At 67.9% G+C, this 115,343-nt stretch carries 97 protein-coding genes (2 of these 97 running past the window's edge); 40 read left to right on the top strand and 57 right to left on the bottom strand.

Going from position 1 to position 115,343, the window contains the following annotated elements; translation table 11 throughout:
- The 13 genes from E5790_RS09000 to glnA all read right to left on the bottom strand — a co-directional run.
- On the bottom strand, positions 1-211 hold the start of the coding sequence (locus E5790_RS09000; protein WP_032959349.1) for a superoxide dismutase family protein. Its footprint begins 359 nt before the window's first position; the window shows 211 of its 570 coding nt (coding positions 1-211); it begins with the start codon at positions 209-211; the stop codon falls past the left edge of the window.
- A gap of 93 nt (positions 212-304) precedes the next feature.
- Positions 305-1,753, bottom strand: a complete 1,449-nt coding sequence (ntrC, locus tag E5790_RS08995; RefSeq protein WP_032959347.1) for a nitrogen regulation protein NR(I) — start codon at positions 1,751-1,753, stop codon at positions 305-307.
- Positions 1,746-2,807, bottom strand: a complete 1,062-nt coding sequence (locus E5790_RS08990; protein WP_032959394.1) for an ATP-binding protein — start codon at positions 2,805-2,807, stop codon at positions 1,746-1,748. The genes ntrC and E5790_RS08990 overlap by 8 nt, the downstream gene beginning before the upstream one ends.
- Before the next feature lie 115 nt (positions 2,808-2,922).
- Positions 2,923-4,968 carry a TonB-dependent receptor gene (locus tag E5790_RS08985; protein ID WP_111206062.1) on the bottom strand — a complete coding sequence of 682 codons (2,046 nt, stop codon included), beginning with the start codon at positions 4,966-4,968 and terminating at the stop codon, positions 2,923-2,925.
- Between the two features lie 103 nt (positions 4,969-5,071).
- A complete protein-coding gene (locus tag E5790_RS08980; RefSeq protein WP_005411860.1) occupies positions 5,072-5,386 on the bottom strand; it encodes a hypothetical protein in 315 nt (104 codons plus the stop codon).
- A 108-nt stretch (positions 5,387-5,494) separates the two neighbouring features.
- Complete coding sequence (locus E5790_RS08975) at positions 5,495-6,661, bottom strand: MltA domain-containing protein (protein ID WP_032959393.1); 1,167 nt, start codon at positions 6,659-6,661, stop codon at positions 5,495-5,497.
- 67 nt (positions 6,662-6,728) lie between these two features.
- Entirely contained in the window at positions 6,729-7,475 is a 747-nt protein-coding gene (locus E5790_RS08970; RefSeq protein ID WP_111206067.1) for an N-acetylmuramoyl-L-alanine amidase, read from the bottom strand.
- 463 nt (positions 7,476-7,938) lie between these two features.
- A complete protein-coding gene (locus E5790_RS08965) occupies positions 7,939-8,406 on the bottom strand; it encodes a hypothetical protein (RefSeq protein WP_136191730.1) in 468 nt (155 codons plus the stop codon).
- Positions 8,403-8,780: a VENN motif pre-toxin domain-containing protein gene (locus E5790_RS08960; RefSeq protein ID WP_032959340.1), complete on the bottom strand. Its 378-nt coding sequence runs from the start codon at positions 8,778-8,780 to the stop codon at positions 8,403-8,405. The genes E5790_RS08965 and E5790_RS08960 overlap by 4 nt, the downstream gene beginning before the upstream one ends.
- 563 nt (positions 8,781-9,343) lie before the next feature.
- Positions 9,344-9,850, bottom strand: coding sequence for a hypothetical protein (locus E5790_RS08955; RefSeq protein ID WP_136191729.1), 507 nt, complete (start codon positions 9,848-9,850; stop codon positions 9,344-9,346).
- Positions 9,851-10,124: 274 nt separating this feature from the next.
- Positions 10,125-11,555: an ammonium transporter gene (amt, locus tag E5790_RS08950; protein WP_014645492.1), complete on the bottom strand. Its 1,431-nt coding sequence runs from the start codon at positions 11,553-11,555 to the stop codon at positions 10,125-10,127.
- A 22-nt stretch (positions 11,556-11,577) separates the two neighbouring features.
- Positions 11,578-11,916: a P-II family nitrogen regulator gene (locus tag E5790_RS08945; RefSeq protein WP_004134334.1), complete on the bottom strand. Its 339-nt coding sequence runs from the start codon at positions 11,914-11,916 to the stop codon at positions 11,578-11,580.
- A 321-nt stretch (positions 11,917-12,237) separates the two neighbouring features.
- Positions 12,238-13,647, bottom strand: coding sequence for a type I glutamate--ammonia ligase (glnA, locus tag E5790_RS08940; protein WP_014645491.1), 1,410 nt, complete (start codon positions 13,645-13,647; stop codon positions 12,238-12,240).
- Positions 13,648-13,869: 222 nt separating this feature from the next.
- On the opposite strand from glnA, the gene E5790_RS08935 reads away from it, so the two are divergent.
- From E5790_RS08935 to E5790_RS08925, 3 genes are all read left to right on the top strand, one after another.
- Positions 13,870-14,664 carry an undecaprenyl-diphosphate phosphatase gene (locus E5790_RS08935; protein WP_014645490.1) on the top strand — a complete coding sequence of 265 codons (795 nt, stop codon included), beginning with the start codon at positions 13,870-13,872 and terminating at the stop codon, positions 14,662-14,664.
- Between the two features lie 73 nt (positions 14,665-14,737).
- The gene (locus E5790_RS08930; RefSeq protein WP_049420290.1) at positions 14,738-15,565 is read left to right on the top strand and encodes an META and DUF4377 domain-containing protein; all 828 of its coding nucleotides are present in this window, start codon (positions 14,738-14,740) and stop codon (positions 15,563-15,565) included.
- Between the two features lie 79 nt (positions 15,566-15,644).
- A complete protein-coding gene (locus E5790_RS08925) occupies positions 15,645-16,178 on the top strand; it encodes an NADPH-dependent FMN reductase (RefSeq protein ID WP_046427768.1) in 534 nt (177 codons plus the stop codon).
- Positions 16,179-16,279: 101 nt separating this feature from the next.
- On the opposite strand, the gene E5790_RS08920 is transcribed toward E5790_RS08925, so the two are convergent.
- From E5790_RS08920 to E5790_RS08880, 9 genes are all read right to left on the bottom strand, one after another.
- On the bottom strand, positions 16,280-16,891 hold the full coding sequence (locus E5790_RS08920; RefSeq protein ID WP_032961630.1) for a YbhB/YbcL family Raf kinase inhibitor-like protein: 612 nt from the start codon (positions 16,889-16,891) through the stop codon (positions 16,280-16,282).
- A gap of 10 nt (positions 16,892-16,901) precedes the next feature.
- Positions 16,902-18,971 (bottom strand): tetratricopeptide repeat protein, encoded by a 2,070-nt coding sequence (locus E5790_RS08915; protein WP_053495707.1) that lies wholly within the window; start codon positions 18,969-18,971, stop codon positions 16,902-16,904.
- A gap of 56 nt (positions 18,972-19,027) precedes the next feature.
- A complete protein-coding gene (locus E5790_RS08910; protein WP_210730435.1) occupies positions 19,028-20,017 on the bottom strand; it encodes an alpha/beta fold hydrolase in 990 nt (329 codons plus the stop codon).
- A gap of 52 nt (positions 20,018-20,069) precedes the next feature.
- Positions 20,070-20,861 (bottom strand): lysophospholipid acyltransferase family protein, encoded by a 792-nt coding sequence (locus E5790_RS08905; protein WP_049441701.1) that lies wholly within the window; start codon positions 20,859-20,861, stop codon positions 20,070-20,072.
- Between the two features lie 118 nt (positions 20,862-20,979).
- Positions 20,980-21,414, bottom strand: a complete 435-nt coding sequence (locus tag E5790_RS08900) for a hotdog fold thioesterase (protein ID WP_014035502.1) — start codon at positions 21,412-21,414, stop codon at positions 20,980-20,982.
- Between the two features lie 10 nt (positions 21,415-21,424).
- Positions 21,425-23,482: a phospholipase D family protein gene (locus E5790_RS08895; RefSeq protein ID WP_075075903.1), complete on the bottom strand. Its 2,058-nt coding sequence runs from the start codon at positions 23,480-23,482 to the stop codon at positions 21,425-21,427.
- Complete coding sequence (locus tag E5790_RS08890; protein ID WP_014645483.1) at positions 23,479-24,096, bottom strand: YceI family protein; 618 nt, start codon at positions 24,094-24,096, stop codon at positions 23,479-23,481. The genes E5790_RS08895 and E5790_RS08890 overlap by 4 nt, the downstream gene beginning before the upstream one ends.
- A gap of 4 nt (positions 24,097-24,100) precedes the next feature.
- Complete coding sequence (locus E5790_RS08885; protein WP_014035499.1) at positions 24,101-24,577, bottom strand: histidine phosphatase family protein; 477 nt, start codon at positions 24,575-24,577, stop codon at positions 24,101-24,103.
- 49 nt (positions 24,578-24,626) lie between these two features.
- Entirely contained in the window at positions 24,627-25,256 is a 630-nt protein-coding gene (locus tag E5790_RS08880; protein ID WP_005420986.1) for a ParA family protein, read from the bottom strand.
- Between the two features lie 123 nt (positions 25,257-25,379).
- Here E5790_RS08880 and E5790_RS08875 point away from each other — a divergent pair, with 123 nt between their 5' ends.
- Positions 25,380-26,864, top strand: a complete 1,485-nt coding sequence (locus tag E5790_RS08875) for an AAA family ATPase (protein ID WP_014645482.1) — start codon at positions 25,380-25,382, stop codon at positions 26,862-26,864.
- Positions 26,865-27,249: 385 nt separating this feature from the next.
- On the opposite strand, the gene E5790_RS08870 is transcribed toward E5790_RS08875, so the two are convergent.
- Positions 27,250-27,885 (bottom strand): tetratricopeptide repeat protein, encoded by a 636-nt coding sequence (locus E5790_RS08870; protein WP_046427754.1) that lies wholly within the window; start codon positions 27,883-27,885, stop codon positions 27,250-27,252.
- A gap of 169 nt (positions 27,886-28,054) precedes the next feature.
- On the opposite strand from E5790_RS08870, the gene E5790_RS08865 reads away from it, so the two are divergent.
- Entirely contained in the window at positions 28,055-31,741 is a 3,687-nt protein-coding gene (locus tag E5790_RS08865) for an indolepyruvate ferredoxin oxidoreductase family protein (RefSeq protein ID WP_046427751.1), read from the top strand.
- 73 nt (positions 31,742-31,814) lie between these two features.
- On the opposite strand, the gene E5790_RS08860 is transcribed toward E5790_RS08865, so the two are convergent.
- Positions 31,815-32,429 carry a DUF938 domain-containing protein gene (locus tag E5790_RS08860; protein WP_111205516.1) on the bottom strand — a complete coding sequence of 205 codons (615 nt, stop codon included), beginning with the start codon at positions 32,427-32,429 and terminating at the stop codon, positions 31,815-31,817.
- 762 nt (positions 32,430-33,191) lie between these two features.
- Here E5790_RS08860 and E5790_RS08855 point away from each other — a divergent pair.
- The 9 genes from E5790_RS08855 to E5790_RS08815 are packed head-to-tail and all read left to right on the top strand — an operon-like array spanning position 33,192 to position 45,549.
- Positions 33,192-34,823, top strand: a complete 1,632-nt coding sequence (locus E5790_RS08855; RefSeq protein WP_168708233.1) for a TldD/PmbA family protein — start codon at positions 33,192-33,194, stop codon at positions 34,821-34,823.
- Positions 34,824-34,853: 30 nt separating this feature from the next.
- A complete protein-coding gene (locus E5790_RS08850; protein WP_014645477.1) occupies positions 34,854-36,488 on the top strand; it encodes a TldD/PmbA family protein in 1,635 nt (544 codons plus the stop codon).
- Positions 36,489-36,509: 21 nt separating this feature from the next.
- A complete protein-coding gene (locus tag E5790_RS08845) occupies positions 36,510-37,844 on the top strand; it encodes a TldD/PmbA family protein (RefSeq protein ID WP_014645476.1) in 1,335 nt (444 codons plus the stop codon).
- A complete protein-coding gene (locus E5790_RS08840) occupies positions 37,844-38,551 on the top strand; it encodes a DUF4159 domain-containing protein (protein WP_032957605.1) in 708 nt (235 codons plus the stop codon). Before E5790_RS08845 ends, E5790_RS08840 begins: the two co-directional genes overlap by 1 nt.
- 16 nt (positions 38,552-38,567) lie before the next feature.
- The gene (locus E5790_RS08835) at positions 38,568-39,551 is read left to right on the top strand and encodes a MoxR family ATPase (protein ID WP_049404208.1); all 984 of its coding nucleotides are present in this window, start codon (positions 38,568-38,570) and stop codon (positions 39,549-39,551) included.
- Positions 39,552-39,558: 7 nt separating this feature from the next.
- Complete coding sequence (locus E5790_RS08830) at positions 39,559-40,455, top strand: DUF58 domain-containing protein (RefSeq protein ID WP_046427741.1); 897 nt, start codon at positions 39,559-39,561, stop codon at positions 40,453-40,455.
- The gene (locus tag E5790_RS08825) at positions 40,452-41,573 is read left to right on the top strand and encodes a BatA domain-containing protein (RefSeq protein WP_111206343.1); all 1,122 of its coding nucleotides are present in this window, start codon (positions 40,452-40,454) and stop codon (positions 41,571-41,573) included. Before E5790_RS08830 ends, E5790_RS08825 begins: the two co-directional genes overlap by 4 nt.
- The gene (locus E5790_RS08820; protein WP_111206345.1) at positions 41,570-43,744 is read left to right on the top strand and encodes a hypothetical protein; all 2,175 of its coding nucleotides are present in this window, start codon (positions 41,570-41,572) and stop codon (positions 43,742-43,744) included. Before E5790_RS08825 ends, E5790_RS08820 begins: the two co-directional genes overlap by 4 nt.
- Positions 43,741-45,549, top strand: coding sequence for a hypothetical protein (locus E5790_RS08815; protein ID WP_111206347.1), 1,809 nt, complete (start codon positions 43,741-43,743; stop codon positions 45,547-45,549). The genes E5790_RS08820 and E5790_RS08815 overlap by 4 nt, the downstream gene beginning before the upstream one ends.
- Before the next feature lie 59 nt (positions 45,550-45,608).
- On the opposite strand, the gene E5790_RS08810 is transcribed toward E5790_RS08815, so the two are convergent.
- Both E5790_RS08810 and E5790_RS08805 read right to left on the bottom strand, forming a co-directional pair.
- On the bottom strand, positions 45,609-46,283 hold the full coding sequence (locus E5790_RS08810) for a hypothetical protein (protein WP_014645470.1): 675 nt from the start codon (positions 46,281-46,283) through the stop codon (positions 45,609-45,611).
- 40 nt (positions 46,284-46,323) lie between these two features.
- Positions 46,324-46,842, bottom strand: coding sequence for a hypothetical protein (locus tag E5790_RS08805; protein WP_032957598.1), 519 nt, complete (start codon positions 46,840-46,842; stop codon positions 46,324-46,326).
- 212 nt (positions 46,843-47,054) lie between these two features.
- Between E5790_RS08805 and E5790_RS08800 the strand changes: the two genes are divergently transcribed.
- The 3 genes from E5790_RS08800 (at position 47,055) to E5790_RS08790 (ending at position 50,956) form a co-directional block, all read left to right on the top strand.
- Positions 47,055-49,544: a DEAD/DEAH box helicase gene (locus E5790_RS08800; protein WP_111206349.1), complete on the top strand. Its 2,490-nt coding sequence runs from the start codon at positions 47,055-47,057 to the stop codon at positions 49,542-49,544.
- Complete coding sequence (locus tag E5790_RS08795; RefSeq protein ID WP_111206351.1) at positions 49,541-50,563, top strand: ribonuclease H-like domain-containing protein; 1,023 nt, start codon at positions 49,541-49,543, stop codon at positions 50,561-50,563. The genes E5790_RS08800 and E5790_RS08795 overlap by 4 nt, the downstream gene beginning before the upstream one ends.
- Before the next feature lie 78 nt (positions 50,564-50,641).
- Positions 50,642-50,956, top strand: coding sequence for an I78 family peptidase inhibitor (locus E5790_RS08790; RefSeq protein ID WP_014645466.1), 315 nt, complete (start codon positions 50,642-50,644; stop codon positions 50,954-50,956).
- A 66-nt stretch (positions 50,957-51,022) separates the two neighbouring features.
- Here the strand turns inward: E5790_RS08790 and E5790_RS08785 are convergent, their stop codons facing one another.
- Positions 51,023-53,023 (bottom strand): M56 family metallopeptidase, encoded by a 2,001-nt coding sequence (locus E5790_RS08785; protein WP_111206353.1) that lies wholly within the window; start codon positions 53,021-53,023, stop codon positions 51,023-51,025.
- A gap of 3 nt (positions 53,024-53,026) precedes the next feature.
- The gene (locus E5790_RS08780) at positions 53,027-53,413 is read right to left on the bottom strand and encodes a BlaI/MecI/CopY family transcriptional regulator (protein WP_014645465.1); all 387 of its coding nucleotides are present in this window, start codon (positions 53,411-53,413) and stop codon (positions 53,027-53,029) included.
- A gap of 191 nt (positions 53,414-53,604) precedes the next feature.
- Between E5790_RS08780 and E5790_RS08775 the strand changes: the two genes are divergently transcribed.
- Positions 53,605-54,732, top strand: coding sequence for a serine hydrolase domain-containing protein (locus E5790_RS08775; protein WP_049442565.1), 1,128 nt, complete (start codon positions 53,605-53,607; stop codon positions 54,730-54,732).
- Here E5790_RS08775 and E5790_RS08770 read toward each other — a convergent pair.
- The 3 genes from E5790_RS08770 to E5790_RS08760 all read right to left on the bottom strand — a co-directional run bounded on the left by E5790_RS08770 (position 54,667) and on the right by E5790_RS08760 (position 58,121).
- Positions 54,667-55,479 carry a hypothetical protein gene (locus E5790_RS08770; RefSeq protein ID WP_049442522.1) on the bottom strand — a complete coding sequence of 271 codons (813 nt, stop codon included), beginning with the start codon at positions 55,477-55,479 and terminating at the stop codon, positions 54,667-54,669. The genes E5790_RS08775 and E5790_RS08770 overlap by 66 nt on opposite strands.
- A gap of 3 nt (positions 55,480-55,482) precedes the next feature.
- Positions 55,483-56,898 (bottom strand): XVIPCD domain-containing protein, encoded by a 1,416-nt coding sequence (locus E5790_RS08765; RefSeq protein WP_049442523.1) that lies wholly within the window; start codon positions 56,896-56,898, stop codon positions 55,483-55,485.
- 116 nt (positions 56,899-57,014) lie between these two features.
- A complete protein-coding gene (locus E5790_RS08760) occupies positions 57,015-58,121 on the bottom strand; it encodes an SDR family oxidoreductase (protein WP_014645462.1) in 1,107 nt (368 codons plus the stop codon).
- Between the two features lie 217 nt (positions 58,122-58,338).
- Between E5790_RS08760 and E5790_RS08755 the strand changes: the two genes are divergently transcribed.
- Entirely contained in the window at positions 58,339-58,647 is a 309-nt protein-coding gene (locus tag E5790_RS08755) for a hypothetical protein (protein WP_111206355.1), read from the top strand.
- Here E5790_RS08755 and E5790_RS08750 read toward each other — a convergent pair.
- Positions 58,625-59,680, bottom strand: coding sequence for a DNA topoisomerase IB (locus E5790_RS08750; RefSeq protein WP_111206357.1), 1,056 nt, complete (start codon positions 59,678-59,680; stop codon positions 58,625-58,627). The genes E5790_RS08755 and E5790_RS08750 overlap by 23 nt on opposite strands.
- A gap of 111 nt (positions 59,681-59,791) precedes the next feature.
- Between E5790_RS08750 and E5790_RS08745 the strand changes: the two genes are divergently transcribed.
- From E5790_RS08745 to E5790_RS08735, 3 genes are all read left to right on the top strand, one after another.
- Positions 59,792-60,181 (top strand): I78 family peptidase inhibitor, encoded by a 390-nt coding sequence (locus tag E5790_RS08745; RefSeq protein ID WP_014035471.1) that lies wholly within the window; start codon positions 59,792-59,794, stop codon positions 60,179-60,181.
- A 174-nt stretch (positions 60,182-60,355) separates the two neighbouring features.
- Positions 60,356-64,810 carry a glutamate synthase large subunit gene (gene gltB / locus E5790_RS08740; RefSeq protein WP_049442525.1) on the top strand — a complete coding sequence of 1,485 codons (4,455 nt, stop codon included), beginning with the start codon at positions 60,356-60,358 and terminating at the stop codon, positions 64,808-64,810.
- 61 nt (positions 64,811-64,871) lie between these two features.
- Complete coding sequence (locus E5790_RS08735; RefSeq protein ID WP_041862916.1) at positions 64,872-66,317, top strand: FAD-dependent oxidoreductase; 1,446 nt, start codon at positions 64,872-64,874, stop codon at positions 66,315-66,317.
- Here the strand turns inward: E5790_RS08735 and E5790_RS08730 are convergent.
- Positions 66,303-68,711, bottom strand: a complete 2,409-nt coding sequence (locus E5790_RS08730; RefSeq protein WP_049442527.1) for an ATP-binding protein — start codon at positions 68,709-68,711, stop codon at positions 66,303-66,305. The genes E5790_RS08735 and E5790_RS08730 overlap by 15 nt on opposite strands.
- A gap of 166 nt (positions 68,712-68,877) precedes the next feature.
- Between E5790_RS08730 and E5790_RS08725 the strand changes: the two genes are divergently transcribed.
- Positions 68,878-69,744 carry a methylglyoxal synthase gene (locus tag E5790_RS08725; RefSeq protein WP_014035467.1) on the top strand — a complete coding sequence of 289 codons (867 nt, stop codon included), beginning with the start codon at positions 68,878-68,880 and terminating at the stop codon, positions 69,742-69,744.
- A gap of 326 nt (positions 69,745-70,070) precedes the next feature.
- Here E5790_RS08725 and E5790_RS08720 read toward each other — a convergent pair whose 3' ends face one another.
- From E5790_RS08720 to ttcA, 3 genes are read right to left on the bottom strand one after another with little or no spacing between them, the layout of a single operon-like run.
- Positions 70,071-70,850, bottom strand: a complete 780-nt coding sequence (locus tag E5790_RS08720; protein ID WP_111205511.1) for a SprT family zinc-dependent metalloprotease — start codon at positions 70,848-70,850, stop codon at positions 70,071-70,073.
- A gap of 59 nt (positions 70,851-70,909) precedes the next feature.
- On the bottom strand, positions 70,910-71,815 hold the full coding sequence (locus E5790_RS08715; RefSeq protein WP_005411825.1) for a recombination-associated protein RdgC: 906 nt from the start codon (positions 71,813-71,815) through the stop codon (positions 70,910-70,912).
- Between the two features lie 36 nt (positions 71,816-71,851).
- Positions 71,852-72,772: a tRNA 2-thiocytidine(32) synthetase TtcA gene (ttcA, locus tag E5790_RS08710; protein WP_014645455.1), complete on the bottom strand. Its 921-nt coding sequence runs from the start codon at positions 72,770-72,772 to the stop codon at positions 71,852-71,854.
- Between the two features lie 91 nt (positions 72,773-72,863).
- Between ttcA and E5790_RS08705 the strand changes: the two genes are divergently transcribed.
- Positions 72,864-73,067 (top strand): YdcH family protein, encoded by a 204-nt coding sequence (locus tag E5790_RS08705; RefSeq protein ID WP_032962381.1) that lies wholly within the window; start codon positions 72,864-72,866, stop codon positions 73,065-73,067.
- Positions 73,068-73,154: 87 nt separating this feature from the next.
- Here the strand turns inward: E5790_RS08705 and plsB are convergent, their stop codons facing one another.
- From plsB to E5790_RS08680, 5 genes are all read right to left on the bottom strand, one after another.
- Entirely contained in the window at positions 73,155-75,791 is a 2,637-nt protein-coding gene (plsB, locus tag E5790_RS08700) for a glycerol-3-phosphate 1-O-acyltransferase PlsB (protein WP_032962379.1), read from the bottom strand.
- Complete coding sequence (locus tag E5790_RS08695) at positions 75,791-76,744, bottom strand: hypothetical protein (protein WP_111205510.1); 954 nt, start codon at positions 76,742-76,744, stop codon at positions 75,791-75,793. The genes plsB and E5790_RS08695 overlap by 1 nt, the downstream gene beginning before the upstream one ends.
- A gap of 316 nt (positions 76,745-77,060) precedes the next feature.
- Positions 77,061-77,882 (bottom strand): serine protease, encoded by an 822-nt coding sequence (locus E5790_RS08690; RefSeq protein ID WP_111205509.1) that lies wholly within the window; start codon positions 77,880-77,882, stop codon positions 77,061-77,063.
- Positions 77,883-78,100: 218 nt separating this feature from the next.
- Positions 78,101-78,826 carry an orotidine-5'-phosphate decarboxylase gene (pyrF, locus tag E5790_RS08685; protein WP_111205508.1) on the bottom strand — a complete coding sequence of 242 codons (726 nt, stop codon included), beginning with the start codon at positions 78,824-78,826 and terminating at the stop codon, positions 78,101-78,103.
- Positions 78,823-79,746 (bottom strand): 5'-nucleotidase, lipoprotein e(P4) family, encoded by a 924-nt coding sequence (locus E5790_RS08680; RefSeq protein WP_049408507.1) that lies wholly within the window; start codon positions 79,744-79,746, stop codon positions 78,823-78,825. The genes pyrF and E5790_RS08680 overlap by 4 nt, the downstream gene beginning before the upstream one ends.
- Before the next feature lie 101 nt (positions 79,747-79,847).
- Here E5790_RS08680 and E5790_RS08675 point away from each other — a divergent pair, with 101 nt between their 5' ends.
- Positions 79,848-80,498 carry a DUF480 domain-containing protein gene (locus E5790_RS08675; protein ID WP_046427683.1) on the top strand — a complete coding sequence of 217 codons (651 nt, stop codon included), beginning with the start codon at positions 79,848-79,850 and terminating at the stop codon, positions 80,496-80,498.
- A gap of 131 nt (positions 80,499-80,629) precedes the next feature.
- Here the strand turns inward: E5790_RS08675 and E5790_RS08670 are convergent, their stop codons facing one another.
- Positions 80,630-81,154 carry a GNAT family N-acetyltransferase gene (locus E5790_RS08670; protein ID WP_111205507.1) on the bottom strand — a complete coding sequence of 175 codons (525 nt, stop codon included), beginning with the start codon at positions 81,152-81,154 and terminating at the stop codon, positions 80,630-80,632.
- 84 nt (positions 81,155-81,238) lie between these two features.
- Positions 81,239-83,215, bottom strand: coding sequence for a UvrD-helicase domain-containing protein (locus tag E5790_RS08665; RefSeq protein WP_111205506.1), 1,977 nt, complete (start codon positions 83,213-83,215; stop codon positions 81,239-81,241).
- A 99-nt stretch (positions 83,216-83,314) separates the two neighbouring features.
- On the opposite strand from E5790_RS08665, the gene E5790_RS08660 reads away from it, so the two are divergent.
- Genes E5790_RS08660 through E5790_RS08650 form a run of 3 tightly spaced genes read left to right on the top strand, consistent with a single transcriptional unit; the run spans position 83,315 to position 85,384 of the window.
- On the top strand, positions 83,315-83,986 hold the full coding sequence (locus E5790_RS08660) for an SEL1-like repeat protein (protein WP_014645443.1): 672 nt from the start codon (positions 83,315-83,317) through the stop codon (positions 83,984-83,986).
- Positions 83,987-84,025: 39 nt separating this feature from the next.
- On the top strand, positions 84,026-84,754 hold the full coding sequence (locus E5790_RS08655; RefSeq protein ID WP_100450849.1) for a sel1 repeat family protein: 729 nt from the start codon (positions 84,026-84,028) through the stop codon (positions 84,752-84,754).
- A gap of 9 nt (positions 84,755-84,763) precedes the next feature.
- Positions 84,764-85,384: a thymidine kinase gene (locus tag E5790_RS08650; protein WP_008264720.1), complete on the top strand. Its 621-nt coding sequence runs from the start codon at positions 84,764-84,766 to the stop codon at positions 85,382-85,384.
- A 541-nt stretch (positions 85,385-85,925) separates the two neighbouring features.
- Here E5790_RS08650 and E5790_RS08645 read toward each other — a convergent pair.
- The 5 genes from E5790_RS08645 to E5790_RS08625 all read right to left on the bottom strand — a co-directional run bounded on the left by E5790_RS08645 (position 85,926) and on the right by E5790_RS08625 (position 91,073).
- Positions 85,926-87,530 carry a glucan biosynthesis protein D gene (locus E5790_RS08645; protein WP_046427647.1) on the bottom strand — a complete coding sequence of 535 codons (1,605 nt, stop codon included), beginning with the start codon at positions 87,528-87,530 and terminating at the stop codon, positions 85,926-85,928.
- Positions 87,531-87,635: 105 nt separating this feature from the next.
- On the bottom strand, positions 87,636-88,448 hold the full coding sequence (mutM, locus tag E5790_RS08640; protein ID WP_014645439.1) for a bifunctional DNA-formamidopyrimidine glycosylase/DNA-(apurinic or apyrimidinic site) lyase: 813 nt from the start codon (positions 88,446-88,448) through the stop codon (positions 87,636-87,638).
- A 76-nt stretch (positions 88,449-88,524) separates the two neighbouring features.
- Positions 88,525-89,343 (bottom strand): hypothetical protein, encoded by an 819-nt coding sequence (locus E5790_RS08635; RefSeq protein WP_014645438.1) that lies wholly within the window; start codon positions 89,341-89,343, stop codon positions 88,525-88,527.
- A 198-nt stretch (positions 89,344-89,541) separates the two neighbouring features.
- On the bottom strand, positions 89,542-89,874 hold the full coding sequence (locus tag E5790_RS08630) for a hypothetical protein (protein WP_014645437.1): 333 nt from the start codon (positions 89,872-89,874) through the stop codon (positions 89,542-89,544).
- Entirely contained in the window at positions 89,871-91,073 is a 1,203-nt protein-coding gene (locus E5790_RS08625; RefSeq protein ID WP_014645436.1) for a fatty acid desaturase, read from the bottom strand. Before E5790_RS08625 ends, E5790_RS08630 begins: the two co-directional genes overlap by 4 nt.
- A gap of 151 nt (positions 91,074-91,224) precedes the next feature.
- Between E5790_RS08625 and E5790_RS08620 the strand changes: the two genes are divergently transcribed.
- Positions 91,225-92,046, top strand: a complete 822-nt coding sequence (locus E5790_RS08620; protein WP_032962356.1) for an ATP-binding cassette domain-containing protein — start codon at positions 91,225-91,227, stop codon at positions 92,044-92,046.
- A 130-nt stretch (positions 92,047-92,176) separates the two neighbouring features.
- Here E5790_RS08620 and E5790_RS08615 read toward each other — a convergent pair whose 3' ends face one another.
- Both E5790_RS08615 and E5790_RS08610 read right to left on the bottom strand, forming a co-directional pair.
- Positions 92,177-93,379, bottom strand: coding sequence for a DUF4785 domain-containing protein (locus E5790_RS08615; protein WP_111205512.1), 1,203 nt, complete (start codon positions 93,377-93,379; stop codon positions 92,177-92,179).
- A gap of 11 nt (positions 93,380-93,390) precedes the next feature.
- Positions 93,391-94,269: a hypothetical protein gene (locus E5790_RS08610; protein WP_032962353.1), complete on the bottom strand. Its 879-nt coding sequence runs from the start codon at positions 94,267-94,269 to the stop codon at positions 93,391-93,393.
- A 258-nt stretch (positions 94,270-94,527) separates the two neighbouring features.
- On the opposite strand from E5790_RS08610, the gene E5790_RS08605 reads away from it, so the two are divergent.
- Positions 94,528-95,367, top strand: coding sequence for a phosphatase PAP2 family protein (locus tag E5790_RS08605; RefSeq protein ID WP_049408886.1), 840 nt, complete (start codon positions 94,528-94,530; stop codon positions 95,365-95,367).
- Between the two features lie 132 nt (positions 95,368-95,499).
- On the opposite strand, the gene E5790_RS08600 is transcribed toward E5790_RS08605, so the two are convergent.
- The gene (locus E5790_RS08600) at positions 95,500-97,770 is read right to left on the bottom strand and encodes a TonB-dependent receptor (RefSeq protein WP_049408885.1); all 2,271 of its coding nucleotides are present in this window, start codon (positions 97,768-97,770) and stop codon (positions 95,500-95,502) included.
- Between the two features lie 157 nt (positions 97,771-97,927).
- On the opposite strand from E5790_RS08600, the gene E5790_RS08595 reads away from it, so the two are divergent.
- Both E5790_RS08595 and E5790_RS08590 read left to right on the top strand, forming a co-directional pair.
- A complete protein-coding gene (locus tag E5790_RS08595) occupies positions 97,928-98,947 on the top strand; it encodes a TIGR00266 family protein (protein ID WP_069118202.1) in 1,020 nt (339 codons plus the stop codon).
- 204 nt (positions 98,948-99,151) lie between these two features.
- Complete coding sequence (locus E5790_RS08590) at positions 99,152-100,144, top strand: patatin-like phospholipase family protein (protein ID WP_032958418.1); 993 nt, start codon at positions 99,152-99,154, stop codon at positions 100,142-100,144.
- 39 nt (positions 100,145-100,183) lie between these two features.
- Here E5790_RS08590 and E5790_RS08585 read toward each other — a convergent pair whose 3' ends face one another.
- A complete protein-coding gene (locus tag E5790_RS08585) occupies positions 100,184-100,669 on the bottom strand; it encodes an Lrp/AsnC family transcriptional regulator (RefSeq protein ID WP_049446786.1) in 486 nt (161 codons plus the stop codon).
- A gap of 125 nt (positions 100,670-100,794) precedes the next feature.
- On the opposite strand from E5790_RS08585, the gene phhA reads away from it, so the two are divergent.
- Entirely contained in the window at positions 100,795-101,688 is an 894-nt protein-coding gene (phhA, locus tag E5790_RS08580) for a phenylalanine 4-monooxygenase (protein ID WP_014645427.1), read from the top strand.
- Between the two features lie 106 nt (positions 101,689-101,794).
- Here the strand turns inward: phhA and E5790_RS08575 are convergent, their stop codons facing one another.
- The gene (locus E5790_RS08575; RefSeq protein ID WP_111205505.1) at positions 101,795-102,850 is read right to left on the bottom strand and encodes a LacI family DNA-binding transcriptional regulator; all 1,056 of its coding nucleotides are present in this window, start codon (positions 102,848-102,850) and stop codon (positions 101,795-101,797) included.
- Positions 102,851-103,090: 240 nt separating this feature from the next.
- Between E5790_RS08575 and E5790_RS08570 the strand changes: the two genes are divergently transcribed.
- The 4 genes from E5790_RS08570 (at position 103,091) to E5790_RS08555 (ending at position 106,121) form a co-directional block, all read left to right on the top strand.
- Positions 103,091-103,681: a cysteine dioxygenase family protein gene (locus E5790_RS08570; RefSeq protein ID WP_014645425.1), complete on the top strand. Its 591-nt coding sequence runs from the start codon at positions 103,091-103,093 to the stop codon at positions 103,679-103,681.
- A 117-nt stretch (positions 103,682-103,798) separates the two neighbouring features.
- Positions 103,799-104,437: a bifunctional 4-hydroxy-2-oxoglutarate aldolase/2-dehydro-3-deoxy-phosphogluconate aldolase gene (gene eda / locus E5790_RS08565; protein WP_014645424.1), complete on the top strand. Its 639-nt coding sequence runs from the start codon at positions 103,799-103,801 to the stop codon at positions 104,435-104,437.
- Between the two features lie 96 nt (positions 104,438-104,533).
- Positions 104,534-105,562, top strand: a complete 1,029-nt coding sequence (gene adhP / locus E5790_RS08560) for an alcohol dehydrogenase AdhP (protein WP_075075937.1) — start codon at positions 104,534-104,536, stop codon at positions 105,560-105,562.
- 166 nt (positions 105,563-105,728) lie between these two features.
- The gene (locus E5790_RS08555; RefSeq protein WP_075075938.1) at positions 105,729-106,121 is read left to right on the top strand and encodes a hypothetical protein; all 393 of its coding nucleotides are present in this window, start codon (positions 105,729-105,731) and stop codon (positions 106,119-106,121) included.
- Between the two features lie 75 nt (positions 106,122-106,196).
- On the opposite strand, the gene ligD is transcribed toward E5790_RS08555, so the two are convergent.
- The 3 genes from ligD to E5790_RS08540 all read right to left on the bottom strand — a co-directional run bounded on the left by ligD (position 106,197) and on the right by E5790_RS08540 (position 110,176).
- Positions 106,197-108,689: a DNA ligase D gene (ligD, locus tag E5790_RS08550; protein WP_111205504.1), complete on the bottom strand. Its 2,493-nt coding sequence runs from the start codon at positions 108,687-108,689 to the stop codon at positions 106,197-106,199.
- Between the two features lie 3 nt (positions 108,690-108,692).
- Positions 108,693-109,613: a Ku protein gene (locus tag E5790_RS08545; RefSeq protein ID WP_049408879.1), complete on the bottom strand. Its 921-nt coding sequence runs from the start codon at positions 109,611-109,613 to the stop codon at positions 108,693-108,695.
- Positions 109,614-109,777: 164 nt separating this feature from the next.
- Complete coding sequence (locus E5790_RS08540; protein WP_014035432.1) at positions 109,778-110,176, bottom strand: hypothetical protein; 399 nt, start codon at positions 110,174-110,176, stop codon at positions 109,778-109,780.
- Positions 110,177-110,322: 146 nt separating this feature from the next.
- Between E5790_RS08540 and E5790_RS08535 the strand changes: the two genes are divergently transcribed.
- A complete protein-coding gene (locus E5790_RS08535) occupies positions 110,323-110,667 on the top strand; it encodes a hypothetical protein (protein WP_014645419.1) in 345 nt (114 codons plus the stop codon).
- Positions 110,668-110,746: 79 nt separating this feature from the next.
- Here E5790_RS08535 and E5790_RS08530 read toward each other — a convergent pair whose 3' ends face one another.
- Positions 110,747-112,840, bottom strand: coding sequence for a TonB-dependent receptor (locus E5790_RS08530; protein ID WP_111205502.1), 2,094 nt, complete (start codon positions 112,838-112,840; stop codon positions 110,747-110,749).
- A 171-nt stretch (positions 112,841-113,011) separates the two neighbouring features.
- Here E5790_RS08530 and E5790_RS08525 point away from each other — a divergent pair, with 171 nt between their 5' ends.
- Together E5790_RS08525 and E5790_RS08520 are read left to right on the top strand one after the other, a co-directional pair.
- Positions 113,012-114,214: an amino acid aminotransferase gene (locus tag E5790_RS08525; RefSeq protein WP_014645417.1), complete on the top strand. Its 1,203-nt coding sequence runs from the start codon at positions 113,012-113,014 to the stop codon at positions 114,212-114,214.
- Between the two features lie 259 nt (positions 114,215-114,473).
- A protein-coding gene (locus E5790_RS08520; protein ID WP_111205501.1) for a class 1 fructose-bisphosphatase crosses the window boundary here: on the top strand, positions 114,474-115,343 show its 5' portion. 147 nt of this gene lie beyond the right edge of the window; only the first 870 of its 1,017 coding nucleotides appear in the window; it begins with the start codon at positions 114,474-114,476; its stop codon lies beyond the right edge, outside the window.

Here is a 115,343-nt window from a genome sequence, read left to right as displayed (position 1 = left end):
CGGTGATGTGGATACCGCCGGGCTCCACCATCAGTGCGATGCGGCCACTGACGATGCTGGCCGAGGCCGGCGACAGATTGGCCTCGCCCTGCTTCGCTGCGCTGACCACGGTGGGCGGCGGCGGGGTGGGCTCGGCCTTCTTCGGCGCGCTGCCACAGGCAGACAGCAGCACGGCGGCGGACAACGGCAGGATGGCAAAGGACAGACGCATCGAAGACTCCTTGCAGGTGACACTAAGCATTGCATCGTCCATGAACGATCAACGGTTCGGCAAGCGGGCGCGAGGATCGCGTGCAGGGACCGTTCAATGGCCCCCGCGGCGGCGCCCGGCGCCCAGCTTGCGGGTAAGGGTATTGCGGCCGAGGCCGAGGCGGGCAGCGGCTTCGGCGCGGCGACCGTGGGTGATCTGCAGCGCTGCCTCCAGCAGGGCATGGTCGACCCGCTCGCGCACCTGCGCGTGCAGCCCTTCCACGCCCTCGGCCAGCTGACGGCGCGCCCATTCGGCCAGCAGCGCTTCCCATTGGCCCGGATCGGCTGCGCTGCCGCTGTTGCGGCGGCCGCGCGCGCGGTTCAGCGCGGTATCGACATCGGCCACGCCGATGGTGTCGGCGGCGGCCAGCGCGGCCATCCGCCAGCACACGTTCTCCAGTTCGCGCACGTTGCCCGGCCAGTCGTGTTCGCGCAGCGCCTGCAGAGCCGCGGCGGTGAGGCGCTTCGGCGGCGTATCCAGCCTGCGTGCGGCGGCGGCCAGGAACGTGCTGGCCAGTTGCGCGATGTCCTCGCGGCGCTCGCGCAGCGGCGGCAACTGCAGGCGCACCACGTCCAGGCGATGCAGCAGATCGGCGCGGAACTTGCCCTGCGCGACCAGGCCTTCCAGATCCTGGTGGGTGGCGGCCACCACGCGCACATCGACGCGGATCAGCTCGCGGCCACCGACGCGGAAGAACTCACCCTGCGCCAGCACACGCAGCAGGCGGGTCTGCAGCGGCAACGGCATGTCGCCGATCTCATCCAGGAACAGCGTGCCGCCGTTGGCCTGCTCGAAGCGGCCGACATGACGGCGCTGCGCACCGGTGAAGGCGCCAGCTTCGTGGCCGAACAGCTCGCTCTCCAGCAGTTCGGCCGGGATCGCGGCGGTATTGAGCGCGACGAACGGGCCCTGCGCACGCGGCGATTCGCGGTGCAGCGCATTGGCCACCAGCTCCTTGCCGGTGCCGGTCTCGCCGGTGATCAGCACCGCCAGCGGTGCCTGCGCCAGGCGACCGATGGCGCGGAACAGCGCACGCATCGGGGGGGTATCGCCCACCAGTTGCGGCGGCTGGTCGCCGGGCGTTTCGGCGGCGGGGCTGGGGGCGGCCAGCGCGGGCGCCACGGCCGGCAGCACACGCTGCGCCAGCGCCACGGCATCGTCCAGGTCGAACGGCTTGGACAGGAATTCATGCGCGCCCCCGCGGAACGCACCGGCGGTGCTGGCGACATCGGTATAGGCCGACATCACCACCACCGGCAGCTGCGGCAACGCGGCCTTGAGCTTGTCCAGCAGTACCAGGCCATCGTCGCCGGGCATGCGCACATCGGTGAACAGCAGCGCCGGTGGCGGGCCCGCGCTCAACGCCTGCAGGGCGGGAGCGGCACTGTCGAAATCAACGACCTGGTACCCCGCCTCGCGCAGCGCGGTGCACAGTACGAAGCGCACCGCACGATCATCGTCGACCACCCAGATGCGCTGTGCGGTGGTGGGGGACTCAGACATCGCGCGGGGCCTCCTCGGCAGGAGCGGCGCCGTTGCCGATCGGCAACAGCAGGGTGAACACGGTATGGCCCGGACGCGAGCGGTAGGTGAGCGTGCCGCGATGCTCGCGCGCGACCTGCTGGGCCAGTGCCAGGCCCAGCCCGGTGCCTTCGGCACGGCCACTGACCAGCGGCAGGAACAGGTGTTCGGCCAGCTCCTCGGGCACGCCACGGCCGTCGTCGGCGATTTCCAGGCGCAAGGCCAACGTGTGCAACTGCTCGGCGATGCGCACCCCATGCTCCACGCGGGTGCGCAGGGTGATGCTGCCGGCACCGGCCTGGATCGCGTTGCGCACCAGGTTCCACACCGCCTGGGTGAGGCGGTCGGCGTCGCCGTGGAATTCGGGAATGCTGGGGTCGTAGTCGCGCTGCAGGCGTACCGCCCAGCCGGCCTCGTTCTCGGCCAGGCGCAGCACACGTTCCAGCGCGGCATGGATGTTCAGTTCCGCATGCGGCGCGGCCGGGGCCGGCGACAGCAGCTGGTCGAGAAGGCCGTTGAGGCGCTCGATCTCCGAGCCGATCAGTTCGATCAGCTCACGTTCGCTGGCGTCGCGCTGCGCCGCGCGGCGGGCCAGCAGCTGGGCCGCGCCCTTCAGCCCGGCCAGCGGGTTGCGCAGCTCGTGGGCCAGGCCCTTCAGCGCCGCGCTGAGCGCACTGGGCAGCGCCTGGGTTGGGTCCAGCCCGGGGAATTCATCGACCGGATGCGCCTCCAGCAGCCAGCCACCATCGTCGCGGCGGCTCATCCAGCCCTCGGCGAAGCGCGGCGCCTCGCCGGGCACCGCCAGCGCCAGCCGGTTCAGGCGCAGGCTGTCGCGCTCATCGCGGGCCAGGAAATGGGCAAGTGCCTCGCCCTGCACTTCCAGTGCGGCCAATGGCCGACCCAGCAGGCGCCGGACGCTGACGCCCAGCCAGCGGGCGAAGGCCGGATTGCAGCCGGCAATGCAGCCATCGGCCCCGGCCCAGGCCAGCGGCGTGCCCAGGGCATCAAGGGACGGCGGGGGTGCGGGGTCGGACATTGCACCAATGTAGTGCAAAACGCGGGGTTCGGGGTCAGAGCCCTTTCCTGGCGGAAAGGGATCTGACCCCTGCTGCAGGTCGAGCAAGCTCGACCACTACCAGATGCAGGGCCGGTTACAGCTTCATGTTGAGGCCAACGAACACGCTGCGGCCCGGGGCTGGCGAGAACATCGGGCGGGCGCTGTCCCAGAAGAAGCTGTCGTACCAGGCGTAGGCGTACTGGCGGCCGGTGACGTTCTTCAGTTGCAGGTCCACGCTGAAACGCGGGGTGAGCTGATAGGCAGCACTGAGGTCGAGCACGGCGAAGCCACCGAACTTGCCGGCCACGTTGCGCTCCTCAAGGTAGTAGTCGCCCTGCGCGCGTGCCTGCAGGCCGAGGCGCAGCGCGTCGCTGGCGCGGTAGTCCACACCCAGATTGCTGATGTGGCGCGGGGTGGCGGCCACTTCGCGGCCGTGCAGGGAAATGCCGGCATCGCGGTCGTCGCGGGTGATCTTCGCTTCCTGGTAGGCGTGCGACGCCCATACCGTCCAGTCATCGCCCAGCTGCAGGCTCAACTGCGCATCCACGCCGCGCCGGCGGGTCTTGCCCAGGGTGACCGTGGTGCCGGTGGCAGGCATGTTGGATACCTCGTTTTCCGCGTCCTGCTGCCACACCGCCAGGCGCGCCTGGGCGCCCTGGAACGGCTGGAACTTCAGGCCCAGCTCCATGCCCGTATTGGTGGACGGCTGCATCGGCGCCTGCCCCGGGGTGAGGTAGGCCGGTGCGGTGGACCCGGTCAGCACCTGGAAGGTGCGGCCCCAGTTGGCGTAGACGTGGGTGGTCTGGCCCAGGCTGTGGATGATGCTCAGCTTGGGCTGGCCGATGCTGCCGTAATCCTGCAGCCGGGCGGTGATGCCGTTCATCAGGTGCGTGCGGCCACTGAAGCGATCAATACGATAGGCCGGCACGATCTTCCACGCCTCGGCGGGCTGGTAGATCGCCTGCACGTAGGCGCCCCAGTTGTCGAAGCTGTGGCGGTCGTCGTTCTGCACGCGCGCCGGCGGCTGGCTGTAATCGGTCGGTTCGGCGTAGGCATAGCGCTCGCGGATATAGCCGTTGTCCTGCTGCTCGTAGTTCAGGCCGCCCTCGACAGTAAGCGTGGAGCTGGCCTGCCAGGTCAGCGTGCTGAGCAGGCCAGTCTGGCGTTCATCCCACACGCGGCGCTGGCGCGGCAGGTTGCCGGTGGGCAGGTCGCTGAAGGTCACGCGGCGGTCGTCTTCATAGCGGTTGTAGTAGAGCCGCGTGCCGAAGGTGAGTGCGTCGGACAGCTTCAGGTCGACGTGCGCGGCGATCTGGCGCATGTCGCGGTCATCGCCGTCGTTGCCGTTGCGCAGCTCGCTGCCACGGCGGTGCGTGCGCAGTTCCTCGGCGGTCATGAAGCCCGGTTCGTCGGCCTCATGGTGGTAGGCGCGCGCGGTCAGGCCCACGCGCAGCCCTTCGTCCAGCGTGCCGAAGAACCACTTGCCGCCCAGCGAGTACTTCCTGGAGGTGTCGTGGTCGCGATAACCATCGCTGGCCTGGGTGCCGACAAAGTAGTTCTGCGCGAAGCCATTGGCTTCGCGGCCAATCGCCAGCTGCGCATCACGGGTGTTGTAGCTGCCGTAGGCCAGGCGCGCATCGGTGTAGCTGCCGCCCTGGCGCGTACCGAAGTTCACGTTGCCGCCGATGTTGTGCAGGCCATAGCGCGGATCGTTGGTACCACGCACTACTTCGATGTAGCTGATGTCCAGCGGGAACAGCATGTCGATGAAGCGCTGGTTGCCGCTGTTGACGTTGCTGGGGATGCCGTCGATGAGGGTCTTGATGGCATTGAGGTAGCCCTCGCCGTTGAAGGCGCGGAAGCTGACCTTGCCCGATTCGGCACCCTGCCGGGTTTCGGTGAGCTGGATGCCGGGCATCTGCCCGAGCAGTTCCCAGCTGTGCGAAACGTTGCGGTTTTCGATCTGGTCTGCACCCAGCACGTCCACCGAGGTCAGCACCTGGTGCGCACTGAGCTGGCCTTCGCCGTGCTGGTGCACCTGCACCTTGCCGAGGGTGAGCGCGGCATCGGCGGCCTGTGCGAAAGCTTCAGGGGCGAACGGCGCGGCCGCCAGGGCGGCCACAAGGGTGGGAGTCTTCATGGGAAGGGGCGGTTACGGTGAAATGTAATTATATAACATTTCACGTGCCCGCTTTTGCAGCGTCGAGCAAGGCTCGGCGCTACAAGGGCGGGAGCCGGGCGGATTACACCGGGTAGCCGGTGGCTTCCCGTGCCTTCTTCCAGGCGGCTTCGAATTCACGCGCGGAGATTTCGTCGTCCTCGTCGAAATCCAGGAACGACACCGGCTGGTCGGCCAGCAGGAAACGGTCATCGCTGTGGGCGTGCTCGTCGGCCCAGACCATCTTGGTGCCGTAGATTTCCACCTGCCGCACGATCTTGTCGCCGCGCGCTTCCATCAGCACGTTGCCCTTGCCCAGGCCCGATTCGGCCCAGTGCTTGTAGTACTTCTTTGCGGCGGATTTCGCGCCGGGTTTTGCGTTGTGCTTTGCGTAGGTCATTGCAGGGGTCCTGGCCGCAGGCGCGGCCGGAAAGTTCGGAATGGCGCCATTATCAGGCATCCGGGGCCAGAGCCCTTTCCTTTGGAAAGGGATCCGCCCCCTGCTGGTTCAGTTCGGCAGGGGCACGCCCTTCGGCCACAGCATCCAGATGTTGCCCTTCTGCTTCATGTCGCCGGCCAGCTTGCCGGCGGCATCGCCACTGCCCCAGTACAGGTCCGCGCGCACCTCGCCGGCGATGGCGCCGCCGGTGTCCTGCGCAGCCACCGGGCGTACCACGGGCGTGCCATCGGGGCGCGTGGTCGACAGCCACAGCAGGCTGCCCAGCGGCACCACGGTACGGTCCACCGCCACGCTGTAGCCCGCGGTGAGCGGCACGTTCAGTGAACCACGCGGGCCTTCCGGGCTGTCCGGATTGCGCACGAAGAACACATAGCTGGGGTTGCTGCGCAGCAGTTCCGGCACGCGCGCGGGATTGGCCCGGGCCCAGGCGCGGATCGCATCCATGGTGACGTCTTCCTTCTTCAGCTGGCCCTGGTCCACCAGCCAGCGACCGATGGCACGGTAGGGGTGGCCGTTCTGTTCCGCATAGGCCAGCCGTACCTGCTTGCCATCGGCCAGGCGCACGCGGCCGGACCCCTGGATCTGCAGCAACTGCAGGTCCATCGGATCGGTCAGCCAGGCCAGCACCGGCGCCTTGGCGCCCTTGGCCGCGATGGTGCCGGCGTCGTCATAGGGCTTGAGCACCTTGCCTTCGACGCGCCCGCGCAGGCGCTTGCCCTTCAGTTCCGGGTAGAGGCTGTCCAGCTGCACCACCACCAGATCATCCGGCGTGCCGTAGACCGGCACCGTCGCCTTGTCGGTGCGGGTCAGGCTGCCGGGGTAGATCGGCTCGTAGTAGCCGGTGATCAATCCGTCGGCCTGATGGCCACCGGCACGCAGCGCATAGGCATCGAGGTCGCGCTGCAGGAACTGGCGGATCGCGGCCGGGTTCTTGTCTGACACCGCTGCGGCGGTGGCGCAGGGCTTGGCCCAGACAGCGTCGTTTTTCAGGCGGGCGCAGCTGCTGCGCCAAGCCACGAAGCCGGCCTGCAGATCGCTGTCCGAGACCGCTGGCAGGGCTTTCCAGCCGACCTTGGCGTAGGTGGCCGCCGGCGGCGAGGTCGGCGTGGGCGCTTCGGAGCCCGTGCGGGGAGCGGTGGTGGCGCAACCGGCGAGCACGGCCGCTGCCAGCAGGGTCCAGTGCTTGCGCTTGAAGAAGGTGGCGGAATCGATCATGCCGCCATGGTGGCGGGCCGGCCGCTGGGCGGCAACCCAGCGCGGGGCCAAGCGTTCATGCGCGGAGTCACGGCGTCTGCAGCAGCAGCGAGTGCAGGATGCGGGCGTCCTCGGCATCCAGCGTCTTCGGCAGGTCGTCGCGGCCACGGAAGCGGCGGTGGAACGCAGCGACGGTGGCGTCGCGGTTGTCGAGCGGATAGCCGAAGCGGGCCAGCGCATTCCACGCGTCGAATCCTTCCGGTGCCGCGCCGTCGGCCGCGCGCGGCCACACGCCGAAGCCGGCCTCGGCCAACTGCTGCCATGGGAAGAAGCGGCTCGGATCCTGCTTGCGCGTCGGCGCCAGGTCGGCATGGCCGATCACCTGGCGCGGCGGGATGTTCAGGCGCGTGGTGAGATCGCGCAGCAGCACGATCAGCGATTCGATCTGTGCCGCACTGAACGGGCTGCGGCCATCGTTGTCGAGCTCGATACCGATCGAAGCCGAATTGAGATCGGTGATGGTGCCCCAGCGCCCGGCGCCGGCGTGCCAGGCACGGCGCTCATCAGCCACCAGCTGGTAACGATGGCCATCGGCGCCGATCAGGTAGTGCGCACTGACCGGCCCACCGCTGTTGGCCGTGCGCAACGTATGCAGGCTCTGCTGCACCGATTTCTGCTCGGTGTGGTGGATGACGATGATGACCGGGGTGCGCGCGTTCTGGTTGGGTGATAGGACCCAGGTGGCGAGCGGGTTGTGCTGCACAGGCGCGGTGGCGGTGCAGGCCGAAAGGGCCAGGGCCAGCAGTGTGGAAGCCAGAAGGCGGGGGCTGATCATGGACGAATTGTAACCATGACTGCAGCCGTGGTTCTTCGCTTCGTCCGGATCGCTGGAGAACTGGGGAGCTGTCATGCAAAAAACTCAATAACGCCCCCACCTCATGCCCAAATCTCAAACTCCAATTCGAATAGCCAAACGCCCAAGTTCCTCATCACCTACCTTCAATCCTCGAAACGGACCCAGCCATGCCGCCGAATCGATTCCAACACCGTGGACACGTGAACCCAGGGAACAACCGTCATAACAACTTAAACAAAATGATTCATCAACGGCCCCTCAGATCCCGCCAGTGGCCGATTTGGTCAATCCCTCCGCGCCCGCATTGCGAAGAAATCTACCTTGGCGCGTCACCACTGCTTCGACCGGTGACATACAGACTGGCAACACCGTCAAGCCGAGCAACTTCATCGAGGCGGCCGTTTAACCCCAACTTCCATTGAACAAGCAACCGCCCAGAACCCTATGCCCTCACCTTCCTAACCGACTCCACCCACTCAGCCCAGACAGAGGAATCATCAAGACAACCGGAATCACCTAGAGGCGACATAAGGCGAACAACAACTTCGAACAGCGGAAGATCCTCACCAGATCGATCAAAAATCGACTCAAGGAATACCATCATTACCGAGAACGCATCCAGCAACGCCAAGTACTCGCCCGACGAATTAATTTGTGCGCTACAAAATTCAGAATTAAGAGCACTCCCCACGATGACAACCTCTGCAAATGCATCACACCAGTCATCCCACATTGCCGGATCGTTGGGCAAGCCATTCGCCCATAGAAATGACCCTCCCGAAGATAACAGATCAACAAGAGTGTCCTGCCCCTCCCCCCTCTCCATATACTTCTGAAGGAACACGCACATCAATACATATGCAGCCTGAACGGAAATTCTTCCAGCATCTTTCACATCACTAGCACTCATTTCGTGACCTTCTTTTGCTCCGACAGCCCGCCCGCCAGTGCGCCAACTGCCTGCGACAACGCCAGCACCATCTCTTTCTGCTCCGGGCTCAGCTTGGAGGGGTCTCCGCCGGTCAATGTATTAGTCAGTACCTTCGCGGCCAACTCGCCGCCGGCCGCGGACACGGCTCCGGTTCCCGCACTGCCACCATCGGCTTCCGCCAGCAGCGCACCCAACACCGCATGCGACAGCAGTTGCAGAGTCGCATTGGGGTCGCTGCCGTGGTTCGGGTCAAGCGTGCTGCCGATGAAGTGAGCGGCATAGGGCGCCAGTGCATTGGACGCGGCCTGGCCAGCGCCCTGTCCCGCCACACCGCCCACCAGCGCCGTCGTCACTGCGTTCAGTGCACGGTTGTACTCATCGATGCCCCCTACTTCCCCGCGCCGCTGTATGCCTGGCTATTTGCCGCCGCCACCTTGCTGCGCACAGGCACCCGATTCCATCGCCCTCAGTCACAAGGCCGTGTTGACCTTCATCATTCGTCCAATCCGCGGCCAGATCAACATGTAGAAGGCACCCACGGCCAACCCGATGAAAAGCATGATGCCAGCGCGCCTGGGAGCCCACCCAAACCAAAAGGAAGGACTGGTCCAGACCTTTATCCAAGCGCCAGGAGAGAAGGCACCCTCGAACGCGAGCCACGCCAACAAGGCACAGATTGGTGCAGCTACAACATAACGAGCTTTGAACCGCGGAAGAAACTTGTCCACAAGCATAACCCCGGGCACACCGAAGATGAGGCCCAACACAGCGGCTATGGCGCAAACCAGCGATGTGAAAATTGCAGCCTGCGAAAAGCTGCCTATCCGAGAACTCAGCGGAATGCCTATGAATAGAGCCGCTCCAAGCACGGAGCTGGCAATCACAGACACAATCTTTGCCCCCAACTCACGCTCACTCACTGGCAGATCTCCACCATCTTTCCATCAGAGCCCCGGTAGCTCATGCATTTCTGCCTTGAGGGAAAAGTACTCCAAGGCCACCGCAACTTGCCAACTTCGCCACCAGTATCGCGCGTATTGGAGCTCCACACTTGGCCCACCAATTCGAGTTGAACATTGGACGCGAACCCGTACCCCAGCCTCTGGTTGAGACTGAGAGTCCACCGAATCCATCCGGAAGCACCTGTCGGATCACAAAGCCCGGATCCAATGCATGTGCTCCAGGCACCGTGATGTTGATCAGACTGCTGGTGCTCGGATCGACGATCGATGCTGGAAAGCCCCAGCTCCGGAGGCAGGCCGTAGGAGAGTCGCCACAGACCGGAGGAAAGGCAGCGATAGGTGAGCTCCACAGCGAAGCTCCAGTGTTCTCGATCTCCTGCGCCGGCCAAACTACGCACCAGCGCATGCGGACTGTAGTCGTCCAGGGTCAGCAGGTAGACATACCATTCGATGTCTTCCATCACTGCTGCGGAAGTCGCCTGGATCACGCCTACTCCGTTCTGTAGTCCATCGAGGTCGTTGGAGGCGTGTACACGCCCACCTGCAGACAGCCATTGGAGCAGGAACGGTAGAGCCACGCCATGCGTGGATGGGCTACCCGCTGTGCCGACCAACGGTCGGCACCCACCAGAGCAGACCCAGACCCCGTGCCAAGCAAGCTTGGCACCTACCAGAACAAGGACAGTGGAAGTGCCGACCAACGGTCGGCACCCACCACGTCAGTGCGCCGCCACGTCAGGCCTCGTAGGCGGACTCGCCGTGCGAAGTCACATCCAGGCCGGTGCGCTCTGCTTCTTCGGTCACGCGCAGGCCGACCACGACCTTGACCACCAGCAGGATGACCGCGGTCATCACCGCCGACCACACCACGGTCAGGCCGACGCTGACCACCTGCACCCAGACCTGATGGGCGATATCCAGATCGGCCTTTGTGCCGCCCAGCGACTGCGCACTGAACACGCCGGTGAGGATCGCGCCGACGATGCCGCCGACACCATGCACACCGAACACGTCGGCGGTGTCGTCCACCTTCAGCAGGCGCTTCAGGCCGGTCACGCCCCACACGCAGACCACGCCAGCGACAAAACCGATCACGATCGCGCCAAGCGGCCCGACGGTGCCACAGGCCGGGGTGATGCCGACCAGACCGGCCACCGCACCCGACGCAGCGCCCAGCGCCGACGGCTTGCCCTTGCCGATCGCCTCCACCAGGGTCCAGCCAAGCACGGCAGCGGCGGTGGCCAGCACGGTGTTGAGGAAGGCCAGCGAGGCCACGGTGTCGGCCGCTGCTGCCGAGCCGGCGTTGAAGCCGAACCAGCCCACCCACAGCAGCATCGCGCCGATGTAGGTAAACGGCACATTGTGCGGCTTCAGCGCGGTCTGGCCATAGCCCAGGCGCTTGCCGACGAACCACGCGCCGACCAGGCCGGCGACGCCCGCGTTGATGTGCACCACGGTACCGCCGGCGAAGTCGATGGCACCCAGCTCACCCAGGTAGCCGCCACCCCAGACGATATGTGCCATCGGGATGTAGCTGAGGGTGAACCACAGCGCCGAGAACAGCAGCACCGCGCGGAACTTGATGCGCTCGGCGAAGGCACCGACGATCAGCGCGGTGGTGATGCCGGCAAAGGTCGACTGGAACGCGACGAACAGATAGTCCGGCAGGCCCTTGATCGGCGTGTTGCCCACCGACTCCGGGGTGAAGCCCTTGAGGAAGGCGAATTCGGTGAACGAGCCGAAGAACGGATTGCCGGCGCTGAACACCGCGCTGTAGCCATAGGCCACCCACAGCAGCAGCACCAGCGAGAACACCACCAGGATCTGGCTGAGCACCGACAGCACATTCTTCGAACGCACCAGGCCGCCGTAGAACAGGGCCAGGCCCGGTACCACCATCAACAGCACCAGCAGGGTCGAGGTGAGCATCCAGGCGACGTCGCCACGATCATAGGCGGCGGCCGCTTCGGCCACGGCCGGCGCCGCGGCGGTGGCGGCCGCATCGTGCAGCGGCTCGACCGCCACGCTTTCGCTCGGCAACGGCGATACCTGGGCCTGGGCATGGGCGCTGCCCGGCCAGGCACCGGCGGCCAGTGCGCTGAGCAGCATCAACAGGCACACCAGATGGAACCGGGCTTGCCACCCGGTGAGAAGGCGCATCTTCATGGGGGGAATCTCCGGAAGGGGGTTACAGCGCGTCGGCACCGATTTCGCCGGTGCGGATGCGGATGACCTGTTCGACGGCGGTGACGAAAATCTTGCCGTCACCGATCTTGCCGGTGCCTGCCGACGACTGGATCGCTTCGATCACCGCGTCGGCACGCTCGTCGGTGACCACCGTTTCGATCTTGATCTTGGGCAGGAAATCGACGACGTACTCGGCGCCGCGATACAGCTCGGTGTGGCCCTTCTGGCGACCGAAACCTTTCACTTCGGTCACGGTGATGCCCGACACGCCTGCATCGGACAGGGCCTCGCGGACCTCGTCGAGCTTGAACGGTCGGATGATGGCGGAGATCAGTTTCATGCGCATGTCCCGAGGGTGGATGGGGCCAGCGCGCCAGCGCGCGTTGGCATCAGGCAACCACGGGTCATCAGGATGATGACCGTGGCTGTTGCACCGGACACGTACAAGGCCGGGACGGCCGTGCCTCTCTCCTTGCACGACCGACGCGGGAGGGGGGGCGGCCCTGGTCGCGTATCCGGTCTCTCTCTTGCCCCTGGATAGGGATCAGCGCCCATTCGTAAACGAATGGGATCCGACCCCGATCTGACCGCGGCTCCCCAGCCGCGAAAACGGAAGCGATGGCGGCGGGTGGGAGGGGGAACCCACCGCCATCGCATCCGGTCAGCTGGCGTAGTACAGCTGGTATTCCAGCGGGTGGGTGGCCGCGCGGAACTTGGTCACTTCCTGCATCTTCAGCGCGATGTAGCCGTCGATGAAGTCATCGCTCATCACGCCGCCGGCCTTCAGGAACTCGCGGTCCTTGTCCAGCGCTTCCAGCGCCTGGTCCAGCGAGGAGCAGACCTGCGGGATCAGCTTCTCTTCCTCCGGCGGCAGGTCGTACAGGTCCTTGTCGCTCGGTGCACCCGGGTCGATCTGGTTCTTGATGCCGTCCAGGCCGGCCATCATCAGTGCGGTGAAGGTCAGGTAGCCGGACTGGATCGGGTCCGGGAAGCGCATTTCGATGCGGCGCGCCTTCGGGTTGGACACCCACGGAATGCGGCACGACGCCGAACGGTTGCGGGCCGAGTAGGCCAGCATCACCGGCGCCTCGAAGCCCGGCACCAGGCGCTTGTAGCTGTTGGTGCCCGAGTTGGCGAAGGCATTGATGGCCTTGGCGTGCTTGAAGATGCCGCCGATGTACCACAGCGCCAGCTGGCTCAGGCCACCGTAGCCGTCACCGGAGAACAGGTTGGTGCCGCCCTTGGACAGCGACTGGTGCACGTGCATGCCGCTGCCGTTGTCGCCCACGATCGGCTTGGGCATGAAGGTAACGGTCTTGCCGTTGCGGTGCGCGACGTTCTTGATCACGTACTTCATGCGCAGCAGTTCATCGGCCTTCTGCACCAGGGTGCTGAACTTGGTGCCGATCTCGCACTGGCCGGCGGTGGCCACTTCGTGGTGCTGCACTTCCACTTCGATGCCGACCTGTTCCAGGGTCTTGCACATCTCGGCGCGCAGGTCGTGCAGGGTGTCGGTCGGCGGCACGGGGAAGTAGCCGCCCTTCACGCCCGGGCGGTAGCCGCTGTTGGCGCCGTCGTACTTGGCGCCGCTGTTCCAGGCGGCTTCTTCGGAATCGACCTTGAAGAAGGTGTTGCCCATTTCATTGGCGAAACGGACCGAGTCGAAGATGAAGAACTCCGGCTCCGGGCCGAAGAACGCGGTTTCGGCGATGCCGGAGGACTTCAGGTAGGCCTCGGCGCGCTTGGCGATGCCGCGCGGGCAGCGGCCGTACGGCTGCATGGTGGCCGGATCGAGGATGTCGCAGCTGATCACGATGGTCGGATCTGCGTAGAACGGGTCGACGTAGGCGCTGGTGGTGTCCGGCAGCAGGACCATGTCCGATTCGTTGATGCCCTTCCAGCCGGCGATCGAGCTGCCGTCGAACATCTTGCCTTCTTCGAACAGCGACGGTTCGACAATGCTGACCGGGAAGGTGACGTGCTGCTCGACGCCACGCATATCCACGAAACGCAGATCGACGAACTCGATCTGGTTGTCCTTGATCAGCTTCTCAACGTTTTCCACGGACATCGGTACGACCTCGGATGGGGATGAATGCCTGCTGAGGTAGAGCAACGACCGTGCCAACTTTTCGCTGGCCGCAAGTCATTGATTTCAAAAAGGGCGCTCCGTGGCGGTGCAGAACGGTGCGCACCAAACGGGTGCACCCGCCACCAGACGCACCCGTTTGGTGCGGCAGGGATCGTCTATCCTCTCGACCTTCTTCCTTCCGCCGCGCGTCACGCACCGTCCATGTCCGACCTGCTCTCCGCCCTGCTGCTGGGCATCCTCGAAGGCTTGACCGAATTCCTGCCGATCTCCAGCACCGGCCACCTGCTCATCGCCCAGCACTGGCTGGGTGCCCGCTCGGACTTCTTCAACATCGTCATCCAGGCCGGCGCGATCGTGGCCGTGGTGCTGGTGTTCCGCCAGCGCCTGCTGCAGCTGGCCACCGGCTTCAACCAGCGCGAGAACCGTGAGTACGTGTTCAAGCTGGGCGCCGCCTTCCTGGTCACCGCCGTGGTCGGCCTGGTGGTGCGCAAGGCCGGCTGGTCGCTGCCGGAGACGGTCAGCCCGGTGGCCTGGGCATTGATCATCGGTGGTGTCTGGATGCTGCTGGTGGAGGCCTACACCGCGCGCCTGCCCGACCGCGACCAGGTGACCTGGACGGTGGCGATCGGCGTGGGCCTGGCACAGGTCGTGGCCGGCGTGTTCCCCGGCACCTCGCGCTCGGCCTCGGCGATCTTCCTGGCCATGCTGCTGGGCCTGAGCCGCCGCGCCGCCGCCGCCGAGTTCGTGTTCCTGGTCGGCATTCCCACCATGTTCGCCGCCAGCGCCTACACCTTCCTGGAAATGGCCAAGGCCGGGCAGCTGGGCAGCGAGGACTGGGCCGACGTGGGCGTGGCCTTCCTTGCCGCGGCCATCACCGGCTTCGTCGTAGTGAAGTGGCTGATGGGCTACATCAAGTCGCACAGGTTCACCGCCTTCGCGATCTACCGCATCGCACTGGGCGCGGCGCTGCTGCTGTGGTTGCCCTCCGGCAGCTGAACAGCGCCGGGGTACGGTAACCCCGTTGCCGGCCCCACCCCGTTTCCCCCACGGTTCCCCAAGGAGAATCACCATGAACCGCAAGCTCACCCTGCTCCTCCCGCTGGCCCTGATGGCCGCCTGCAGCCAGACCCCGGCCCCGGCCGGCACCGGCGGCGACGACGTGGCCCCGGCCGCGGCCAAGGCAGCAGACCAGCAGACGCTGGCGCACCTGGATGCGCAGCGCCTGCAGAGCCAGCACTGGCTGCTGCAGCAGGCCACCGGCGCCGACGGCAAGCGCATCGACGCGCTGTTCGCCCGCGAAGACAAGCCGGTCACCCTGGACTTCGCAGATGGCCGCCTGTCGGTCAGCAACACCTGCAACCGCATGGGCGGCGGCTACACCCTGGCCGACGGCAAGCTGACGGTCAGCGCGATGGCCTCGACCATGATGGCCTGCACCGACAAGGCGCTGATGGCGCTGGACGAAGCCGTGTCGAGCCGCCTGCAGGGCGAGCTGAAGGCCGAGCAGGATGCCGATGGCAAGCTGACGCTGACCAACGCCAAGGGCGACGTGCTGGTGTTCAACCCGGAGCCGACCGCTGAAACCCGCTACGGCGGCGCCGGCGAAACCGTGTTCCTGGAAGTGGCCGCCAAGACGCAGAAGTGCTCGCACCCGCTGATCCCGGACTACCAGTGCCTGCAGGTGCGCGAAGTGAAGTTCGACGACAAGGGCCTGAAGCAGGGTGAGCCGGGCAAGTTCGAGAACTTCTACGGCACCATCGAGGGCTACACCCACGAAGACGGCGTGCGCAACGTGGTGCGCGTGAAGCGCTACGAAGTGAAGAACCCGCCGGCCGATGCGCCGTCGCAGGCGTACGTGCTGGACATGGTGGTCGAGTCGGCCATCGAGAAGAAGTAAATAAACAGAAGGGCGGCCACGAGGTCGCCCTTCTACGTTCTGTAGCGTCGACGCAGCCCCACGTGCCAGCCTTGCCACGATGAAGATTCTCGCCATATCCGGCAGCGCGCGCCGGCAGTCGACCAACACCGCTCTGCTGGTGGCCCTGAAAACCATCGCGCCGCCCGGCATGGAGATCGAGGTCTACGCCGGGGTCGGCGAACTTCCGGTGTTCTCCCCCGATCTGGAAGGCACCGATGAACCCTGCAGCGTGACGCGCTTCAAGGCGGCCATCGCCCGCAGCGACGGTGTGCTGGTGTGCAGCCCTGAATACGTGCGTGGCATTCCCGGCGGATTGAAGAATGCGATCGACTGGCTCGTATCCGGCGACCAGATCGTCGGTCGGCCCATTGCGTTAGTGCATGCGTCCCATCGTGGCGAGGACATGCTGCAGGCACTTCGCGCGGTGCTGTCCACGGTCAGTGCCGCGTTCAGTACAACGCTGTTCCTGCGTGTACCGGTGCTGGGCCTGGAACCGGAGGAGATCTTCGAGGTGCTTCAGTCGGAAGTGCATCGCGCCGAAGCGGATGCGTTCCTGGCAGGGTTTGCTGTTTACTGCAGGTCCATTGCGTAGCAGAAGCAGCCGAGCATGGGCTCGGCTCTACAAGGCAAAGTCGAGCATGGCTCGACTCTGCAGAAAGCAAAGCCGGGCATGCCCCGGCCCTACAAGGGCTCTCAGCCCAGCGCCGGGTTCAAGGTGTAGGTGCCGTGCAGTGCCGCTTCGGCGAGCACGTGGCCGTGCATGGCGCGGTAGGCGTCGGCGGCGGTGAAGCGTGCCGGCAGCTGCAGCGATGCCACGTCCAGCGCGAACACGCGGAAGAAGTAGTGGTGCAGGCGTTCGTCGTTGAACGGCGGGTACGGGCCGTCATAGCCCAGGTAGTCACCGGCCATGTCCGGATTGCCTGCGAACCAGCCGGTGAAGTCGTTCAGGCCCTGGCGGCTGCCGGCCGGGCCGGCCGGTTTGGACTTGCCCTTCACCACGAAGCCGTCGCTGCAGCTGCCTGCGGCGATCTCGCGCACCGAGGCCGGAATGTCGGCCATTACCCAATGCACGAAATCACAGCGCGGCTGGTCGCGCGGCACGCTCATGTCGGTGCGGCCGACCGTCTCCGGCACGGTCGGCACGTCCGGATCGACACACACCAGCAGGAACGAACGGGTGCCCTCCGGCACATCGCTCCAGGCCAGGTGCGGATTGCGGTCCGGTGCGAAGCCCGCGGCATCGCCGGCGGCGAATTCGCGGTCGATCGGTGCACCGTTGGTCAGGCTGTGGCTGCTCAGTTGCATCGGCGTGTCCTCACTCTTCCGGATAACCCAGGCGCACCGCGATCGGGGTGAGCTTGGCGAAGGCGGCGCTCATCACGTCGCGGTAGTTGCGCCAGTGGCCCGGCGGGAAGCGCGGCGCACCCAGTTGCGCGGCTGGCGGCATCGGCCGCTCGAACAGGCGGCCCAGCAGTTCGGCCATCGCCTGCGGATCGTTGCCGATCTGGTCGATGCGCAGCAGCACCTGCGGGTACAGATCGTCCTCGTGCAGGGCGGCGACCTGGGCCAGCGCGCGCGCCAGCCATTCGCTGGCTTCGGCCAGCGAGGTCATTGCCAGAGGTGCGGCGGCACCGTAGGCCACCCAGTCCAGCAGCATGTCGCGCGGATCGCGCAGCACCACCAGCAGGCGGCCCTGCGGCAGCTGCGGGCGCAGCGCCCACAGCAGCGCGTTGTCCCACCACAGCAGCCAGTCGATGATCGCGTCGTCCTGCACGCCGCGCGACGGCAGCTGTTCGCGCCAGCGCTGCACCAGCCGCTCCGGGGTCAGCACGCCCGAGGCAAGGTCCTGCAGCGTGTGGTAGTTCTGGAACGCGTCGTCGGGTGCGTTGGAGGTATAGCGGTCGCTGCGCAGCACCGGGCTGGCGGCGGCCAGGCCGGTCGCCACGCGCTCCACGCCCGAACCCGGCGCGCCCCACAGGAAGATCGGCGCGGAAGTGGCATCACCGTCGATCTCGCCCTTGTCCGGCCAGCTCGGCGGCGCCTTGGCCTGCGGCGGCAGCGGCAGGCGCTGCGGTGCCTGGTCGGCCTGCAGTGCCAGCCAGGTCTGCAGCGCGTCTTCGTGCTGCCCGGCGCGATCCTGGATCTCACCCAGCCAGGTGCGCAGGTCGGCGCGGTGGCCTTCCGGTGCCATGTCGATCAGCGCCTGCACGCGGGCGACCGCGGCGGCCGGATCGCGCTGCAGCAGGCCTTCGACCAGGCGGGTTTCGCCGCTGACGCGGCCCGGTTCGAGGTTGACGATGCGCTCGGCGATCGCTTCGGCCTGGGCGTGTTCGCCCACCATGTCGTGCAGGCGCAGGCGCGCTTCCAGCGCCGGCAGGTGGCCCGGCATCGCGTCCATCCAGCGCTCGACCGTGGCGGCGGCGGTGGCACTGCCGACCTCTTCCACCGCCAGGCGTGCCAGCCACAGGTCGTGCAGCTGCGGGTGCTGCTCCAGGGCGGCATCCAGGCGTGCGCGGGCCTCGTCTTCGCGGCCCAGGCGCTGCCAGGACATCAGCAGCAACTGCAGTACGTCGCGGTCGTCAGGCAGCGATTCCAGCAACGGCAGCAGGTGCTCCAGCGCCTGCAGCGGCTGGCCGCCGCGCAGTGCCAGTTCGCCGGCCAGGCGGCGCATCGATGGCGTATCCAGGCCCTGCTGCTGCAGCGCGATCTGCATCGCTTCGGCGGCAGCGTCCAGGTTGCCCTGGCGCATGGCCAGCTGCACCACCAGGCCATGCAGCGAGGCGATGGTCGGGTTCAGTTCCAGCACGCGGCGGAACGCCTGCTCGGCGAAGGCCAGCATGTTCTTGCCCAGGTAGGCGAAGCCCAGTGCGTAGAGCACGCGAATGTCGTTGGGCTGGGCCTGGTTGGCGGCCGACAGCAGCGTCAGCGCGCGATCGGCATCATCGCGGCGCAGCGCGATCATGCCGTCGATGGTCAGCAGTTCCGGGTGGTCCGGTTCGACACGCGAGGCCAGGGTGGACAGGCGCTGCGCTTCATCGAAATCGTTGCGGCCGATCGCCAGGTGGGCCTGCATCAGGTAGGCAGCGAAGGCGTTCGGGTCCAGCCCGGTGGTGCGCGTCAGTGCTTCGCCAGCGCCGTCGAACTGGCGCAGGGCCAGCAGCAGGCCGGCGTGCTGCAGGTGCAGCTGGGCATTGTCCGGGGCCAGCTGCAGCGCCTGCTGCAGGGCCTCCATCGCGTCCTCGGCCTTGCCCTGCTGCTGCAGCGCAAGCGCCAGCCAGCGGTGGGCCTCGGCCTGGCCGGGTTCATCACGGGTCCACGCCTGGGCCAGCTGCACGGCCTGGTCGGCCTCGTTCTGGCGCAACGCTTGGATGATCTGGTCTTGCATGGCGGTCCGGTTCAAGGGCAAACCCGCATTGTAGCGGCCTGCGCGCCCGTGCCGGTTCAGCCTTGCAGCACGCGCTGCAGGCGCTGCGCCACCCAGCGCTCGGAGAAGCCGTCACCGCGCCAGTTTTCCAGGAAGCCACAGTGGCCGCCCCAGCAGGCGGTTTCCAGGTGCGCCTGGCGCGGCAGCTGCCAGTCGCTGAAGGTCGCGTACGGGATCACCGGGTCGTCCTGTGCCATCAGGATGTCGGCCGGCACCTGCAGCGAGGACAGGCGATCGCCGGCAATCGAGTAGCCGTCGAAATAGGCCTGCAACGAGCCGAAACTGGTGTGGCGCTCGACCAGCCAGGCGGTCAACGCGCGGATGTCCAGCTTCAGCACGCGGTCGTCGCAGTCGCTCAGTTCGGGGAACAGGTCGCGCTTGCGCCGCAACGAACCGGCCCACTTGCGGCGGAAGTACCAGTCGTACATTGCCGGGCCGTTCTCGATGCTCTCCATGGTCAGCGCCGGGTCCAGCACCGGGCATACCGAGGCGACGCGCAGCAGCGGCACGCCGGCCGCCGGCGCACGCAGGGCCAGGCGCAGCACGAAGTTGCCGCCCAGCGAGTAGCCGGCGGCCACCAGCGGCAGCTGCGGCCAGCGCTGGGCGATATCGCCTGCGGCATGCACCACTTCGTCGATCAGGTTGGAGTGGAAGATGCCGGGGTTGAGGTGATGGGTATTGCCGTGGTCGCGGAAATTCAGCCGCACCACGACGAAGCCCTGTTCGAGCATGCGCGCGGCCGCCATGCGCATGTAGCTGGATTCGGCACTGCCTTCCCAGCCATGCAGCAGCAGGGCCATGCCCTTGGGTTCGCGGCCTTCGACATGGCTGTGCCAGCCCTGCAGGCGCACGCCGTCGCCGCCGTCGAGGATCAGTTCTTCGCTGATCGCGCCGGTCGCGGCCAGCAGCAGCAGGCCGCGCTGCAGGCGCATGCGGCTGGAGCTGAGCATCGACTGCAGGTGCGGATTGCGCAGCCAGCGCGGTGGCTGGTAGTCAGCCGCGTGCAGCGTCGGCGTGCCGGCGTCCAGGACGGGTGGCGGGATCAGGGCCACCGCACCCTCACTGCGTGCTCATGGCCGCCACGATGCGCGCGCGCGACGTCTCCGCGATGCGCCGACGGCCTTCCAGGTCCTGCGCACCGATCGGTGCCAGGAAATGCACTTCCGCACGCCGCGCCGGCTCACCGAGCAGGCGCAGGAAATTGGCGAAGAAACTCTCGCCGGGGCCGAACGCGACAATGGTCTGCGCGTCGCCCTTGAGCCCATACACCAGAGCCACCGGCTGCACCGGCACGCCGGTCTCAACCGCCGCCTGGAAGATGCGGGCATGGAACGGGCCCACTTCGTGGCCACCGCGGGTACGCCCTTCCGGGAACACGCCCACTGCCTTGCCTTCGCGCAGGCGATCGGCCATCACCTGCATCACGCCACCGAGCGATTCGGTGTTGCCGCGCTGGTGGAAGATGGTCTGCCCGCGCGCGGCCAGCCACCCGACCAGCGGCCAGCTGGCGATCTCGCGCTTGGCGACGAAGCCCATCATGCGCTGGCTGTGCAGGATGCAGATGTCGACCCAGCTGACGTGGTTGGCGACGAACAGCACGGCGCCGGGCAGCGGCCTGCCGATCTGCACCAGGCGGAAGCCGAAGATCCACATCAGCCCGCCCTGCCACCAGTTGACCACTTTGGCCCCCAGGGTCGCCTCGCCCACGCGCAGTTCGCCCCACGGCCGAAGCATGCCGATCAGGATGAGCGGCAGGAACACGACGATGTGGACCAACAGCAGCGGTACGCGGTACAGGTAACGGCACACACGCGCCACGCCGCCGCGGGGGGCCGGAGTGGGGGAAGTCATCCGCGCACGATACCGGAGGGCCGTCATCGCTGCCAGCCGATTTAGGCCATAACACCCATCGACCGGGGCAATCGGCAGGGAACGCTGGGTTCCGCTGCCGTCACCGCCCGTCCGGGGCTCAGCCGTGGCCGGCCGCCACCACCGCCAGGGTCAGCCGCGAGATGCACACCAGCCGGCCCTGCTCGTCCTCGATGCGGATCTCCCACAGCTGGGTGCTGCGGCCCACGTGCAGCGCGCGGGCGGTGCCGGTGACCGTGCCCGAACGCACCGCACGCACGTGGTTGGCGTTGATTTCCAGGCCCACGCAGATCTGCTTGGCCGTATCCACGCACAGGTTGCCGGCGCTGCTGCCCAGGGTCTCGGCCAGCACCACCGACGCGCCGCCATGCAGGATGCCGTAGGGCTGGCGGGTGCGCTCGTCCACCGGCATGGTGGCCTGCAGCCAGTCGTCACCGGCCGCGCTGAAGACGATGCCCAGCGACGCGATCGCGGTGTTGCGGCTGAGCGTATTGAGCTGCTCGAGGGAAACGGCTTCGCGGAACACCTGGGTCATGCGGGCACCTTCAGAGGATGGGAACGAGGCCGGCGCCGAATGCGGTCAGCATGCGTACCAGCAGCCACTTCGGGCCGACATTGACCTCGGGGAAATCACCCACGGCGACATAGCAGCGGTGGAAGCCCGGGTCCTGCCGGGGCAACGGCTGCGGGCAGTCCGGGCCGGGCTTGAACTCGTAGTCGGTGGCATAGCGCCACGGCCAGAAGTCGAGGATCGGCAGTGCTTCGGAGGCCTTGCCGACGCTGTAGTTGAGCCCGGACAGCACCGGCGGCTTGGCCCGCGGCGCCACCGTCCACGAGTTCTGCGGGTGGGTGTCGCGCAGGATGCTCTCGGCCAGCTGCTCGGCGAAGGCCGGGTCATCGATGATCACCGCGCCTTCGGTGTTGTAGTTCTCGCTGCGCGGGTCGAAGTTGTGGGTACCGACCACGCCGATGCGGCGATCGACCACCAGCGACTTGGCATGCAGGCCCATGCGCGCGCCCTTGCGGGTGACCGGCAACGGCTTGTTGACCGCCTTGCTGCCCAGGAACGAGGGCCGGGTCTCGGTGCGCAGCAGGCGGGTCTCGACCTCGCTGCCGGCCGCACGGCGGCGCTCGCGCGCGTTCTGGTAGGCACTGCCGGTGCGCGGATGGTTCACCGCCCCCTGCTTGCCGGCGGGTGCCGGGTGCTCATCGCGATCGCGACGGTCGCCGGCATTGCTGCCGGCAGCACTGCCGCCGATCAGCGGGTTGCGCCCGCCGTCGTCGTCGCCTTCCGGCGCGGCGATCGGGTCGGGCAGCAGGTTGCGGTAATCGACCGGTGCATCCAGCGGGAACGGCTTGTATTCGAAGATGTTGAAGCCCAGTTCGCGCATGTTGCGCCGCTTGTACTTGTACGACAGCGCATAGACGATCGGGTTGTCGGTCGCCGCGAGGCTGTTGCTGGACACCACCACGCGCGGCGGCTGCGGTCGCTTGCGCAGCTCGCGGAACAGCTTCTGCGCCGGTTTGGACAGCACCAGGTACGGCGTCTGCAGGATCACTTCCTTCTGCGCGCCGGCGATCAGCGCATCCAGCTGCGGCTCGGTCACGTGCTGTCCGGCCAGCGGCGCATCGGCCTTCTCGCGCCGGTGCTTGCGCGGCAGGTCGGCGACATAGCGCACCGAGGCCACCGGCAACGCGGTATCGACGAAGGAACGGCTGACGAAGTCCATGTCATTGGCTTCGGCACTGACCCGCTCCACCCGCTCGGGGCGGCGGAAGCTGGCCGGCGGCAGGGTCGGCACGCCCTCGCGCAGCAGGGTGCGGCCGACATCGTTCAGGCGCTCGGCCGGCACGCTGCGCCTGGCGCGCCAGAAGGCATCGAAGTTGGCCGCCATCGCCCGCGCCTCCGGGCCGGCGATCAGCACGTCGCGGTCGCGGAAGTTGTACTCGCGGTCCCAGTCGTAATAGTCGTCCTGGTAGTTGCGGCCGCCGACCACGCCGATCGCATCGTCGATCACCAGCAGCTTGTTGTGCATGCGCTGGTTGAAGCGGCGGAAGCAGCACAGCACGCTGCCGGCATAGTCGAAGTAGTTCAGCCGGGCCTTGCCGAAGGTCGGGTTGTAGACCCGCAGCTGGAAGTTCTGGTGCGCGCCGGACAGGGCGCCGAGGATCTGCAGGTCGGAGATCGCCGAGAGCTGGTCGATCAGCACCCGCACCTTCACCCCGCGCCGCGACGCGGCCAGCAGCTCGTCGATGACCAGCCGGGCACTGTCGTCCTTGTCGAAGATGTAGGTCTGCAGGTCGATGCTGCGGGTGGCGCTGCGCAGCAGGTTCAGGCGCGCGACCAGGGCGCCCTCGCCCTCGTCGAGCAGGGTGGCGTAGTGGCGTGGCTGTTCCGGGGTGGATTCGGTGAACGCCCGGCCCGCCAGCGCACGCAACGGCGAGTCCTGCGCGCAGCGGTCGGCGCGCTGGCAGTCGACGTCGGTCGAGCGCGCCTGCACGGCAATCGCTTCGGCACGGTCACGCTCGGCATGCGAGAGCGATGCACAACCGCTGCCCAGCAACACGGTTGCCAGCGCCAGGACGCGCAGCAGGAGGTTCACGGTTTCGGCGCCTCGCTCAGGCGCGCACGCAATACGAAGGTCACTCGGTCACTCAAGGCTAGCTGCCAGCTGTCCATTCCGTACCGGCCTCGCTGCACGGTACCGCGGCTGACGACGTCGCAATCATAGCCGGGTCGGGCGCACTCCGCCTTCTCGACCTGCAATGACTCGGGGTGGCTGATGCCGCGCAGGGTCAGCCGGCCGTTGATGGCGCCGCCCTGCTCCACGGTCTCCGGCCAGTAGGGCAGCGAGTCGAACTCGACCACCGGATGGCGCCCGGCATCGAAGAACTCCTCGCCGCGCATCCAGCCGGTATAGCGCGCCTTGCCGGGGATCTCCACCGAGCGGGTGAACATCTTCAGGTGCACCTGGTGACGGCCGTCGGACAGGATCTCGATACGCCCCTCGAAGTGCGGGAACACGCCTTCGATGCGCTGGCCGAATCGGGTGCGCACCTCGAAGCCGATCCGCGAGCGCTGGGTATCCAGGCGCAATACCCGTGGCGCCTCGGCGGACACGGGCGGCAACGGGGTCGGTGGGGGCGCCGCGGCCCAGGCCGGGCCGAGCGCCAGCAACGCGGGCAGCAGGAAGCGGCTGCGCCGCGCCAGGCTCATCGGATCACGGCCACCAGAACGCGTTCAGGCTGGCCACGCCGGGTTCGATCGAGGCCTCGCGCGGGAAGCCAAGCACGGCCACGCCGCCCGGCGGCATGCCGCGATAGTCACTGCTGGTGCCGTCGGTCATCAGGGCCACCAGCTGCTCCAGGCCCGGGTTGTGGCCGACGATCAGCACCCGGTCCAGGTCACGACGCTCGTCCACCAGCGCCGCCAGGGTGCCCGGGGTGGCTTCGTAGATCCGGTCTTCCAGGCGCTTTTCGACATAGCCGATGGCCGTCATCACCGCTTCCAGGGTCTCGCGGGTACGTCGCGACGGCGAGCACAGCACGCAGTCGGGCAGCAGGTTGTTTTCCTTCAACCACTTGCCGGCGGCTTCGGCCTCGGCGAGCCCCACCGGCGACAGCGGCCGGTCGAGGTCGGCCTGGCCGGAAACGGCGGGTTCGGCATGGGCATGGCGCAGCAGGATCAGTTCACGCATCGCGGGTTTCCATGGAGAAGAGGATGCAGCAGGAGAAGTGAGGCAGGCATCAAAGCTTGAGCCAGGACAGCAGCGGCTCCCAGTCGGCCTGGTGTTCGCGCACCTGGGCGGAGCGATAGTCGAACAGGCTGCGGCCCAGGCCGGTCATGACCACGTAGCTCTGGCTGTCACGCAGCTGCGCGACCACCGGGTATGGCCATTCGGCCAGCATCTGCAGCGCCTGCTGCGAAGTCTGGGTCCAGGGTTTGGTGCGGTTGAGGACCAGCCCCACCGGCAGCTTGCGGCTGTGCACGCGCGGGTTCTGGGCCAGGCTGTTGAGGAAGCCGACGATGGCTTCGATATCCAGCGCCGAGGGCAGCACCGGCACCACCACGGCGTCGGCCGCGTCCAGGAAATGGGGGATATCGTCGGCCAGCGCACCGGCCGGTGCATCGATGATGACGGTATCGGTACCGTCAGGCAGCTTCTGCGCCCACTGCTTCTTCCGATACACATCGATGGGGAGCACCGCGCTTTCCAGCCCTGCACGCCGTTGTGCCCAGCGGGTGCTGGAGCCCTGCGGGTCGGCATCGGCGATCACCGTGGCCTTGCCCTGCAATGCCGCGTACGCGGCCAGGTGGGTGGCGACGGTGGTCTTGCCCACCCCGCCCTTGGAACCGGCCACCAGGATCGTCTTCATGCCAGCCTCGCTTCCGGGTACGTGCCCCGAGCGTACACCGGCGGTGGTGACGGGAGGTAGCACCGTGCTGAACCAGTGGCCATCGCCTTTGCTATCGTGGCGCCCCCGAAGGATCGAACCGGCATGAGCGAACTGCAGGACCTGAGCGCACTGATCCGCGCCAATACCCCCCTGATCGTGATCGAGACCCAGGATGAGGCCCGCATCGTCGAGCTGTTCCGGCAGACGCTGATGCACGTGTGGCGGGCCCTGCACCGCTGGTCCATCACCGAGGGCCTGCGTCGCATCGACCTGGACCGCGAGGACCCGCCGGTCGGCCCGCCCGATGCCAGCGCCGCCCTGCAGATGATCCGCCAGGCCGATCAGCGGGGTGTCTACCTGCTGCTCGATTTCCACCCCTACCTGGGGTATGCCAGCCATCAGCGCGCGCTGCGCGACCTGATCCAGCGCCGCCATAGCGAGCCGCATGTGCTGGTGCTGATCGGCGCCAAGGTCGAGCTGCCGGCCGAGCTGGAGGCCCTGGCGGTGCGCTTCAACCCGCGCCTGCCCGATGCCAACGCCCTGCTGAAGATGCTGCGCGAGGAGGCCGACGCCTATGCGCGCGAACACGGCGGCCGCCGTGTCGAGGTCGACAGCGAGGCGGTGAAGAAGATCCTGAAGAACCTGCAGGGCCTGAGCCTGGTCGATGCCCGCCGCATCGCCCGCCAGCTGATCTACGCCGATGGCGCGCTGCGCGACGACGACCTGCCGCAGCTGGCACGGCTGAAGTTCGAGCTGCTCAACCGCAGCGGCCACCTGTTCTTCGAGCATGACAGCGCGCGCTTCGGCGACGTGGCCGGTGCCAACCGGCTCAAGCGCTGGATCAGCCAGCGCCGGGTGGCCTTCATCGCCGGCTCGGCACCGGCCGGCCTGGATCCGCCGCGCGGCATGTTGCTGCTGGGCGTGCAGGGCTGCGGCAAATCGATGCTGGCCAAGGCCACCGCCGCCGGCTTCGGCGTACCGCTGCTGCGCCTGGACGTGGGCGCGCTGTACAACAAGTACCACGGCGAGACCGAGGCCAACCTGCGCCAGGCGCTGGCCTCGGCCGAGCAGCTGGCGCCCTGCGTGTTGTGGATGGACGAGATCGAGAAGGGCCTGGCCAGCGGTGGCGAGGACGGTGGCGTATCGCGCCGCGTGCTCGGCTACCTGCTGACCTGGATGGCCGAACGCAAGGCGCCGGTCTTCATCGTCGCCACCGCCAACCAGGTACACGAGTTGCCGGCCGAACTGCTGCGCAAGGGCCGCTTTGACGAGATCTTCTTCGTCGACCTGCCCACGCCTGAGGTGCGTGTGGAGCTGCTGCGGCTGCACCTGGGGCGACGCCAGCTCAACGGCGACGACTTCGCGCTGCCGGCGCTGGCGGCCGCGGCCAATGGCTTCTCCGGCGCCGAGATCGAGCAGGCGATCGTGGCCGGGCTGTATGCGGCGCACGCCGAAGGCCGGCCGTTGGATACCGAGCTGCTGATGAACGAGATCCGTGCGACGCGGCCGCTGTCGGTGCTGATGGCCGAGCAGGTAGAGGCATTGCGGGCATGGGCGTCGGGGCGGACGGTTTCCGCGGACGATTGAAGTGGAAGCGCAAAAGCAAAAGCGCTTGGCTGGCTGCTCTTGAGGGCATGGGGGTCAGATCCGTTTTCCTCTGGAAAACGGATCTGACCCCAGTTCGATTTCTATCCCTGGCAGATCTCATCCACGCATGGCGTGGATCGACCGTGTCGACCAAGGTCGACACCTACCAACAGCCGCCGGAACCTGTCGAAGGCGGGGCACTGTGGGTTTGCGGGGTGTGAGCCGCATGGATGCGGCGACCAAGCCCCCATGGATGGGTTTACGGCGGCCCCGCAAACCCACAGTGCCCCGCCATCCCGCAGGAAGCCCCCTGTTGCTTCGGCTGCTGCAGTTGCTCCAGCCGTTGCCTCTGCGGGTGCCGGGTGCAACCCGCCCCCCCCCTCCCTCAGGGCCAGGCCGGCGGCGCGGCCGCCCAGGCCTGCTGCACTTCCGCCAGCGAGGCGCGCTCGTCGTCACGCCACAACGGCAACAACTGCGCAAAGCGGCTGCTGTCGCTCCATTGCGTCGGCTCGGTACGCACCGCTGCGGCATACCACTGCACCGCCTCCTGCTTCTGCCCGGCCCGCCACAGCGCCAGCGCATAGGTGGGTGGCAGCCAGCCCGGCTTGCTCAGCGAACCACCGGCAGCGGCCTGCCATTGCTCCAGGGCGGCTTCGGGCTGGCCCTGACGCAGCAGGTCCCAGCCGTAATTCCAGCGCACGCTACGGCCCAGGCTGCCCTGCACCGGCGCATCCTTCAGTGCTTCGCGATACAGCTGTTCACCCAGCTCGGTGCGGCCCTGCGCAATGGCCACCGACGCCAGCTGCACGGTGGCCTCCACGGTACGCCGGCCGCGCTCGCGCTGTTTGAGCAGCTGCGCCACCAGCGCATCCCCGTCGGACTGGACCACGATCATGGGCACGGCGGCCGCATCGCTGTCGAAGTAGAACTCCTGTGGTGCCGGCACCGCCGGCGCGGCCCACACGGGGGCCGTTCCCGAGACCAGCAACATGCTGCCCAGGATCTTTGCTGCAACTGACATCCCTTCTCCCCAGGCCGCAACCGCAGCCTCCCTCTCTCTCCCCGATCCTAACCCCAGCATGGCCGCCGGCGCGAGTGCCGGGGCGGTCGGGCCTCGCTGCTACAATTCGCGCCTTTCCCGCCGCGTGCCTGCACGCGGCCGGTGCCAGCCGATCCTGACCGGGCCAGCCATGACCAGTACCGCGCAACTCACTTCGCCCTCTTCCGCCGACCTGATCGACCGTGACTACACGCTCGACCACAAGTACACCCGCAACGAGGGGCGGATCTACCTGAGTGGCGTGCAGGCGCTGGTGAAACTGCCGTTGATGCAGCGGCTGCGCGACGCGCACGAAGGCATCGACAGCGCCGGTTTCGTCAGTGGCTACCGTGGCAGCCCGCTGGGCGGCTTTGACCTGGAGCTGTGGCGCGCGCGCAAGCACCTGGACGCGGCCAAGGTGAAGTTCACCCCCGGCCTGAACGAGGACCTGGGCGCCACCATGGTGTGGGGCACCCAGCAGACCAACCTGTTCCCCGGCGCCAACGTGCAGGGCGTGTTCGGCATGTGGTACGGCAAGGGCCCAGGCGTGGACCGCTGCGGCGACGTGTTCAAGCACGCCAATGCCGCCGGCACCTCGCGCCATGGCGGCGTGCTGGCGCTGGCCGCCGATGATCACGCCTGCCGCAGTTCAACCCTGCCGCATGGCAGCGAGGACGAGTTCGTCAGCGCGATGATGCCGGTGCTGAATCCGGCCGGCGTGCAGGACATCCTGGACATGGGCCTGCTGGGCTGGGCGATGAGCCGCTATACCGGCCGCTGGGTCGGCTTCAAGACGATCGCCGAGACGGTGGAATCGTCGGCCTCGGTCGAGGTCGACCCGATGGCGCGCCGCATCGTGCTGCCGGAAGACTTCGAAATGCCTACGGGCGGCCTCAACATCCGCTGGCCGGACCCGCCGCTGGACCAGGAAATGCGCCTGCACCGCTATGCGGTGAAGGCCGCACAGGCGTTCGCCCGCGCCAACGGCATCGACAAGGTGGTGATGGACGCGCCGCGCGCGCGGCTGGGCATCGTCACCACCGGCAAGAGCTATTTGGATGTGCTGCAGGCGCTGGAATACCTGGGCCTGGACGAAGCCGCCTGCGCCGACATCGGCATCCGCGTGTACAAGGTCGGCATGACCTGGCCGCTGGAGCCGCAGGGCATCGCGCGCTTCGCGCAGGGCCTGGAAGACATCATCGTAGTGGAAGAGAAGCGTGCCTTCATCGAGCGCCAGATGAAGGAACAGTTCTTCAACTGGCCGGCCAGCTGGGGCCAGCGCCCGTCCATCGTCGGCAAGTACGACGAGAGCGGTGAGTGGATCCTGCCGTCCACCGGTGAACTGACCCCGGCCACCATCGCCGGCGTGATCGGTCGCCGCATCCAGAAGTTCTTCAACAACGCATCGATCGAGCAGCGCCTGCAGTGGATGCAGGAGAAGGAAGCCGAACTTGCGTTGCCGCGCGCCAGTTTTCCGCGCGTACCGCACTACTGCTCCGGCTGTCCGCACAACACGTCCACCAACGTCCCGGAAGGCTCGCGTGCGCTGGCCGGCATCGGTTGCCATTACATGGTGACCTGGATGGACCGCAGCACCGATACCTTCACCCACATGGGCGGCGAAGGCGTGACCTGGGCCGGGCAGGCGCCATTCACCGATACCCCGCACGTGTTCCAGAACCTCGGCGACGGCACCTACTTCCACAGCGGTTCGCTGGCGATCCGCCAGGCGGTCGCCGCCGGCGTCAACATCACCTACAAGATTCTCTACAACGATGCGGTGGCGATGACCGGCGGCCAGCCGGTGGACGGCCCGCTGAGCGTGCCGGACATTGCAAAACAGATGCGTGCCGAGGGCATCCACACCATCGTGGTGCTGTCGGACAACATCGGCAAGTGGACCGGCCAGCGCGAGCACTTCCCCAGCGACGTCGAGTTCCATGACCGCAGCGAGCTGGACGAAGTGCAGAAGCGCCTGCGCGAAGTGAAGGGTGTTTCGATCCTGATCTACGAACAGACCTGCGCCACCGAGAAGCGCCGCCGCCGCAAGCGCGGCAAGCTGGAAGACCCGCAGAAGCGGGTGCTGATCAATTCGCTGGTCTGCGAAGGCTGCGGCGACTGCGGCAAGAAGAGCTTCTGCGTGTCGGTGCTGCCGAAGGAAACCGAGTTCGGGCGCAAGCGCGAGATCGACCAGTCCAACTGCAACAAAGACTATTCCTGCGTGAACGGCTTCTGCCCGAGCTTCGTCACCGTGCACGGTGGCCAGCCGCGCAAGGGCAGCAAGCGCGATGCGTCCACGCTGCTGGACAACCTGCCGGCACCGACCCTTCGCGACAGCCTGGAACAGCCCTGGAACATCCTGATCACCGGCGTCGGCGGTACCGGCGTGGTGACCATTGGCGCGCTGCTGGGCATGGCAGGCCACCTGGAAGGCAAGGGTGCGACCGTGCTCGACCAGACCGGCCTGGCGCAGAAGGGCGGCGCGGTGACCACGCATATCCGCATTGCCCGTCGCCCTGAAGACATCCACGCCGTGCGTATCGCCGCCGGTGAAGCCGACCTGGTGCTGGGCTGCGACATGGTGGTGGTCAACGATTACTGGGCGCTGTCGAAGGTGCGCGCCGGCCGTTCGCAGGTGGTGCTGAACACCTACGAAGCGATGCCGGGCACGTTCACCACCCGTCCGGACATGCAGTTCCCCGCCGCCGACATCATCGCCGGCGTGCGCGTGGCACTGGGCGGCCAGGAACCACTGCTGCTCGATGCCACCCAGCTGGCCACCGCGCTGCTGGGCGATGCCATCGCCGCCAACCTGTTCATCCTCGGCTACGCCTGGCAGCAGGGCCTGGTGCCGCTGTCGTTCGACTCACTGATGCGCGCCATCGAGCTCAATGGCGCCGCCGTGGCGATGAACCAGCAGGCCTTTGCGTGGGGCCGCCTGGCCGTGGTCGATCCGCAGGCCGTGCAGCAGGCCGCCGGCCTGGTGCGCAACCGCCACACCGATGCCGAATCCACCCCGGGCCCGCTGCATCCGCTGCCGCCAGGCGAGTGGGAGGGCAATGAATGGGGTGCCACTGCGGCACCGCGCAACACCGGCGACGAACGCGAACTGCGCGGCCTGCCCTCGCACGGTGGCGACGTGGCGTTCCTGCCGCTGGATGACGCCCGCCTGTCGCGCTCGCTGGATGAAATGATCGAGCGCCGCGCCGCGTTCCTGGTCGAGTACCAGGACACTGCCTACGCCAACCGCTACCGCCGCCTGGTCGAGCGCGTGCGCACCGCCGAAGCCGAGCGCATCGGCGGCTCCACTGCGCTGACCGAGACCGTGGCCCGCTACCTGTTCAAGCTGATGGCCTACAAGGACGAGTACGAAGTGGCCCGCCTGTACACCAGTGGCGACTTCCAGCGCCGCCTGCAGCAGCAGTTCGAGGGCGATTACCAGCTGCGCTTCCACCTGGCGCCGCCGCTGTTCGCCAGGAAGGATGAGCAGGGCCGGTTGCTGAAGAAGGAATACGGCCCGTGGATGTTCAAGGCCTTCGGCCTGCTGGCCAGGCTGAAGTTCCTGCGTGGCGGCCGCTTCGACGTATTCGGGCGCACCGCGGAACGCCGCATGGAGCGCAAGCTGATCGGCGATTACGAGGCCACCGTGCAGGTATTGCTGGACGGCCTGGATGACGACCGCCTGGCCCTGGCGGTGGAGATTGCCAGCATCCCCGAGCACATCCGCGGCTTCGGCCACGTCAAGGAAGCGCATTTCGAGCAGGCCAAGGCGCGCGAAGCGGCCCTGCTGGCGCAGTGGCGCAATCCGAAGGCGCTGCATATCGTGCAGGTGGCCTGAAGGGAGTGCCGGCCGCTGGCCAGCATTCATCCCGGCAATCGGTTGCCGGCCAGCGGCCGGCACTACCGATGGTTTACCCCAACCGCCACAGCAGCAGGCGGTTGTTGGCCGGCATCGCTACATCCCCCAGGCGGGTGAATCCGTGGTCGGCGGCCAGCGCCTGCACCGCTTCGCTATCGCGGATGCCGCTGCGCGGGTCGCGCGCCTTCAGCCAGGCATCGAACTGCGCGTTGCTGTCGCTGCTGTAGCGGCCGCCGTAGTTGAACGGGCCGTACGCGGCCAGCAGCGCGCCGCGACGCAGCACCGATGGCAGCGCGGCGAACAACGCCTGCACGTGCGCCCAACTCATGATGTGCAGCGTGTTGGCGCTGAACGCGGCGTCGAACGTGCTGCTCTGTGGCAGGCTGAGCCCAGGCGCCGGTGGCAGTTCCACCTGCAGCGCCACCGCCGGCAGCAGGTTCAGCAGCGCCGCTTCCGCGCGCCAGGCCTCGATGCCGGGCAGATGGTCCGGATGGTCGCTGGGCTGCCAGCGCAGCCAGGGCCAACGCTCGGCGAAGAAGGCCGCGTGCTGGCCGGTGCCGCTGCCGATTTCCAGCACCCGATGGCGGTCGCCCATCCACGGGTCGAGTGCGGCGGCGATCGGTTCGCGGTTGCGCTCGCAGGCTTCTGAATGCGGCTTGCTCGACATCAGGACGGTGTCCGGGCGGGGTCGGCCCCATTGTGCACGAGGGGGGTGTTCCGAGCAGGGCTGCGCCCTGCACCTGCTTCAAGCCACAGCAACGGCAACAGCCAAAGCAACAGCAACAGCGGGCTTCCTGAGGGATGGCGGGGTGGAGTGGCAGGGGACGCCGTAAATCCGTCCATGGAGGCTCGGTCGCGCCATCCATGGCGCTCACGCCCCTGCCACCGGACCCACCCCGCCTTCGACAGTTGGCCGCGATCTGTCGGAAACATCTTGGGGTCAGATCCGTTTTCCGCAGGAAAACGGATCTGACCCCGAATTTCATTCGATATCTGACAGATGTGTCGACCAAGGTCGACACCTACCAGCAGCGCACGGAATCTGTCAGAGGCGGGGCGGTGTGGGTGGGCAGGACCGTTGGCGCCATGGATGGCGCCATCGAGCCCCCATGGGTGAGGGCGCTTTGCTTGCGAAGCACTGCTTCGCAAGCGCCCGAACGCACAGCCGCCAGCGGCTGGGCCGGACCCCGGAGGGGGGTTAACGGCGTGTCCTGCCCACCCACACCGCGCCGCCATCCCTCAGCAAGCCCGCTGTTGCTGTGGCTGTTGCTCCGGCTCTGAGCAGGTGCAGGGCTGCAAGCCCTGCCGAAACACCCCCAACCATGACTGCAGTCACTTGCCCGGATGCCCCGCGCTGGCGAAAGTCGAGTGGTTGACGTGATCGGCTCGGCCCGTTGCCGGCCGCACGCAAGCGAGAGAGAGAAACGCTGTGCAACGACGTGAGTTCCTGGCTTTTTCCGGTCTGGGCCTGGCGGGCCTGCTGCTGCCGCATTCCCGTGCCATCGCCGCCGAGCAACTGCTCGCCCCGGTCGACACCCTCCAGCGCAGGCGCCTGGCGGACGTGGCGCTGGCCACCGCACGCACGGCCAAGGCCAGCTACTGCGATGTGCGCATCGGCCGCTACCTCAACCAGTCGGTCATCACCCGCGAGCATCAGGTCGGCAACGTGACCAACCGCGAATCGTCCGGCGTGGGCGTGCGGGTGATCGTCAACGGGGCCTGGGGCTTCGCTGCCACCCACCAGCAGACCGAGGCCGCCGTACGCGCTGCGGTCGAGCAGGCGGCCGCGATCGCCCGCGCCAACGCCAGCATCCAGACCCGGCCGGTGCAGCTGGCGCCGACGCCGCCGGTCGGGGAGGTGCGCTGGCAGACCCCCGTCCGCAGGAACGCGATGGCGGTGCCGATCCAGGACAAGGTCGAACTGCTGCTGGCCCTCAATGCCGCCGCGCTGGATGCGGGCGCCGACTACATCAATTCCACCCTGTTCCTGGTCAACGAACAGAAGTACTTCGCCTCCAGCGATGGCTCGTTCATCGACCAGGACATCCATCGCATCTGGCTGCCGTTCACCGCCACCGCCATCGACAAGGCCAGCGGCAGGTTCCGCACCCGCGCCGGCCTGTCCTCGCCGATGGGCATGGGCTATGAGTTCCTCGATGGCGATGCGCGCGGCAAGGTGCACCTGCCCGGTGGCATCACCGCTTACCGCGATTCCTACGACCCGGTCGAGGACGCCATTGCGGCCGCCCTCCACGCGCGCGAGAAACTGAAGGCGCCGTCGGTGAAGCCCGGCAAGTACGACCTGGTGCTGGACCCGTCCAACCTGTTCCTGACCATCCACGAAAACGTCGGCCACCCGCTGGAGCTGGACCGCGTGCTCGGCTACGAAGCCAACTACGCCGGCACCAGCTTCGCCACGCTGGACAAGCGCGATGCGGGTTTCCGCTGGGGCAGCGACATCGTCACCTTCTTCGCCGACAAGACCCAGCCGGGCAGCCTCGGTGCGGTCGGCTACGACGACGAGGGCGTCAAGACCCAGCGCTGGGACCTGGTGCGCGACGGCATCCTGGTCGATTACCAGGCCACCCGCGATGAAGCCCATATCCTCGGCCGCGATGCATCGCATGGCTGCAGCTACGCCGATTCCTGGTCCAGCGTGCAGTTCCAGCGCATGGCCAATGTCTCGCTGGCGCCGGGCAAGCAGCCGCTCGGCGTCGAGGACATGATCAAGGACGTGGAGAACGGTATCTACATCCACGGCCGGGGGTCGTACTCGATCGACCAGCAGCGCTACAACGCGCAGTTCGGTGGCCAGCTGTACTACCAGATCAAGGACGGAAAGATCGCCGGCATGATCGAGGATGCGGCCTACCAGATCCGCACGCCGGAATTCTGGAATGCCTGCACGGCCATCTGCGATGAACGCGATTTCCGCCTGGGCGGTTCGTTCTTCGACGGCAAGGGCCAGCCCGGCCAGGTCTCGGCGGTCTCGCACGGTTCGTCCACCACCCGCTTCAACGGCATCAACATCATCAACACCGCGCGCAGTCTCGGCGCTTGAGCCACCCATCCTTCGACATGGAGAGCAGCCTTGCAAAGACGTGACTTCCTGGCCCTGACCGGGCTTACCGCGGGCGGGCTGATCGTGCCCTCCTTCTTCGGCAAGGTGATCGCCGCCGAGCAGCTGCAGTCCAGCCTCGACCCGGCATTGAAGAAGCGCCTGGCCGACGCGGCGCTGCAGGCGGCGCGCAGCGCCGGTGCCACCTACTGCGACGTGCGCATCGGCCGCTACCTGCGGCAGTTCGTGATCACCCGCGAGGACAAGGTGCAGAACGTGGTGAACACCGAGTCCACCGGCGTGGGCATCCGCGTGATCGTCAACGGCGCCTGGGGCTTTGCCGCCACCAACGCACTGGGTACCGCCGACGTGGCCAGGGCCGCGCAGCAGGCGGCGGCCATCGCCAAGGCCAATGCCGGCGTGCAGACCGCACCGGTGCAGCTGGCCAAGGCGCCGGGCGTGGGTGAGGTGAGCTGGCGCACGCCGATCCGCAAGAATGCGATGGAGGTGCCGATCAAGGACAAGGTCGGCCTGCTGCTGGACGTCAACGCTGCCGCAATGGGCGCTGGTGCCAGCTTCGTCAACTCGATGCTGTTCCTGGTCAACGAGCAGAAGTACTTTGCTTCCACCGATGGTTCCTATATCGACCAGGACGTGCACCGCATCTGGGCGCCGATGACGGTCACCGCCATCGACAAGAGCAGCGGCAAGTTCCGCACCCGTTCGGGCCTGTCCTCGCCGATGGGCCTGGGCTACGAGTACCTGGACGGCGCCGCCGCCGGCAAGGTGGTCAGCCCGAATGGCGTGGTCAACTACAGTTCTTCCTACGACATGAAGGAAGACGCCATCGCCGCCGCCCGGCAGGCGCAGGAAAAGCTGAAGGCCCCGTCGGTGAAGCCGGGCAAGTACGATCTGGTGCTCGATCCGTCGCATACCTGGCTGACCATCCACGAGTCGATCGGCCACCCGCTGGAACTGGACCGCGTGCTCGGCTACGAAGCCAACTACGCCGGCACCAGCTTCGCCACCCTGGACAAGCGCGAACAGCATTTCCAGTACGGCAGCGAGCTGGTCAACATCTTCGCCGACAAGACCCAGCCCGGCAGCCTCGGCGCGGTGGCATACGACGATGAAGGCGTGAAGTGCAAGCGCTGGGACCTGATCAGCAACGGCAAGCTGGTGGACTACCAGACCATCCGCGACCAGGCCCACATCCTCGGCAAGACCGAGTCCGACGGCTGCTGCTATGCCGACTCGTGGTCCAGCGTACAGTTCCAGCGCATGGCCAACGTGTCGATGGCACCGGGCAAGACGCCGCTGAGCGTGCCGGACCTGATCAAGGACGTGGAGAACGGCATCTACATCATCGGTGATGGCTCGTTCTCGATCGACCAGCAGCGCTACAACGCGCAGTTCGGCGGCCAGCTGTTCTACGAGATCAAGAACGGTCAGATCACCCGCATGCTGGAAGACGTGGCTTACCAGATCCGCACGCCGGAGTTCTGGAACGCCTGCACCGCCGTGGCCGACGAACGCGACTACCGCCTGGGCGGTTCGTTCTTCGACGGCAAGGGCCAGCCGGGACAGGTCTCGGCAGTCTCGCACGGCTCGTCCACCGCGCGCTTCAACGGCATCAACGTCATCAACACCGCACGCAGCCTCGGCTGACCGGTCAGGAGCCCTTACACCATGAGTATCTTCACCGAAGCCCAGGCCAAGGCCATCCTCGACAAGGTCATCGCCCTGTCCAAGGCCGACGAGTGCACCGCCGTGCTGGCCGGCGCGATCAGCGGCAACATCCGCTTCGCGCTGAACAATGTCTCCACCAGTGGCATCGTCGACAACACCGAACTGGCAGTCACCGTCGCCTTCGGCAAGCGCGTCGGCACCGCCTCGATCAACGAGTTCGACGATGCCGCGCTGGAACGCGTGGTGCGCCGTGCCGAAGACCTGGCCCGCCTGGCCCCGGAGAACCCGGAGTTCATGCCGGCCATCGGCAAGCAGAGCTACCGCGCCAGCCCCACCTTCAGCGAATCCACTGCTGCCATCGATCCGGCGTTCCGTGCCAAGGTCGCCGCCGATTCGATCGCCCCGTGCCGTGGTCACGGCCTGATCGCCGCCGGCTTCCTCGAGGACGGCCAGGGCTTCCAGGCCACCGCCAACAGCAACGGCAACTTCGCCTACCAGCGCACCACCAACTTCGATTACACCTGCACCGTGCGCACTGAAGATGGCCGCGGCTCGGGCTGGGTCGGCCGCAACCTGAAGGATGCGGCCGACTTCAAGGCCGACCAGGACATCCGCATCGCCATGCGCAAGGCCACCGAGTCGGCCGAAGCCAAGGCGCTGGAACCGGGCAAGTACACGGTGATCCTGGAGCCGGCCGCAGCGGCAGGCCTGATCAGCTTCATGATGAACTTCTTCAGTGCGCGCTCGGCCGATGAAGGCCGCAGCTTCCTGTCGAAGAAGGGTGGTGGCAACAAGCTGGGCGAGCAGGTCTACGACCCGCGCGTGACCATGATCGCCGATCCGTGGCATCCGGACGCACCGGTGCTGCCGTGGGACAACGAAGGCCTGCCGCGCGAGCGCATGGCCATCATCGAGAACGGCAAGATCGCCAACCTGGACTACTCGCGCTTCTGGGCGCAGAAGCAGGGCAAGACCGCCAAGGCCTCGCCGGGCAACCTGCTGATGAGCGGTGGCGACAAAAGCACCGCCGAGCTGGTGCGTGGCACCCAGAAGGGCATCCTGGTCACGCGTACCTGGTACATCCGCATGGTCGATCCGCAGACGGTGCTGCTGACCGGCCTCACCCGCGACGGCACCTTCTACATCGAGAACGGCCAGATCAAGCACCCGGTGAAGAACTTCCGCTTCAACGAGTCGCCGGTGATCATGCTCAACAACATCGAAGAGCTGGGCAAGCCGGTGCGTGTGGCCGGTGATGAGTCCAGCTACGTGATGATGATCCCGCCGATGAAGCTGCGCGATTTCACCTTCACCTCGCTGTCCGACGCCGTCTGATGGATCGCCGGGCCTGCCTGCGCTGGTTGGCCGCTGCCGCTTCGGCGGCGGCGCTGCCGGCCTGGGCACAGGCAGGCCCGCGCAGTTCGCGCTACGACTTCTGGTTCACCCGCCTGCAGTACGACTCCGGTGACTGGGACGTGGACGCGCGCATGCCGTCCAACCTGATCACCTCGCTGATCGACTACACCTCGCTGCGCGTGGACCCGCAGGAGCACGTGGTGGCACTGGCCGACCCGCGCATGCTGGAAGCGCCGTTCTGCTACCTGGCCGGCCACACGCTGGTGGAGTTCAATGCCGCCGAGCGGCAGAACTTCGTGCGCTATGTGCGCAATGGTGGCTTCGTCTTCGTCGACGACTGCAACCACGATATCGATGGGCTGTTCGCCACCTCGTTCGAGGCACAGATGGGCCGCCTGTTTGGTCCCAGGGCACTGCAGAAGCTGCCCAACAGCCACCCGCTGTACCGCAGCTTCTTCCGTTTCCCCGATGGCCCGCCGGCCACCAGCTTCGAACTCAACGGCTGGGGCGACGACCTGGTGCACGACTACCTGAAGGGCATCGAGATCGATGGCCGCCTGGGGCTGCTCTACAGCAACAAGGACTACGGCTGCGAGTGGGACTACGACTGGCGCAACAAGCGTTTCCTGGCCGAAGACAACACCCGCTTCGGCGTCAACATCGTGATGTACGCGTTGAACAATTGATAGGACCGGCACGCCCATGACTTCCCCCGACCTCGATTCCCTGTTGCCACGCCTGGATGCGCTGCGCGCCGCGCTTGCACGCGCCGTGGTGGGCCAGCACACCGTGGTCGAGCAGCTGCTGATCGGCCTGCTGGCCGGCGGCCACTGCCTGCTGGAAGGCGCGCCCGGGCTCGGCAAGACCTTGCTGGTGCGCTCGCTCGGGCAGGCGCTGGAACTGCAGTTCCGGCGCGTGCAGTTCACCCCCGACCTGATGCCCAGCGACATCCTCGGCACCGAACTGCTGGAGGAAGACCACGGCACCGGCCATCGCCATTTCCGTTTCCAGCAGGGTCCGATCTTCACCCACCTGCTGTTGGCAGACGAACTCAACCGCACCCCGCCCAAGACCCAGGCCGCACTGCTGGAAGCGATGCAGGAACGCACGGTCAGCTACGCCGGCACCACCTACGCACTGCCGGCGCCGTTCTTCGTGCTGGCCACACAGAACCCGATCGAGCAGGCGGGTACTTACCCGCTGCCGGAAGCGCAGCTGGACCGCTTCCTGCTGCACGTGCTGGTGGATTACCCCAGCGAGGACGAGGAGCGGCAGATCCTGGAACAGACCACCGGCGGCGCCAACGACGCGGTGCCGAAGGTGATGGATGCAGAGGCGGTGATCGCGCTGCAGGCCGCCGTACGCCAGGTGCATGTCAGCCCGGATGTGCTGGCCTGGATCACCCGCCTGGTGCGCGCCAGCCGCCCAGGCGAAGGCGCACCCGCCGCGATCAACCAGTGGGTGAAGTGGGGCGCGGGTCCGCGCGCCGGGCAGTCGCTGGTGCTGGCGGCAAAAGCGCGCGCATTGCTGCAGGGCCGCTTTGCCGCCACCCGCGAGGATGTGCAGGCGCTGGCCGCGCCGGTGATGCGCCATCGCCTGCTGCTGTCGTTCGCCGCCGAGGCCGAGCAGAAGCGTGCCGACGACGTGGTCGCCGCCCTGCTGCAGGCTGTCCCGTTCCCGGGTTGAGCCACGCGTGAACGCCGGTACCCCGCTGACCTTGCCACCGGAACTGCGTGCGCGCCTGCGCACGCTCCGCGTGCGGCCACGCCTGGCCAGCGGCGCCAGTGGCATCGGCCAGCACGCCAGCCGCAGCCGCGGTGCCGGCCTCGAATTCGCCCAGTACCGTGCCTACGAACCAGGCGATGAGCTGCGCCAGATCGACTGGAAGCTGTATGCACGCTCGGACCGCTTCTTCGTGCGCGAATCCGAACGCGAAAGCCCGATCACGGTCTGGCTGCTGCTTGATGCCACCGCCTCGGCCGGGCAGGCCGATCGCGCGGCACCGCAGCGCACCCGCCTGGACCACATGCGCGGTGTGGCCGCCTGCGTGGTGGAACTGGCCCTGCAGCAGGGCGACCGTTTCGGCCTGCTGGCGATCAATGGCGATGGACTGCAGTTGGTGCCCGCAGCGAACGGCGCACGCCAGCGTGATCGCGTGCACCTGCAACTGCATGCGCTGCAGGCGCGTGGCGGCTGGCCTGTGGCCGATCGCCTGCGCCCGCTGTGGGAGCGCGTGCGCCCGGGCGACCTGCTGCTGGCGATCGGCGACGGTTTTGACGAGGCCGGCATTGTGCTGCTGGAACAACTGGCCAGCGCACGCCGCGAAGTGGCACTGCTGCAGATCCTCACCGCCGACGAGCGTGACTTCCCGTTCGGCGCAGGCCATCGCTTCCGCGATCCGGAGACCGGCGAGGAACTGCTGGGCGATGGCGCGGCGATCCGCACCGACTACCTGCAACGCTTCGCTGACGCACGCAACGCATTGCAGTCGCGCCTGCAGGCCAGCGGCATCGCCAGTGCCACTGGCTGGCTCGACCAGCCGCTGGACCAACCACTGCAGGCACTGTTTGGCCGCAGGGGCGGCGCATGACCCTGCTGTTCCCGTTGGGCCTGGCCGCGCTCGCTGCAGGGTTGCTGCCGCTGCTGATCCACCTCGCCCGCCGCCATCCGTACACACCGCTGGATTTCGCCGCGCTGCGCTGGCTGCGTGCACAGATCCGGCCGCGCCAGCGCATCCGCTTCGATGACTGGCCGTTGCTGCTGGTGCGCCTGCTGTTGCTGGCCGCGTTGGCCTTGCTGCTGGCACGACCTGCATTGACCGGGCCTGCGCCAGCCCCCACTGCGTGGACGGTCGTAGCCCCAGGGCTGGACGCGACCGCACTACGCGGCACCGCCGAAGCGGGCAACTGGCATTGGCTGGCGCCCGGCTTCCCGGCCATTGATGAAGTGCCACCCGCGTCCACGGCTTCCCTGCCCGGCCTGCTGCGCGAACTGGACGCACAGCTGCCTGCGGGCACCGCATTGACCGTGCACGTTCCCGATCCCCTGCCCGGCCTGGACGGCGCACGCCTGCAGCTGTCGCGCGAGGTGCAGTGGCGTCCGCAGCCGATACCGGTGAGTGAGCAACCGAGTGCCGCAACGTTGCCGCGCCTGCGCGTGCACAGCGATGCTTCGGCCGCCGTCCAGCACTGGTTGAATGCACTGCAGCGCGCGTGGGGCAGGCAGGCGCCGCTCGCGCCTCTGGTGGCGGATGCGCTGCCCGAACGCGGCGAGATCGGCGTGTGGAGCCGCACTGGCGCACTGCCGGCGAACTGGCAGGCGTGGCTGCAGGACGGCGGACGTGTAGTGACTGCCGGCAAGCCTGCCGCCGAGGCCAGCATCCTGCTGCGCAACACCGAGGGCTCCCCGCTGCTGTGGCAGCAACGCATCGGCCACGGTGTCCTGCTGTCTCTGCCCGGCGACTGGGATGCCTCAGGCAACGCTGCGCTGCGCGATCCGCAGTTGCCACGCGCGCTGCTGCTGGCTCTGCAGCCGCATCCGCTGCCACGCCTCGGCGATGCCCAGGACCAGGCCCCCCGCCAGGCAGCACTGCCTGCGGCAACGCCGCCGCTGCGCAAGCTCACCCCGTGGTTGCTGCTGGCCATCGTGCTGCTGTTCGCGCTGGAACGCTGGATGGCCAGCAGTCATCGACGCAGGGGGCCCGCATGAACACCCTGCAGCTCGCCTGGCAGCACGCGCGCCGCCGCCGTGCGCTCGTCACCCTGCTGCTGGGCCTGCCGTGGGCGCTGGCCGCAACGGTGCTGGCGCTGCGCCTGGCGGGCTTCGATATCGCCAGCGTGATCGGCACCATCGGCCTGCTTGCCTGCGCAGCGCTCGCCACGGCACGCTCCCGCCAGCTGGACCCGCAGTGGTTGCAGCGCCAGCTCGATGGCAGCGGCGCCAGTGAGGACAGTGCCGACCTGCTGTTTGCCGATGCGCTTACCCTCAATCCGCTGCAGCAGCGCCAGCGCGCGCATGTGCTGGCCACGCTGGAACGCGCGATGCCGGAACTGCGTCCGCGCTGGCCGCGTGGAGCATTGGCGCTGTGCTGGATCGCAGGCCTGGCCATCGTTGCGCTGGCATTCGGCTGGCCACGTTCCAGCCCCGGCTCCGCGCCGGCCCGTGCGTCGGCGCCTGGCAGCACGGCTGCCGCGGGCCCACTGCACCTGCAGTCCACCCGCATGCGCATCGACGCGCCGGCCTATACCGGCCAAGCCACGCTCACCCAGAACGCACTGGATGCCAAGGTCGCCGCCGACAGCCGGCTGTCGTGGTCGTTGCGCTTCGATCGCGCACCGGACAAGGCATGGCTGCAGTTCCACGATGGTCGCCGGTTGCCGCTGAACGAACACGATGGCCAGTGGCAGGCACAGGATGTGGCGCGCACGCCGGTGCTGTACCGCGTGGTGAGCGAGCCGGCGTTGGCCGGAACCGACCTGCATCGTCTGGACGTGGTCGCCGACCGCGCGCCCGGCGTACGCGTGCTGGAGCCGGCCGCCAGCCTGGTGCTGGGCACGCCCGGGCAACGCCAGTGGTCGTTGCGCTTCGAGGCCACCGACGACTATGGCGTAGCCGCGCAGGCAACGCTGTCGATCACCACCACCCAGGGCAGCGGTGAGAACATCACCTTCGTGAAACGCAGCGTGACGCTTGCCGGCAGCGGCGAAGCCACCGCGCGGCGTTTCGCCCACACGCTTGATCTGGCTGCGCTGGGCGCGCAACCGGGCAACGATGTCATCGCCCAGCTGGAAGTGCGCGACAACCACGCGCCAACGCCGCAGACCGGGCGCAGCAGCAGCGTGATCCTGCGCCTGCCCAGCGCCGAGGTTGCACTCGGTGCCGAACTGGAAGGCCGCATCAAGAAGACCCTGCCGGCCTATTTCCGCAGCCAGCGGCAGATCATCATCGATGCCGAAGCGCTGATCCGGCAGCGACGCAGCCTCGCCGCCGAGGACTTCGTGAAACGCAGCGATGCGATCGGTGTCGACCAGCGCATCCTGCGCCTGCGCTATGGCCAGTTCCTGGGCGAAGAAAGCGAAGGTGCACCGAAGCCACCGCCGACCAGCGACCTGCCCACCAGCGATGCGCCGACCGCAGACAGCCACGACGACGAACACGATCACGATCACGACCATGGCGCCGAGGCCGGTGCGCACGACGCGCATGGCCACGATCACGGCGGCAAGGCGGCCAGTGCCGATACGCCGCCGGTATTCGGCAGCGCCACCGATGTGCTGTCGGAGTACGGCCACACCCACGACCATGCCGAGGCCACGACCCTGCTCGACCCACAGACCCGCGCCACGCTGAAGGCCGCGCTGGACCAGATGTGGTCGGCCGAAGGCGAGCTGCGCCAGGGCCGCCCGGAGCAGGCACTGCCGTTCGCCTACAAGGCGCTGGGTTTCATCAAGCAGGTGCAGCAGGCCGAGCGCATCTACCTGGCACGGGTGGGGCCGGAGCTGCCGCCGATCGATGAAGGCCGCCGGCTGGGTGGCGATCGCGCCGGGCTGGCCAGCCGTGAACTGCCGCTGGCCGCACGCACGCCGCCCGACCCGGCCATCATCGAAGCCTGGCAACGCCTCGGCGATGACACGGCCCCTCCCGATCTCGATGCACTCGCCACCTGGCAGCAGCGCAACGCCGCCTATCTGCCCGATGCGCTGGACCTGGCCGCGGCCATCGAGCAGCTGCGCATCGAACCCGGCTGCCGCGACTGCCGCCAGCGCCTGCGCGCACAGGTATGGCGCGCGCTGCAGCGACCCCTGCCGCAGGCAATGCGGCGCAACGCCGCCGATGCGATGGGGCAGCGGTACCTTGATGCGCTGGAGGCACAGCCATGAACGCCTCCGCTGTGAACCTGTGGATTGCGCTGGCACTCGCCCTGATCGTGGTCATCGCCAGCGTGCGCCAGCTGCGTGGCAATGCCGCGCGTCGTGGCCGCCAGTGGATCGTGATTGCGCTGCAGCTGATCGCTGCCACGCTGCTGTACTTCTGCCTGGTCCCGCCCACCGGCCAGCAACCCGCGGTCGGCCTGGTCGTGCTGGGAATCGATGCCGACAAGGCCGGCGCGCTGCCGGCCAGCGCAGGCCCGCGGCTGCTGTTGCCTGAGGCTGCCGATGTGCCTGGGGGCCAGCGCGTGCCGGACCTGGCCACGGCGCTGCGCCAGCATCCGGCTTCCACGCTGACGCTGGTCGGTGCCGGCCTGGTCGCGCGTGACCGCGACGCGGTACTGCCACGCGACGTGCGCTGGCAGCCGGTAGCTCCGACGCGCGGGTGGATCGCGCTGCAGCCACCCGCCGACACCGCGCCCGGCGCACGCTTCGACGTGCATGCACAGGCGCGCGGCGTCGCCAAGGCCAAGGCGGAACTGCTTGACCCCGCCGACAGCGTGGTCGATCGCGTGGACGTTGCCGAGGACGGTCACGTGCAGCTCAGCGGCATCGCCCGCGCCGAGGGCCGCAGCGTGTTCCAGCTGCGCCTGCTCGATGCCGGCGGTCATGTGGTGGACAGCGCGCCGGTACCGCAGCAGACCCTGCCGGCGGCACCGCTGCGCATGCTGGTGCGTGCCAGTGCGCCGGGCCCGGAGCTGAAGTACCTGCGCCGCTGGGCCGCCGATACCGGCATCCGCGTGCAGGTACAGGCCGATACCGGGGCAGGTGTCAGCGTGGGGGATGGCGCGGTCGCGCTGGATGCAGCGTCACTCGCGCGCAGCGATCTGTTGCTGCTGGACGAGCGCAGCCTGACCGCATTGAGTGCCGGCCAGCTGGCTGCCGTGCGGCAGGCGTTGCGTGACGGCCTTGGCGTTCTGTTGCGCAGTGCAGGCGCACCTGCAGCCGGCGCGCGCCAGCGCCTCCGCGATCTGGGCCTGCCAGTGCAGGGCGATGGCAGCAGCCACGCCCTCGAACTTCCCGGCGATGGCGACAGCGCGGTCCTCGCCGCACGACGCGGCCCGCTCGCCGCCGGAACGCTGCCGACCGGCTACGGCGAGGAGGCTGACCGCAGCTCGCACAGTGCGCCCCTGCCCGCGCTGGAAGCACTGGCGCTGCAGGCGCCAGGCAGCAACGCCCTGCTGCGGGATGGGTCGGGCAAGGCCGTCGGCGGCTGGCGCGCTGCCGGCAAGGGTCGCATCGGCCTGCTGCCGATCACCGACAGCTGGCGCTGGGTGCTGGCCGGACGCGATGATCGCCACGGTGAACTCTGGAGCAGCGTCGTCGCCACGCTGGCGCGTGCGCAGGGCAGCGGTGATGCGCTGTGGTCGCCGCAGACGCTCGGCTGGGCGGGCGAACGGCAGGCGCTGTGCGGCGTGCAGGCGCCACTGCAGGTCTTCAACGCGCGCGGAGACAGCGTGCCCCTGATCGTTGACGGCGCAACGTCGACCCTGCGCTGCGCCGGCTGGTGGCCGCGCGAGGCGGGTTGGCAGCGCCTGCAGCACGGCGACACCACGGTCTGGCGCTATGTGTTCGACCCGAAGGCCGCACCTGCACTGCACCAGCAGGCGATGATCGATGCAACCACGCGGGCGTTGGCCGTCAGCGGGCCGACGAACACGGCGATGATGCAGCCCGTGCCGGGCTCGCGCTGGCCCTGGTGGCTGGCGTTCACGGTGTGCGCTTCGCTGCTGTGGTGGCTGGAGCGGCGGCGCTGACCCGGGGTCGGATCCCTTTCGCCCACGAAAGGGCTCTGACCCCCTCCGTCATGCGTCCTTCAGCGTTTCCCCGCGCGCCGGTAAACGCCGTTGAAGCGCACGTTCATGCCACCGCATTCGCTGTTGTCGGCCACGATCAGCACCTCGCCCAGCGAGTGCACGCGCACCCGGCACGTGTCCTCGACGAACTCGACATCAGCACCACGCGGCGTCGCGCGCGCTTCCACCTGGCCCATGTTCGGGCCATACGGGCGCTGTTCCGGCGTGGGGTTGGCAGAGGGCCAGTAGGCGTCGCCATCCACATGCAGTTGTCCACCCTGCACGGTGATGCGCAGGCCGTTGTCGCCGTCTTTCCAGTGGCCCACCCAGTCCTGCAGCGTTGGCACGGCCACCGGCAACGGCTGCAGCTTGCTGCGGTCCACCCAGCCGGCGCTGCCACCCACCTTGTTCGGGAAGAACGCACAGCGGTAGCGGCCAAGGTCGCGACCGGTCACCACCGTATCGCCGTTGACCACATAGCTGCGCTGGCGGCAGGCCGGTTCGCCCTTGGCGGGGCACCCGTCCATGTCGCCGAGCAGATACAGGCGCGGTGCGTCGACCACCCGCGCCAGCGCGAACCGGCTCTGTTCGGAGGGGAACGCGCCATTGCGGCACGCGCCATCACCGGCGATGCCGGCAGCAAAGGCGGACGCTGGCAGCAATGCAGCCAGCAGGCAGAACGAACGCAGGAACATGGCAGCGCTATCGGTTGAGGAACCGGCAGGATATACCGGCCTACTTCACCGGCGGTGCATCACCGGCATCCTGCTGCTGGGAGAACCGCAGCGCACGCTGCCGCTGTTCGGCACTGAGCTCAGGCGGTGGCCGGGCAATGGCGGACTGGATCTGGTCGGGGCCACCGGTGAGCTTGTTCAGGCCCCGACCCGCCGCCAGCACGCCCTTGACCACGCCCATCATGATGTAGCCGCCGCCCATGCTGACCTGCTCCGGTGACGGTGGCTCGCTCCAGTCGCGGCTGAAGCGGTTGTCGCCGAACTTCACCGGGTTCTTGAAGCGGTACAGGTCCAACGGCTCGTCGTCGGGCTTGAGTGCACGCACCTCGCCGAGGGTGGTGACGTTGTCCTGCGGCAGGGCGGTGGAGATCGGCGCGGTGGCTGCTGCCGGGGCATCAGCAGGGGGAACGGGTGCAGGATCGGGCACCGACACCGGCGCGGCCTGCTGCGCCTGCGCGATGCCGGCCAGCAGCATGCCGGCCAGGAGTGCTCCCTGCGTTCCACGTCGTGCCACAGCCATCCGCCCTGTTGGTTGCGTCCAGCGCCCAAGGATACGGATGCCGGCTTCAGATTTCGTTGCTGCACTGGCAGCTGTTCAGCCAGGGGAGATGCGGCGGCGCCACGGGACGCGAGCACTGAACGGTTCACGCCCTCCGTGTGCGATGTCTCACATCCTGAGACGTGGATGTGGTGCCATGTGACCCCTCGCAATCCGTCCCGGCTCCACTTTCCATGGCTTACGAACTCGCCAAGCGCACCGCCGATGCCGAGCAGAAGCTCGCCACCCGCGATGGCCTGCCCGCCCGTGACGGCGCCCTGCTCAGCGCGCGCCTGCAGCGCCGCTACCAGGACCGCATCACCGGCAGCTTTGCCATTCCCGGCCGCGAGGGCCGCTATGCCCCCATTCCCGATGCGGTACCGCCGGCCCTGGCCGCGGCCCTGAAGGCACGCGGCATCGAGCAGCTCTACAGCCACCAGGCCGAGGCCTGGGAGGCCAGCCAGCGTGGTGAGCACGTGGCCATCGTCACCCCCACCGCCAGCGGCAAGTCGCTGTGCTACACCCTGCCCGTGGTCAGCGCGGCGATGCAGGACAAGGCCAAGGCGCTGTACCTGTTCCCGACCAAGGCGCTGGCACAGGACCAGGTGGCCGAGCTGCTGGAACTCAACCGTGCCGGCGATCTGGGCGTCAAGGCCTTCACCTTCGATGGCGATACCCCGGGTGATGCGCGCCAGGCGATCCGCCTGCATGGCGACATCGTGGTGTCCAACCCGGACATGCTGCACCAGGCGATCCTGCCGCATCACACCAAGTGGGCGCAGTTCTTCGAGAACCTGCGCTACATCGTCATCGACGAAGTACACACCTACCGCGGCGTGTTCGGCAGCCACGTCACCAACGTGCTGCGCCGGCTCAAGCGCATCTGCGCGTTCTACGGCGTGCAACCGCAGTTCATCCTGTGCTCGGCCACCATCGGCAATCCGCAGGCGCATGCCGAGGCGTTGATCGAGGCACCGGTCACCGCGATCACCGAATCCGGTGCGCCCAGCGGACCGAAACAGGTACTGCTGTGGAACCCGCCGGTGATCAATCCGGACCTGGGCCTGCGCGCCTCGGCACGCTCGCAGAGCAACCGCATCGCGCGCATCGCGATCAAGTCCGGGCTGAAGACCCTGGTGTTCGCGCAGACCCGGTTGATGGTCGAAGTGCTGACCAAGTACCTGAAGGACATCTTCGACCACGACCCGCGCAAGCCGCCGCGCATCCGCGCCTACCGTGGCGGCTACCTGCCCACCGAGCGTCGCGAGACCGAGCGTGCGATGCGCGCCGGCAACATCGACGGCATCGTCAGCACGTCGGCGCTGGAACTGGGCGTGGATATCGGCAGCCTGGACGTGGTCATTCTCAATGGCTATCCCGGCAGCGTGGCCGCCACCTGGCAGCGCTTCGGCCGCGCCGGTCGCCGCCAGCAGCCCGCGCTGGGGGTGATGGTGGCCAGCTCGCAGCCGCTGGACCAGTACGTGGTGCGGCATCCGGACTTCTTCGCCGAGGCCTCGCCCGAACATGCACGCATTGCACCTGACCAGCCGCTGATCCTGTTCGACCACATCCGCTGCGCAGCCTTCGAACTGCCGTTCCGGGTTGGCGATGGCTTCGGCCCGATCGATCCGGAAGTGTTCCTGGAAGCGCTGGCCGAAACCGAAGTCATCCACCGCGAAGGCGAGCGCTGGGAATGGATCGCCGACAGCTATCCGGCCAACGCGGTGAGCCTGCGCGCGGTGGCCGACGGCAACTTCGTGGTGGTCGACCGCAGCGACGGCCGCCAGCAGATCATCGCCGAGGTCGATTATTCCGCCGCCGCACTCACCCTGTACGAAGGCGCCATCCACATGGTGCAGTCCACCCCCTACCAGGTGGAGACGCTGGACTGGGACGGCCGCAAGGCCTATGTCACCCGCACGCATGTGGATTACTACACCGACAGCATCGACTTCACCAAGCTCAAGGTGCTGGACCGTTTCGACGGTGGCGTGGCCGGCCGTGGCGATTCGCACCATGGCGAAGTGCACGTGGTGCGTCGCGTGGCCGGCTACAAGAAGATCCGCTATTACACCCACGAGAACATCGGCTATGGGCCGGTGAACCTGCCCGACCAGGAACTGCACACCACTGCGGTGTGGTGGCAGCTGCCGCAGGCGCTGCTGCTGCGCGCGTTCGCCAGCAAGCAGGATGCGCTGGATGGCTTCCTTGGCGCCGCGTATGCCCTGCACATCGTCGCCACCGTGGCGGTGATGGCCGATGCGCGCGATCTGCAGAAGTCAGTCGGCAACGGCGATGGTGCCTGGTTCGCGATCGCCGACCAGAGCGGCCGTGGCCAGCTGCGCGGCAGCGAAGGCGACCCTGGCGCGGTGGAGCTGCTGCAGGAGTTCGTGCCGACCGTTTATCTGTACGACAACTTTCCTGGCGGCGTTGGCCTGAGCGAGCCGCTGTGGCAGCGCCAGGCCGAGCTGGTGCAGCGCGCGCGCGAACTGGTGCAGCGTTGCGACTGCAAGGCCGGTTGCCCGGCCTGTGTCGGCCCGGTGCTGGCTGCACAGGAGGAAGATGAAACCTCGCCGCGCGCGCTGGCGCTGCGCGTGCTCGACCTGTTAGACGCAGAAGCCTGCCAGCACGTGCGCGACCTGGTGGTGACCACGCGCGAGCCGATGGAGCTGCTGGCACCGTGAGCCTGAGCCTGGACAAGCTGCGCCTGCTGCGGAAGCAGGCCGGCGACCCGAAAGCAGTCACGCCGGTGGCACCCGAGCCGCCCCCCCCGGCGCCGGCCCCGGTAGCCGCCAACGATGCACAGCAGCCACCGGCAGAGCGCTCGGTGTTCGCCTGGGTCGAACAGGAAATCCGCCACAAGCCGACCGGCGCTGCCGCGCCTGTGACGGCCGCCGCACCGTTGCGTCGACCGGAAGTGGGCAGCCTGCACCGCCTGCTCGGCCTGCGCTCGCGTGGTGGAGCCGCACCGGCACGCGCCAGTGCCCAGGATCGCCAGCTCCCCGGCGAGGAAATCGCGCCGGGGCTGTTCCTGATCGAGTCGCTGCAGCCGCAACCGATTCCCGCAGAACCGCTTTCCCTGGCTTTCGCCAGGCGCGAGCACGAGCACGTCGCCGCGCGCGACCTGCTGTTCTTCGATACCGAGACCACCGGCTTGGCCGGCGGCACTGGCACCCGCGCCTTCATGATCGGCGCCGCCGACTGGCACGTGTGCCCGCAGCGTGGCGAAGGCCTGCGCATCCGCCAGTTGCTGATGTCGACGATGGCCGCCGAGGACGCGATGCTGGCCACCTTCGCCCGCTGGCTGCAGCCGTCCACCGTGTTCTGCAGCTACAACGGGCGCAGCTACGATGCGCCGCTGCTGAAGACGCGCTACCGGCTGGCCCGCCAGCGTTGCCCGATCAGCGCGCTGGATCACGTCGACCTGCTCTACCCGACCCGCCGCCGCTATCGCGGCACGTGGGAGAACTGCAAGCTGTCCACCATTGAGCGCCAGCTGCTGCGCGTGGTGCGCGAGGATGACCTGCCTGGCTCCGAAGCCCCGGGCGCATGGCTGCGTTTCCTGCGCGGCGGCGATGCGGTGAACCTGCGTCGGGTGGCCGACCACAACCATCAGGACGTGGTCACCCTGGCCCTGCTGCTGCAGCAACTGGTGCGCGAGGAGCAGCGCGAGCGCGAAACACTGGCGCTGGTCGGGCAGTAATGGCCAAGGGCCGCCTTGACATGCCCTGACGGTGGCAGCGGTGACACTGCCGCCACCATCCACGCCTGGAGCCCGACGATGCGCCTCAATCCGCTTGCCCTGCTCGCCATCCTGCCGCTGGCCGCCTGCAGCCACGCCGGCAGCAGCACCACCCACGATGCCGCACCGGCACCGGTGGCCGATGCCGCCCACGAATGCAGGCCGGAAGCGCTGGAAGCCTTCACCGGCAAGACCGCCGACGAGGCCACCATCAAGAAACTGGTCGCCGATAGCGGTGCCCGCAACGCGCGCGTGGTCAAGCCGGGCATGGCGGTAACCATGGACTTCCGCCAGGACCGCGTGACGGTGCAGGTGGACGGTCAGAACCGGATCGAGCGCGCCAGCTGCGGTTGATCAACCCAGTGGGTGCCGGCCACTGGCCGGCACCCCACATTGCCGGCCAGCGGCCGGCACTACCAGTCAGAGTCGCTCGGCCTTGCCGCTGGCCAGTGCGCGCGCGATCACCTGCTGCGCCTGCCGCGACGCCTGCTCATGCACGCGTGCCTGACGCTCACCCAACGCAGCCTGCCGGCTGCCCAGCGCCGCCTGGCGGCTGGCCAGTTCAGACTGCTGGCTGGCCAGGCGCTGCATGCCGCGGGTGTGGGTGGCCCGCGCGGTTTCGTTGTCCACTTCCTGCATCGCACGACGTGCCTCTGCAGCAGCCTCACGTGCAGCCTCACGTGCAATGGCCGCATCGTTGGTCGCGCCCCGCGCCGCCTTCGCCGCTTCTGCCGCCGCTTCGCGGTTGATGTCATGCGCGGCCACCGCGCTGCGCGCAGCCTCGGCAGCGGCCAGTGCCATGCGGCGCGCCTCCTCGCCCTGCAGGCGGCCCATCTCGCCCATCTGCCTGCCGAGTTCGCCCTGCTGGCGACCCAGCGCACTCTGTTGGCGGCCCAGTTCGCTCTGCTGGCGGCCCAGATCCGCCGCGCCGCTGTAGGCACGCTGCAGGCTCTGGATCATCATCGGGTCTCGCACCACGTAGCGCTTGTCGCCCTTGCGGAACCACAGCGCCGGGCCCTTGCCGAGCTGTCTGCGGGCCACCGTCACGTCGTCCATGCCGCCGTTGGCGAAGGTCGAATCGCCATCTACCAGCACGAAGGCCTCCGGCGGCGATTTGCCCAGGTCCAGGCGGCCGTAGGTGGTGATGGAAGTGGTGCGGGAGGTCGTGTGTTCACTGTGCATGCCGGTATCGACATCGACATCCGCATCCACGTCGACCGCCACATCCGCATCGTCCGGACCTGGCAACGCCTCGACATCAGCCGGCTCGGCGGGCGGCGCGGGCGCCACCGGCACGGCCGGAACGCGCGCGGACGAAGGCGGTGCGGGCGGCGCTTTCGGAGCCTTCGGCGGCGGCGGCGGCACGACCTTCGGCGCCGCAGGAGGCGCGGGCGGTGCCGGCGGCACCGGCGCTGCGACCAGCCGCATCGGCGCCACGCCCACCACCAGCACCACCGCAGTCAACGCCATCGCCAGGATGCGCGGGCAGGACCGGCGCGACTGCAGCGAGAGCAGGCGGCGCTTGAGGCTGGTGGTATCCGGTGCGGCACTGGCCACGCCCAGATGCGGCTGCGGTGCCACGCCCAGCTGCAGCAGCAGACGGCCATAGGCCTGGCGGCTGGCACCGTGCTGGCCAACCACCGCTGCATCCACCGCTTCCTCGCGCGCCTGTGCATATTCACGCACCGACAGGCGCAGCAGCGGGTGGAAGAAGAACAGGTGCTGGGCCAGTGCAGGCAGCAGGCCCCATTGCAGGTCACGCCGCTGCAGGTGCTGCAGTTCGTGGGTCAGGGCCAGGTCCAGCGCGTCGCCCTGCAGGGCGTTGTCGCCCGCCGGCAGCAGCAGCACCGGGCGGAACGGCCCGACCAGCTGCGGTGCGTCCACCTGCGTGCTCATCCACAACCGCGGCGCAGGACGCACGCCGTGCGCATCGGAGGCCAGCTGCAGGGCCTGCACCAGCGCCTCGTCCTCGCAGGGATAGGCCGCTGCCAGCAGCGCGCGGCAGCGACGCCACTCACCGAAGGTACGCAGGGCCATCAGCAGCACGCCGGACATCCACAGCGTGGCCAGTGCGACGGCCCACCATGCCACCGCCGGCACATCCGCGGCGGGCATCGGCATTGCGGCCAACAGCTGTGCCGAGGCCTCCGGGGCCAGCGGGTAGACCATGTCGGCGGCCACATCGGTCGCGCTCATCGCCACCGCCTGCGGCGCCGGCAACCAGGCCAGCTGCAACGGCTGGCTCCAGAACAGGCCGAGCACAGCCTGCAGCGAGACCAGCCACCACAGGCGGCAGCGGGTTGCCGCCGACAGCGACGGCAGCGCGCGGCATACGCCATACACCAGGGCCACCAGCAGCACGGTCTGCAGGCTGGTCCAGCCCAGCCGTTCCAACATCGGGATCAGCATCGTGGTGTCCATGGCTCAGCCCTCGTGGCGGCGCGATTGGAGTTGGGCAACCAGCGCTTCCAGTTCGGCCAGCTCGTTGTCGCTGACCTGCTGGCGCTGCGACAGGTAGGCCACGAACGGCGACACCGAGCCCTGCAGGGTGTTGTCGACGAACTGCGCCACCGCGCCCTGCAGCACGCTCTGCGGGCCACGCGTGGCCTGGTAGCGGTAGACACCGTCCTGCTGCTGGCGCTGAAGATACCCCTTCGCCCGCAGTCGCTCCATCATCGTCAGCACGGTGGAGCGGGCCAGCCCACGGGCCTCCCCGTAGCCACTGGCGACCTCGCCGACGGTGGCCGGCGCATGTTCATCGATGTACTGCAGCAGGGCCAGCTCCTGGTCCCCGATCGTCTTGCCACGCATGACACCACTCCCTTGACTACACGTGTCGCCACTGTCTGCGTGACGACAACTGTAGTCAACCCCCCGGAAGTCATGGGCCGACGAACGGTAGGCACCACCGAGCGCCTAAACCTTTGACCCGCCCGCTGCATCCGATCCGCAACGCCCCGCTGGAATTCCACATGTCCCGCCCAATGCTCCGTGCCCTGCTCATGCTCATCAGTGCATTGCCCTTCGCCGCCGTTGCTGCCAGCCAGGACCAGGACCAGGCCAACGACCAGACCCGCCGCCTGATCCGCCAGATCATGCTGGAGCAGCGCATCCCCGGATTGCAGGTCGCGGTGGTCAAGGACGGGCAGATCGTGCTGTCCGAGGCCTACGGTCTGGCCAATGTCGAGAACGGTGTGCGTGCCTCGCGCGACACCCGCTTCCCGCTCAACTCGGCCACCAAGGCATTCACCGGCGTGGCGGCTGCGCAGCTGGCGCAGGAGGGACGACTGGATCTGGACGCGCCGGCCTCGCGTTACCTGGATGATCTTCCGCCAGCGTGGAGAGACGTGCGCGTACACCAGTTGCTGGCGCATGCCTCAGGCCTTCCGGACATCCTTGATGCGAACGGACTGCTGGGCGGTGGCTCCGAAGCACAGGCGTGGACGGCGGTGACAGCGCGGCCGCTGGAAGCGGCGCCCGGGCAGCGCTTCGCCTACAACCAGACCAACTATGTCCTGCTGGCACGGATCATCGCGCAGCAATCCGGTATGTCCTACGAACGTTTCCTGGCCACACGCCAGTTCAGCAGCGCGCGCATGGCCCGCACCACCTTCGGCGACAGCTACGACCTGATTCCGGATGCGGCGACGATGTACAGCCTGGCCCCGCGTGCCACCGATGCTGTGGGTGCACCGTCCCGCCTGTCGCACTGGTTCTACGACATACCGCCTTCGCTCTGGGCCGGTGGCGGCATCCTCACCACCGCCGACGACACCGCGCGCTGGCTCGTCGCACTGACCGAAGGCCGTTTGCTGCCGGAGACGGCACTGCGGCGGATGTGGAGCGCAGAGCGCCTCGCTGATGGCCGCGCCGGCCCGTGGGCGGGTGGCTGGGCGGTACTGCGCGCATCGCCCGACCTTCAGGTGGCCGGTATCGGCGGTGCGCGCTCGGCCTTCGTGGTCTATCCCGAGCGCGGCGTGGCGGTCGTGGTGCTGACCAATCTTGTCGGTGCCAATCCGCAGCAGTTCATTCCGCGCATTGCCGACTTCTATGTGCGCGATGCCTCAACGCCCCGTCACGAACGGGTCGGCCTTGCACGGCAGCAACGGGCTGTCATCGCAGGGCCATAGCGCGGCGGGAACGGCCCTGGCCACTTCGAAGTGATCCTGGTTCCAGTGCAGGAAACCGCCGTGGATGGCATTGCCATGGTCGAAGCTGCGTGCATCGGCGGCCAGTGGCTGTTCGGGGTCGGCTTCGGCCACCCAGCGCAGCACTGGCACTTTGTCCAGCACGCCGATGAAGGCGAACAGATCGCCCGCGCCCTTGTCCTGGTAGGCCGTCATGGTCGCCGCATCGGGCAATCCGGCCTGCGCCAGGATGGATGCGGTGACATCCTGCAGCGGTGCGGCTCCCTGTGCGATGTAGGCGCGCATGCCCGTGGTGGTTGCCGGGCAGCCCTGCAGCTGCACCAGATAGCCGGTGGTACCGCCACTGCCGGAGAACGACCGCATCCAATAGCGGAAACGCGGCCCGCTGCGATCAGTAACCATCAAATCCTGCTGGCCATCCTGCGCGGGAATGGAGAGCACCTCCACCTTGCTGGCGCTCTCCACGTTGCACTTCAACTGCGCCAGCACCTGCCTGGCAGGTTCGGGCAGCGTAGCGTAGCGGCCGCCGGGATGGCCGCTGCCGGAAGCCTTCGGCAATGCGGGCAGTCCGCGGTCCGTGGGAAGGGTCTGCGCAGGCAGGGCCTCCGGTTTCGCGGCCGAGCTGGCAGTGGGCGCCACCGGCGCGACGCGCTCTCCAGCGGGCGCGCAGGCACTGCAGGCCAGCAGCAGCATCAATGGAACGCTCGGCGTCAGCTGCGATCGGATCATCGATCAACGCCCTCCCATCACCGGCGCGTCCTGCTGCTGTGCCGGCGCGGGCGCAGGTGCAGCCTGTTCGCGCGATTGCTGCTGCAGCTGGCGCAGGCTGGATTCCACCGCGGTCTCGCGCACCTCGGCCGCATTGACCCCTGCGCGCAGCGCCGCAGGATCGCCCGGGCTGCCCTGCACCAGGAACAGTGTCTCGCCAGCCGCACGGCCGGCGCTGGGATTGCTGGCCACGATCTGGTCGACCCGGGTGATGCCCGCGGCCTTCGCTTCGCGCAGCATCACCAGGCTGTAGTCCTCGGCATGCTCGGCGTAGCGTCCGCCCAGGGCCTGCAGGCGCGTACTGATCTGCTGCTGCAGGGCATGATCGCGATGCTGCGGCTGACGGGGGTCATCGTTGGCCGCGAGCGGCACGTCCTGCCCAAATTCGCGCGTCTGGCCGGGTGCAACCGAGGTCAGCACGTACTGCCAGCGGTTCTGCCCAGGCGTGCCGCGCACCGTCGACACGAAGTCGTCATACTCGCCGCCACCGATGGTCTGGCAACCGGCCGAATCGGTGTTGGAACGGCTGCCACGATGGATCTTGAAGGTGTCGTTGAGGTCCTGCACGCCCTGGGTATCACGCGCATCGAACCAGCCATCGCCATTGCTGTCGCGCTCCACCCGTCCGGCGCCCGCAGTGATCGCGTCCTGCGAAGGACGCAGCGCGAACTCATCGGGATGGCCATTGCGCGGATGGGTGGTCGCGCGCATCTCGATGGTGCCCTCGCCCAGGCGCCCCAGATCCTTGACCCGGTCGCCGTTGACGTCCTCACCCTCGGTCTTGGCACGCGGCGCCACATTGCCAAAGCCCGGGCTGCGCGGCGCGGTCTTGGCATGGCCGTCGTACTGGGCGGTCGGCTCGGTCGTGGCCTGGTTGAACTCGCGCACATGGCCGCGGCCCTGCGCATCCTTCCACAGCACCACGATGCGGTCATCGTAGACCCCACGTCCGCGCGCCTCGGTCGTGCGGTTCTCATCGCGCAACCCCAGCACCACGCGGTCCTGGGTTGCCATTGCATCGTTCGCTGCGATGTTGCCGCGCTGGGCCACGATGCTGCCATAAACGTCGTACTGCTGGGCCTGGCTCAATCCCGCTGTCTCGGCAGCATCGGGCATCCGCGGCGGGCGCGTCGCCTCGCCCAAGCGATCCAGCATCGGATTCACCGTAGCTGCATCCGCTGCGGCCACGCCCCCGTTCCGGCGCAAGCCCTCAAGCTCGGCGGCCGCACGCGCCGAGATATAGCGATCCAGCGATTCCTGCACCACTGCGCTCTGGCCGTCGTGCAGGGCCTGGAGGCGGGTGGCGGCAGCACGCGCATCGTTCCGCCACAGCAGGGCGACGACCTCGTTGGCTGCGGCATTGATATCCATTTCGGGCATGGTCGGTCCTTGAACATGGTCGGTACAGGATCAGCCTACCCCAATCGCACGGTGTGGGGCCTTTGACAGGCCGCACACCTTCGCTGCCGCCGGATCCAGGCGGGAACCGACACGACTCAGCCGCGCGGCCCACCCATCACCGGCAGGATCGCCCCGCTGATGTAGCTTGCACAGACCGGCGAGGCCAGGAACACATACGCCGGTGACAGCTCTTCAGGCTGTGCAGGCCGGCCCATGTCGCTGTCCTTTCCGAACTCGGCGACATCCCCGGCCTGCTTGTCGGCCGGGTTCAGCGGCGTCCATACCGGCCCCGGCGCCACGCAGTTGACCCGGATGCCGCGCGGCAGCAGCTGGCTGGCCAGGGCCTTGGTGAACGCATGGATCGCGCCCTTGGTGGCCGAGTAGTCGATCAGCGCCTTGCTGCCGAAGAGTCCGGTTTCCGAGCCGGTGTTGATGATGCTGGCGCCCTCGCCCAGATGCGGCAGTACCGCACGCGCCATCTGGATGTAGCCGCCGATGTTGGTCTGCAGCGTCTCCTGCAGGTGCGCGTCTTCCAGATCCTCCAGCCGCTCGCAGTGCAGCTGGAACGCGGCGTTGTTGACCAGGATGTCGATGCCACCGAAGGCCTTGGCCACCTGCTTGACCGCCTTGTTGCAGAAGCGCGGGTCGCGCACGTCACCGGCGATCACCACACAGCGGCCACCTTCGCGCTCCACGTGCTGGCGGGTGATGTCGGCATCTTCGGCCTCGTCCAGGTGCAGGACCGCCACATCGGCGCCTTCGCGTGCGAACAGCACGGCCACAGCACGGCCGATGCCGGAATCACCGCCAGTGACGATCGCGCGCATGCCCTGCAGCTTGCCGCTGCCGGTGTAGTCCGGCGCGAGGAAGCGCGGCGCCAGCTCCAGTTCGTGTTCGTGCCCCGGCTTTGCCAGCTGCTGGGCCGGCATGGCCTCCGGCTGGCGGCGTGCGCCGGCCTGGGTCGCGGTCTTTTTCGTGGCCTTCTTGGCCGCGCGGGCGTCCTTGGCCTTTTCCTGATCCTGCAGGCGCCGCTGCCGGGCGGCAACGCGGGCGGCGCGGGGATCACCAGCCGCCGCCTTGCGGGTTGCGGTCTTCACCACCCGCGGGCGAGCGGGGTCGGCAGCGGTCTGGGTCGCGGTGCTGCCCTTGCGCACCTTGGGTGAGGCTTTGCGGCGGGCGGGGGTCTTTCGGGTGGTGGCCATGCAGGTCTCCTCGGGGGGGAATGGGATCGGCGGCCAGCGGCCGGCACTACCGGGCGCATGCGCCGCAGTACCGGGGGCGGCATCCGCCGCGACTGCAGTGTCTCCACCCAGGCTGTTGGCGGGGGTGAGCGCACCGTGTCCACGATGTGCACGGTGTTCATTCCGCCACCACGTGCGCCGTCGCACGCTGCACGCAACCACACCAAGGAACCCTTCCATGAAGCATGCCATCGCCACCGCCGCCGTCTGTCTCGCCCTCGCCGCCTGCAGCAGCACGCCGGTGGCCCAGGTGCAGCCGATCGACGGCATGATTTCCGGCCAGTGCCACAGCGACAGGGTGCGTGGTGCGCTCGGCCTGGCCGCCTCCGCCGCAACCGTCGAGCGCGCGCGCGTGGACAGCGACAGCCTGCACGTGCAGGTGCTGCGCCATGACGGCCCGCGCGTGCCGCCGGCACACGAAGGCGGTGACCGCCTGACCATCGAGAAGGGCCGCACCAACAACATCACCGCGATCTATTGCGGCTGAGCCGGCGCGCCCTGCGCAGCACGCGCAGGGTGGCCTGTTCCCACTGGCGCGGCCCACGCAGGCCGGCCAGTTCCGCCAGTTCGCCGCGCTCCCAGCCGGCGAACACGCAGGGGTCGATGTAGGCCTTGCGGCACACCGCAGGGGTATTGCCCAACTGGGTCGCCACCTTGCACACCACCTCACGCTGTACCTTGGCCAGCGCACGCTGGCTGGCCGGTTCGGGCAACTCGGTGGCCGCGAACGCTTGCACCGCGGCCAGGGTGCCGCCCCAGGTGCGGAAATCCTTGGCGGTGAATTCCTCGCCCATCACCTCGCGCAGGTAATCGTTGACCGCACCGGAGTCGACCGGCTGGATGGCACCGTCGTCGTCGCGATACTGGAACAACGCCTGGCCCGGCAACTGCTGCACGCCGCGCACCAGCGTGCCCAGCCGGCGGTCACCTACCGTCACTTCGTGCAGCTGCCCGGATTTGCCGCGGAAGCGCATCCGTACGCGCCCGCCGCGCAGCAGGTCGAGGTGCCGGTTGCGCAGCGTGGTCAGGCCAAAGGATCTGTTTTCCTTGGCATAGGACTCATTGCCTACCCGCACCAGGGTGTCGGCCAGCAGCGCGACCACGACCGCCAGCACCTTTTCGCGGGGGAAGCCGCTGTGCTTGAGATCGCGGCTGAGCCGGCGCCGCAGCGCGGGCAGTGCTTCACCAAAGGCGATCACCCGGTCGAACTTGCCGGCGTCGCGCACTGCGGCCCAATCGGCGTGGTAGCGGTACTGCTTGCGCCCGCGGGCATCGCGGCCGGTGGCCTGCAGATGGCCATTGGCGTGGGCGCAGATCCATACGGCGGTATAGGCCGGTGGGATCGCCAGCGCGCGGATGCGCTGCAGGGTGGCGGCATCGCGCACCGCATGGCCATCGGCATCGCGGTAGCTGAAGCCCTTGCCGGCGCGGCGCCGGCTGATGCCCGGCTGGGTGTCATCGACATAGCGCAGGCCCGCAGCGCGCGCGGCCTGTCGTTCGGGGGTAGAGGGGGTCGGCATGCGTGCAGTGTCGCTGCCGCGCTGCCGCGATCCTGTCGATAACACAAGACAAACACGTGAGGATCGGTTCGCCGCTATGCTCGGGCTTTCACAATCCCTTCCGGAGTCATGATGTCGTTCCCGATTCGCGCCCGTTCGCTCTCCGCCCTGCTGCTGCCGGCCGTGCTGGCCCTGACCGCCTGCCAGGCACCGGCGCTGGATGAACAGGATTCGGCCACGGCCCATGCCCAGCAGGCTGCCGAAGCCGCCAAGGCACCGGCCGACGAAGCCGGCAAGGCCACCGAGGCACCGCCGGTCGGCACCTGCGATGCCAGCCAGGTGCAGAGCCTGGTCGGCCAGGCCTACGCCGACGCGCTGGGCAAGCAGGCGCAGGAAGATGCCGGTGCCCACCAGCTGCGCGTCATGAAGCCCAACGACGTGGCCACGATGGAATTCCTCGGCGACCGCCTGAACATCGAAGTGGACGACAAGGGCCTGGTCAGCGGCGTGCGCTGCGGCTGAGGGCGACCCCGCGCCGGCACGGGGTTGCCGGCGCGTTCTGTTGCACCTGCAACCGTGTATTGCGGCGCTGCAGCAACCTGTGATCTAGTCGAGGCATCCGGTGGCCTCACGATGCGCTCCAGGGAATGAGCGGGGACGAGTGTCGCCGCCAACCCTATACGCATCGAGGTAGAGATGGCCCCCCGCAACCGCCAAGGGCTTTACGACCCGCGCTCCGAGCGCGATGCCTGTGGATTTGGCATGGTCGCCCAGCTCGACGATCAACCTTCGCGCCTGTTGGTTGATACCGCCATCGCCGCGCTTTCGCGCATGACCCACCGTGGCGGCGTCGCCGCCGATGGCCTGACCGGCGATGGCTGTGGCCTGCTGCTGCGCCGCCCCGATGCATTCCTGAAACTGCTGGCCAGCGAAGCCGGCATCACCACCGCCGCGCGCTTCGCTGCCGGCCTGGTGTTCCTGCCGCACGACACCGAGGCCGCCGACGCCTGCCGTACCCAGCTGCAGGCGCAGGTGGAAGCGGTCGGCTGCAAGGTCGCCGGCTGGCGCGAGGTACCCACCGATGACAGCGTCTGCGGCCAGCTGGCGCGCGATACCCTGCCGCGCATCGAACAGGTGTTCGTCGATGCCGGTGTCGGCCAGGACGATGCCGGCTTCGCGCTGGCGCTGTTCCTGGCCCGTCGCCGCAGCGAGCAGCAGCTGCGCGATCACGCTGATTTCTACGTCACCACCCTCACCCCCGATGCGATCAGCTACAAGGGCATGGTGCTGCCGGACAAGCTCAGCCGCTTCTATCCCGACCTGCAGCGGCGCGAACTGGCCTCCAGCGCGATCGTGTTCCACCAGCGCTTCTCGACCAACACGCTGCCGCGCTGGCCGCTTGCCCACCCGTTCCGGATGCTCGCCCACAATGGCGAGATCAACACCATCGAAGGCAACCGCCGCTGGGCCCAGGCGCGCAGCAAGGTGTGGAAGACGCCGCGCTTCGACATCGCCGAATTCGACCCGGTGATCTCCATGCACGGCTCGGACTCGCAGAGCCTGGACAACATGCTGGAACTGATGGTCGCCGGTGGCATGGAGCTGATCCAGGCGCTGCGCATCCTGGTGCCGCCGGCCACCCAGTCGCTGGAGTTCAAGGACCCGGACCTGGCCGCGTTCTACGAGTTCCACGGCCTGAACAGCGAGCCGTGGGATGGCCCGGCCGGCATCGTTGCCTGCGACAGCCGCTACGCCGTCTGCACCCTCGACCGCAACGGCCTGCGCCCGGCACGCTGGATGCTGACCGCCGACCGCCACTTCCTGGTTGCCTCTGAAGCGGGCGTGTGGGAAGTGCCCACCGAGCGGGTGGTGCGCAAGGGCAAGCTCGGCCCCGGCGAAATGATCGCGATCGACCTCAAGCGCGGCGACCTGCTCGACTCCGATGCGGTCGACCGCATCAACCGCGGCCGCGCGCCCTACAAGCAGTGGCTGCAGCAGGGCGTGACCTACCTGCAGACCGAACTGATCGACCCGTCGCTGGTGGAAGAGCCGTTCGACGAAGCCACCCTGCGCAGCTACCACAAGCTGTACCAGCTCAGCAGCGAGGAAGTGGAGCAGGTGCTGCGGCCGCTGGCCGAGACCGAGCAGGAAGCCACCGGCTCGATGGGCGACGACACGCCGATGGCGGTGCTGAGCCAGCGCAGCCGCCCGCTGTACGACTATTTCCGCCAGGCCTTCGCGCAGGTCACCAACCCGCCGATCGATCCGCTGCGCGAAGACTGCGCGATGTCCCTGTCCACCCAGCTCGGCAAGGAGACCAACATCTTCCATGCCGGTCCGGAGACGGTGAACCACGTCATCCTCAATTCGCCGGTGCTCAGCCAGCGCAAGCTGCGCCAGCTGCTGAAGATGGACCAGTACGCGCAGGCCAACCGTCTGCTCGACCTGTCCTACAGCGAAGACGAGGGCCTGCGTGCCGGCATCGAGCGCATCTGCGCCGAGGCCGAACAGGCCGCGCGCGAAGGCATGGTGATGCTGCTGCTGTCCGACCGCTACCCGGTGGCCGGGCGGCCGATGGTGCATGCCCTGCTCGCCACCAGCGCCATCCACCACCACCTCTCGCGGCTGGGCCTGCGCTGCGACGTGAATCTCATCGTCGAGACCGGCACCGCGCGCGACCCGCACCACATGGCCTGCCTGCTCGGCTTCGGCGCCACGGCGGTGTATCCGTACCTGGCCTACCAGACCCTGTTCGACCTGGGCCGCCGCGGCATCCTCAAGCTCAGCAAGGGCGGTGAGCAGTCGCAGATCGGCCGCCGCTACCGCAAGGGCGTCTACAAGGGGCTGTCGAAGATCATCTCGAAGATGGGCATCTGTACCGTGGCCAGCTACCGCGGCGCGCAGCTGTTCGAGATCATCGGCCTGGAACCGGAGGTCGTCGATCTGTGCTTCCCGGATACCGCTTCGCGCATCGGTGGCGCGGGTTTCGCGCGCCTGGATGCCGACGCGCGCGAGCTGTGCGCGCAGGCGTGGGACGCGCAGCAGGACGTGGATGTCGGCGGCCTGCTGAAGTACGTGCACGGCGGCGAGTACCACATGTACAACCCGGACGTGGTCACCACCCTGCAGCGCGCGGCGCGCAGCGGCGATCCGCGTGCCTGGCAGCAGTACTGCGATGCGGTGCATGCGCGCCCGCCCTCGGCACTGCGTGACCTGCTGGAACTGGTCCCTGCCGCCACGCCCGCACCGCTCGATGAAGTGGCCCCGGCCAGCGAACTGTTCCCGCGCTTCGATACCGCGGCGATCAGCCTCGGCGCCCTGTCACCGGAAGCGCATGAAGCGCTGGCGATTGCGATGAATCGCCTGGGGGGCCGCAGCAATTCCGGCGAAGGCGGTGAAGACCCCGCACGCTATGGCACCGCCAGGCGCAGCAAGATCAAGCAGGTGGCCTCCGGGCGCTTCGGCGTGACCGCCGAGTACCTGGTCAATGCCGAGGTGCTGCAGATCAAGGTCGCGCAGGGTGCCAAGCCCGGCGAGGGTGGCCAGCTGCCCGGGCACAAGGTCAACGAACTGATCGCGCGGCTGCGCTATGCGCGCCCGGGCATCGGCCTGATTTCGCCGCCGCCGCATCACGACATCTATTCGATCGAGGACCTGGCGCAGCTGATCTACGACCTCAAGCAGGTCAACCCGACCGCGCTGGTGTCGGTGAAGCTGGTCAGCCATGCCGGCGTCGGAACGATTGCGGCGGGCGTGGTCAAGGCCGGTGCGGATCTGATCACCATCTCCGGCCATGATGGCGGCACCGGTGCCTCGCCGGTCAGCTCGATCCGCTATGCCGGCGTGCCGTGGGAGCTGGGCGTGGCCGAGGCGCACCAGGCGCTGCTCGCCAACGACCTGCGCGGCCGTACCCTGCTGCAGACCGATGGCGGCCTGAAGACCGGGCTGGACGTGGTCAAGGCCGCATTGCTGGGCGCCGACAGCTTCGGCTTCGGCACCGCGCCGATGATCGTGCTGGGCTGCAAGTACCTGCGCATCTGCCACCTCAACAACTGTGCCACCGGCGTGGCCACCCAGGACGAGCGCCTGCGCGAGAACCACTTCACCGGGCAGCCCGAGCGCGTGGAGAACTTCTTCCGGCTGCTGGCCGAGGAAGTGCGTGGCTGGCTGTCCTACCTGGGCGCGCGTTCGCTGGAAGAGATCGTCGGCCGTACCGACCTGCTGCGCCAGATCGAATCCGCGCCGCGCGACGGCGTGCGCGTGGACCTGTCGCGCCTGCTGGCCGACAGCCGCTACGAGGGCAGCCACTGCGCCGCGCAGCGCCTGTACGAATCGCCGGACAGCCTGGCCACGCAGATGGATGGCCTGCTGGCCCCGGCCATCGAGCACAAGCGCGGCGGCGAGCATCGCTTCCTGATCCACAACACCGACCGCAGCATCGGTACCCGCCTGGCGGGTGCGGTGGCACGCGCGCACGGCAACCAGGGCATGGCCGAGGCACCGCTGGAACTGCGCTTCCGTGGCAGCGCCGGGCAGAGCTTCGGCGCCTTCAATGTCGGTGGCCTGCACCTGGAAGTGGAAGGCGAAGCCAACGATTACGTCGGCAAGGGCATGGCTGGCGGCCGGCTGGTGGTGCGGCCGCCGCGTGGCGCGCGCTTCGAGGCACGCAGCACCGCCATCATCGGCAACACCTGCCTGTACGGTGCCACCGGCGGTGAGCTGTTCGCTGCCGGCCGCGCCGGCGAGCGCTTCGCGGTGCGCAATTCCGGCGCGCTGGCCGTGGTCGAAGGTGCCGGTGACCACTGCTGCGAGTACATGACCGATGGCGTGGTGCTGGTGCTGGGCAAGGTCGGGCTGAACTTCGGCGCCGGCTTCACCGGCGGCCTGGCCTACGTACTGGACGTGGACCGTGATTTCGTCGACCGCTACAACCACGAGCTGATCGACATCCATCGCGTGTCCGCCGAAGGCTTCGAGAACTACCGCCAGCACCTGCACCGCCTGATCGGCCGCCATCGCGAGCTGACCGGCAGCATCTGGGCACAACAGATCCTGGACGAGTTCCGCGATTACATCGGCAAGTTCTGGCTGGTCAAACCCAAGGCCGCCAGCATCGAGTCGCTGACCGAAACCCTGCGACGCGCCGCGTGATGTTTTCCGGTAGTGCCGGCCGCTGGCCGGCAACGTTCCCCCCCGCATTCCAGAGCCCGCCATGAGCCGCAAGCACGCCTTCCAGTTCCTCGACCTGCCCCGCACCATGCCGCAGCGCATCCCGGTGGAACTGCGCACGTCCGGCGACTGGGGCGAGCTGTACGGAAAGTTCGGCAAGGAGGACGCCCAGTACCAGGCGGGCCGCTGCCTGGACTGCGGCAACCCGTACTGCAGCTGGAAGTGCCCGGTGCACAACGCCATTCCGCAGTGGCTGCAGCTGGTGCAGGAGAACCGCATCCACGAAGCCGCCACGCTGTGCCACAGCACCAACCCGCTGCCGGAGGTGTGCGGCCGGGTCTGCCCGCAGGATCGCCTGTGCGAGGGCAGCTGCACGCTGGAAGAGTTCGGTGCGGTCACCATCGGTGCGGTGGAGAAATACATCGTCGATACCGCGCTGGCCAGCGGCTGGCGCCCTGACCTGGGCGCGGTGCAGCCGACCGGCCGCAGCGTTGCGGTGATCGGGGCCGGTCCCGCGGGCCTGGCCTGCGCCGACCGCCTGGCCCGCGCCGGCATTGCCGCGGTGGTCTATGACCGCTACGAGCAGATCGGCGGCCTGCTGCAGTTCGGCATTCCCAGCTTCAAGCTGGACAAGGACGTGATCCACCGGCGCCGCGGCGTGCTGGAGGGCATGGGCGTGCAGTTCCGCCTCGGCGTGGAGATCGGCCGCGACCTCAGCGTGCAGCAGCTGCTGGACACCCACGATGCGGTGTTCATCGGTACCGGCGCCTACCGCTACACCGATGGTGGCCTCGACGGCCAGGACCTGAAGGGCGTGCTGCCGGCGCTGCCGTTCCTGGTGCAGAACAGCCGCATCGTCGGCGGCGATGACCCGAAGGGCCGGCCGATTGCCGGCTGGGAAGACACCATCGCCCTGCCCGACCTCAACGGCAAGCGGGTGGTGGTGCTCGGTGGTGGCGATACCGGCATGGACTGCGTGCGCAGCGCGGTGCGCCTCGGCGCGGCCAAGGTCACCTGCGCCTACCGGCGCGACGAAGCCAACATGCCCGGCAGCGCTCGCGAAGTGGCCAATGCGCGCGAAGAGGGCGTGCGCTTCCTGTTCAACCGCCAGCCGCTGTCGATCGAAGCCGGCGCCGACGATGAAGTGATCGGCGTGACCGTGGTCGAAACCCGGCTGGGCGAGCCCGATGCCAATGGCCGCCAGAACGCCGTGCCGATCGAAGGCAGTGAATCCCTGCTGGAAGCAGACGTGGTGATCATCGCCTTCGGCTTCTCGCCGAGCGTGCCGGCGTGGCTGGCGGACCTGGGGGTGGAAGGCCAGCCCAACGGCCGCATCGTCGCCGGGGGCAAGGACCGCCTGCCATTCCAGACCGCGCATCCACGCCTGTTCGCCGGTGGCGACGCGGTACGCGGTGCAGACCTGGTGGTGACCGCCGTGGCCGAAGGCCGCGATGCCGCAGCCAGCATCGTCCGCCTACTGGCGCACTGAGTCCGGCAACAGCAGCTCCTCCAGCAGCGCGCGCAGTTCGCACGGCGCCACCGGCTTGGCCAGGAAATGGTCGATGCCCGCATCACGGCAGGCCTCGCGCGTGCGTTCCAGCACACTGGCAGTCAGCGCGACGATCGGCACCTGCGCACGGATGGCACAGGTATCGCCACGGATCGCCCGTGCCAGCGCGAAGCCGTCCATGTGCGGCATATGGCAGTCGGTGATGACCAGATCAAAGGGCTGCGCCTGCCAGGCCTCCCATGCCTGCTGGCCGTCGTCGCAGGCGTGTACCTGCAGCCCCAGCTCGCGCAGGCGCTGTACCAGCAACTGCAGGTTGGTCGGATGGTCTTCAACAACCAGTGCCCGCGCCGGCGGCAGCGGCCGTTGCACGGCCGTCGTGAGCACCGGTACCACCGTCGGTGCCGCACAGGCCGCCAGCACCAGTTCCAGCCATACGGTGGTTCCCTTGCCCGGCGCGCTGCGCAGGTGCAGCTGGCCCCCCATCGATGCCGCCAGCTCGCGGCAGATCGACAGGCCCAGCCCACTGCCACCAAAGCGGCGCGTGGTCGAGGTCTCGGCCTGCTCGTAGGCAGCGAATACCGCCTGTTGCCGCTCCATGCTGATGCCCACGCCCGTATCGGTCACCTGCAGGCGCAACCGCTGCCCGCCATCGCGCTGCTGCAGCACATGGGCCTGCAGCACCACGCTTCCCTGCAGAGTGAACTTGAGTGCATTACCGGCCAGGTTGAACAGGACCTGGCGCAGGCGCAGCCCATCGGCCAGCGACCACTGCTGCAGCATGGGGTCGATCTCGCTGTGCAGGTGCAGGCCGCGGCTGGCCGCGACGGGCATCAACAGCTGCTGCACCGCGCGCACCAGCGCCGCAAGATCGGTCGGCCGCAGCTGCAGTGGCGCTGGCTGCAGGCGCTGGCTGTGCAGCACATCGTCCAGGATCTGCCGCAGCATCTGCGCGGCATCACCCACGGTGGTCAGCACCTGCCGCTGGCCCGCATCCAGGTCACTGGCAGCCAATCGCTCCAGCATGCCCAGCAAGGTACTCATCGGCGTGCGGATCTGGTGGCTCATGGTCGCCAGGAAATGGCTCTTGGCCAGCGCCGCCTGCTCGGCCGCGCGGCGCGCCTCGGCCAGCGCTACTGCACGCGCCTGTGCTTCACTGACATCCAACCAGTAGCCGCTCCACTCCACGCTGCTGTCATCGCACTGCAGCGGTCGTCCCTGCGAGCGGACCCAGCGCCAGCCCTGCGCCGACCGGGTGCGGAACGTAACGTCGATGGGACCGCGCACCAGCGCGGCCGCTTCGATGCACGCCATCACCCGGCTGCGGTCGTCGGCATGCACCGCGGCCAGCAGTTGCAGATGGTCGATCCGCGCAGTCTCCACGCTTACCCCGAACAGCGCCTGCACGTCACCGGCGATCTGCGCCAGGCTGTAGTGGCCGGTTGCCGAACGGCGGGCCTGGTAGACCACCGCCGGCAGGTTCGCGGTGACGTCGTGCAACCGCTGCTCCAGCACGCGGCGACGCACGCTCTCGCGATGCACGCGCCAGTAGCCGAAGGCATGCAGCAGCACGAGCGCGAGCAGGATCAGCGACGCCGGCACCAGCCAGCGCAGCGCCGAACCGGTGAGCCGCGCGCGTGGCCGGTCCGGCAGCCAGGCGCTGCGGCTCGACGCGCGATGTGCATCGCTCTCCTGCAGGAGCCGCTGGTCGAAAGCAGCGACCACCTCGGCACAGGCCGGCACGGCCGCGAGTACCAGTGCATCGCCGAAGCCCGCGGGTGCCGCGATCACCACAGCATCGCCTGGCTCCGCGCGGAGCGCGGCCTCCAGTTCAGCGAGATTGGCGACCACGGCGTCGACCAGCCCGGCACGCAGCAGTGACAGCGCGTGGTCCAGCGGCGCAGGGGCCAGCAGCTGCGCCCCCGGGGCCTGCTCGGCCAGCAATGGCTCCAGCGGCAGCCGGTCCGGGCTGGCCACGCTGCGGCCACGCAGGCCCTCCAGCCCCAGCACCGCAGCGGCGCCCTCGCGCCGCACGATCACCTGCGGCACCTCCAGGTAGGCCCTGCTGGCCACCCAGCCTGTCGGCAGCTGTGCGCGCGGCCAGCCGAGCAGCACCTGGGTGCCGGCCGGCAGTGCTCCCTCGGTAAGTACCGTCGCAGGCAACGGCTTCGCATGCTGCGCCGCCTGCATGCCCAGCAGTGGCAGGTAATCCGCGGCCAGTCCGGCAACCTCGCCCTGCTGGCTGTATGACAGGGGCGGCCGGTCGGAGCGCCATGCCACCTGCAGGGGGCCCGTGCAACCGGATGCAGCGGCGATGCCGGGCAGCAACAGCGATGCCATGACGGCGGCGACGGCGCGGCGGCCGGCGACATTCACGGTAGACGTCCTCATTTCGCGGGCAGGAACCACGGCCGCGCAGCGGTACCGCTGCCAGCCACGCTAGCGAGGCAGGCTTCCGCGACAATGAGAAAAATTGGAAAAGCATCCGCATCGGCGAATGCCGACATACACTGCCGCTTCTACCCGTCCTACGGAGCGCTCGATGCGTATCGGCCTGGCTGCCAACCGTCTCCATCACCACGATGCGCGCGCGGCGCTGTTCCGCTGGCTGCGTGCCAGCGAGGCAGGCCTGCGCGAACTGGGGGTGTCACTGCATGCGGTCGGGCGCACCCACGATGCGATCGAACGGCAGGGATTCCTGGCCGGCTACGGCGGCCTGCACCGGTATCCCTACGGGCGCGAGGGAGGCCTGATGAAGCTGGTGGCCGAAGTGGTCGGCATGGGGCCGGAGCGGACACTGGACGGTGCGATCTACCTGATCGACCCGGTCGATCCGTCCTCGGTGTTTCCGGAAGCAACCGCGCTCAAGCGGCAGTGCGTGATCCACGGCAAGCCGTTCATTTCAACCGTGGCCACTGCACGCGACTGGATCGAGGTGGAGCGCATCCACGCCGGGCTGGCTGCCGACACCGGTGCCGACGACCTGCATGCCTTCCAGGGGCAGACGCTGGCGCTGATCGCGCATGATGCGATGAAGCCGGCGATGCTGGCCTTCGCTGACGAGCACTTCGATGTGCTGGCCCGGTTTGGCCAACGCGTTGCGACGGGCACCACCGGGCAGCGCTTGAACGAGCTGGCCTGGAGCCGGGGTTGGCCCAGCGATACGCCGTGGGTGACGCGTTACCAGAGTGGCCCGATGGGCGGCGATGCACAGATTGCCGACCGGGTGCTGGAGGGGCGCTGCCAGCGCGCGATCTTCTTCGAGGACCCGCATGTGGCACGCCAGCACGAGGCCGATATCCAGCTGCTGGAGCGCGCGGTGACGACGGTGACCGACCAGGCGGTGTGCATCACGGCGCCGCGGGTGGCGGCACGCTGGGCGGCCGCGGCGGCGTTGCGGGCGGGGTGAGGGTTTCGGCCAACGGCTGAGCCCCTCGTGGTGGGTCGTTCAAATCAGAAGCCGTGCTCTGCCGGGCGGGGTGGATTGCGCAGGGGTCGCTGCAAGTACGTCCTTTGTAAGCTCGGTCGCCGCATCCATGCGGCTCACGCCCCTGCGCAACCCACCCCGCCCGGCCACGGACAGTTTCCTGTGTGCCCATCACGGAAGAAAGAAGGAAGAGCAGGAGCGGGTCGCGCGCTGCGCGCGCTTTTGTAGAGCCGAGCCATGCTCGGCTGCTGTCGATCGCGAGGGCTGGATATCCGCGCCACGCGCGTCAGCCGAGCATCGGCTCGGCTCTACAGCAGCTGGCGAAGCATCGCCTTCAGCCTGCGCCCTTCCAGCTGGAAGTAGTCGCGCTGCTCGCGCCACGCGGGGAAACGTTGTTCCACTTCGTACCAGAACGCGGGCGAATGATTCGGCTGGATCAGGTGGCAGAGTTCGTGCACCAGCACATACTCGAATGCTTCAGGGCGCCCCAGCACCAGTGCCAGGTCCAGTGCCATGCTGCCGTCCGGCGCCAGCGAGCCCCACTGCGAAGACATCACCTTCAGCCGCAGGCGGCTGGGTGCACGTGGCAGGGTGGGCAGGTACTTCGGCAGCCAGCGGCCGACATCGGCGCGGGTCTGTGCTTCGTAGAACTCGCGCAGCAGGCGGCGCAGGGTGGCATCGCCGGCACGGGTCGGCCACTGCACGCAGGCGCCGTGTTCGTCGATCTCCAGCCGCGCATAGCGGCCTTCCTGCCAGCGCAGCGGCAACAGGTCGCCGCGCAGTGGCAGCACGCCGTCCTCGCCCGGCTGCAACGGGGCGGGCAGGCCCTGGCTCTGGTACTGGCGCAGCTGCAGCGCCAACCAGTCGCGGTGCTGTTCCAGGAATCGCTCGCCCATCACCAGGCTGGCCCGCGGCGGCAGCGTCAACCGTGCGCCGCGCTCGTCCACGCTCAGCTTGATCCGGCGCGCGCGCGGATCGCGCACGCGCAGCACCTCGATCTCGGCATCCTCCAGGCGCAGGCGAACGGTGTCGCGCTGCACGGTAGCGGGCGGGGTCGGGCTGATCAGGCGGCGCAGCAGACGGCTCATGCGCCCAGCATAGCGCTGCTTCGGGCCGCCGGATGACCGGCGGCCCACAGGGTGCCTGTTCAGTCAGCCTTGCTGAGCTTGAACGCTTCTTCCAGCAACAGGAACAGGCGGCGGATCTCGGCGCTCTGCAGGGCGAAGCGGGCGTCGAACTCGGCGCGGCGGCCGTCTTCGTCGGCATGCTCCAGCTGGTCCAGTGCGCCGTCGAGGAACTTCAGCTTGCGCACGATCAGGTCGTCGCCGATCACGAAGGACAGGTTGTCCTCGAAGATCAGCGCCAGCTTGGTCACCTGCTTGCCGGCGTCCAGATGCTTGTCGATCTCGTCGCAGCGCAGTTCCTGGTGCTGGCACTTGACCACGGCGCCGCCTTCCACCGGATCCTTCATCTCGCACTCTTCGCCCAGGCTCAGCCCGGTCGGCAGCGGCTCGCCGGCGATCCAGCCGGTCAGGATCGAACGCGGTGCGACTTCGGCGTTCAGCGGCATCGCCGGGAAGCTGCCGAGCAGGCCGCGGATGTCGGACATGAAGTACTCGCCGGTCTTGCGGCTGGAGGTATCCACCGCCACGTAGCCGTGCTGCAGGTCGATGAAGGCATCATTGCGCGAGGACTTCACGAAGGCGCGCGGCAGCAGTTCATGCAGCAGGTCGTCCTTCATCCGCTTGCGCTCGCGGCCACCCGGGCGGCGGCCTTCCTTCTCCTCGATCTCCTCCAGCTTGCGCTCGAGCAGGTCGTTGACCACCGCCGCCGGCAGGATCTTGTCCTCGCCGCCCACGGTCAGCCACAGGTGTTCGGCGATGCGGTGGGAGAGCAGTTCCTTCTCCTCGCGGCCGAACGGCGAGATGAAGCCGCGCGAATTCATTTCCAGCGCGCCGACCGGCTTCAGCAGGGCGTGCGGCAGCAGGGTGTCGACTTCGGAAAAATCGGTGGTGGTCGGGAAACGGAAGAACGTCAGGTTGCGAAAGAACATGGAATTCCGGATGGCGAAGAGGAAGGGCGCCCGACCTTAAACGGTGGGCGTCTCGGGATCTGCGTCGGCGTCGGCCGGGGAGCCGGCCAGCCAGGCATGGGCGTCGGGCAGCGGCGCGTCGTCGCGACGGCCCAGCGCCATGAAGTCGAACAGGGTGGTGTCGGCCAGCTGCGAGGGCCGGACTTCACCCATGGCGCGCGCGATCTGCTCGATGCGGCCCGGGTGGTCCTTTTCCCATTGCTTCAGCATCAGGCCGACCTGGCGGCGCTGCAGGTTCTCCTGGCTGCCGCACAGGTTGCAGGGAATGATCGGGAACCGGCGTGCCTGCGCGTACTCGACGATGTCACTCTCGCGCACGTAGGCCAGCGGCCGGATCACCACGTGCCTGCCGTCGTCGCTGCGCAGCTTCGGCGGCATGCCCGACAGCTTGGCGTGGTGGAACAGGTTCATGAAGAACGTGGCCACCATGTCGTCGCGGTGGTGGCCCAGCGCGATCTTGGTGAAGCCGTGGGTCTCGGCGTAGTTGTACAGCGCGCCACGACGCAGGCGCGAGCACAGCGAACACATGGTCTTGCCTTCCGGGATGACCCGGCTGACCACCGAATAGGTGTCCTGCTCGATGATGTGGTACGGCACGCCCAGGCCTGCCAGGTATTCCGGCAGCACGTGCTCGGGGAAGCCCGGCTGCTTCTGGTCCAGGTTCACCGCCACCAGCTCGAACGGCACCGGCGCCTTCTTCTGCAGCTGCAGCAGCACGTCCAGCAGGGTGTAGCTGTCCTTGCCGCCGGACAGGCACACCATGACCTTGTCGCCGGCCTCGATCATGCCGAAGTCGGCAATCGCCTCGCCGACCTGGCGGCGCAGGCGCTTGGCCAGCTTGTGCTGCTCGCGCTCGGCCACGCGCGGATCGCGGGCGGCGCGCGGTGGGGGATCGGGAAGGGAAATCACGGCACTCATGGGTTCCATTCTAACGGCTCGGAGCCGCCCCGGCCGGGGATCGGGATTCCCCTCTCCCGGCGGTCATCATCGCTGTGTATGCTCGGAGGCTGTGGACACCTACAGCCCCGCCGAGATCGTCGAGCGCCTCGTCGCCCTGCGCGCCGAGCACCGCCTGCTGGATGAACAGATCACCCGCATGGCCGCCAACGGCGAGGACGAGCTGGAGTCCAAGCGCCTGAAGCGGCGCAAGCTGCAGCTGAAGGACTGCATCGCCAGGCTGGAAAGCCTGCAGATTCCCGACGAGCCGGCCTAAAGACCGTCCTGGTGGGTGCCAACCTTGGTTGGCACGGCTGGGAGGTGTGGACCAAGGTCCACACCCACCGCATGGCCGGCGCTGCCTTCAATCCTGCGGCGCAGGCTCGTCCGGGCGGGCCGCTTCCGGGCTGACCCGTTCGATGGTGTGGCGCAGCTCACGGCCCAGGATGAACTTGGCATCCTTGGCCCAGGCATCCAGGCGCTCGTCGAACAGCAGCTTGCTGTTCTCGTCCGGCCACACCAGGCGCAGTTCGCGCAGCTTCTGGATGAAGCCACGGAACAGGGACTTGTCGAAGAACTCCGGCGCGGCCGGCGCATAGAGCAGGCTCAGCCGCTGCGCGGCCTGCTGGCACAGGCTTTCCAGCTCGGCAGCGCCGAGCACGCCGGGGCCGTTCTTCACCAGCACCGAGATGGCAATGTAATAGCGCTCGAACGCCTGCTGCAGCGAATGGCCGATCGCGCGCAGGCGGAACACCTCGTCGGTCTGCCCGGTATTGCGCGCCAGGATGCCGCCGTCGTCATCGTTGACGTTCTGCAGCAGGCCCTCGCGCACGAACACATCGATGGTCCGGTCGATTCGCTGGGCGAACTCGTCCTCGCTCCACGGCAGGAACAGCTCGGCCTGCAGGAACGGGTACACCGTACGGCCCAGCTGGACCAGGCCGGTGCGGCTCATGCGGCGGTTGTTCTGGAAGCAGCAGGCCACCCACGACGAGGCGGTGAACAGGTGCACCACGTTGTTGCGGAAGTAGCTCAGCAGCACTGCGGTGTCGCCACTGACGCTGAGCACATCGCCCAGCGGGTGCTTGATGCGGGTGAGGACGTTGATTTCCTCGGCGTGGGCGATGATCCGCTCCGGCGAGTGCGGCGTCACCGTCACCCGGTCCGAGTACGGCATCTCGACCAGCAGGGTCTTGCACAGTTCGATCTGCGCGATCAGGTCGGCCTCGCCCATCGCGTGCTTCGGCGTGGACAGCAGGGCCAGCGCCAGCAGGTTGATCGGGTTGACGTCGGCGGCGCCATTGATGCGCACCTGGATGCGTTCGGCCAGCGTGTCCACCGTGGTCGACAGCCAGGCCGGCTTTTCGTCCTCGGACACCGCCTCGCCCTTCCACTCCGGCGCCTTCTCGGCCAGCACGTCGTTCAGCGCGATCGGCTCGCCGAAGTTCACCACCACCTGGCCATAGTTCTGCTTGAGCACCTTGGGGATGCCCCACAGCAGCGACCAGATCGATTCCTTTTCCTTCGGCCGGCCGGACAGTTCGTCCAGGTAGCTGCCGCCTTCCATCAGCTTCTCGTAGCCGATGTAGATGGGCTGGAACAGCACCGGCTTGCGCGGCTGGCGCAGGAACGCGCGCAGCGTCATCGAGATCATGCCGCCCTTGGGCTGCAGCAGCCGGCCGGTACGCGAGCGGCCGCCTTCGACGAAGTACTCCAGCGAGTAGCCGCCGGCCACCAGCTGCGCGACGTATTCGCTGAGCACCGCCGAGTACAGCGCGTTGCCACGGATCGAGCGGCGGATGAAGAATGCACCGCCCTTGCGCAGCAGGGTGCCGACCACCGGCAGGTTCAGGTTGATGCCGGCCACGATGTGCGGCGGCACGATGCCACGGTCGTACAGCAGGTAGGACAGCAGCAGGTAGTCCATGTGGCTGCGGTGGCTGGGCACGTAGACCACTTCGTGCCCCGGCGCGGCGGCCTTGAACTTGTCCAGGTGGTGCACCAGCACGCCCGCATAGATGCGGTTCCACACGTGGCTGAGCATGAAGCTGGCCGAGCGCACTACCGGGCTGGAATAGTCCGCAGCGATTTCCCAGGCGTAGGCGTGTGCCTTCTTCCAGGCATCGGCCGGCTTTGAGTTGTCGCGCTTGGCCTGTGCGGCGATCGCTTCGCGTACCGGCTCGGCGGCCAGCACCTGGTCCACCAGCAGGCGCCGGGTCGACAGGTCGGGGCCGATCACCGATTCACGGATGCGTCGGAAGTGCGTACGCAGCACGCGCTGCAGCTTGCGCACCGTGCGCTCCGGCTCCAGGCCTTCATCCACGGTGTTGCGCAGGGAGATCGGCGGGGCGAAGCGGACGATGGTGCTGCGGCCGTTGAGCAGCACCGCCAGCAGGCGACGGAAGCGGCCGACCAGTGCCCAGTTTTCCGAGAACAGCACCGCGAACCAACCGCTCTGCTTGTCCGGGGCGCGGCCGACGAAGATCGACACCGGCACCAGGTGCACGTCCAGGTCATCGCGCACGCGGTGCGCCTGCAGGACCTTGGCCAGCGAGTCGGAGTGAGTCTTGGCGCCGCGCTGCTCGGGAATCAGCGAGTTGCTGGAGCTGCGCCGCGACAGCGCCAGGTAGGCGCGCTTGCGGCCGGTCGGGTCACCGGCCAGCGGCACCAGCGGCGACGGCAGGCCGGCCTGGCGGCAGGCCTTGTCCAGGATCAGCGCGTTGGACAGGCCGTAGTCTTCCAGCACGTACATGACCGGGCGGCCATCGTTGTACTGGCCCGGGTCTTCCGGTTCGATCTTCAGCGACAGCCACGGCTCGACCAGGCGGCCGAGCAGGCGAGCCCACAGCGGGCGGCGGCCGGCCGGACGCGCGTGCGCGGGCGGCGGTACCGGGTTCGGGCCGGTACCGGTCGAGGGGGACGCCGGCACCGTATCGGCGGGCGTCGACTGGGATTCTTCGCCGGGGAACGGCAGCGGGTTCTGTTTCGACATCGGCGCCATTATGGCTTAGGCGGCGGCGTTGCCGCTTCCCCACCTTCGGCGGGGGCTTCAGCGGCTGCCGGCGACGCAGCCGCGCGGGCCGCGTCGGCCTTGCGCAGCAGCGCGTCGGTGTCGGCCAGGGTACGGGTCAGGTACCAGTGGCCGTCGCGCCGGCTCAGTGGCAGCTGCAGGCTCATCTCGCGGCCGGCCAGGTCGTAGTGCAGGCGTACCAGCGCATTGTCGCCTTCCACCGAGAGCAGCTCGCCCCGTACGCTGCGAAGCGCGTCATCCACGCCCAGCCCGTAGCTGCCAAGCACCGCCTTGAGGGTGTGGATGAACGGCGCCAGCTGCTGGAGGCTGCCCTCCATGCCAGCCGCCTGCAGGCCAGCCTCGTCATCGAAGCCGACCTTGCCGGCCGCGCCGACCAGCGCGGCGATGGTGCTGCGTGCACGGGCGCGGTCACTGATAGGCGCGCCCTGCGCCCAAACGGCAAGGGTTTCGACCAGGGCGATGTAATGGGCCTGCTGGCCGGGCGTGTAGCCCTTCTGATGGCGCAGGTACTGCACCCCGAAATTGCCCATCGACTGCGCGGCCTGGCGCACGGCGCTGGCCTGGCCGGCCAGCTGGCGGTCGAAGCTGCGCTGCAGTTCGGTGCTGGCATCGGGCTTGCGCAGCGCGGCCAGCATCGGCAGCAGCTGGTCCCCCAGCGGCAGCTCGGTCAGCGGCCACTGGCTGTGTCCCTCCGCCCAGGCCTGCTGCAGCCGCTGATACTGGCCTGGCGGTACCGACAGCTTTGCGTAGCCGACCAGATCATCTTCGGCCAGGCGCAACGCCATCGCCTGCACCGCAGCCACCGGCTCGGCCGCCGGCCTGGCCGGATCGTTCACAGACTCGCGGCATGCCGCAACGGCCAGCAGCAGCATGGCCGCCAGCCCCCATCCACGCGCAGACCTTCCTCGCACCGCCACGCTCATGCACTCGGACTCCCCGGACCGGCCCGCATCTTGCGGCCTGCGACGTGACAGCGGCAAGCCGTGCGGTCACGTTTCCAACCAAGGGGGTCAGATCCCTTCTGCCGGCAGGCAGAAGGGATCTGACCCCAGAACCACCAGCGGGATAAAAAAAGAGCCCGGATCACGGGGATCACAGGCTCTTCAAACCGGCACGGGGCCGGAGGACAGTGTTGTGGCACATGTCCGGTCCGAGGACCGGATGGCGGCGATCCTACGCTGCCCTTCAAGTTAAGGCAACACTTCACGTAATACCATGTATGTATTTGATTTTATTGAATCAATCGTGCTGCCAGACGGATTCAATGAAATCTACGGCGTGTTTTTCGGCGATTCGGGCATAAATCCCCGGATAGCCGGCCAGCGCGCAGCCCTCGCCCCAGCTGACGATGCCGAACTGGGTCCAGCCCTCACGCAGGCGCAGCAGCAGCGGCCCGCCGGAGTCCCCCTGGCAGCTGTCGATGCCCTCGCGGCCGGCGCAGATCACCTTGCCGCGCGACAGTTCCCCGCCGTAGGCCTGCTGGCATTCATCGAATGCCACGAACGGCACCTGCACGGTCTGCAGCTGGGTCGGGTAGACCCGGCCATCGCCGATGTCGGTGTCGCCCCAGCCGATCACGGTGAATTCGCGGCCCGGCTTGAGATAACTGGCGTCGGGCCGCAGCCGCAGCGCCACCGGCTGTGCACCGTCCAGGGGGGCGTTGAGCTGGATCAGGGCCACGTCGTGCTCCAGCGAGTTGCCGCTGTTGAATGCCGGATGGACGTGGATCGCCTTGACGTTGGAGGCGCGGGGCGAGGCTTCGGTGGACAGGGCCGCGGCGTTGCCGACGACGGCGATGCCGCCCGGCGCTTCCTCCTGCATGCAGTGCGCGGCGGTCAGCACCCACGAAGGCGAGATGAGGGTGCCCCCGCAGAAGTGGCGGCCATGATCCGAATCGCCGTCGAAGATGCCCTGGATGCTGACCATGAACGGGTACTCGCCAGCCGGCGCTGCTTCACCGCCGATGATGCGCGGTGCTTCGCGCACCTGTGGCGCAGCGAAGGCGGGTACGGCGGACGCGGCCAACAACAGGCCGATGAACAAAGAGGTGCTGCGATACATATCCCTGTACTCCTCTATCAATGGTTGGAACCGGCGCGGCCGCGGTCCGTGCCGGTGCATCGATTGGGAAGCAGGGATGAAGCCTGCAGCGCGAACGCGCGCACAGTTTCGGTGCAATGCGCTGCCTGCGACAGTCGCAGGCCAACAATTGCGAAAGCCATCCCGCATGGATCGGAATGGCGTTCGTGGTGCCGGCGTGACCGGCGTCAGCGGTGGGCTCAGCGTGCAGCCAGAGCCGACGCGATTTCCTGCTGGATTGCCCGCGCAGCGGCCTGCGGATCAGCCGCCAGGCGGATCGGGCGTCCGACCACGATGGCGTCGGCGCCATCGGCGAAGGCCTGGGCCACGCCAACGGTGCGCTTCTGGTCATCGCCGACCGGACCACCGGGACGGATGCCCGGACAGACGATCGAGAACCCGCTACCGGTCGCGGCACGGATCGGTGCAGCCTCCTGGCCCGAGGCGATCACGCCATCGACGCCCGCTGCCTGGGCGGCCAACGCGCGTTCGACCACCACGTCCACCGGCTCGCGGTCGACGCCCATCTGCGCCAGATCGGCGCGCCCCATCGAGGTCAGCACGGTCACCGCCAGCAGGCGCATGTCGCTGCTGTTGGCGGCCGCGCAGGCCTCCATCATCGCCGGGTGCCAGCCATGGATGGTGGCGTAGCTGACCGGCCACTGCGACAGGCGCTTGATCACCGCTGCAGCGGTCGCCGGGATGTCGAAGAACTTCAGGTCGACGAACACGCGCTTGTCGCGGCGGGCCAGCTCATCCAGCACCTGGAAGTACTCGCCGGAGGCCAGCAGTTCCATGCCGATCTTGTAGAACGCCACGCTGTCACCAAGGCGATCGACCCAGTCCAGTGCCTGCGCGCGATCAGGCACGTCCAGCGCGAAGATCAGGCGCTCATCGGCGCGCAACGGCAGCGGTGCGCGGCTCACGGGGCGTAGTCCAAGGCGGCGCGCTTGGCGTCGTGGCGGGCCTGGCGCGACTGGCTGTAGTCGTTGTTGAACTGCGCCGGCTCGAAGCCGCCGTAGGTCGGGTTCGGCAGCATCCACCAGCGCTCGCCGAACCAGTCGTGGTACTGCTGCAGCAGCGCGTCACGGCCGTCGTTGGTGTTGGCGGTCACTTCGACGAAGTCACCCAGCTGGTCGCCGAACTGCATCAGCACGCGGTACTTCTGCCCTGCCAGGCGGCGGCGGCAGTTCTTCTCGCTGCCGGCCTGCTCGCAGCCCGGCACCACCGTGCCCAGGCCAAGGAACACGCTGTCGTCGGCCACCGGCAGGCCCTGCTCGCGCAGGTTGGCCAGGGTCGCGTCCTTCAGGTGCACGGCGCGGTTGGAGATGTAGAGCAGGGTCACGCCCTTGGCATTGGCGGCCTTGGCGAAGTCGACCACGCCCGGGATCGCCTTGGCCTTCTTTTCGGCTACCCACTGGTCCCAGGTCAGTTCGTCGTATTCCTTGCCGTCGCGCACCAGGCGCGCCTGGTAGGGCGAGTTGTCCAGCACGGTCTCGTCCACGTCCAGCACCACGGCCGGCTTCAGGCCCTTGGCGTCGTTGCCGCGCTCTTCCGGCACCAGCGCATCCCAGTGGGCTTCCTTCAACGCCGCATCCAGGTGGTCGGCGGCGGCGCGGTAGGTCTGCTCGGTGATCGCCCTGTACTCCTGCGCGCGCTGCATCCACAGCACTGCGTTGAGGTTGTCGTTGGCGGTGGCATCGAGCGCGCCGTCGGCCTTGGCGGCGGCAGCGGGCGCCTGCGGGGCCGCGGCTTCGGCGGCGGGCGCCTCCACGCGCTTGCAGGCGGACAGGCCCAGCGCCGCAGTGGCGAGCAGGATCAGGGACAGGGAAACGGGACGACGCATGGATTCACCGGCAATCAGATATACCGGCGCATTTTACCGGCAAAGCCGGCCCCGGGACGGCTATGCTTGGCGGTTGACCCGTTGCCCTTCCGGAGGCCGCCATGACCGATTCCGCCCAGACCCCTGACGTCCCCCTGCTCGACGCCGTGCAGGCCCGCCTGCTGGGCTGCCTGGTGGAGAAGGAGGCGACCACCCCGGACACCTACCCGCTGACGGTCAACGCGGCCCAATCGGCGGCCAACCAGAAGACCGCGCGCGAGCCGGTGATGAACGTGGACGCTGGCAGCGTGCAGCACGCGCTGCGCCAGCTGGAGGCGTTGGGCCTGGCCCGCCAGCACTTCTCCTCGCGCGCCGATCGCTACGAACACCGCCTGCAGGCCGCGCTGGACCTGACCCGGCAGCAGACCGTGCTGCTGGCGCTGCTGCTGCTGCGCGGTCCACAGACGCTGGGCGAGCTGGTCACGCGCAGCGAGCGCCTGCACCGCTTCGCCGACACCGACGAAGCCCGCCATGCCATCGAGCGCCTGCAGCAGCGTGCCCTGCTGGTGGTGCTGCCGCGTGCCAGTGGCCAGCGCGAAGACCGCTACATGCACCTGCTGTGCGGCGAGGTGGATGGCGCGGCGCTGGCGGCGAAGTACGCCAGCAGCAGCGGCAGCAGCGATGCGGCCGACCCGGGCCTGGCCGAGCGCGTGGCCCAGCTGGAAGCGGCCGTGGCCGAGCTGCAGGCACAGCTGGCCGAACTGCGCGTCTGAAGCAATCTACTGGGGTCGGATCCCGCAAGGCGGGCTCTGACCCCAGTGCTATCCCGGGTTGCCGGCCAGCGGCCGGCACTACCGGATGTCCTGCCGATACAGTGCAGACCAACGGTCGGCACCCACCATGATCAAACCTCGGCCGCGCCCGGCGTGGCATACAGCCGGCTCGGGCTGTCCACGCCCGGCAGCTGGATCACCCCGCGTTCCTGCATGCCCAGGCCCAGCAGGATCTTTCCGGACACCACGTTGTCCAGGTCGGTGATGCCATACAGATCGTGCAGGCCCAGCGCTCCGCGTGCATGCGCGAACACTGCCCGCGCCGCCTCGCCGGCATAGCCCTGCCCGGCAAATTCCGAAAGCACCGCATAGCCGATATCCGGCCCCGGCAGGCCATCACGCCGCACCAGCCCGGCGTTGCCCAGCCAGGCACCATCGGACAAGCGCTCGATGGCATACATGCCGAACCCGTTCAACGCATAGCTGTGTAGTACCCGCAGCGCGATGTACTCCCGCGCCTGCGCCTCACTGCGCACATCACGGTCGCCGATGAAGCGCAGGAAACCCGGATCGTTCAACAGCGCCAGCATCGGCTCCGCATCGCGATCAGGTTCGATCGCACGCAGGCGCAGGCGTTCACTTTCAATCGGATGCACGCGCAGACCTCCAATGGAAAAACCGATTGTAGAGCCGTGAGCTGGGATCGGATCCCTTCCCATCGGGAAGCGGTCCGGCCCCGGTCAATCGAACAACGCCTCGATCGCCGCCAACCCGGCACTCGCCCGCTCCTTCTTCCGCGCCGCATCGGCCACCGGGTCCGCACCATCGCGCTGGATCTCCTCGGCCGGGATCTCATCGAAGAACCGGCTCGGCTTCAGCCGCACGTGCTCGCCAAACTTGCGCGTGAGCTTGCTGTAACTCATCCACAGCTGGATCTTGGCGCGGGTGATGCCCACGTACAGCAGGCGACGTTCTTCCTGCAGGTTGCCCTCGTCCAGGCTGACCTGGTGCGGCAGCACGCCGTCCTCGCAGCCGACGATGAACACGTACGGGAACTCCAGGCCCTTGGAGGCATGCATGGTCATCATGCGCACCTGGTTGCCGCCCTCGTCCTTGTCGCTGCGCGACAGCAGCGCCAGCTGTCCGGCCAGGTCGGCCGCAGTGGCACCGCGCGGGCCGCCCTCGAACCACTGCGCCAGTTCCTCGATGTTGTTGGCACGGCGCTGGTAACTGGCTTCTTCCTTGGCCTGCTGGCGAAGTTCGCTGAGCAGGCCGGACTCCTTGGCCACCTTGCGGATCATGTCGCCGGAACTGACCTGGCGCATCTGCGCACGCAGGTCGCGCAGGATGTCGGTGAAACGCGCCAGGCTGTTGGCCGCACGCGGCGGCAACTGCTGCAGGGCGCCGATCGCCTCGGCGGCCTGCGCCATCGGCATGTCTTTCTCCTGCGCCAGTTCGGCCAGCCTGGCCAGCGTGCCGGCACCGACATCGCGCTTGGGTGACTGCACCGCACGCATGAACGCGGTGTCGTCGTCCGGGTTCACCAGCAGGCGCAGCCACGCCAGCGTGTCCTTCACTTCCTGGCGCTCCAGGAACATGGTGCCGCCGGTCAGGTGATAGGGAATGCGCAGTAGCTGCATCGCCTTTTCCAGCGGGCGCGACTGGAAGTTGCCGCGGAACAGGATGCAGAAGTCACTCCACGGCACGTTGCGCGATTGCGCCACGAAGGCGATCTCGGCGGCGACCTTCTCCGCTTCATGTTCGCTGTTGCGGCATTCCCAAACACGGATGCGTTCGCCGTCGGCCTGGTCGCTCCACAGCTTCTTCAGGTGCTCATGCGGATTGTTGGCGATCAGCGCGTTGGCGGCGCGCAGCACGCGGTTGGAGCAGCGGTAGTTCTGCTCCAGCTTGATGATTTCCAGCGCGGGGTAATCACGCCCCATCTGCTGCAGGTTTTCCGGGTTGGCGCCGCGCCAGGCGTAGATCGACTGGTCATCGTCGCCGACGCAGGTGAAGTTGCCCTTGTCGCCGGCCAGCTGCTTGAGCAGCCGGTACTGCGCGTCGTTGGTATCCTGGCATTCGTCCACCAGCAGGTAGCCGATGCGCTCGCGCCAGGCCAGCGCGATCTCCGGATTTTCCTCCAGGATCTGCACCGGCAAACGGATCAGGTCATCGAAGTCGACCGCATTGAACGCCGTCAGGCGCAGCTGGTAGCGCTCGTAGACGCTGGCCGCTTCCTTCTCGCGGTTGCTGCGCGCGGCGGCCATCGCCTGCTCGGGCGACAGGCCGGCGTTCTTGGCGCGCGACACCAGGTTCTTCATGTCCTCGATGTCGTCGGGCTTGGCCCCGTACATCAGGTCCTTGATCTGCGCAGCGGCATCATCGGCATCGAAGATCGAGAAGCCACGCTTCAGGCCCACGGCGGCATGTTCGATCTGCAGGAACTTCAGGCCCAGCGCATGGAAGGTGCAGATGGTCACCTCGTCGGCGTCCTGCTCGCGCAGGCGCTTGGCCACACGCTCGCGCATTTCCTTGGCCGACTTGTTGGTGAAGGTGATCGCGGCGATGCGGCGGGCCGGGTAGCGGCCACAGCCGATCAGGTGGGCAATCTTCTCCACGATCACGCGCGTCTTGCCGCTGCCGGCGCCGGCGAGCACCAGCAACGGGCCTTCGATGTGCAGGACCGCGGCAGCTTGGGGAGGATTCAGACCGTGCATGGGGACAGGATTGTAGCGGGGTGCCGGCAGGCCCACCTGACTTGCATGGCGCCCGCCCGTAAGGTATTGAATCGGCACCGGAACACAGGAGCGTGGTCCATGTCCCCGACTGTCATCGCCCGTCCGCTTGCGGCCGCCCTGCTCGGCCTGCTGGCCCTGCCTGCGGCCGGGTCCGGCCCGCCGCCGCGCACGGATGCCTATGAAGCGATCGTGCTGCAGTCGCACGAGTTCCTCGTCTACCATCCGGACCTGCGCTTCCGTGGGCTCGGCATGCAGGCCCGCGAACGGGGCCGCCACGAAGAAGCCCGCATCGACTTCCGCAATGCCGCGCGCTACGGCGACAAGCTGTCACAGGCAGCGCTGGCCGACATGCTCTGGAACGGGCAAGGCGGCCCGGCTGACCGCGCCCTGGGCTACGCGTGGATGGACCTGGCGGCCGAGCGCGGCACCGAGTGGCTGGTGGTGCAGCGCGAACGCTTCTGGGAGGCGCTGTCCGCCGACGAACGCGAGCGCGCGGTGCGCGAGGGCCGCGCGCTGTACGCCGAGTTCGGTGACCCCGCCGCCACACCGCGGCTGGAACGCGAACTGCGCGCCGGCAGCATGCAGCAGACCGGCAGCCGCGCCGGCTGGAGCGGCGCCATGCGCAGCCAGGGCCGCGGCGATGCCGGGCCGCGCGTGCTGCAACCGGAGAAGCACCAGCTGGCCCGTTACTGGGATCCGGTGGCCTACCGGCAATGGCAGGACGAGGCGTTGGCGAAGTCGGGGCGATGACGTTGGTTTTTTTCCATGGCCATGGCCAGGAGGGCGATCATGAAGGCGAAACACGCTCCACTCTGCCTGTTGCTGCTTCTGTCGACGGCCACTGCCGTCGCCGCAAAGGAATGTCCGGTTGAGGCCCCGCGACGGATTCCGCCCACCGTCCTGACCGGAGGGTTTTTCGATTCGCACCCGGACCTCTTCTGGCGAAGCATGGCCCAACGGGCCGAACAGGATAAACAGCCCGCCAGGGCCCTGGTCTACTACAAACGCTCGGCACGCTACGCCGACAAGTTCTCCCAGGCAATGGTGGCAAGGCTGTACCAGGAGGGTATCGGCACTGCGCCGGACCCGGTGATGGCCTACATCTGGATGGACCTGGCCGCCGAGCGCATGTACCACGACTTCCTGGTCCTGCGGGAACACTACTGGGCACGCCTTGATCCGCTGCAGCAGGCACAGGCGATCGAGCGCGGCCAACAGGTATACGCCGACTATGGCGACCGCGTAGCCAAGCCCCGCATGGAAAGGGCGCTCAGCGACGGGCGCCGGCAGATCACCGGCAGCCGCGTCGGCTACGTGAGCTCGGCCCTGGTCGTCGTGCAGCGCCGCGGCGACGAGCAGGGCATCGCAACGCCAGGCAACATCGTCTACGACAACGACTACTGGAAGGCCGCCGACTACTGGTGCCTGCAGGACAACTACTGGCGGCCAGCGCTTGCGCCCAGCATCGAGATCGGTGCGCCGCAGCAGATCCGCGACGGCGGGCCGGGGGGCGACTAGAATTGGCCGATGGCCAAGCTCTACTTCTACTACTCGGCGATGAACGCCGGCAAGACCACTACCCTGCTGCAGAGCGCACACAACTACCGCGAGCGCGGCATGCGGGTGGCGATCCTGACCCCACGCCTGGACGACCGTGCCGGCGCCGGCGTGGTCGCCTCGCGGATCGGCCTGCGCGCCGATGGCATGGCCTTCGACCGTGACACCGACCTGCAGCGCTGGGTGGAGCAGGATCTGGCGGCCAACGGCCCGATGGGCTGCGTGCTGGTGGACGAGGCGCAGTTCCTGACCCGGGCCCAGGTCTGGCAGCTCAGCGAGGTAGTCGACCAGCTGCGCATTCCGGTGCTGTGCTACGGCCTGCGTACCGACTTCCGCGGGGAGCTGTTCGAAGGCAGCCAGTACCTGCTGGCCTGGGCCGACGAGATGCAGGAGATCAAGACCATCTGCCACAGCGGCAAGAAGGCGACCATGACCGTGCGCGTGGACGAGCATGGCCACGCCGTGCAGGATGGCCCGCAGGTGGAGATCGGTGGCAACGACCGCTACGTGTCGGTCAGCCGTGCGGAGTTCAAGAAGATCACCCGCGGCGAAGGACGGATCGATCCGGCGCAGGCGCCCCTGCCGCTGTAAGGGGTGTTCTTTTGCAGGGCTTGCAGCCCTGCACCCGCGGTAGTGCCGGCCGCTGGCCGGCAACAGCAACAGCAAGAGCTGGCATTGCGTGTGATGGCGGGGCGGTGTCGGACTGCGGGGACGCTGCAAGTACGTCCCTGTAAGCTTGGCAGCCGCATCCATGCGGCTGACACCCCGCACTCCGACACCGCCCCACCTCTGACAGTTGGCCGCGGCTGTTGGTAGGTGTCGACCTTGGTCGACACATCTGTCAGATATCGAATGAAATTCCGGGGTCAGATCCGTTTTCCTTCGTAAAACGGATCTGACCCCATGAGCAATTCCGACAGATCGCGGCGATCTGTCGAAGGCGGGGTGGGTCCGGTGGCGGGAGTGTTCGCGGCAAGGATGCCGCGGCCAAGCCCCCAGGGAAGGGTTTACGGCGTCTCCCGCCACCGGACCCACCCCGCCTACCCTCAGGAAACCAGCGTCTGCTTCGGCTGTTGCTGTTGCTCTGGCCTCTGCAGGTGCAGGGCTGCAAGCCCTGCAAACCCAACCCCTCTTAGTACAGCGTGCGCTCCGGCGCGCCCGCCGGCGGCGGGGTGTACTGGTACAGCCAGGTTTCCGTAAGCGTCTTGCCGCCACTGCGCAGGAACAGGCGGATGTCGATCTGCTCGGTACTGCCTTCCGGCGGCACCAGGTCGAACATCGCGCGATAGCCGTTGATCTCGCGCAGCGGGCGCGCCGACACGATCTCGACCCGGCCACGGCTGGCTTCCACCACCGCCTCGACCTCACCCTTGTCGATCAGGCTGGCCAGCTCGCCCCCTTCGAAGTCCACCGCGAAGCGCCAGCTGAAGTACTCGCGCTTCTTGCCGACCACACCGCCCAGGCCGGTGCGGCTGGCCACGCAGTGCGCCAGCGGCGGGCGCGCCGGCGGTTCGGCGCCCCAGTACAGGCGGTAGCCGACCAGCAGCTCCTGGCCCGGCTGCGGCTTATCCTTCGGGTTCCAGAACGCCACGATGTTGTCGAACGTCTCGTCCACGGTGGGAATCTCCACCAGCTGCACCGAGCCCTCGCCCCATTCGCCCTTCGGCTCCACCCACAGGCACGGGCGCTTCTCGTAGAACACGCCGTCGTCCTGGTAATGGTCGAAGTTGCGGTCGCGCTGCAGCAGGCCGAAGCCGCGCGGGTTGCGGTCCACGAACATGTTGAAGCGCAGGTTGCGCGGGTTCAGCAGCGGCCGCCAGATCCATTCGCCAGCGCCGGTCCACAGCGACAGGCCATCGGTATCGTGGATCTCCGGGCGCCAGTCCCATGCCATGCGGCGGTCGTTCTCGCCCACCTGGTACATGCTGGTGCACGGTGCGATGCCGAGCCGCTCGATCGGCTTGCGCGGGTACAGCGCGCTGTCGATGTCCATCAGCAGCACGTCGCCATTGGTGATCGCGAAGCGATAGGCGCCAGCCACGCTGGGTGAATCCAGCAGGCCGTAGACCACGATCGTGTCCGAATCAGCCGATGGCTGTTCCAGGTAGTAGGCGATGAAATCCGGGAATTCCTCCGGCTTGCCCATCCCGGTGTCGATCGCCAGGCCGCGCGCGGACTGGCCGTACTGGCCTTCCTTGCCGACCGCGCGGAAGTAGCTGGCGCCGAGGAAGGCGGCGAAGTCGCGGTCAGTGTCCTTGCGGGTGTTCAGGCGGAAGCCGGCGAAGCCGAGGTCGGCCGGCAGCTCGCCATCCTTGATGCCGCTCTTGCCGTAGTTGAACGCCGCGCCGTCATAGGCCAGCTCCTGCGCCTTGCCGTCGACCACGTCGAACATGCGCACCGGCGAATGGAAGTACAGGCCCAGGTGGAAGAACTTGGCCTGGAACTTGCCGGGCTGGTCGGCCCACAGCGCATGGTCCTGGCGGTAGCCGATCGACTGGTACTGGTCCCAGTCCAGTCCTTCCAGACGGCCCGGCAGCACCCGCTTGTGGCTCTTGTAGGGCGCCTGCGCCAGCGCGCGCGCCTGGCCCTTCAGGGTAGCGAAGTCGAACGGTTGCGGCTGGCCGAGGCGGCGCAGGCCCATCTGGCCGCTTCTGCTGGCCGCGCACGCGGGCAGGGACGGCAGGCCGAATGCAGCCAGGGCGAGGGAGGCATTGCGGATGAAGTCGCGTCGTTGCATGCAGGCGCGTCAGGCACAGGGAGGAAGGTCGGCCATCATAGGCAGACAAACGTTAACGGGTAGCGGAGACGCGCCCTGCCCGTTCAGCTGCCGCTGGCTGCCGGCTCAGCGCTGGCAGTGGCTGCACCAGACGCTGGCGCGCTGGCCGATGGTGGCGTGCTTCAGCGCGCGGCCACAGTTCGGGCAGGGCAGCCCGTCACGGCCGTACACCAGCAGTTCCTGTTCGAAGTAGCCCGGCGCGCCATCGGGGCTGATGAAATCGCGCAGGGTGGTGCCGCCACGGGTGATGGCATAGCCCAGGATCTCCTTCACCGCGTCGGCCAGCCGCTGGTAGCGTTCGCGCGAGATCTTCCCAGCCTCGCGCAGCGGACTGATGCCGGCCTTGAACAGGCTCTCGGCGGCGTAGATGTTGCCCACGCCCACCACCACCGCCTGGTCCATCAGGAAGGTCTTCACCGGCGCACTGCGGCCACGGCTGCGCGCAAACAGGTAGTCGCCGTCGAATCCCTCGTCCAGTGGCTCCGGGCCCAGCCCCTGCAGCAGCGGGTGGATCTCACCGGCGGGCTGCCAGAGCAGGCTGCCGAATCGGCGCGGGTCGTTGAAGCGCAGCAGGCGGCCGTTGTCCAGACTGATATCCACATGGTCGTGGGCGCGCAGCGGTGTGTCACCGGGCAGCACGCGCAGGCTGCCGGACATGCCCAGGTGCAGCACCGCGCTGCCGATGGCGGTATCCAGCAGCAGGTACTTGGCGCGCCGGCGGATGTCCTCGATGCGCTGCCCCGGCAGCAGCTCGGCCACTTCCGGTGGAATCGGCCAGCGCAGGTCGGCGCGGCGCAGGATCACGCCATGCACGCGGCGGCCCTGCAGGTGCGGCGCCAGGCCGCGGCGGGTGGTTTCGACTTCGGGCAGTTCAGGCATGCAGGGATTCTATCCCCGCTCTGCGGCCGGCACCTGGCCGTCGATGCCGGGGAATGATCCCCGGCATCGACCGGTGTCAGGCGCCCTGGCCGGCGCGCACAGGCTCCGCCGGAACCGGTGCCGCAGCGGCGGAACGGTCCGGGAACAGCGACGGCAGCGTTTCCACGAACCGGGCCAGGCACTGGTCGCTGTAGCGCTCGGCCGTCTGCTTGACCAACGCATAGTCGTCGGCCTGCCAGGCTTCCAGGGGTGCGGCCACCGGTGCGTCGACCTGGCACTGCACGCCTTCGCCACCGACCAGGCGCAACAGCTTGCGGGTATACGGGAAGCCGACGTGCTGGGTCTGGCGCAGCTCGTACTGAGTATCGGCATCGCCCAGTTCCTTGTAGATCAGGGTGAAGCCATCGGCGGTGATCTGCACCGGCCGTACCTCTGCCGGCACAGCGCCCGGATGCGCGGTGAAGTACTCGGCCAGGCGCATGCGCACCTGGTCCTGCAGGTAACCGAAGGCCGGGTTCGGAACGGTCTCCACCCGGGTTCCCTTCAGCTGGTCCTTCTTGAACGAGCTGCCGCCGAGCGTGCCGGAAAACAATGACACGGCAACCTGCGCGGCCACCAGCTTGCCGGTGGTGGAACGCTGCACCAGGCGCAGCGTCTTGTCGCCGACTGGCTGGCCATCCGCGCCCATCTGCAGCTTTACGCTCACCGGCACCCGGCTTTCCCAGGCAGGCAGCTCCGCCACGGCGGCGACAACGCCGGCATCAGCGGCGGGAACGTCTGCAGCCGTCGCCGTGTCGGACGGGGCGGTCGGGGGTGGCTCATTGGCCAGCACAGGCGAGGCGATGACGAGGCTGCCGAGCAGCGCGGCCGCCAGCAGGGGTGGGTTCGATTTCATGGGGGATCCTTGGGTCGTGTCGGGCCAGTGCAGGCGATTCCGTTCGGCATCGATCATCGCAATGGCACCGCACTCCCTTCCATGTCCTTCCCCCTACCGCGATCCATCGCGGTCGACATGCCAGATCGCCTTACCCGTGCGGATCGACCGGTACCCGGGATCGCGTCGAACCCACCATCGGCAGCACGCCGGGAATCTTTAGCGCGGAGGCGCCGCCAGTTCGCGCGCATCCAGGAAACCATCACCGTTGGCATCCTGCTTGTGGAAGCGCTGCACGATCACCTGCCGCTGCTGCTCGCGGCTGATCGCCCTGCCCTTGCCACCGGGCAGCTCCTCGGCCGTCAGCACACCATCACCGTTGCGGTCCATGCGGTCGAAGGCATACAGCATCCACTGCACGTACTCGGCCTCGCTGACCCTGCCGTCGCCATCGCTGTCCATCCGCTGCAGATAGCTGGCGGTGTCGGTGACCTGGGCCAGCGCCGCGCCCGGCAGCAGTGCCGCCAGCAGAAGCCCGTACCCTGCCCTCACGCGCCCACCAGGCTGTAGCCCTTCAAGCGTGCGGCGTAGGCCTGCAACGCCGCGATACCGCTTTCCTCGGCCTCGCGGCACCACGCCTGCAACTGGTGCAGGCGCTCGGCGGCATCGTGGCCTCGGGCTTCCAGCAACGCCGCCAGCCGCGCGCGGTACTCGACCAGGGTGCGGATGCGCGGGCGCTGTGCCACCCATGCGCTGAGCTGGGCACGGCTGTCCGGCTTCAGCCAGCGACCATCGTTGACCAGTCCACGGCGCAGCCGGCGCGGCAGCAGGCGGCGCAGCTTGGCTCCGGCCTGGGCGGCTTCCTCGCGCAGGGCCGGCATGAACACATTGCGCTGGTAGTCCGTCATCGCCTGGAAGCGGTGCGACAGCAGCGCCTTAAGGGTCTCGGCATCGGGCACGGCGATGTTCGGACGCACGTCCATGGCCGGTGCCACCCGCAGCACCTTGGCCAGGCGCAGCGCCTGCAGCAGGCGGATCGCACTCCAGCCGATGTCGAATTCCCAGCGCCGCATCGCGAAGCGCGCCGAGCTGGGGAAGGCATGATGATTGTTGTGCAGCTCCTCGCCACCGATCCAGAACCCCCACGGCGTGAGATTGGTGGAGGTATCGGCAGACTCGTAGTTGCGGTAGCCCCACCAGTGGCCCAGGCCGTTGACCACGCCGGCCGCCCAGAACGGGATCCATGCCATCTGGATCGCCCACAGGGCCACGCCGGGCAGGCCGAACAGCACGCTGTTGATCACCAGCAGCAGCACCGGGCCCAGCGTGGCGTGCGGGGTATACAGGTGGCGCTCGATCGCATCGTCCGGGGTACCGCGCCCGTACTGTTCGATGTCCGCGCGCATGCCGCGTGCCTCCCGGTACAGCTCCACGCCGTGCCAGAACACCCTGCCGATGCCGCGGGTGACCGGGCTGTGCGGGTCGTCCTCGGTCTCCACCTTGGCGTGGTGCTTGCGATGGATGGCCACCCACTCGCGGGTGATCATCGAGGTGGTCAGCCACAGCCAGAAACGGAACACGTGGGCCAGCGCCGGGTGGAAATCGACCCCGCGATGGGCCTGGCTGCGGTGCAGGTACAGGGTCACCGAGAAGATGGTGATCTGGGTGAAGACCAGGAGCACTGCCAGCATGGCCCACCACCCCAGGCCGAGCACACCACCGGTCAACAGGGACATCAGGGCATCAGGCATGACGGCTCTCCGGATCGACGCGGGGATGGCAGACATGATGGCCGCTTGCGTTGCAAACTGCATCCCTGCGGCGATGTATCGCATCGCCATCCGTGGCACCGTTCACAGTTGGGGACCTGAGTTGTCGAGCCTTGATCCACGCGCCAGCGCCATGACCGCCGCCCCGCCCGTCGCGGAGCTGCCCCCCTTGATCGAACTGGACCGCGCCACCGTGGTGCGCGGCCAGGTGAAGGTGCTGCACGGGCTCAGCCTGCGCATCGCGCAGGGCCAGCACACCGCCCTGCTCGGCCCCAACGGCTGCGGCAAATCCACCTTCATCAAGCTGATCACCCGCGAACTGTATCCACTGGCGCAGGGCGACGGCACGGTGGCGGTGAAGGTGCTGGGCCAGAATCGCTGGCAGGTGGACCGGCTGCGCTCGCAGCTGGGCATCGTCACCGGCGACCTCAGCAGCAACCTGGCCGACATGCCCGGCCTGACCGTGGAACAGGCGGTGCTGTCCGGCTTCTTCGCCAGCTACGTGGTGCCGGCCTTCCGCGAGGTGACCGCCGACATGCGTGCACGCGTCGGTGAAACGCTGGCGATGACCGGCGCCCTGACGCTGCGCGAGCGCGCCTATGCCGAGCTGTCGGCCGGCGAGACCCGCCGCGTGCTGATCGCCCGCGCGCTGGTCAATCGACCGCAGGCACTGCTGCTGGACGAACCCTCCACCGGGCTGGACCTGGTCGCCCGCGAGCAGCTGGTGGCGACCATGCGGGTGCTGGCGCAGCAGGGCATCACCCTGGTGCTGGTGACCCACCACATCGAAGAGATCATTCCCGAGATCGAGCGCGTGGTGCTGCTGCGCGATGGTCGCGTACTGGCCGACGGCACCCGCGCCGAGCTGCTGCGCAACGAACCGCTGTCGGCGGTGTTCGGCGGCGCGATCACCGTATGCGAGCAGGAAGGCCGGCTGACCGCGTACGCGGGGTGATCGACATGCCACTGTAGAGCCGAGCCGATGCTCGGCTGCTCCTGATCACGACAAACAGCAGCCGGGCATCGGCTCGGCTCTACAGGATGCAATGCAGCGGGCCGGATATCCCGGCCCGCCACCGCCGTGCTCAGAACCGCAACGCCAGCGCGCGCGACTCGATCGGTGCCATCCGGCTCTGGTCCTGCAGCTGCAGGTCGCGCAGTTCGTACGGCGCACCGAAACCGGCCGGCAATGCGGCCTGGTCGAACGGCAGCACCAGCTGGCCTGCACCGGGGCCATCAAACCACGCCGCCGCATGTGCCTGCGCGACCGGCTTCAACTGGCCATCGCGGGCCGTGGCGTACAGCGTGCCGCGTGCTTCGTAGCGGCCAGCGGCGGCCACCTGCAGCGGCAGTGCCACCTGGCGGCTGGACGGGTTCGGTGCCGCCTGGCCACTGAAGCGCGCGGTCGGCCGTGCCACCGCGAAAGCCACCTTGCCGTCGCGCAGCACGCCATCGGCCTGGGCGAACACCTGCAGTTCCCACAGCCCCTGCACGCTGCCGAGATCGGCGGGGATGCGCACCTGCGCGCGCAGGCTGCCGTCGGTGGTGCGCAGCAGGCGCTGCGGCCAGCTGCGGCCATCCGGTGCGACCAGCAGGGCTTCACCGCCCAGGCCGCCACGGCGCGATGCCAGCTGCGCGGTGGTGGCGCCGTCTTCCAGCAGGCGTGCCTGCAGCTGCACGTTGCCACCAGCCAGCACCTGCGCCTGGTTGGCCTGCACTTCCAGCCGCAGCGGGCTGTTCGGCTCAAGCACCTGCACCACATAGCGGCCCTGCGCCTGCGTGCTCTGCAGCGTGTACGCACCGGCCGAACTGGTCGCGCCGGTGCGCAGCATGCTGCTGCCATCACTCACCGGCATGCCGGCATCCTGCAGCGCGCGCGCATCGACACTGCGGGCCACGCTGCTGCGGCCGGCCGGGTCGCGCACCTGCAGGGTGTTGGCCGGCAGCGCGCGGGCACCTGCGGCCGGGCTCAGCTGGATCACCGCATCGGGCGCCGTCAGCGGCAGGTCCAGGCCGCGTTGCAGCTGCGTGCCATCGACCTGCTGCCAGTAGCTGCGGCTGACCGAGGCATACGGCGTGGCCGCCTGCAGCGGTTGTGCCGGGTCCAGCGCCCAGGCAAAGGACAGCGGCGCGTGCTCGCTTTCATCGGCGGGCAGCGGCGCGGCCACCAGTGCGGCAGGCACCTGATCGCCCGCGCGGGCGGCCTGCAGCGGCTGCGCGGCCTGCGCTGCGGAAAGGGACAGCACGGCCAGCAAAGCACTGGCCAGCAGGGTGGAATGGTTCGTCATGGTCATCTCCCTCACTGGTTCAGGTCGTTGCGCAGCAGGGTGCCGAGGCCGAAGCACTCGCGCCGGCTCTGGTTGTGGCTGAGTGGTTCGGCGCCCTGGGTGCGTGCCTTGTCGGTGAACCAGGTGGTGCCGGCAGCCTTCTGGCTGCTGCACTCCAGGAAGCCATCGGAGCAGGACGACAGCCAGTTCTGGGTGAACTCCAGGCCGACATTGGCGGCGTAGCCACCGCAGTAACTGTTGCTGTCCCACACCGCCGATTCCACATCGCTGCCGACCACCGCACGGAACGGTTTGGGCAGCGCCGGGCGACCGGCCGTGCCGTACAGGTTCTGCGCGTTGTAGGTGGCCATGCTTGCCACCTGCTGCTGGCGTACCGCGTCGTTCTTGTAGCCCAGCAGCCAGCCCAGCGACGTTTCGAAGGTATTGCCGTTGAGCACTGCATCGGCCAGCGGTGTACCGGCCGAGGACGGAGCCAGCGCATTGACCTTGCGCACCGTGCGGATGATCTTCGGATAGCGGCTGTCGTAGGTCGGGTTGGACAGGATCCAGCGCATCACGTTGCCGCCGTTGGAGTGGGTGATCACCACCAGCTGGGTGATGCCACGGCTGTCGATGAAGCCGGTCAGCTGGTTGGCCAGGCAACCGGCCGCTTCCGGTTTCCACATGTACTGGGTGAAGTCACAGTTGATGACGACGTAGTTGCTGCTGTTCGGCAGACCCTGGCGCACGGTGTCGATGATCGCCGGCTGCCAGTAGTCCTGGGTGGCATTGGTCTGCGCGCCGGTGCCATGCACGAAGGCCACGCCGACCACGTCGGCGGCCTGCGCCGGGGCGGTTGCCAGCCCGAGGAGCAGGGCCAGGACGGTACTTCCTGTTGCGGTGCTGCGCATCGCTTCTCTCCCTCTGTCAGTGGATCCCCCCGACCCGGCTGGAACTGGACGGCCTCTCGACCCCGTTGTGTCGATGCTCGCGGCGCAGGCGCGTGAAAGTCCGTGCGCTGCGCCCGGATTCAGGAGACTGACGACACTCGATGACGTTTTTCATACTGCCCCGATGACCATGCCGGGTCTGGCCGTATGACCGATGGCCACTGCGGTGTCGCATACGGGCTGCGATCATGACGCGATGTTTTTCCTCTGGAGCCGTCCATGTCGCTGATTTCCCACACCGCCCGCCCACTGCTCGGTCTCACCGTTGTCGCGGTCCTGGCTGGCTGCGCAGCCACCGCCAGCAAGCCGACCGCCGTCGAAGCCAACATCACCACCAAGGCGGTGGGCTATCTGGACACGAGCGCGGTTCCGGCCAGCCTGGACCTGGTGCCGGCACCACCGGCGGCCGGTTCGGCCGCCCTCGCCCTGGACGAACAGGTCAGCCGTGAAGCCCGCGCGCTGCGTGGCAGCCCGCGCTTCGCCCAGGCCGGCGTCGATGCGGAACTCGGCTTCCCCGAAGGCGCCAACCACTTCTCCTGCGCCGCCGACATCGACGTCGATGCAGTGAAGACCCCGGCGCTGTACCGACTGCTGGAGCGCAGCCGGATCGACGCCAGCGCCGCCACCAAGGCGGCCAAGAACCACTACCAGCGCCCGCGCCCGTTCATGGTCAACGGTGAGCCGACCTGCTCGCCGAAGGACGAGGACGGCCTGCGCAAGAACGGTTCCTATCCGTCCGGCCACACCTCGATCGGCTGGGCCTGGGCCCTGATCCTGTCGGAGATCGCGCCGGACCGCGCCGATGCCATCCAGGCCCGCGGCCGCAACTACGGCGAGAGCCGCCTGGTGTGCAACGTGCACTGGCAGAGCGACATCCTCGAAGGCCGCTTCATGGGCGCGGCCGCCGTGGCCCGCCTGCATGACAACGCTGCCTTCAACAAGGACCTGCTGGCCGCACGCAAGGAGATCGAGGCGGCGCGCAAGGCCGGTCGGCACTCCAGCCGCGACTGCGCCACCGAGAATGCGGTGCTGAAGGTGCGCCCGCAGAGCGCGCTGTAGGCCACGCCTCTGTAGAGCCGAGCCATGCTCGGCTCAGAGCAGCCGAGCGCAGGCTCGGCTCTACACGAAGCAGGAAACAGAAGGGCCGGCATTGCGCCGGCCCTTCTGCATTGCATCAACGCAACCACCGCATCAGAACTTCGCGGTGAACTCCACGCCCCAGGTACGCGGCTCGTTGAGGAAGCCGGTCAGGTTGTTGAAGTCGATCGCGCCGACCACGCGGGTCTGGTTGGTCAGGTTGCGACCGAACACCGCCACGTCGTACTGGCCGTAATCCCAGTTGTAGCCCAGGCGCAGGCCGCCTTCCAGCGAACTGCGGCCGCGGAATTCCGGCGACTCGTAGATGAAGAAGTTCACCGCACTGCGGTAGGCCCAGTCGGTGTAGGCGTACAGCTCGCTGCCATCGCTGAGCGGGAAGCCCACGCGCAGGGTCGCGTTGTGGATCCACTTCGGCGCCTGCGGCAGCGGGTTGCCGTTCACCAGCGCATAGGTCTGGCCGTTGATCACCGTAGTCGGGTCGGTGATGGTGCAGCCACCGCCGCAGATCGCCACCGCCAGGTTCTTGTCCTTGATCTCGGTGTCGTTGTAGCTGCTGCCGAAGGTCAGCAGGACGTTGTCGGCCAGGTAGGCCTCCAGGTCCAGCTCGACGCCCTGGCCGATGGTCTTGTCGGCGTTGAGCAGGGTGGCGGTGTTGTTGCTGCCGCCCACCGCGATCAGCTGCTGGCCATCGACGTTGTAGCGGAACACGCTCAGGCCCAGGCGCGCGCGGCGCTCGAACAGGTCGGCCTTGATGCCGGCCTCGTACGAGATCACCTTCTCCGAATCGGCCTGCGACAGGCCTGGCGCGAAGGCCAGGCGGCCCTGGATCGACGGCGCGCGGAAGCCCTTGGCCACACGGGCATAGGCGTTGATGTCGTCGGTCAGCTTGTAGACGCCGCTGAGGTCCCAGCTGACGTCGTTGACGTCGGTGTTGGCCAGGTACGGGCCACTGACCGGGGTGCCGAACGGAACGGCCTGCAGCACGCTGGCGCTGAAGTCCTTCTTGTCCTGGGTGTAGCGCACGCCGGCACGCAGCTTGAAGCGGTCGGTGACATCGAAGTCACCCGAGGCGAACACCGCCCAGGCCTTGTTGCGCTGGTTCTGCACCACGTGGCCGGTCTGCGGATTGCCCGGGGCCAGCGAGTCGTAGTTGAAGTTGTTGATGGTCACGTCTTCATCGAAGTAGAAGACGCCGGCCTGCCAGTCGAAGCGGCCCCACTCGTTGGACTCGATGCGGACTTCCTGCGTCCACTGGCGGTGATGCGGCAGGCCGTCAGCCGACTCCGACGAGAACGGAATCAGGCCGGGGCCGTAGTTGCCGGCGCCAAGGAACGCCGCGCCGTAGCCACCGTCAATGTCACCGCGGTTGAGCGATTCGGCGGTTTCGTAGCCGGTGATCGAGTGCAGCGTCACCGAGCCGAGGTTCCACTGCAGGCGCGCGCTGCCACCCCAGGTCTTCAGGTCGGAGAAGTTGACGCCGTCGTTGGCCACCTTGTCGCGGTCGAAGTTCTCGACCAGCGAGTTGCCACCCTTCTCGATGATGTTGGCGCGGAACAGGCGGGCGGTGCCATTGAGCTTGCGCTTGTGCAGGTTGAACAGCGCTTCGAAGTCATCGCCTTCGTACAGGAACTGCACGCGGCCGGCGGCTTCGTCATAGCCTTCGAAGCCACTGTTGGGAGCGCCGACGCGGGTGTTGTCGACCCAGTCATCGCGGCGCTGGTAGATCGCCGAGACGCGTGCCGACCAGCGATCGGTCAGCGGGCCGCCGTAGGCGCCCTGTACGTTCCAGCTGTTGTAGCTGCCGTAGCCGACGCGGATGTAGCCATCGGCATCCTGCGACGGACGCGCCGAATCGAACTTGACCACGCCGGCCGGGGTGTTGCGGCCGAACAGCGTGCCCTGCGGACCACGCAGCACTTCCACGTTGGCCAGGTCGAACAGCGGGAAGCCCTTCAGCAGCGGGCTTTCCTGCACCACATCGTCGTACACCAGCGACACCGGCTGCGACGCATTGAGGTCGAAGTCGGTGTTGCCCAGGCCGCGGATGTAAAAGCGCGGGAAGGCACGGCCGTAGGACGACTCGATGTTGAGGCTGGGCACGCGTGCGGCCAGGAAACGGATGTCATCGCCGGCCGAACCGAGCACATCCAGCTTCTCGCCCTGGATCGCGGAGAGCGCGACCGGCACGTCCTTGGCGTTCTCGACACGGCGCTGCGCGGTCACCTGCAGGGCGTCGAGGGCAACCGGATCCTTGGCAGCGGGGGTTTCCTGGGCGGCTGCTACCAGCGGCAGCAGGGCGGAAAGAGCGGCAACGAGGGGGCGCGCGACCGGAAATCGGCCACGGGAAGTGCGGGTCGGGGACATGGCGGTAGGCTGTGTTTGGAGGGGTGGTAAAACGGCGCTACCAGATAATTGTTGCAATACAGCACCTATGCCGCAAATGCCCGCCGTTCATGGCCCCGTCGCCGGCACCCCCGGGCGCTCGCTAGACTCGGGGTTTCGACGCGACGGACCCGCCGCCATGACCCAGTGGTACTTCCATGCCTCCGCCCAGGCCGAGCGCATCGGCCCGCTTGATGACGGGGCCGCACGCCGGTACGCGCAGGCCAATCCACGCGCCCTGGCATGGTGCCAGGGCATGAGCGGGTGGACGCCGATCGCCGAGGTGGCCGAGCTGCAGGCTCCAGCCCCGGGCATGCCCAACACGCCGCCGCCGGTCCCGGTCGCCGCCGGCGCCGGCGGCCGCGCCGACGACATCGAGTTCCGCATCGTCGGCCATGAAATGCAGTTCGTGGAGATCGAGCTCGACCCCGGCGAGAGCGCCATTGCCGAGGCCGGCGCCTTGATGTTCAAGGACGCCACGGTGCAGATGGACACGGTGTTTGGCGCTGCCAACGGTGACCAGGGCGGCTTCATGGGCAAGGTGATGGCCGCCGGCCGCCGTGTGCTGACCGGCGAGAGCCTGTTCGCCACCGTCTACACCCAGAGCGGGCATGGCAAGGGCAAGGTCGCCTTCGCCGCGCCCTACCCCGGCACGGTGCTGGCGATGAAACTGGACCAGCACGGCGGCCGCCTGATCTGCCAGAAGGACAGCTTCCTGGCCGGCGCGCGCGGCGTGCAGATCGGCGTGCAGTTCCAGCGCAGGATCATGACCGGCCTGTTCGGCGGCGAGGGCTTCATCATGCAGAAGCTGGAAGGCGACGGCTGGGTGTTCATCCACGCCGGTGGCTGCGTGATCGAGCGCGAGCTGGCCGCCGGCGAGCGCCTGGACGTGGATACCGGCTGCGTGGTGGCCTACCACTCCAGCGTGGACATGGACGTGCGCCGGGTGGCCGGCATCAAGAGCATGCTGTTCGGCGGCGAAGGCGTGTTCCTGGCCACGCTGACCGGCCCCGGCAAGGTCTGGCTGCAGTCGCTGCCGTTCTCGCGCCTGGCCGGCCGCATGTGGATGGCCGCACCGCAGGGCGGCGGCCAGAGCCGCGGCGAAGGCTCGGTGCTGGGCGGCCTGGGCCGGATGCTGGATGGTGACAACCGGTTCTGACCCACTCATTTGGTAGGTGCCAACCTTGGTTGGCACATTCCTTCAGCGCGCGACCAGGCATTTGTGCGGACCAAGGTCCGCACCCACCAGAAGCGATTCACGTTTTTTTTGCTGAATAGGGAGTTCCCCCCACCCTGCCCGCCCCGCCACGGCTTCGGTATGCTGGCGCCCTTTCCTGAATCCAGCGCCGCGAGCGCACTGCCGATGAGCCTGTTCCGCCCCCGCATGCTGCTGTCCGTCGCCCTGATCGGCCTGCTGGCCGGCTGCGGTGGCGACCCGGTCCGCCCCACGCCGCCGCCGGCGCCGACCGTGGTGCCGCAGGCCAAGCCGATCAGGATCGGCATCGCCCTCGGTGGCGGCGCGGCCAAGGGCTTCGCGCACATCGGCGTGATCAAGATGCTGGAAGCCAACGGCTTCGAGCCGGCCGTGGTCTCCGGCACCAGCGCCGGCAGCGTGGTCGGTGCGCTGTATGCCAGCGGCATGGACGCCTTCCAGATGCAGAGCAAGGCAGTCGCGCTGGACGAAGCCAGCATCCGCGACGTGCGCCTGTTCTCCGGTGGCCTGGTGCAGGGCCAGAAGCTGCAGGACTACGTCAACGAGCAGGTCGCCAACCGTCCCGCCGAGCGCCTGAAGAAACCGTTCGCCGCCGTTGCCACCCAGCTGGAAACGGGCGAGCGCGCGATCTTCGTGCGCGGCAACGTCGGCCAGGCGGTGCGCGCGTCGAGCAGCATCCCCGGTGTGTTCGAGCCGGTGAAGATCGGCGGCCGCAATTACATCGACGGCGGCGTGGTCAGCCCGGTGCCGGTGGATGCCGCGCGCCAGCTCGGCGCCGACTTCGTGATCGCCGTGGACATCTCCAGCAAGGCCAGCGGCAAGGCACCGACGGACATGCTGGGCATCGTCAACCAGTCCATCTCGATCATGGGCCAGCGCCTGGGCGAGCAGGAGCTGGCGCGCGCCGACATCGTCATCCGTCCGAAGGTACTGGACATCGGCGCCGCCGATTTCAGCCAGCGCGGCACCGCGATCCTGGAAGGCGAGAAGGCCGCAATGGCGGCCATGCCGCAGATCCGCGCGAAGATCCAGCAGTTGCAGCGCGCGCGCGCCGCCGCGGCGGCACCCGCGCCGGTGGCCGCACCAAAGTGCGAGGAAGCCTCGCGCCTGGGCAAGCTGATGGGCCGCAAGGACAAGTGCTGATCCATTGATGCCAGGCCACCGGGCACGCCTGGTGGCTGCTCAGGGCTCCAGCTGCGACAACGGCAACGCCTGGAAACCCTTCACCGTGCGCAGCACGAAGCTGGAATTGGCATCGGCCACGCCGCCGGCGTTGAGCAGCCGGTCCAGCAGGAAGTGCGAGAAGTGCTCCAGGTCGCGCACGTAGACGTGCAGCAGGTAGTCCATGTCGCCGGTCAGCGCATGGCAGGCCACCACTTCATCCCAGCCCTGCACGCTGTCCACGAAGTGGCCGATGGCGGCCTGGTCATGCTTTTCCAGCTGCACGCGCACGAAGGCCTGCAGGCCCAGGCGCAGCTGGCGCGGTTCCAGCCGCGCGCCATAGCCGACGATCACGCCCTCGCTTTCCAGCCGCTGCAGGCGGCGCAGGCAGGCCGAGGGCGAGAGGTTCACCCGTGTCGCCAGCTCGGCGTTGGTGGCGCGCCCATCCCGCTGGATTTCAGCCAGTAGACGTATATCCGTGCGATCGAACTGGACTTCTCCGGCCATTGTTGCCCCGCAACATGGTGAGTACGCAAGGATATTGCGCCAACAAGGCCAATCGACGCAACTTTTGCAACCCTGTTGCGTGCGCCCTGCCCTAGCATCGTGGGTATCCCGTCAAGGAGTGCCCCATGGACCTCGCCCAGCCCCGCCGCGTCGAACACCAGCAGACCGACAAGGGCTACGTGCCGGTGTATACCACCGCGCTCGTCGAGCAGCCGTGGGACACCTACAGCGCCGACGACCACGCCACCTGGAGCACGCTGTACCAGCGCCAGCGCGAACTGCTGGTCGGCCGCGCCTGCCAGGAGTTCCTGGACGCGCAGGACGAGATGGGCATGAGCGCACACATGATTCCGCGCTTCGACCAGCTCAACGAAGTACTGGGCGCCGCCACCGGCTGGACCCTGGTCGGCGTTGAAGGCCTGCTGCCGGAACTGGATTTCTTCGACCACCTGGCCAACCGCCGTTTCCCGGTGACCTGGTGGATCCGTCGCCCGGACCAGATCGACTACATCGCCGAACCGGACCTGTTCCACGATCTGTTTGGCCACGTGCCGCTGCTGATGAACCCGGTGTTCGCCGACTACATGGAGGCGTACGGCCGTGGCGGCGTCAAGGCCCACGCGATCGGCCCGGATGCACTGCAGAACCTGACCCGCCTGTACTGGTACACGGTGGAGTTTGGCCTGATCGATACGCCCGACGGCCTGCGCATCTACGGCGCCGGCATCGTGTCGTCGAAGGGCGAGTCGCTGTACTCGCTGGAATCGCCCGCGCCCAACCGCATCGGTTTCGACCTGCAGCGGATCATGCGCACCAAGTACCGCATCGACACCTTCCAGAAGACCTACTTCGTCATCGACAGCTTCGAACAGCTGATGCAGGCGACGTCGCCGGACTTCACCCCGATCTACGCGGCACTGGCCGACCAGGCGCATCTGCCGGCCGGTGATGTGCAGGACGACGACCGCGTGTTCCAGAAGGGCACGGGTGAAGGCTGGGCCGACGGCGGCGACGTGTAAGCGCGTAACGCACACCGCTTCGCAGTGGAAACGGCGCACCCTGGTGCGCCGTTTTCGTTGTTGCCTGCACCGTTCTGTCGCGACGGCGCAGGCGAGGGCAGGACACTCAGCCGTCCACGGCCCGGCAGGAACCGCGCACCATCAGTTGCGGATGCACGCTGGCCGCAGCCGGCGCCTCCGGTACGTCGGTCTGCACCAGCATCGCGGCAGCCATGCGGCCGATGTCGGAGACGTGGCGGCGTACCGACGTCAGCGGCGGCCACAGCCGCGACGCCAGCGGGCTGTCGTCGTAGCTGACGATCGACAACTGCTGCGGCACCGCGATGCCCGCACGCAATGCCACCTGGTAGACGCCCGCGGCGATTTCGTCGTTGCCGGTGAAGATCGCACTGGGGCGTTGTCCGCCCATCAGCAGGCGTTCGGCGGCATGCACGCCGGACTCGAAGGTGTCGCCCGCTTCCAGCACGCGCTCGCCCGGCAGGGTCACGCCGACCTGGGCCAGCCGATCAAGGAAGCCGTGGGTCCGCTCGCGGGCAGCGCGCCGGTCACCGGGACCGGCAATCACCGCGATGTCGCGGTGGCCGAGCGAGAGCAGGTAGCCCGCAGCCGCCGCCGCACCATCGCGATCGTGGGTGACCACCGCCTGCACGACTTCTTCCGACGCATGCGCGTTGATGCGGATGTGGCGGCAGTCGATCGCGTCGAGCATCTGCGCCAGCGCCATCGATTCGGAGGCGCGCGGGCCGAGGATCACGCCATGCAGTTTCTGCTGCTGCACGAAACGGCGCACGCCGTCCGCACAGTCCGGATCCTGGCTGTTGCACGGGTGCACCACCAGCTCGTAGCCGGTGCCGCGCAGCGCTTCCAGCGCGCCGTGCTGCAGGTCGACAATGCATTGGGCGCCGGGGTCGTCATACACCAGGCCGATCAGGAAGGAGCGGCGGAACGCGAGTCCGCGCGCCAGCGGGTCGGGCACGTAACCGACCTCGCGCATCAACGCCTCGACCTTGTCGCGGGTGTCTTTGCGCACCAGCGGCGAGTTGTTGATGATTCTTGAAACCGTTTTCTTGGAAACTCCCGACAGTCGTGCGATGTCGTTGATCGTGGCAGCCTTGCCTTTCGATGCCGGCAACGCGGCATCGCTCATATTTCGCACTGACATGTATAGAACCAGGTAAGTCGGAGAATTCTAGCCTTGCACCCGTCGGATGCGAAGTTGCGGAACGTCGCAGCGGATCTGAATCGCGTTGTGTTCGACACGTTTTGCTGCGCGAGGTTCCCTTGTGATTGCTCTAGTGCCTCTGCATCTGAACCGTTCTTCTGCGCGTGTTCACCCTGAATGCGGACGCGACGCGCGCGAACGCCAACATTCCCTTAACCATGCTCCGCTACAGTCAGGTGCATGGACCTGCAGACCTCTCCGTTTCCGCCGTTCCGTGGCCGCGACCGGTTGATCGCTGCGGTCGATGCGGCGGTGACCGCCGGTGATGCCGGGCGCATCACCGCCGACCTGCAGCTGGCGCTGCAGGAAGCCATAACCGACAGCCGCATCGAATTGCCCGAGTGCGTGCATCGGCCGGTCAGTGATCATTACGCGCGACGTCCGCTGTACCACAGCCGCGAACACGGCTACAGCGTGATCGCCATGAGCTGGGGCCCAGGGCAGGGCACGCCGCTGCACGACCACGATGCCATGTGGTGTGTGGAGGGAGTGTGGTTGGGCGAACTGGAGATCACCCGTTACGAGCTGCTGGAGCGCGCCGGCGAGCGCTGGCGTTTCCACCGCCACGCCACGCTGCGCGGAGGCTGCGGCAGTGCCGGCAGCCTGATCCCGCCGCACGAGTACCACACCCTGCGCAACGCCAGTGACGACGCATTGGCGATTTCTGTGCACGTGTACGAGTCGCAGATGGAGCGCTCGGCGGTGTTCGATCCGCTCGGTGGCGACTGGTACCAGCGCCGCATCCAGGCGCTGCAGGCCGACCCGGCCTGACCGGGGCAGGGCGGGGCGACGCTGCCAGCACCTTCGTGAGCCACGTGGCATCATGCGCCGCTGCGCTGCCGTACCCGGCGGCGATCCGCGATGCCCCGTCGGGCAAGGAGCAAGACCATGTCCAGCGCTGATCCGCGCCTGCGCGCGCTGTTGAAGCTGGCACCGGTGATCCCGGTGTACACCCCCGAAGATGTGAATGAAGCGGTCGACGTCGCCCAGGCACTGTTCCGCGGCGGCTTGCCGGTAATCGAGGTGACGCTGCGCACGCCGCAGGCGCTGGATGCGATCAAGGCGATGGTCGAGGCCGTGCCGGACGCGGTGATCGGTGCCGGCACCGTACTCGACGCCGCGCAGATGCAGGCAGCAAAGCAGGCCGGCGCGCGATTCGCGGTGTCCCCCGGTGCCACGCCGGCGTTGTATGCGGCCGCGCGTGATGCCGACCTGCCGTACCTGCCCGGTGCCGCCACCGCCTCGGACCTGATCCTGGGCCTGGAGCATGGCCAGGACACCTTCAAGTTCTTCCCGGCGGTACAGGCCGGCGGCGCCGCGCTACTGGCCGCCTGGCACGGTCCGTTCGCCGATGTGCGCTTCTGCCCGACCGGCGGCATCAGTGCGCAGACCGCACCGCAGTTCCTGCATCTGCCCAACGTGCTGTGCGTGGGCGGTTCGTGGCTGACCACCCCGGCCCTGCTGCAGACCCGCGACTGGGAGGCGATCGAACGCCTGGCCCGCGAGGCGTCCGTGCTGGCCAGCTGAACCTGCTCCGCGAATCTTCAAAGGTTTGATCGTGATCAAAGCGCCGGCCTCGTGCCGGCGTCATTCTGTGGGCAAGCGCACTACGGAGATCCGAACATGAATTCGACCATGAAGGCCGCTGTCGTGCGTGAGTTCGGCAAGCCACTGGTGATCGAGGAAGTCTCGGTACCACGCCCGGGGGCGGGCGAGGTACTGGTCAGGATCGAGGCCTGTGGCGTCTGCCACACCGACCTGCACGCCGCCGAGGGCGACTGGCCGGTGAAACCGAACCCGCCGTTCATCCCCGGCCACGAGGGCGTGGGGCACGTCGTGGCCGTGGGAGGCGGGGTAGGGCACGTCAAGGAAGGCGACAGGGTCGGCATCCCCTGGTTGTACTCGGCGTGTGGCCATTGCGAACACTGCCTGGGTGGCTGGGAAACGCTGTGCGAGACACAGCGCAATACCGGTTACTCGGTCAACGGCGGCTTCGCCGAGTACGCACTGGCCGATGCCAACTATGTCGGCCTGCTTCCGAAGGACGTGGGCTTCGTCGAGATCGCACCGGTGCTGTGCGCCGGCGTGACCGTCTACAAGGGCCTGAAGGTCACCGACACCAAGCCCGGTGACTGGGTGGCGATTTCCGGCATCGGTGGCCTGGGCCACATGGCGGTGCAGTACGCCCGTGCGATGGGCCTGAACGTGGCTGCGGTGGATGTGGACGACAACAAGCTGGCATTGGCCCGGCAGCTGGGTGCGCAGGTCACCGTGAATGCGCGCACCACCGATCCGGCCGCCTTCCTCAGGAAGGAGATCGGCGGCGCGCACGGCGCCCTGGTCACGGCGGTCTCACCGAAGGCGTTCGAGCAGGCGCTGGGCATGGTCCGCCGTGGCGGCACCGTCTCGCTCAACGGACTGCCGCCCGGTAATTTCCCGCTGGACATCTTCGGCATGGTGCTCAACGGCATCACCGTGCGCGGCTCGATCGTCGGCACCCGGCTGGACCTGCAGGAGTCGCTGCAGTTCGCCGCCGAAGGCAAGGTCGCGGCCACGGTCAGCACCGACCGCCTGGAGAACATCAACGACGTGTTCGCGCGCATGCACGCGGGCACCATTGAGGGCCGCGTGGTACTCGACTTCGCTGCCTGACCGCCTGTGCATGGCCGCCGTCGCTCCGTCCCCCTCTCCCACGGACGCGGCGGCCATGCCGATTCATCGGTAGTGCCGGCCGCTGGCCGGCAAACCCCAGGCGGTTCGGTAGTGCCGGCCGCTGGCCGGCAACGCGGGCACTCTGTGGCCGCCGTACAATGCGCGCATGCCCGGCCTGCTCAAGACCCTGTTCCTGTCCATCGTCGCCCTGATCGGCGGCGTCCTGTCGCTTGCGCTGGTCAGCAGCGTCGCCAGCTGGCTGCCCCCGTTGCTGGGCCTGTCGCCGGACAACAACAGCGTGCAGCTGGGCTGGGACCTCACCTTCAGCGTTCTTGGTGGCATCGCGGGCGTTTCCTTTGCCACCTATTACGCCCCCTGCTGGCCGCGTTCGCATGGCTTCTCGATCTGGTCGCTGATCGCGCTGGGCTGTGGCTACGCGATGTGGACGGCCGGTGCGGATTTCCCGTTCTGGTTCGTCATTGCGCTGCTGGCATCGCTGCCGCTGCAACTGCTGGCCGGTTGGTGGTTCGGCCGCCGCGCCTCGCGCGACGCAGGGTAACGCCGCCTTTGTAGAGCCGAGCCCATGCTCGGCTTTCATGCATATCGACACAGGCAGCCGAGCATGGGCTCGGCTCTACAGGTCCATGCGCGGCAGCGTCTGCTTCAACTGCGCGATGCCCTGCCATGGGTCACTCTTCAGGCGTTGCGCCCTCGCCAGCGCCTTGCCCATGGGAAAGGCGTCGGCAGCACTGATACGCGCCAGTTCCTCCCAGCGCAGCGGCACTGCCACACCGGCGGAATCACGCGCGCGCAGCGACCACGAGCACACGCTGGTGGCCCCTCGGGTGTTGCGCAACCAGTCGATGAAGATGACGCCACTGCGCTTGGCCTTGCTCATCGTCGCCACATAGCGATCAGGTTGCTCCTTTGCCATTGCCTGCGCAAAGGCCTCGCAGAACGCCTTCGCCTCGTCCCAGCCGGCCTTGGGCTGCAGCGGTACCACCACATGTACCCCCTTGCCGCCAGACAGCCGCACGAAGCTCTCCAGGCCCACCTGCTGCAGACGATCACGCACATCACGTGCACCCGATTTCACCTGTGCCCAGCTGACGCCTTCTCCAGGATCGAGATCGAATACCAGTCGATCCGGATGCTCGGTGTCTGCTACGGTCGCACCCCACGGATGCAGCTCCAGCGTGTTCATCTGCACCAGCTGCAGCAGGCCCCGTGCGTCGTCGATATAGACGTAGTCCTCGCGGCCGCTCTTCTGCTGCAGGGGCACCGCGTGCACCGCGTCGCCCAGGCCGGGGCCATGATGCTTCTGGAAGAAACAGGCCTTGCCCACCCCATCGGGGCAGCGCAGCAATGACAGCGGCCGTCCCGCAATTTCGGGCAGGATCCAGCGCGCCATGCGCCGGTAATAGTCGGCCACGTCGCCTTTGCCCAGTCCCTGACTGGGAAACACCACCCGCTCCGGATGCGTGATCTGGACCTCGCCCCCGGCTTCAGCAACTGCTGTTGCGTTGCTCATTCCCAGGTCCTCCTTCTGCTTGTCGCTGCGCAGCCGCTTGAAACTGGCCTGGCGCAGCAGGCCTTCCTTGCCCCAGCCACGGAACGCCACTTCCGCCACCGTCACCGGCTTCACCCAGCGCACGCTGGCGGCGCGGAACGGCACATGCGCCGGAAGCTGCAGCACGGGCGTCTTTACTGCCAGTGGCTGCAATGCCTTGAGCAGCGCGCGCAGGTTCTCGTCGTCGAAGCCGGTACCGACGCGGCCCACATAGCGCAGACCCTCCTTGTCCGGCGTTGCCAGCAACAATGATCCGAAACCCACCCGCGAGCCCCTGGGGGCCGTGTAGCCGACAATCACGAACTCGTCGGTGTCTTCGTGCTTCACCTTCACCCAGCTGCGTGCGCGGGTGTTCACGTACGGCGCGTCCACCTGCTTGCTGACGATGCCTTCGAATCCGGCCTGGCCACTGGCATCGAACACCTGCGGGCCCTGGTCGATCACATGTTCGCTGAAGGCCAGGATGCCGGGCACCGGTCCGATGAGATCCTTCAGCAGCGCTTTGCGTTCCAGCAATGGCGCACGACTGATGTCCGCGTTGGCCACACCCGGAAGATCGAACACGATGTAGCGCAGCGGTTGCTTCGAGCTTCCATCGATCACGCGCTGCAACGCTGCGAAATCGCTGCGCCCTTCCTTGTCCAGCACCACCAGCTCACCGTCCAGGCGCGCATCGCGCACCGGCAGCGCCTGCACGGCCTGCACGACCTCGGGGAAGTCATCGGTCCAATCCAGGCCATTGCGGGAGCGGAGCTTCACCTCGCCGTCGTGCAGATCGGCCAGCAGGCGATAGCCGTCCCACTTGATCTCGTGCAGCCAACGCGCGCCGTCCGGCGCGCTGTCGCGATGATCGGTCAATTGCGGCTTGAACCCATGCGGGTAGGGCGTGTCACGTGCGCCGTCCAGTTTCAGCGCGCGCGCATGCCAGCGTGCATCGGCCTTGCGGGTAGCCGTGCGTGCGGCGGGCACAGCACGCCCTGCCTTCCCCCCAGTGTGCTTCATCACGGTGGATGCGCGCTTGGGCACGTGCGCATCCAGCAGATCGTCTGCTTCGGCATCGCGCGCCTGCTCGTCGTCGCGCTTGATCAGCAGCCACTGCACCTGGCGTCCCTTCATTGCAGTGCGCACCAGCTTCCAGCCACCGGCCAGGCGTTGTCCATGCAGTACGAAGTCGATCTTTCCTGCTGCCAGCGCCTGCAGTGGATCGCCTTCGCAGGCCCAGGTGCCCTGATCGAACACCTCCACGTGCCCCGCGCCGTAGTGGCCTTCAGGAATGTCGCCCTCGAAGCCAGCGTAGGACAACGGGTGATCTTCCACTGCCACGGCCAGCCGCTTCTCGCCGACGCGAAGCGAAGGACCTTTCGGCACCGCCCAGCTCTTCAGCACGCCGTCCATCTCAAGGCGGAAGTCATAGTGGCGCGAACTGGCATGATGCAGCTGGATGACGAAGGTTGGCCGCCGCTGCGGATCACCGCGTGCGGGTGTGTCGTCAGGCTCCGGCGTCTGCCCTGTGCCTCCGCCAAGCCGGCGCTTGCGCCGGTACTGGTGCAGCGACATGGTTCAACCTGCCTTGCGCCGTGGTGCGGCCTTCTTTGCAGCCTTCTTCGTTGTCTTCTTTGCGGCCTTCTTCACCGTCGACTTTGCGGCTGCCTTGCGCGTTGCGGTCTTCTTCGCCGGCGTGCGCTTGTTCGCATCCAGGCTCTTCTGCAGCAATGCCATGAAGTCGACAACGTTCGTTGTCGCATCCTCGTGTGGTGCGGGCTCATCTTCCACCCGCGTGGTGCCGCCCTTGGACTTGATGCGCTTGTTCAGCACCTGCTGCAGGCGCTCGCGGAATTCATCGTGGTAGTGCGATGGGTCCCAATCGCCGGACATCGACTCGATCAACTGCTCGGCCATCGCCGTTTCCTTGCTGGTGATGCGGTAGTCGGACAGCTTGCCGGCAGGCAGCTTGTAGTCCTCGGGATCCACCAGTTCCTGCGGATAGCGCAGGATCATCAGCACCAGCGCGTCCGCATGCGGCATCACCGCACACAGGTACTCGCGCGTGCGCACCACCACCCGGGCAATGCCTACCTTGCCGGTACTGCGCAGCGTTTCGCGCAGGAGCACGTAGCCCTTTTCGGCCTTCTTGCCGGGCACCAGCAGGTACGGCTTCTCGTAGTAGCGCGGGTCGATCTGCGCTGCGTCCACGAAGGATTCCACCTCCACCGCTTCGTGGCTTTCCGGCGCCGCCGAGCGGATGTCGCCTTCCTCCAGCACGACATAACTGCCCTTGTCGTACTCATAGGCTTTGACGATGTCCTTCCAGGGCACTTCCTCGCCGGTGTCGGCGTTGACCCTTTCGAAACGGATCGGCTTGCGATCGCGCGAGTCGAGCATGCGGAACTGCAGGTCAACCTTGCGTTCGCCGGACATCAGCGAGACCGGCACATTGAGCAGTCCGAAGGACAGCGTACCGGTCCAGATCGGGCGGGCCATGGACGCACCTCTGATGGGGCAGGGCACCCAGCTTCGGATGGGCGGTGTAAACCACCCGTGTCGATACCGTGCACGTGGGTTCCACGCAGGTGCGGTAGTGCCGGCCGCCGGCCAGCAGAGCTCGCGGCCTCAAGTGTCCTGGGGTTGCCGGCCAGCGGCCGGCACTACTGCAGCAACGGCCTCACCGCCGCCGCCGGAATATGGTCCAGCGCGCGCCAGGCGTCCTCCACCACCGGCCGCGCCTGCGACCAGCCCAGCCGCGACTGCCCGCGCATCTGTTCCCAGTGCTCGGCCAATTCCTCGCAGGTATCGGCAGCGTCACCGCGCGGCCAGTCGGCAGCATGGGTTGTCAACGCGAAGGCATAGACCGGGCACAGGTCACGCCAGTTGCGATGACTTTGCCCGCGACGTTCCTCGTAGTCACTGAGCATGTACTGCAGATAGTCCTGGGCCACCGCCTGCGGATCCTCATGGCGGCGCGTGCGGCGCTGCGCGGTACGTTGGCCGAGCGGATCGAGCAGGGCGTTGAACACGGACGGTGCGGGTCGTTCAAGACGGGGCATGGCCGGCTCCTGCAGCGGGGGCGGGTGGGCAGGAATACGCGCGGTGCCGTTACCAGCGGGTGAGCGAGATGTTCATGACGCCAGGTTCGCGGCGGCTTTACCTGCGTCGCGGTGTAGTGGGGACCCCGAGCGCAGGTAGCCAGACCATGAGCCGAGAGACCTCCCGCGACCCGCTGCGCGCAAACCACCCGCCCATTCCGGGCGAGCAGCGCGGCAAACGCGATGCCGACAACGCCGACTACCGTGGCACCGGCGCACCGTTCTTCGATGCCGAGCACGGGAGCGACCATCTGCCGGTGAAGCACGAGGCTGAACAGGCGGCGCAGGACCGCAAGGATGGCGGTGACCGCCATCGCGGTGGCCAGGAAAGCCCGCTCAAGCGCCGCGAACGCAAGCAGCGCGCCAGCGACAACCAGGACGAAGCGCTGGAGGAGACCTTCCCGGCCAGCGACCCGACATCGCCGTTCGTGCCAGCCAAGGCCCCCGACTGACGGGTAGTGCCGGCCGCTGGCCGGCAACCTCCTGACATCCTGCACGGCGCGATGTCGGCCAGCGGCCGGCACTACCCCTTCAACGCCACGACCATTGCAGGCCGACGTTGGCCCGCCGTCCCGGTCCCGGTTCGTAGAAGCGCCCGTTGCCATCGTTGACGATCACCGAGCCTATGTAGGCGTGGTCCAGCACGTTCTCCATCCGGGCGAAGGCGCGCAGCTCGCCACCCGGCAGGGCCCAGCGACGGCCGGCTTCCAGATGCAGCAGGGCGAAGCCGGGCGCGCGTTCGGTCGCCACGTCGTTGACTACGGTATCACTGCTGGCGGAGGCCTCCAGCGCCCACTGCCACTGGCCGGGCGACCATTGCAGCCGGGCAAAGGCCTGCTGGCGCGGTACCCCGGGCAGGCGGCTGCCGGCGGCAACCAGGGTGTTGGAGGTGAGGTACGGCGAACGCGCCTGCGCCTGCAGCCAGGTCCACGCCAGCTGCAGCTCCAGCTGCTCGGCCAGCGGCTGGCGATACTGCAATTCCACACCCTGGCGGCGGGTGCGGCCGATGTTGCGATAGGTGCTGCGACCGCCGATATTGCTGGCAACTGCCAGCTCATCGTCGGTATCTGCACGGAACAGGCTGACATCGAGCTGGGTTCCATGCTGTGCGTGCCACTTGCTGCCTAGCTCCAGGCTGCGGCTGCGGGCGGCCGCCAGATCCAGCGCCAGACCCGCCTGACCATCGGCGCGATACCCCAGCTCGTTGAAGGTGGGGGTCTCGAATCCACGCCCCACGGCGGCATGCAGGCGCCACTGCGGGCTGGCCTCGAAGCTGACGCCTGCCACCGGCGTGGTCGCCTGGTAGCGCCGGTGGCCACTGTCATCCGGGTTGCGGGTGGTGATGTAGCGATCGTCCGAGTCGAAACGCACCGCGCTGTGGCGCACCCCGGCCAGCAGCGACCAGCGCGGACTCCATTGCCACCAGGCCTGGGCGAACTGGTCCACGTTCTGCACGGTATCGATCTGGTCACGGCGCAGGCGCCCGCGCACCCCGAGGGCGCTGCCCACGAAGTTCTCGTAGCCGGTGCGGTGCTGGCGCTGGCGGTCGGCGCTGAGCCCGGCCACCAGGTCCAGCGGCCGGCCGGCGAGGTCGCCGTGCCAGCCCCAGCGCGCGTCCAGCCCGCCATACCCGCCCTGCAGATCGATCACGCCGCCGGCATGCAGCGGGCTGTTGGTCTGGAGTGCCGGCGGAATCGGCAGGTATTGGGTCACCGCGCGTTGGCCGGCATAGCCCATCAATTGCCAGCGCTGTGCCCCGGTCTCCCGGGTCCAGCGCAGGCCAGCCTGCTGCTGGCGCACCGATTTGCGGGTGTTGTACTGGTGCGCGACTGCCGTGGCCTGGCGCGGATCAGCCGCCACCTGGGCACGGCTCAGGCCCAGCGGATCCTGCGCATCGGGGGCATCCAGCGCATTGAGCAGCAGCTCCAGCCGCCCACCGCCCAGATCACCACCAATGCGTGCGTTGAGCGATTCGCGGCGCGCACGGCTGTGGTCCCGCCAGCCATCGGTGCGGAAGTGATTGGCCGCGATGTTGTAGTCCAGCGCTGGGCCGGCACCCTTGAGCTGTGCGCCGACACTGAGGGTGTTGTCGGCGCCGGCATTCACGCGCAACCGCCACGGGTCACCGGCCTGGCCCTGCGCGCTCCAGACCTGCAGCACGCCGCCGGAGGAATTGCCGTACAGCGCCGAGAACGGCCCGCGCAGCACCTCGATGCGCTCGGCGCCCAACAGGCTGGCATGCGACAGCTGGCCCTGGCCGTCAGGCATGGTGGCCGGCACGCCGTCGATCAGCACCCGCACCCCGCGCACGCCGAAGGTCGAGCGTGCGCCGAAGCCACGAATCGACAGCTGCGTGTCCTGGGCGAAGTTCTGCCGGTCACGTGCCAGCAGTCCGGGGACCCCGGCCAAGGCCTCAGACAGCTGCGCACCGGTGCCCGCGCGGCTGGCGTCGATCCAGACCGTGTCCTGGCTGGCCGGCAGCGCGAACGGATCGATGCCCGGCACCCGGGCGGCCTGTACCTGCACCGCAGGCAGGGCGGTGGGCGCAGGCTCGGCCACCGCCGTCCAAGGCGACAGCAGCAGGGCGGACAGCGGCAGGCAACGGCGTCGTGCGGCGGGATTCATGATTCAGGTTGATGGATCGGGCGGCAACGCACGCCATGGTACGGGGCCGCGGATGACGATGGCGGCGGCCAGCCCCGGCAGGCTTTGTTACGATGGGCTGTTTCCGGCCGAAAAGCCGCGGACCGCGTAGCGCACTTCCTCCCCCTTTCCGTCTACCGAACGAGTACCGCCGTGTCCTTCTTTGCAAACGTGGAACTGGTCCCAGGCGACCCGATCCTGGGCCTGACCGAGGCGTACAACGCCGACAGCCGCCCGACCAAGGTCAACCTGGGTGTGGGCATCTACTACGACGAGAGCGGCCGCATTCCGCTGCTGCGCGCCGTCAAGCAGATCGAGCAGCAGCTCGCCGCTGAAGCCAAACCGCGCGGCTACCTGCCGATCGATGGCCTGCCGGCGTACACGCAAGCGACGCGTGAGCTGGTGTTCGGCAAGGATTCGCCGCTGCTGGCCGCCGGCCGCGTGACCACCGCGCAGACCGTTGGTGGCAGCGGTGCGCTGCGCGTCGGCGCCGACGTGCTGAAGAAGCTGCTGCCGCACGCCACCGTTGCGCTGAGCAACCCGAGCTGGGAAAACCACCGTGCGGTGTTCAGCGCCGCTGGTTTCGAGGTGCTGGATTACACCTACTTCGACCCGGGCACCCATGGCGTCGATTTCGACGGCATGCTGGCCGACCTGGGCAAGCTGGAAGCCGGCACCGTGGTGCTGCTGCACGCCTGCTGCCACAACCCCACCGGCGCTGACCTCACGGTCACCCAGTGGAAGCAGGTCGCGCAACTGCTGAAGGACAAGCAGCTGTTCCCCTTCATCGACATGGCCTACCAGGGCTTCGACAAGGGCATCGAGCAGGACGGCGCAGCGGTGCGCATCATCGCCGAAGCCGGCATCGACAGCTTCATCGTCGCCAACTCGTACTCCAAGTCGTTCTCGCTGTATGGCGAGCGCGTGGGTGCGCTGTCGATGGTGGCGCCGACCGCCGCTGACGCCAAGGCCGTGCAATCGCAGGTCAAGCGCGTGATCCGCACCATCTACTCCAGCCCATCCACCCACGGCGCTGCACTGGTGGCCGGCGTGCTGACCAACCCGGAACTGCGTGCGATGTGGGAGCAGGAGCTGACCGAGATGCGCGAGCGCATCCACGCCCTGCGCCACGGCCTGGTCGAGAAGCTGGCCGCTGCCGGTGCACCGCAGTTCGGTTTCATCAACGAGCAGGCCGGCATGTTCTCCTACTCCGGCCTGAGCCGTGAGCAGGTCGAGCGCCTGCGCGACGAGTTCGGCATCTACGCCGTCGGCACCGGCCGTATCTGCGTGGCCGCGCTGAACCAGAACAACCTGGAATACGTCGCCAAGGCCGTGGCCACCGTCGCCAAGGGCTGAAGCAACGCTCCAGTAGCTTGAGGACAAAGGCGCCGAAAGGCGCCTTTGTTTTTTGCGCCCTGGTCTCTGTAGAGCCGAGCCTACGCTCGGCTTGTGCGGCATGAAGGACGAAGAGCAGCCGAGCGCGGGCTCGGCTCCACAGAAGGAAGGCGCCACGAGCGCAACGCATCTGGAAACGATTACGCCTTCCCGCGCTCACGCACGGCCCCGCCAGACGGGCGACAATAGGCGTTTTCCCGCTGCCGAGACCTGCCCGTTCATGTCCCGTACTTCGTTGACCCGCTTCCTGATCCAGGAACAGCACGCCGGCCGCATCAATGCCGACCTGCGCCAGCTGATCGCGGTCGTCGCCCGCGCCTGCACCAGCATCTCCATCGCCGTCAGCAAGGGCGCCCTCGGTGGCGTGCTCGGCGACGCCGGTACCGGCAACGTGCAGGGTGAAGCGCAGAAGAAGCTCGACGTCATCAGCAACGAGATCCTGCTCGAAGCCAACGCCTGGGGTGGCCACCTCGCCGCCTGCGCCTCGGAGGAAATGGACCACAGCCAGCCGGTGCCGGACATCTATCCCCGCGGTGATTTCCTGCTGCTGTTCGATCCCCTCGATGGCAGCTCCAACATCGACGTCAACGTCTCCGTCGGCACCATCTTCTCCGTGCTGCGCTGCCCGACCAATGTCGAGCTGCCGGGCGACGACGCCTTCCTGCAGCCGGGCAGCAAGCAGATCGCCGCCGGCTACTGCATCTACGGGCCCAGCACCCAGCTGGTGCTGACCGTCGGCCATGGCACCCACGCCTTCACCCTGGACCGCGAGAAGGGCGAGTTCGTGCTGACCACCGAGAACATGCAGATCCCGGCGGCCACCCAGGAATTCGCGATCAACATTTCCAACCAGCGCCACTGGGAAGCGCCGATGCAGGCCTACGTCGGCGACCTGCTGGCGGGCAAGGAAGGCGTACGCGGCAAGAACTTCAACATGCGCTGGATCGCCAGCATGGTGGCCGACGTGCATCGCATCCTTACCCGCGGCGGCATCTTCATCTACCCGTGGGACAAGAAGGACCCGTCCAAGGCCGGCAAGCTGCGCCTGATGTACGAAGCCAACCCGATGGGCCTGCTGGTCGAGCAGGCC

Origin of the sequence: Stenotrophomonas sp. PAMC25021 (genome assembly GCF_004795795.1) — a bacterium.
GTDB lineage: Bacteria > Pseudomonadota > Gammaproteobacteria > Xanthomonadales > Xanthomonadaceae > Stenotrophomonas > Stenotrophomonas muris.
This window is presented reverse-complemented; position numbering and strand designations above follow the sequence as displayed.

Bases quoted from the DNA above. Each gene is read 5' to 3' on its own strand.
- E5790_RS08810 (WP_014645470.1), bottom strand. From the start codon at position 46,283: ATGTTCCTGCGTTCGTTCTGCCTGCTGGCTGCATTGCTGCCAGCGTCC.
- E5790_RS08570 (WP_014645425.1), top strand. From the start codon at position 103,091: ATGGACCTGCAGACCTCTCCGTTTCCGCCGTTCCGTGGCCGCGACCGG.
- E5790_RS08735 (WP_041862916.1), top strand. From the start codon at position 64,872: ATGAGCCGCAAGCACGCCTTCCAGTTCCTCGACCTGCCCCGCACCATG.
- E5790_RS08970 (WP_111206067.1), bottom strand. From the start codon at position 7,475: ATGATCAGCCCCCGCCTTCTGGCTTCCACACTGCTGGCCCTGGCCCTT.
- E5790_RS08745 (WP_014035471.1), top strand. From the start codon at position 59,792: ATGTCGTTCCCGATTCGCGCCCGTTCGCTCTCCGCCCTGCTGCTGCCG.
- ntrC (WP_032959347.1), bottom strand. From the start codon at position 1,753: ATGTCTGAGTCCCCCACCACCGCACAGCGCATCTGGGTGGTCGACGAT.
- E5790_RS08820 (WP_111206345.1), top strand. From the start codon at position 41,570: ATGAACACCCTGCAGCTCGCCTGGCAGCACGCGCGCCGCCGCCGTGCG.
- E5790_RS08920 (WP_032961630.1), bottom strand. From the start codon at position 16,891: ATGCAACTGAGCAGCCACAGCCTGACCAACGGTGCACCGATCGACCGC.
- E5790_RS08905 (WP_049441701.1), bottom strand. From the start codon at position 20,861: ATGACTTCCCCCACTCCGGCCCCCCGCGGCGGCGTGGCGCGTGTGTGC.
- E5790_RS08990 (WP_032959394.1), bottom strand. From the start codon at position 2,807: ATGTCCGACCCCGCACCCCCGCCGTCCCTTGATGCCCTGGGCACGCCG.
- E5790_RS08880 (WP_005420986.1), bottom strand. From the start codon at position 25,256: ATGAAGACGATCCTGGTGGCCGGTTCCAAGGGCGGGGTGGGCAAGACC.
- E5790_RS08860 (WP_111205516.1), bottom strand. From the start codon at position 32,429: ATGTCGAGCAAGCCGCATTCAGAAGCCTGCGAGCGCAACCGCGAACCG.
- E5790_RS08750 (WP_111206357.1), bottom strand. From the start codon at position 59,680: ATGCCGACCCCCTCTACCCCCGAACGACAGGCCGCGCGCGCTGCGGGC.
- E5790_RS08845 (WP_014645476.1), top strand. From the start codon at position 36,510: ATGAGTATCTTCACCGAAGCCCAGGCCAAGGCCATCCTCGACAAGGTC.
- E5790_RS08590 (WP_032958418.1), top strand. From the start codon at position 99,152: ATGAGCCTGTTCCGCCCCCGCATGCTGCTGTCCGTCGCCCTGATCGGC.
- ligD (WP_111205504.1), bottom strand. From the start codon at position 108,689: ATGTCGCTGCACCAGTACCGGCGCAAGCGCCGGCTTGGCGGAGGCACA.
- E5790_RS08615 (WP_111205512.1), bottom strand. From the start codon at position 93,379: ATGACGAACCATTCCACCCTGCTGGCCAGTGCTTTGCTGGCCGTGCTG.
- E5790_RS08690 (WP_111205509.1), bottom strand. From the start codon at position 77,882: ATGTATCGCAGCACCTCTTTGTTCATCGGCCTGTTGTTGGCCGCGTCC.
- E5790_RS08650 (WP_008264720.1), top strand. From the start codon at position 84,764: ATGGCCAAGCTCTACTTCTACTACTCGGCGATGAACGCCGGCAAGACC.
- E5790_RS08725 (WP_014035467.1), top strand. From the start codon at position 68,878: ATGCGTATCGGCCTGGCTGCCAACCGTCTCCATCACCACGATGCGCGC.
- E5790_RS08535 (WP_014645419.1), top strand. From the start codon at position 110,323: ATGAGCCGAGAGACCTCCCGCGACCCGCTGCGCGCAAACCACCCGCCC.
- E5790_RS08675 (WP_046427683.1), top strand. From the start codon at position 79,848: ATGACCGATTCCGCCCAGACCCCTGACGTCCCCCTGCTCGACGCCGTG.
- E5790_RS08875 (WP_014645482.1), top strand. From the start codon at position 25,380: ATGAGCGAACTGCAGGACCTGAGCGCACTGATCCGCGCCAATACCCCC.
- phhA (WP_014645427.1), top strand. From the start codon at position 100,795: ATGGACCTCGCCCAGCCCCGCCGCGTCGAACACCAGCAGACCGACAAG.
- E5790_RS08955 (WP_136191729.1), bottom strand. From the start codon at position 9,850: ATGGAAGACATCGAATGGTATGTCTACCTGCTGACCCTGGACGACTAC.
- E5790_RS08610 (WP_032962353.1), bottom strand. From the start codon at position 94,269: ATGCGCAGCACCGCAACAGGAAGTACCGTCCTGGCCCTGCTCCTCGGG.
- amt (WP_014645492.1), bottom strand. From the start codon at position 11,555: ATGAAGATGCGCCTTCTCACCGGGTGGCAAGCCCGGTTCCATCTGGTG.
- E5790_RS08965 (WP_136191730.1), bottom strand. From the start codon at position 8,406: ATGAGTGCTAGTGATGTGAAAGATGCTGGAAGAATTTCCGTTCAGGCT.
- E5790_RS08665 (WP_111205506.1), bottom strand. From the start codon at position 83,215: ATGCACGGTCTGAATCCTCCCCAAGCTGCCGCGGTCCTGCACATCGAA.
- E5790_RS08645 (WP_046427647.1), bottom strand. From the start codon at position 87,530: ATGCAACGACGCGACTTCATCCGCAATGCCTCCCTCGCCCTGGCTGCA.
- plsB (WP_032962379.1), bottom strand. From the start codon at position 75,791: ATGGCGCCGATGTCGAAACAGAACCCGCTGCCGTTCCCCGGCGAAGAA.
- E5790_RS08530 (WP_111205502.1), bottom strand. From the start codon at position 112,840: ATGAATCCCGCCGCACGACGCCGTTGCCTGCCGCTGTCCGCCCTGCTG.
- ttcA (WP_014645455.1), bottom strand. From the start codon at position 72,772: ATGAGTGCCGTGATTTCCCTTCCCGATCCCCCACCGCGCGCCGCCCGC.
- E5790_RS08930 (WP_049420290.1), top strand. From the start codon at position 14,738: ATGAACCGCAAGCTCACCCTGCTCCTCCCGCTGGCCCTGATGGCCGCC.
- E5790_RS08985 (WP_111206062.1), bottom strand. From the start codon at position 4,968: ATGAAGACTCCCACCCTTGTGGCCGCCCTGGCGGCCGCGCCGTTCGCC.
- E5790_RS08900 (WP_014035502.1), bottom strand. From the start codon at position 21,414: ATGACCCAGGTGTTCCGCGAAGCCGTTTCCCTCGAGCAGCTCAATACG.
- E5790_RS08975 (WP_032959393.1), bottom strand. From the start codon at position 6,661: ATGATCGATTCCGCCACCTTCTTCAAGCGCAAGCACTGGACCCTGCTG.
- eda (WP_014645424.1), top strand. From the start codon at position 103,799: ATGTCCAGCGCTGATCCGCGCCTGCGCGCGCTGTTGAAGCTGGCACCG.
- E5790_RS08575 (WP_111205505.1), bottom strand. From the start codon at position 102,850: ATGTCAGTGCGAAATATGAGCGATGCCGCGTTGCCGGCATCGAAAGGC.
- E5790_RS08785 (WP_111206353.1), bottom strand. From the start codon at position 53,023: ATGGACACCACGATGCTGATCCCGATGTTGGAACGGCTGGGCTGGACC.
- E5790_RS08595 (WP_069118202.1), top strand. From the start codon at position 97,928: ATGACCCAGTGGTACTTCCATGCCTCCGCCCAGGCCGAGCGCATCGGC.
- gltB (WP_049442525.1), top strand. From the start codon at position 60,356: ATGGCCCCCCGCAACCGCCAAGGGCTTTACGACCCGCGCTCCGAGCGC.
- adhP (WP_075075937.1), top strand. From the start codon at position 104,534: ATGAATTCGACCATGAAGGCCGCTGTCGTGCGTGAGTTCGGCAAGCCA.
- E5790_RS08935 (WP_014645490.1), top strand. From the start codon at position 13,870: ATGTCCGACCTGCTCTCCGCCCTGCTGCTGGGCATCCTCGAAGGCTTG.
- E5790_RS08720 (WP_111205511.1), bottom strand. From the start codon at position 70,850: ATGAGCCGTCTGCTGCGCCGCCTGATCAGCCCGACCCCGCCCGCTACC.
- E5790_RS08980 (WP_005411860.1), bottom strand. From the start codon at position 5,386: ATGACCTACGCAAAGCACAACGCAAAACCCGGCGCGAAATCCGCCGCA.
- E5790_RS08925 (WP_046427768.1), top strand. From the start codon at position 15,645: ATGAAGATTCTCGCCATATCCGGCAGCGCGCGCCGGCAGTCGACCAAC.
- E5790_RS08600 (WP_049408885.1), bottom strand. From the start codon at position 97,770: ATGTCCCCGACCCGCACTTCCCGTGGCCGATTTCCGGTCGCGCGCCCC.
- E5790_RS08885 (WP_014035499.1), bottom strand. From the start codon at position 24,577: ATGCGTGAACTGATCCTGCTGCGCCATGCCCATGCCGAACCCGCCGTT.
- E5790_RS08945 (WP_004134334.1), bottom strand. From the start codon at position 11,916: ATGAAACTGATCTCCGCCATCATCCGACCGTTCAAGCTCGACGAGGTC.
- E5790_RS08695 (WP_111205510.1), bottom strand. From the start codon at position 76,744: ATGAGCGTGGCGGTGCGAGGAAGGTCTGCGCGTGGATGGGGGCTGGCG.
- E5790_RS08605 (WP_049408886.1), top strand. From the start codon at position 94,528: ATGTCGCTGATTTCCCACACCGCCCGCCCACTGCTCGGTCTCACCGTT.
- E5790_RS08655 (WP_100450849.1), top strand. From the start codon at position 84,026: ATGAAGGCGAAACACGCTCCACTCTGCCTGTTGCTGCTTCTGTCGACG.
- E5790_RS08555 (WP_075075938.1), top strand. From the start codon at position 105,729: ATGCCCGGCCTGCTCAAGACCCTGTTCCTGTCCATCGTCGCCCTGATC.
- E5790_RS08715 (WP_005411825.1), bottom strand. From the start codon at position 71,815: ATGTTCTTTCGCAACCTGACGTTCTTCCGTTTCCCGACCACCACCGAT.
- E5790_RS08825 (WP_111206343.1), top strand. From the start codon at position 40,452: ATGACCCTGCTGTTCCCGTTGGGCCTGGCCGCGCTCGCTGCAGGGTTG.
- E5790_RS08625 (WP_014645436.1), bottom strand. From the start codon at position 91,073: ATGCCTGATGCCCTGATGTCCCTGTTGACCGGTGGTGTGCTCGGCCTG.
- E5790_RS08780 (WP_014645465.1), bottom strand. From the start codon at position 53,413: ATGCGTGGCAAGACGATCGGGGACCAGGAGCTGGCCCTGCTGCAGTAC.
- E5790_RS08660 (WP_014645443.1), top strand. From the start codon at position 83,315: ATGTCCCCGACTGTCATCGCCCGTCCGCTTGCGGCCGCCCTGCTCGGC.
- E5790_RS08635 (WP_014645438.1), bottom strand. From the start codon at position 89,343: ATGAAATCGAACCCACCCCTGCTGGCGGCCGCGCTGCTCGGCAGCCTC.
- E5790_RS08865 (WP_046427751.1), top strand. From the start codon at position 28,055: ATGACCAGTACCGCGCAACTCACTTCGCCCTCTTCCGCCGACCTGATC.
- E5790_RS08800 (WP_111206349.1), top strand. From the start codon at position 47,055: ATGGCTTACGAACTCGCCAAGCGCACCGCCGATGCCGAGCAGAAGCTC.
- E5790_RS08840 (WP_032957605.1), top strand. From the start codon at position 37,844: ATGGATCGCCGGGCCTGCCTGCGCTGGTTGGCCGCTGCCGCTTCGGCG.
- E5790_RS08620 (WP_032962356.1), top strand. From the start codon at position 91,225: ATGACCGCCGCCCCGCCCGTCGCGGAGCTGCCCCCCTTGATCGAACTG.
- E5790_RS08680 (WP_049408507.1), bottom strand. From the start codon at position 79,746: ATGCGTCGTCCCGTTTCCCTGTCCCTGATCCTGCTCGCCACTGCGGCG.
- E5790_RS08815 (WP_111206347.1), top strand. From the start codon at position 43,741: ATGAACGCCTCCGCTGTGAACCTGTGGATTGCGCTGGCACTCGCCCTG.
- E5790_RS08765 (WP_049442523.1), bottom strand. From the start codon at position 56,898: ATGCCCGAAATGGATATCAATGCCGCAGCCAACGAGGTCGTCGCCCTG.
- E5790_RS08870 (WP_046427754.1), bottom strand. From the start codon at position 27,885: ATGTCAGTTGCAGCAAAGATCCTGGGCAGCATGTTGCTGGTCTCGGGA.
- E5790_RS08545 (WP_049408879.1), bottom strand. From the start codon at position 109,613: ATGGCCCGCCCGATCTGGACCGGTACGCTGTCCTTCGGACTGCTCAAT.
- E5790_RS08915 (WP_053495707.1), bottom strand. From the start codon at position 18,971: ATGCAAGACCAGATCATCCAAGCGTTGCGCCAGAACGAGGCCGACCAG.
- E5790_RS08805 (WP_032957598.1), bottom strand. From the start codon at position 46,842: ATGGCTGTGGCACGACGTGGAACGCAGGGAGCACTCCTGGCCGGCATG.
- E5790_RS08755 (WP_111206355.1), top strand. From the start codon at position 58,339: ATGAAGCATGCCATCGCCACCGCCGCCGTCTGTCTCGCCCTCGCCGCC.
- E5790_RS08790 (WP_014645466.1), top strand. From the start codon at position 50,642: ATGCGCCTCAATCCGCTTGCCCTGCTCGCCATCCTGCCGCTGGCCGCC.
- E5790_RS08770 (WP_049442522.1), bottom strand. From the start codon at position 55,479: ATGATCCGATCGCAGCTGACGCCGAGCGTTCCATTGATGCTGCTGCTG.
- mutM (WP_014645439.1), bottom strand. From the start codon at position 88,448: ATGCCTGAACTGCCCGAAGTCGAAACCACCCGCCGCGGCCTGGCGCCG.
- E5790_RS08585 (WP_049446786.1), bottom strand. From the start codon at position 100,669: ATGGCCGGAGAAGTCCAGTTCGATCGCACGGATATACGTCTACTGGCT.
- E5790_RS08890 (WP_014645483.1), bottom strand. From the start codon at position 24,096: ATGAGCCTGGCGCGGCGCAGCCGCTTCCTGCTGCCCGCGTTGCTGGCG.
- E5790_RS08760 (WP_014645462.1), bottom strand. From the start codon at position 58,121: ATGGCCACCACCCGAAAGACCCCCGCCCGCCGCAAAGCCTCACCCAAG.
- E5790_RS08540 (WP_014035432.1), bottom strand. From the start codon at position 110,176: ATGCCCCGTCTTGAACGACCCGCACCGTCCGTGTTCAACGCCCTGCTC.
- E5790_RS08775 (WP_049442565.1), top strand. From the start codon at position 53,605: ATGCTCATCAGTGCATTGCCCTTCGCCGCCGTTGCTGCCAGCCAGGAC.
- E5790_RS08835 (WP_049404208.1), top strand. From the start codon at position 38,568: ATGACTTCCCCCGACCTCGATTCCCTGTTGCCACGCCTGGATGCGCTG.
- glnA (WP_014645491.1), bottom strand. From the start codon at position 13,647: ATGTCCGTGGAAAACGTTGAGAAGCTGATCAAGGACAACCAGATCGAG.